The following is a 103,032-nucleotide window of genomic DNA, read 5'->3' on the forward strand; positions in this document are numbered from 1 at the left end:
AATGCGGGCCTAATCACATTGGGGGTGTTTGTGTTGCCGACCCCCCGGGGTCGTGGGTGGCGGCGGAACCCCAGCCGGGGCACGCCACACCGGACACAGGGACACCGCCCCGCACCGCACCAACCACCACCCCGCCCGCCCGAGCCCTTGGAAACAGCATCCGCCCATCCGACCCGGAAGGTTCTTCGTGGAGTTCTGGCAGTGTTCCCCGTCCGACGTCACGGTCCCTCAGCTGGACCTCGACCCCTACCGGTTTCCCGGCGCCGACACCCTCAGGCCCCCGGCCGGTGAGGCCTCGCCGCTGGACCGCCCGGGTGATACGGACCGGCAACTGCCCCTCAGCGGCGAAGAGGGTGGACGGGCAGCCGACCGGGAGGCATCCGATCCCCGGCTCGTCTGGCCCCTGCGGCCCGCGGACCGGCGGCGGTTGGACCTGCACGCGGCACTGACCTCCGCAGGCATCGCGCCCCAGCCCGGTGACCTGGAAGCCATCCACACGCTCGCCTCGCTCGACGACACGACCAACGCGGCCCTCGTGCGGTGGATCACCCTCACCTCTGTTCTCTGAGGGTGGCCCGCGCCGGGGTTCACGCCTCGTCGCCGGTGAGCTTCTCCGCCTTCCGCGCCGCCGCATCCGCCCGCGCCCGTGCCTTCGCAGCGGCTCGCCCGGCTTCCCGGTGACGGGCGAGCGCTTCGGTACTGGCCGCGCGTGCCGCCCGTAGGCGCTCCTTCGCGGCGCGTACGTCCTCCTCGGCCTCGGTGACGGCAGCGGCCGCGCGGTCCACCAGCTCCTGGCCGGCGGCCTGCGCGGCTTCGAGCCGTTCCGCCTCGGCCAGGGCCTCGGCCAGCTCCGCCCGGGCCGCCTCCACGCGCTTCCGGTGTGCCTGCGCCGCCCGCTCGTCCGCTCGCGGTTCCGGCGCGGGGGGCGGTACGCGCGCCGCAGTCGACCCCGGAGGGCCCGTAGGCTCCGCAGCCTCCGTAGGCCTCGTGCGCCGGACGGCCTGCGGTGGGCGAGGGGGCGCGGCTCCGGGCTGCGGTTCCAGCCCGGCGAACCCGAGCACCGGGTCGGGGGTCTTCCCCAGCCGGCCCTCCCTCCACTGCGCGGCGACCTCCGCATCGGCGAGGACCGTGTGCAGGATCTGCTCGACTTCGCGCAGCACCGCTTCGCTCACCGGCCGGCCCGCTTCGGCGGCGAGGGCCGACGCCGTGCGCGCGAGCCGGCCGATCACCACGTGCTGATCGTGTGACAGCTTCCGCAGCGGTTCGGGGTCCAGCGTCCGGTGCGCGGTACGCAGCGCCTCGCCGAGCTCGACGAGGCGCTGGGCCTCGTCCGGCCTGGCCCGCGCGAGCAACCCGGCGGTCCACGCCGCGACGGTCGGCTTGCGCAGCCGGGTGATCGCGGTGGCCAGCTGCCGGTCACCTGCCGTGCGCGCCCGGGCGGCGTACGTGTCCCGGGCCGCGGTGAACTCCGACGGGTGCAGCCCGTACAGCTCCACCGTCACCGACTCGACGTCCATGCCCGGAAGTCTCCCGCCCCGGTCGCCGCGCGGCCGGTACCCCGTACCCGACCGCGCGTCGGGCCCCGGCCGCGCGTCGGCCGGCCAAGGCCGGGTGATCAGCCCTGGCAGAGGCCGCGGGAGTAGTCGTACGTCGCGGTGGCCTGGGAGTACCGCCACTGCGGGTCGAGCAGGCCGCTCTTCAGCTGTGCGGCCGCGGCCGGGCTCTCGACGACGTACCCGAAGTCCTGAAGCCACGACGGGTACAGGTTCTTGGAGCCGATGTAGAAGGCCGATCCGTCGACCGAGACCAGCTTGTGGTGCTGGGCGTACGGCTTGCCGTCCGCCCAGGTCGGCTGGTCGGACGCGCGGAAGGTCGCCAGCTGGAGGTTCTGGCACAGGGCCGTCCGTGCCCGGCCGCCGTCACCGGTCAGCGCCGTCAGCCGGCCGCGCAGGGCGTCGCTGACCTCGGAGAGCGACTTGATCTGCGAGTAGCCGCCGCTGCCGATGGCGCCGCGGTTCGCCGGGTCGCTCACGACGATGCGGACCTTCACGCCGGAGACGAGCTTGGCGGCGAGGGCGTCGTAGAGGCGGACGTCGTAGCGGGGCAGCGGCGGGCAGGTGGCGTGCACGTCCTGCTGGGAGATCTCGATGTGCGAGGTCGCGCTGGAGACGAGAGCGCGCAGGGCGCTCTCCTCCGGATTGACGGTGTCGTAGTCGCGGTCGGCGTTGGTGTAGTCGTGCACTCCTATCCCGCACTTGGTGTCGCCGGCCGTGGGCAGGGTGGGGCGGAAGGACGAGGTGGGGTCGTTCTGGCGGATGCCCACGCCGAGGCCGCCGACGGCGAGCGCGGGCACGTTCCCGCCGCCCTCCGGGGAGGCGGGGCGGGGCAGGGACGGCATGCAGTCCGCGCCGGGCGAGGCGGCGAACCAGACCGAGGTCCAGCTGCTCTTGTTGCGACAGGTCCAGTCCCATAGGGAGTCCAGGTAGCGGCCCCCGGAGGCGGCTGCGGGCCCGGACAGGGCGAGGTCGACGTCGCTCACCGGGTGGGAGGTGTCGAGGTAGTCGTCCTTCCAGCTGTTGATGCCGCCGGTGATCACCGAACTGCCGTCGACCACGACCAGCTTGGAGTGGTTCCAGGAGAACGCGGTCTTCGAGGTGGTCATCGAGGCGACGTTGAGGGTGATGTGGGCCGCGGCGGCCGGGCCCAGCTTCGCGAGCAGCTCGTCGCGGTAGGACGACGGGATCACCGTGGAGTGGTAGAGGGGCGCGGCGCCCACCAGGATGCGCACCTTGAGCCGGTTGCCCTTCTCGGCGGATTCCCTGAGGCCCGCGACGATCGCCTCCTGGTAGCCGCCGTTGGGGAAGGGCGCCAGGGTGGATATGTCCACCGTCTGGCGGGCTCCGGCGATGTCCTGGCGCATCTTCTCCAGGAGTCGGCGCGATCCGGGCCGGTCGGCGCACGTGGCGTCGCCCCAGCAGCCGGGGGTCTGGAGCAGCCAGTCGGAGCCCCCGGGCGTGGAGGAGCCGAGCCGGTTGTCGGAGGTGCGCTCCCAGAGCGAGCCCTCCAGGCCCGGAGAGACCTGACGCAGGGTCTGCTCGACCGAGTCCAGGTGGGGGGTGGGCGCAGCCGCGGCGTACGCGGGGGCGGTGAGGGTGAGGAGGGAGAGGCCGAGTGCGAGGGCCGAGGTGCGGACGAGGGCCGTCGGACGGACGGTGCGTGCCAATGTGGTTCCTTGAACTGGGGGGTGGCTCGGGCCGGAGCGTGGTCGGCCACGCCTCCGACCTTGATCAACTCCCGCAAGTTACCAGCACGTAGCACCCCGTTCGCCCGGCTCGGGCGAGTTCCGGCCACGCGAAACGGAACCGCCCGCCGGACGGAGCGCGGAGCCGGTACGAGGGGCAGAACCGGGGGTCGACCCGGTCCGGCGCCGCCCTCACGACGGAACGGTGACCGCCACATGAGCGAGGTGTAACGATCCTCGTGGGGGCGTGAATACGCGGCCGGGGCGGGCATCCTGTCGGCACCGATTCCAGCACATCAGCAGCCACGGGGGCTCGTGATGCGTACGCTCCGCCAGACCACCCATGCCCGGACGCTCGGCGCCCTGGGCCTCGCCGCCACCGCACTCCTGACCGCCGCGGCCTGCGGGCCGAGCGACGACAAGGCCGGCCCGACCGCACCGCCGACGGCCTCCGCCTTCCCCTCCGGGACGCCTTCCGTGGCCCCGTCCGCCTCCCCGTCCGCGTCGGCCGTCCCCTCGACATCGGAGCCGGGCCGGCCGGGCGAGGCCGAGGGGGACTCGACGGGCATCGACGGCAACTGCCCCGGCGACTACACCGAGGTGAAGGTGGAGTGGGCCGTGCCCCCCACCAAGGACGACTCGAAACTCCTGCTGACGGTCACCAACACCGGCACCAAGCCGTGCCGGCTGAAGACCCATCCGGTCCTCCGGCTGAAGGACGGTCACGGCCGGCTGGTGGCGGTCTTCGAGAACTCGAAGCCGCAGAAGGAGGTGACCCTGGCCCCGGGCCAGGAGGCGTACGCGGGCCTGCTCCTGCGGCAGGGCGGCAAGGACGCCGGCTCCCTCGTGAAGACCATGGCACTCGCGCCGCACGGTCAGCGACCCGACCACAACACGGGCGAGGGCGTGCTGCTGCAGATGCCGAGGAGCGGCGTGTACGTGGACGACAAGGCCCGTGTGACGTACTGGAACAGCAGCTCGGAGGCCGCCGTGTCGCCGCTGTTCGTCCGCTGACGAGCCGGTCCGAACCGCTACGAGCCGGTGCGAGCCCGTCACGGACCCTCGTGCGCAGTGGCTCGACCCGCCTCGGCCGGAGAACTGATGCGCGTACGAGGCGATGGGCGCGCGGGGCCCGCACCGGACCTCGCGCGCGTCACCGCTGGTCCACGTGTTGCCGGAGCCACGCGAGGAGAGCCGCGAACGCGGGTGTCATGGAGGCGTCCGACTGCTTGAGGACCGTCCGGCGGCCGCCTTCCTCCTCCACCGTGATGGTGTAGCTCATCGCGTCCCTGGCCCGGCCGGGCTCATCCACCGTGGGCGCCGAGGCGGCCGCCGCCACCAGCCGCACCAGTTCCTCGGCGGCGGTCTCCGACAGGGAATCCGTGTCCAGTGCCTCGGGCGGACGGGCGAGGTCGACCGCCGCCGCCAGTCCGCCGTGTGTCGCCAGGCTCACCTTCATCGCGCGCGACCTCGCTACGCCCGGCCGAGGCGGATCGGCTGACACCGAGGTCGGGTGGTCACCTGGCCCCCTTCAGCGCGGCCACGTCCTTGGCCAGCCCCGCCACCTTGGCGCCCAACTCCGAGACCTGCCTGGACAGGGCGGCCAGACCGTCCTGCCGGCCCACGCCACCGTTGCCCTCGGCCGCAAGGCTCCGTGCCCGGGCGACCCCGCTCGGCACGGCCCTGACGGGTACCTCCACCTCCTGCCACGCCGCCTGCACGGCGGACTGCTCGGCACTGCCGACGCCGAACAGCTCGCCGGCCTTGTGGAAGGTGGTGTCCGCGAAGTCCTGGAACAGGGCTTCCGCGCTGGACGCCTTGAGCGCTTCGTACCAGATGAGCCCGGCAGCCTCCCAGGCGAATCCGCCGATGGCCACGGCTGTGAGGAAGAACGCCTTGTTCGGAATGCCGGAGTTGAAGTGCACTCCTCCGAAATCCCCTTCCTCGGTGTCGGGCAGGTGGATGAACCTGCTCATACGGTCGGGCTGGGCGTCCTTCCCGAACTGCGGGTTGTTGAACGCATGCCCCGGGGCCTTCATCGACCGCAGGGCGTCGGCGCCGATGCCCGGTGTCCACACGTCAGCCCCGATCAGCCAGTCCGCTTCCTCGGCCGACTGCTTCAGCGACCACTGCTTGACCAGGGACCCGAAGACGTCCGACATCGACTCGTTCAGGGCACCGGACTGACGGTGGTATTCGAATCCGGAGGTGTGATCGGTGACTCCGTGCGTCAGCTCGTGGGCGATCACTTCGAGGGATCCGGTGAGGTTGCCGAACTTCCTTCCGTCCCCGTCGCCGAAGACCATCTGCTGTCCGTCCCAGAACGCGTTGTTGAACTTCACGCCGAAGTGAACGTACCCGTCCATACGCATCCCGTGGCCGTCGATCGAGTCGCGCTGGAAGACCTCCTTGTAGAAGTCGCGCGTCAGGCCGAGTCCTTCGAATGCCCGGTTGACGGAATCATCCGCGGACTCCGGTCCGTCTTCCGGCCTGGTCAGCACAGCGAAGGGGAGGAACGTCCCCTGTTCGCAGTCGAAGACGGTGCGTCGGCCGTTTCCCGGTGCGGCGACACCGGCGAAGGACGCGCGGACCGCTCGCTCACCGCGCAGGCGAGCGGTGGTCAGCATGGTGTCCAAGGCGGCCTGGCGCACCTCGCTGTCTTCGCTCTCCAGAAGTCTCTTGAGAAGGTACGGGGGGATGATGCAGTTGAGTCGGTTGGTCCTGCTCATGGGACACCTCAGGCAGAGATGGTTCGTACGGTGCGAGGCGCCGGGGCGCAGCGGTGTACGGGCCCGGACCCTCGGAGAAGACTTCGCCGACTCGCACACGGACGGCGCATGCCCAACGGATGGGCGCGGCAGCGGGAGAAGTGTCGGCGCCGACCAGCACCGTTCACACCGGCGGGGGCACACTGACAGCACCAGTCTCCGGCCACCCGTAGCCGTCGGCAAGCGCAGCACACCGCCGGCGAGGCACCGCGAACTGCCCCGGGGACGCGAGCTCAAGGCGGCCGGGGCCGGCCTCGTCCTCGTCGTGCGGGAACACCGTGGCGGACAGACGATGAAGGGGGGAACCCCGGTTCAGCGTGCACGGGTGCGGGTCACGCCCAGGGACGACGCTACGGAATTCCCACTCCCCCGGCATCGCCCCTGTGGGCCGTTCAACTGTGCGCCGTTCAACCATCGGAGGCGCCGAGATGACCACGCTCTTCTTCGACATCGGGGCGACGCTGGCGGATCCCCTCTTCGAGGCCGACGGATCGTTGCGCCTGCGGCCTCGCCCGCGTGCCGTCCGGGTTCTCGACGCCTTCACCGGGGAACGCACGGGCATCATCTCCGACCCGGGCACCGCACAGGATGCGGTCGCGCGGGCCACGGCAGCGCTCCACGAGGCGTTTCCGGGCCGGTTCACGGACGACCACCTCATCCACTTCGGGCCCAAGACGAGCCGCGCGATCTTCGACAAGGCGGTGACGAGCAGCGGCGGTCCGGCCGACGCCTGCGTCTTCGTAGGGGAGAACCACGACGAGCGCGCGTTCGCCCGCAAGGCGGGCATGCGCGTCGCCGCCCACCCCGTCTTCACCCGGGCCGCCATCGAGAACCGCCCCGTCTTCTGGACGAGGATCGAGCTTCCGGAGGGCCAGGGCCTGGCCGCGCTGGCGGCCGTGGCGGACGGCGCCGAGGTCGTTCCCGTGCACGTCGCCTCCCCTGGGCTCGTACTCGCCATGGCGAGCGCACTCGGCGTGGAGGCTCTCCAGCAGGGCGGGTTCACGACCGACGTACGGGGGCCGGTCGAGGACACGGCCGCCTTCCTGGTCCGGGACGACCGCGCGGTCCCGTTCCCCGACGCCTTCGCGGGCGCCTCGGAGGAATCCAGGACGGTGACCGAAGGGGCGATGCGCGCCGCGGCCGCGTTCTGCTTCGCCGCCGGCGAGCTGACCGGCTACCCGCGGCCGATCGCGTCGCTCGGGCCGGCGCCCGGCGGTGTGTACGTCGCGGCGCCCGCCGGCGTCCCGATCGAGGACGTGCACCCGCAGGGCGCCAAGCCGGGGCACACGGAGATCCTGCTCCCGGACCCGGCCCTCCTGTCGCGCCCCGGGGAGGCGGGCCCCCAGTCATTCGCCGGGGCCGCGGCCGACGGCCTGGCGGGAATGGGCGACGGTCTCCCTTCCGCCGAGACGATCGCGGCCGTACGGGCGGCCGTGACGCCCGAGGCGCTGCGCGCGCACGTCGCGCGCATCTCCGGCGTCGAGCCGCTGTTCCCCGGCGGTCCGCTGAAGGTACGCAGCCGTGACGCGGCGAGCGCCGACAACGGGCTCGTGGTGGACGCGCTGGTCCAGCACTTCCAGGGCCTCGGGCTCGTGGTCCGACGGCACGCGTTCACGTGGCGGGGCCACCAGTTGTTCAACGTGGAAGCGGAACACCACGTCGAGGGGGCCGACTCCGCCGTCCTCATCACCGGGCATCTGGACTCGACGGCCAAGGGCGGCCGGTTCGTCGATGCGAACGGCGACCCGCGCCCCTACGACCCCGCAGTGGATCCGGCCCCCGGCGCGGACGACGACGGGAGCGGCACCGCGGCGGTCATGGCCGCGGCGCAATGCCTGCACGCGCTCGTCGAGGACGGCAGGGAGCCGACGCGGCACGTGCGCTTCGTCCTGTTCAACGCCGAGGAGCAGGCACTGTTCGGCAGCAAGCGCTACACCCTCGCCGCCGCGGCGGCGGACGACCGCATCGCGGGCGTCTTCCAGATGGACATGATCGCCGGTCTGCAGGACGGCAGCGCCCCCACGGTGGAGATCCATGCCGGCTCCTCGGTCCCCGGCCCGGTCGTGGCCGCCTCCGACGCCCTGGGCGGCCTGGTCGCGCGTACCCTCCCGGCCCTCGCCCCCGGCTTCGCGATTCAACAGCTCACGGGGCCCGGCGACCCGGCCATCGGCCGCAGCGACCACGCGAGCTTCCACGAGCGGGGATGGCCGGCCATAGCCGTCTCCGAAGACCTCTTCGGCCCGCACGAGGGACCTGGGACCGGCACCCGCCAGTACCACACCCCCGGCGACACCCTCCTCGACGAGGACCACGACCCGCAGTACGCCGCCGCGATCGCCCGCTCGGTCACCGCGACCGCCCTGACCTTCGCGGGTCTCTAGGTGTGTCGTGTGGATGACGCCGGGCGCGCGGCGCCGGGCCCCGCGCGCGGCCGGATTGGGCCTCAGGAGGGTGGGCAGGCGCTCAGCGACAGCCCTCGCTGCGAAGGCTGGACCTGCAGGAAGGCGACGTAGGAGCAGGAAGGCAGGTGAAGGGGATGGAACACGCTGTCCACAACGGGCACCACAACGGCCACCCGAAGGGCCGGGACGAATCGGTGGCCGTGCTCGTGTCGAAGGCGTCCCAGCAGGTGTCGCAGCTGGTACGGGACGAGTTGCGTCTCGCACAGGCGGAAATGACCGACAAGGGCAAACGCTTCGGCCTCGGCGGGGGCATGCTCGGCGGCGCGGCCGTGGTGACGCTCCTGGCCCTGCAGGCCCTGGTGGCCGCGGCGATCGCGGCCCTCGCTCTGGTCGTGCCCCTCTGGGGCGCCGCGCTGATCGCGGCCGGGGGCCTGCTGGTGATCGCCGCCGCACTGGGCGGCCTCGGCAAGAAGAAGGTCGGCCAGGCCGGTCCGCCGATACCCGGGCAGGCCATCGAGAGCGTGCGGGCCGACATCGCCGAGATCAAGGAAAGGGTGCACCGATGAGCAGGACGCACTCGTCGGCAGGACCGCAAGGGGACACCGCGCATCTGCGGGCGACCGTCGAGGATTCCCGGGCCGAACTGGGCCGGACCCTCCAGGCGCTCGCCGCCAAGACGGACCTCAAGGGCCAGATGCGCGAGAAGGCCGTCGCGGCCACGTACCAGGCACGCGAGCAGGCAGCCGTCGCGACACACCGCGTGGGCCGGACGGCCTCCCGGACCTTCCGGCGCGAGGGGTGGCTCGTCGCCGTGGCCGCGGGGTGCATCGTCTGGCTGGTGGCGCGGCAGGCCCGAGGGCCCGGAGGACGGAGGTCCCGGTGAAGGCATCGAAGATCGCGTACAAGCCCGTCGGCCTGGCGCTCGGCGCCACCGGCGGCGTCCTGGCCGGTGCCGTGTTCAAGCAGATCTGGCAGCGGCTCGGTCACGAGCAGGACGCGCCGAACGCCACCGACGAGGACCGGTCCTGGCGGGAGATCCTCATCGCCGCCGCCTTGCAGGGGGCCGTGTTCGCCGCCATCAAGGCCCTGATCGACCGCAGCGGCGCCGTGGCCGTCAAGCGGCTCACGGGCACCTGGCCCGCCTGAAAGGCGGAGCACGCTCGGCCGGCCGGGTCCCGGTGGGGCTCGGCCGGCCGCCTGTCATGCGGAGCGGATCAGCAGGTCGACCTCCTTCTCCTGGTCTCCCGCCACCGTCCCGCGTTCGTCGACCGCGAAGGCGTCCTTGAGCGCGGCCACGACCCGGTCGACGGCGCGCGGGCCGCCTTGCAGGCCGACGAGGACGGTTCCGTCCAGGGAGACGCCGTCCTGGGGGGCCGTCCGCGCCGACCCGGACGCCGTTTCCGCCGCCTTCTCCGCCGCGTTCTCCGCCGCGTTCACCGTCGTGCACCACACGGTGGCCTTCCCGTGCGGGCCCGGTTCGACCGCCACGCCCTCGGCAGCGGACACCGGAAAGGCCCGCTCCAACACGTCCAGCAGGACCCGGGCGGCCTCTTCCGAGCAGTGGGCGGCCGTCACCACCACGTCCGCCGCAGACGACTGCTCCGGTGCGCCGGCGTCACCCGCCTCGCCAGCCGTCTCTTCCGTTCCGCTGGGGCTTCCGGGCATGACGGGGCTCCTTCTCGGGATACGTGTACGTCCACTGGTGCGTACGCGGGCTCACCGTCATGCTGCGAGGCCGTACGGGTTCCCGCACCCCGGATCCGCCACATGGCACCGTCGGCCCCGGCACACCACCCGTCAGGCGGCCAGCGGCGCGGTGGCCATCCCCGCACCCTCGCGCAGGCCCGTCAGGAACTCCTCCACCGCTTCGACCGCCGAGTGCCGGGGCTGCCACGCGAGCTCGGCACGGGCGCGCGCGGCATCCATCAGGGGAAGGCGCAGCACGGCGTCGAACAGGTCGGGAGAGGCGGGGACCAGGTGGAGCCGCCACGCGGCGGCCAGCGCCGCCCGTACGGGGGCGGTGGGGAAGGTGAACCGGCGGGCGTGCAGGATGCCCGCCAGGGCTTCCGCGTCGAGGGGCGGGTCCGCGGCCAGGTTGAAGGGCCCCTGCACGTTCCGCGTGGCGGCCGCCAGGTAGGCGGATGCGGCATCGTCCGTGTGGAGGGCCTGGAAGCACAGGCCGGTCAGGTCGGGGACCGCCGGGATCATGCCGGGGCGCAGCAGCCAGCTGGGCAGGAACCGGCCCGCGAAGATCCTCCGCTGTTCCGACGCGGAGGTGCGCTTGAACAGGAAGGCCGGCCGCATGCGGACCACCCGCACCTCGGGGTGGGACCGCTCGTAGGCGTCGAGGACGCGTTCCAGGTAGGCCTTCTCCCGGGTGTACGCGGCCTGGGGCCAGCCGTGGGTGGGCCAGGACTCGTCGACCGCGCGGTCCTTGGGGCCGGGCGAGTACGCACCGACGGAGGAGGCGTGGATCAGAGCCGGTACCCCCGCGGTGGCCACCGCCTCGAAGACGCGCACACTGCCGAGGACGTTGGTCTGCCACGTCTGGGCCGGATGGTGGGTCGGCTGGAACATCCACGCCAGGTGGATGACCGCGTCGGCTCCGGCGAGCAGGGGCACCAGGTCCGGGGCGTCCCGCCCGATGTCGACGGCCGCCCAGGACGTCTTCGCCGGGTGCCACTGCGGGATCCGGCGGGCCAGGCCGAGGACGGAGCCCACGGCCGGACTGTCGGCGCACGCCTGCACCACGCTGGTTCCGACGTTGCCGGTGGCGCCGACGACCACGATCCGCAGACCGTCGCGGCCGCCGTCACCGCCGGGGGCACCGTGACCGTCGTGGCCGGGCTGCGCGGATCCGGAGCGGTTCATGGCTGGTCCTTTCGCTTCGGGTGCGTACATGGCGACGGCCGTGCCCCGGTCCCGTCCCGGACGGGACCGGGGTCGTCCGAGCCGCCGCTCACGCCTCGTCCTGTGCGTCCCGGCTCGCCGCGTCCTCCTCGGGAACGCCGGGTTCGTCTTCGGAGAGCGGGAGCTCTTCCATCGTGTGGACGGCGGCCTCCTCCGCCGACGCCGCGCCTCCGTCGATCCCGACGTCGCGGGCCAGTACGGAAATGTGGCGCTGCGGAGCCGGATCCGCGACGGGGGCCAGGCGGCCGGCCCGCTCCTCCCCCGCCAGCAGGGGGTCGCCGGCCTCGTCGGACGCCTCGTCGTCCCGCGCGGACACGTCGGGTACCTCCCGCGCGAGCCGCTCGTCCAACGTCTCGCCCGTGCGCTGTTCGTCGGCCGTCGTGCCCCTCTCGTCGACCGCCAGGGGACGGTCGGGCGGTACGTACGCGGTGTCGAGCTGGTCGTCGAGTCCCGGCTCGTCCAGGGTGTTCTCCAGGTCGGGCTGGGCCTCGGCGGGCTCGTCCGCTTCCTGCGGCTGGTAGACGTCGTCGCCGTAGGACTCGTCGGCGCTGCTCATCAGGTGCTCCGATCGTTCGGGGTCAGCGGGCCGCTCGCTCGCGGGCGCGGAGTCCCGTACGGACCCTGGTACGGGAATCTCGTACGGGCCCGTCCGCGGGCGGCCGCGGCGTACCTCCTCGTACGGGAAGGCGCCTGCCCCTCGCCGGACCTCTCAATCCCGCCGGGGGCCTGTGCCCGGGTTCGGGCCGGGCGCATACTGGGCCCATGACACGGGGGACGACGGCCGTCCAGCGGATCAGGCGGCAAGCGGGCGAGGCGATCTTCCTGCGCGTGGCGGGGCCCGAGGGGCCGCGCAACCGCGAGCGGATCCACTGTGCTCCGGGAACGCGCTGGTTCGCACCGGGAGCGCCGGTGCGGCAGGTCCACGGGGACGCGTCGATGTTCGTCGGCGGCCTGTCCGCGCTGCTCCTGCAGTCTCTGCACCCCGTCGCGATGGCGGCCGTGGCGGCGCACTCCGGATACCGCGGCGACCCGTGGGGGCGCCTACAGCGCACCAGCACCTTCCTGGCGGTCACCACCTTCGGCACGAGCAGCGACGCCGAGAAGGCCGTGGCGCGCGTCCGGGAGGTGCACGCCCGTGTGCGGGGCCGGACGGCCGAGGGCGTACCGTACCGGGCCGACGACCCCGAGCTGCTGACGTGGGTGCACGTCGCCGAGGCGTACTGCTTCCTGTGGGCCCACCAGCGGTACGGCAGGCAGCCGTTGGACGCGGCGGGCCGCGACGCGTACCTCGCCGACACGGCGCGGGTGGCCCGGGCCCTGGGGGCGGACCGGCCGCCGGAGAACGAGCACGAACTGGGGCTGCGGATCGCCGAGTACCGGCCCTCCCTGCGGCCGACGGCGGCTTCCCGTGACACCGCCCGCTTCCTGCTGAGCGACCCGCCGCTGCCGGGGGCCGCCCGGCTGCCGTACACGCTGCTGGCGGTGGCGGCCGTGGACCTGCTGCCGCCATGGGCGCGGTCGGCCGTGGCCACCGGCTCGGCCGGCGCGGCGGCGGCGGCGCGCATACCGCCGCCGGCCGCCCACGCCGGTGGTCATGCCGTGACCAGGGCGATCCGCTGGGCCCTGCCCCCGGCTCCCCGGCCGGCGCAGCCCGCCGAGTGACGCAGCGGCGTTCGGCTGAGCCGCCCTTGGCTGCCCTCGTCGCTTCGACTCGGCTGCCTTGGCTGCCCTTGACCTCGGCTGCCTCAGCTGCCCTTGTCGAAGGTGCCGAGGCCGTTGGCGTCCAGGTACTCCACCCGCATCCTGCCGTCGGTGAAGGTCACCCCGGTGCGGCCGATGGCGTTCTCGCCGACGGTCTCGAAGCTGAAGGTGTCCCCGTCGTAGTGGGTGAGGGGGAAGGCCATCGGCTTCGGTCCCAGGCGCAGCACCAGGCCGCCGCCCTGGCCGGCCTCGACACTGGCCCGGCCGTAGTACGGGTTGGTGTACGTACCGGTGTACGCGCTGTCCTCGCGGGCGGGCTTCGGGTCCGCGGGCGGCTTGGCGAAGTCCGTCTTCGAGCGGCCCTCTCCGAGCTGCTGCTTGTAGGCCTCGCCTACGACCGGCAGCCAGTCCCGGCTGGGCTTGCCGTACTCGGCGGTGTCGAAGAAGTTGAGGGCGACGGTGTCGGGGAGACCCGTGGGGGCGCCGTTGGTGAGCACCACGATGGCGAGCTTCTCGGCGGGGACCACCATGACGCTGGTGTTGGTGCCGAGGGCGAAGGCGCCGGCGTGGCTCAGCCGCAGGCGGCCGTGGTCGTCGTAGCGCACGTTCCAGCCCAGGCCGTAGTAGCCGGGCTGGGTGTTCGGTGCGGTGGGCGGCTGGCTGATGATGTGCGGGAGGTGGGTCTCGGCCAGGCCGGCGCTGTTGACGACCTGCTTGCCGTCGATCTTTCCGCCGCCCAGCTGGAGACGCAGCCAGCGGGCCATGTCCCGGGCGTTGGAGCTGACGCCGCCGGCCGCGGTCTGCGCGTCGGCGTCGCGGACGTAGCGCGGCTTCCAGGTGCCGTCGTCGGTCTTGACGTGGGTCAGCGCGCGGTCGGCCGCCTTCTCGAAGTCGCTGAAGCGGGAGCTGGTGTGCGTCATCCCGGCGGGCTTGTACAGCAGGTCCTCGGAGAGCTTGTCCCAGGGCACGCCCTTGGCCTTGGCGACGGCCTCGGCGGCCGCGGTGAAGCCGAAGTTCGTGTAGGCGTAGCTGGTGCGGAACGCGCCGAGCGGCTCGTCGCGCAGGTGGGACAGGATGTACGACTGGTCGTAGCCCAGGTCCTCAAGGAGGTCGCCCGCGTGGTCCGGCAGGCCCGCGCGGTGGGAGAGCAGGTCGGCCGCGGTGACGTGCGAGCTGACCCAGGGGTCCTTGAGGGTGACGCCCTTGAGCGGGGCGTCGAAGCCGTCGGCGCCGAGGGCCTGGGCCAGCACGGTGGAGGCCACCGGTTTGGAGACCGAGGCGAGCTGGAAGACGGTGTCCGGGCCGACCTTCTCGCCCGGAGCGGCGGTGCTGCGGACACCGAAGCCCTTGAGGTAGACGACCTTGTCGTCGTGGACCACGGCCACGGAGACACCGGGCACCCCGGTGCGCCGCATGCCGTCCCGCACCTGCGCGTCCAGGGTGTCCAGGGCCTTCGCCACGTCCAAGCCCCCGGGGCTCGGCGACGGTGCGGCGGCGACGGTCCCGGCCGCCAAGGCGAGCCCGGCGACCACGGTCAGCCCCCTGCGCTTGCTGTAGCGTCGCATGGGTCCATTGAACGCCGCTCCCGCGTCGGGCGCCTGGGGAGGCCCGGGGCGGCGGGGACGCGCCTCTGGCCGGGCCCTTTGCGCACGTCGCGGGCAGCGCTTACCGCTCGCGCGGGCTGGGTAGGCGTCGAGTGGGATCCATGTCCAGGAGTGGGATCCGCTTCCCGTGGACCCGTTCCGTTCCCAGTGGATCCGTAGTCAGCCGTGGGAGGATCCATGACGCGGCGCGTCCATGAGGTGATGACCGGCAATCCGGTGACGGTCGAGAAGCTGACGGCGCTGTCGGAGGCCGCTCGCTTGATGCGCGACGCCGGCATCGGGGACGTCCTGGTCGTCGACGAGGGGCGGTTGTGCGGCATCCTGACCGACCGGGACCTGGTCGTACGGGCCATGGCCGAGGGCAAGGATCCCGCCGACACGACCGTGTATGCCATCTGCAGCACCGACATCGTCACCGTGAAGCCCAGTGACGACGTCGACCAGGCCATCGATCTGATGCGCCGGAACGCCCTGAGGCGCCTGCCGGTGCAGACCGAGGACGGCGAACTCGTCGGCGTCGTCACCCTCGGCGACCTCACGGTCGAACGGGATCCCGGCTCGGCTTTCGCGGCCATCGCCGCGGCCGAGCCGAACGCCTGACGCTCCCTGTCCGCCGGAGCCGCGACTGCTGGGGGGCCGCCTGGTCCGGGAAGTGGCCTCGTTCGGGGAATCACCGGCGGGTAGCCGGGGCAGGGGCGCGGCGAGCGGGCACGGATGGGGTGCCCCGCGGAAGCCGGAGCGGCCTCGGGCCGCCCGGCTCGCCGCTCACCACCTGGATCAGAGGAGTCAGCAGATGTCGCAGGTCGAGGAATCCATCGAGGTCAGCGTCCCCGTCCGTACGGCGTATGACCAGTGGACTCAGTTCGAGACGTTCCCGCAGTTCATGGACGGTGTCGAGAGGATCGAGCAACGTACGGACACGCTCACGCACTGGGTGACGAAGATCGGTGGCGTGGAGCGGGAATTCGACGCCGAGATCACCGAACAGATCCCCGACCGGAAGGTCGCCTGGGTGACCATCGGAGGCGAGACCGACCAGTCGGGACTGGTGACGTTCCAGCCCATCGATCCCTCCCACACCCAGGTCACGCTCAAGATGGACTTCGACCCCGAGGGGCTGGCGGAGAACATCGGTGACAAGCTCGGCTTCGTGGACCGGCAGGTCAAGGGTGACCTGAAGCGCTTCAAGCACTTCATCGAGGACCGCGGCTCGGCCACAGGAGAATGGCGCGGCGAGGTCTGACCCGCCGGGGGCCGGCTCTGCGGCGGGCCCCCGGCGGCCGCTACGGCGGCCCGCCGCCACGTCGTACGTGGATCACACGTGGATCACACGTGGGTCATACGTGCGTCAGAGGGGCCGGAGCCGGGCGTGCAGGAGGCAGAATTCGTTGCCTTCCGGGTCGGCCAGGACGTGCCAGTCCTCAGCACCGGTCTGGCCGATGTCGACGGGCTTGGCGCCGAGGGCGAGCAGCCGCTCCAACTCGGCGTCCTGGTCGCGGTCGGTGGCGTTGACGTCGATGTGCAGTCGCAGCTTCCCGACCCGCGGGTCGCTGCTGGGGCTGAGGACGAGGGTGGGCAGAGGGCCACCGGATCCCACCCCTGGCGGCCCGATCTCGATGCTTCCGTCGGGCTCCCGGCCGAGCTCCACGTATCCGAGGACCCGGCTCCAGAACGCGGCGAGGCCTTCGGGATCGGCGCAGTCGATGACGAGCTCACTGATGCGGCATGCCATGCCCGTCAGTGTACGTGGGCACCCGAGAGCCGCCCGGGTCGATCGTCGGCCGATGATCCGTCGACCGACACCGTCAACCGGCCGCATCCGGGGCTCGGTTGCCCCTGAGCGCACCGAGCCGGTGAGCGGCCGGGCCGCAGCCGGTACCCCTCCGCGTTTGACGGCGGCACGGTGCGGGGCTGCACTGGATGCATGGACGCTGCGGTGACTCCGTCCTAGGGAGAGCAGCGATGACAACCGTGGACAGCTTCAACCTTCTACAGCCGTACAAGATCGCCGAGGAGACGTTCGTCATCCCGTGGGCCCTAGAGGCGCCGCCGGTCGGCCACTTCCCGATGAACTCGATGGTGATCCGGGGAGCCGAACCGGTCCTCGTGGACACGGGGGCGCCCGCCGTGCGCTCCCAGTGGCTGGAGGCCGCCTGGTCCGTCGTGGACCCGCTGGACGTACGGTGGATCTTCCTCACCCACGACGACCGCGACCACGCCGGCAACCTCCTGGCCGTTCTCGCGGCCTGCCCGAACGCGACCCTGCTGACGACCTGGTTCTCCATCGGCCGCATGGCGGAGGAGTGGGAGACTCCCGTCAACCGGTGCCGGTTCATGATCGACGGCGACACGATCGACGCGGGTGACCGCACCCTGGTCGCCAAGCGACCACCCCTGTACGACAACCCCACGACCCGCGCTCTCTTCGACGCGAAGACCAACGTCCTGTGGTCCGTCGACACCTTCGCCACGAACGTGCCGACCCCCATGCCGGAAATGGCCGCGCTGTCACCGGAGGAGTTCCGGGACGGCCAGTTCTTCGGGGGACGCCTGGTCTCTCCCTGGGCCGCTCTGCTGGACTCCGAGAAGTTCGGGACGGTCGTCAGGGACTTCCAGCACCTGAACGCCGAGGTCATCGCCGGCTGCCACTGCCCGGTCCTTCGCGGCCCGCAGATCCCCGAGGCGTACGACCTCCTCCGCCAGCTCCCCGGCATCCCGCCGTGGACGGAGTTCACGCAGGCCGACCTGGACCAGTGGATGGCGATGGCCGAGAGCTCGGTCCCGCCGGAGCAGCCGCGGCCGTCGGCGACGTGACGTGAAGGCCTGCCCGTCCCGGGCGCGGGATCGAGCCCGGGACTGAGCCTGCTCGGCCGGACAGCGGCTCGCGGTGGCCGGGCTGGGCAGTGGCCGGGCTGGGCAGTGGCTAGTAGTAGATGTAGCCCAGGCTCATGAGCAGGGCGACGACGCCGGCGTTGGCCAGGGCCGTTGCGAGGAAGTACCCGATGTGAGCCTGGGTCCTGACACCGGAGGGCGAAGCCAGGGCGCCCGTCGCCCTGGTCTGCCACCACACGAAGGCCGCGAGCAGGACCCCGGCCGCCGGAAGCACGACGACGTTGCCCGTGTGCGGAAGGGCCCCACTGACCACGGCGATCCCGGCCGCGCCGAGCAGCACCCCGGGGCCGTTGAACGGAACGCCGATGCGCCCCTGGCGGTCGTGGACCAGGCGCGCCACCGCGACCAGGGCGACCGCGGCGAAGGGGATCGCGGCGTGCAGGCACGCACGCCAGCCCAGGTTGAGGTTGAGGTGGATCCACCAGATCGTGAGCAGGCCGAGTGCCGGGCTGCAGCCGGCGATCGCGGCGTAGATCCCGAATGCCTTGCGGCGTTCCTGCGCGTCGGTGAAGGAGAGGGAGACGAGGACGGGTGCGGAGGTGGAGACCATCGCCGCGAAAGCGCCTTGTAGAGCGCGGCCCGTGATCCACAGGCCGGAGGTCGGCGCCAGGCCGGTGAGGGCGGCGCTCGCCGCGAATCCCAGCAAGCCGACCATCAGCATCCTCTTGCGGCCCATGAGGTCGGCGATGCGGGCGCCGAACAGCATCAACCCGAGGAAGGCCAGGACGTAGGGGATGGACATGAGGTCCAGGTAGACGGTGGACGTCACCCGCACGCCGTGGAACGGCATGTCCAGAGCGCTGTAGGCACCTCCCCAGACCATCGCCATGCTGGAGAACGCCGCGTCGAACAGCACCACCACCTGGGCCAGAGCGAGCGCCACCAGGCCCCACCAGCGCCGGGGCAGGGGCGCCTCCGGGCCCGGCAGGTGCGCCGGGGACGTACCCGCGCCCCAGGGCTCGGGCCGCGCGGTCGGCAAGGGCGGCGCGCCGAAGCCGGGAGCGGCGCCGAAGCCGGGGGCCGCGCCGGAGTGCGCGGCCGCGGTCGGGGCGTAGGCGGGCGGCGGGGGCGTGGGCCGGGCGAGCGGGGTGCGGGGGTCCGGCCGCACACTGGCGGCGCCCGCGGGGCCTGCGCCTGCGGGGCCTGCGGGGGCGTAGTCCAGCAAGTGCGCGGCGCGGCGGCCGAGTTGTGCCAGCACCGCTCCCGGCAGCCACTCTCCGGCTTCGCCGGTCGCCGTGCGCGAGGCCACCTCGTGCGGAGTGGGCCGCTTGCTCGGGTCCTTGTCCAGGCACGCGCCCACGAGGTCGACGAGCGAGTCCGGAACGCCGGTCAGGTCCGCCTCCTCCTCCGCGACCCGGAAGAGGTGGGCGTTCAGACCGGTGTCCGTGGCGCCGAAGAGGAGGCGGCCGGTGGAGGCGTACACCAGGAGCGCGCCCAGGCAGAACACGTCGGACGCCGGGGTGAGTTCGATGCCGCGCACCTGCTCCGGCGACATGAACCCGGGCGAGCCGATCAGCATGCCGGTGCGGGTGTGCAGGCTGTCTCCGGCCAGGGTGTCCATCGCCCGTGCGATGCCGAAGTCGATGACACGGGGGCCGTCGACGGTGATGAGGACGTTGGACGGCTTGAGGTCGCGGTGGATCAGGCCCGCCCCGTGCACGGCTTGCAGGGCGAGGGCGAGGCGGTTGGCGAGGGTGCGGACCGACGGTTCGGGCAACGGCCCGAAGTCCTGGGCCACGACGGTGGTCAGGTCGGGCCCCGGTATGTACTGGGTCGCCACCCACGGCACGGCGGCCTCGGTGTCGGCGTCCAGGACGTCGGCGGTCCAGGCTCCGCCCACCTGCCGGGCCGCGGCGACCTCGCGGGCGAACCGCCTGCGGAACTCGGGGTGTTGGGCGTGTTCGGCCTGGACGACCTTGACGGCGACCGTACGTCCCAGGTCGGAACGGCCCAGGTAGACCAGGCCCATCCCGCCCGCGCCGAGGCGGGCGATCAGGCGGTACGGGCCGATGTACGCGGGGTCCGCCCCCGTCAGTTGTTCCACGGTGGAGGTCAGCCCTTCGGGTTCCGGTCGTCCGCACCGCGCTGCGGGGTGCGGGCCGCGGAGGTGCTCGGGGGTTCCAGGCACGGGCTCGGAGGTTCCAAGAACAGTTCGTCGTCGGCCATGCGGTGCGTTCCCCCCAGGATGAATGCGGAGGTCTCACGGTAGAACACGGAGGGAAGGCGCCGATGTGGATTCCCGGGACCAGCACACGAGCCAGAATGTCCGATTATCGATCCTGAGGGGGGAACACAGCGTCTGTCCCCGTCAGTTCACCGAGGGAAACCCGGGGGCAGGCCCGCACGACTCGTCCTCGGTCGGCAGAACGACGGCAAGGAGACCCCGTGCGCATCCTCTTCACCGGACCCCCCGCGGCCGGCCACCTCTTCCCGATGATCCCGACCGCACAGGCCTTACGCGCCGCCGGCCACGAGGTGCTGTTCGCGTGTTCGCAGCCGCTGAACCGGCTCCGCGAGGCCGGTTTCCCGATCGTCGAGATAGGCGACGGCCGCAGCATCCGCGACGTGTTCGAGGAGTCGACCGGCGAGGAGGTGCGTTACGTCTCCCCCGACACGAGCACGGACGAGATCCTCGACCGGGCGGCCCGCGTCTTCGCGCTCGTCTCCCGCTCCACCGTGGACGGTCTGATGGAGGCCGCCGACAGCTGGCGCGCCGACCTCCTGGTCTACGACTCCTTCCAGGCCTCCGCCGCGCTCGTCGCGGCGAAGCTCAAGATCCCCTCGGTGATCCAGAACTTCGGCGTCACCTCCGGTCTCCAGATGGTGGGCCGGCTCGCCGCGAACTTCACCGAGGCGTACGAGACGTACGGGGTCGCGGGCCCCGCCGAGCCCACCGCGCTGGACATCGTCCCCGCTTCGCTCGGCGGCGACCCGGGCGGCCTGCGGATGCGCTACGTCCCGTACAACGGCGGTGGCATCGTCCCGGCCGGGCTGCTGCGGCGTGGCACCCGCCCGCGCGTCGCCGTGACCCTGGGCACCGTGCTCACGGAGATCGACGGCGTCCGCGCCATCGCCCGCCTGATCGAGGCCGCCGCCTCGGTGGACGCCGAATTCCTGCTCGCCGTCGGTGACGCCGACCTCGCCCCGCTGGGCACCCTGCCGGACAACGTCCGCCCGCTGCCCTGGGTTCCGCTCGCCGAGCTGCTGACCGCCTCGGACGCGCTGATCCACCACGGCGGCTCCGGCACCATGCTCACCGCGCTGCAGGCCGGTCTCCCCCAGCTGCTCCTCCCCCAGGGCGCCGACCACTTCACCAACGCCTCCGCCCTCACCGCGACCGGCGCGGCGGTGAGCTCCGCCTCCGACGACGTCGACGACGCCCTCCTCACCCGTCTCACCACCGACCCGGCTCTGCGCGAGGCGGCCGCCCGCCTGCGGGCGGAGAACGCCGCGCTGCCCAGCCCGGCCGAGACGGTCCCCGCCCTGGAGGCCCTGGCCGCCTCCTAGAGCGGCCCTGCCCGCCGGATCCCCCACGGTGCTCGTCCCGTTCCGGGGTGGGGGGTCCGGCGGGCCGACGCGTCGCCAGTTCTCCTTCATACGCCTTCAGTGAGACGGCACTTCTGCTGATGACGCCGGGTGCCCAGGATGGGGGGCATGCAAAGGGTCTGTGTCATCGGCGGAAGCCGTTACTTCGGAAAACTCCTCGTGAAGCGCCTGCTGGCAGCCGGGCACCACGTCACCGTGATCAACCGCGGCTCCCTCCGGCCGCCGAGCGGCGCCGAGCACCTCGTCGTCGACCGCAACGACGAGGCCGCCCTGCGGGCCGCGCTCGGCGCCCGTACCTTCGACGTCGTCGTCGACCAGGTCTGCTACACCCCCGTGCAGGCCGCGATCGCCGCCCGCGCCTTCGCCGGCCGCACCCCGCGCTACGTCATGACGTCCACGATCGAGGTCTACGACCCCGCGACCGCCGCGCTGCCGGCCGTCGCGCCGGGCACGCCGGTACCGGAGGAGTGCGTGGATCCGGCCACCTGGCCGGTGACCACGGAGCTTCCCTGGCACGACGGCGCGTACCTCGACGCGCACTACGCCGAGGGCAAACGCCAGGCGGAGGCCGTCCTCACCCGCGCCGGCGGCTTCGCGTTCACCTCCGTACGCAGCGCGCACGTACTCGGCGGCGGCGCGCAGGAGTTCACCGGCCGGCTCGCGCACTACGTAGAGCGCATCACCCGGGGGGCGGAGCTCGCTGTGCACGCGGGGGCGCTGGCGACGGTGTTCATCCACTACGAGGAGCTGGCGGACCTGCTGCTGTGGGCGGCCGCGGCGGACTTCACCGGTCCGGTGAACGCCTGCTCCGACGGTCCGCTCGACGTGTACGGCCTCGCCTCGGTCATCGCCGCGCAGGCCGGGCGGGAGCCGGTCTACCGGGTCGTGGGGGCGGGCGAGGAGGCTTCACCGTTCTCCTTCGACCGTCACTACGCGATGAGCAACGCCCGGGCGAAGGGGCTGGGCTTCCTCTTCTCCCGCTCCACGGACTGGCTGCCCGGCGCCGTGGCCGAAGCCACCGCAGCCCTCACCACCACGCCGTCCCCCACCACCTGAGGAACCGACCCACGATGCAGTACCGCACCCTCGCGGACACCACCGTCAGCGCCATCGGCCTGGGCGCCATGCCGCTGTCGATCGAGCACCGCCCGGACGAGGCGCGGGCCATCGCCACCGTCCACGCCGCGCTCGACGCCGGTGTCACGCTCATCGACACCGCCGACAGCTACCACTGGCACGCCGGCGAAGTGGGCCACAACGAGTCGCTGATCGCCCGCGCCCTGGCCCGGTACGGCGGCGACACCTCCGGCGTCCTGGTGGCGACCAAGGGTGGCCGCGGCCGCCCCGGCGACGGCCGCTGGACCGTCAACGCCGCCCCCGCCCACCTCAAGCGAGCCGCCGAGGCCTCGGCACGGCGTCTGGGTGTCGACGCGATCGGCCTGTACCAGCTGCACAAGCCGGATCCCGCCGTGCCCTGGTCGGACTCCGTGGGCGCGCTGCGCGAGCTGCTCGACGCCGGCACCATCCGCGCCGCGGGCATCTCCAACGTCACCACGTCGCAGATCCTCGAAGCCCACGCGATCCTCGGCGACGGGCTCGTCTCCGTGCAGAACCAGTACTCCCCCGCCGTACGCGACAGCGAGCCCGAGCTACGGCTGAGTGCGCGGCTGGGCCTGGCCTTCCTGCCCTGGAGCCCCCTGGGAGGCATCTCGCGCAGCTCGCTCGACGGCCCCTCGGGCCCCACCTCGGCGGGCACACCCTTCCACCACATCGCGGCCGAACGCGGCGTCAGCCCGCAGCAGGTCGCCCTCGCGTGGCTGCTCGCCCGCTCCCCCGCGGTGATCCCCGTACCGGGAGCGAGCCGCCCCGCCTCCATCACCGCCTCGGCCCGGGCCGCGGAGCTCACGCTGAGCCCCGAGGAACTGACGCGGCTGGATCGATGAGGGTCGCGGTGGAGGCCAGGGCGCGGGCGGTGTCGGCGAAGTACTGCTCGTCGGCGCCGGGGGCGAGGCCGAGGACGACGCCCTGCGTGAGACCGACGAACAGGGCCCTGAGCGCGGTGACCAGCCGCTGCGCCTGATGCGAGGTCACGACGTCCCCGTCGTGTGGCCTGCCGGTGAACAAGGCGACCAGGTGGTTCTCCTGTGCCCGGACGGACGCGGCGAGCTGGGAACCGAGCTCGGGGTCGTGCAGGGCCATGTCCAGCAGGGTGATCTGCAGCGACAGGGTCGAGGTGGCGGTCGGGGCGTCACAGCTGCGCCGGTAGTACCGGGCGAAGGCTTCAACTGCGTCGAGCAGTTCCATTTCTGCGGGAATCGCCTGCTCGATCTCTGCGTAGTGCGGCCGCAGGTAGTCGGTGACCAGGGCGGCCACCAGGCCGCCCTTGCTGCCGAACAGGGAGTAGACGGCGCCGGTCGTCAGTCCGGCCTGCTCGGCGATCTCGTCCAGCCTGGCGCGGTGTCCATCCCGGGAGACGACGTGGAAGGCGGCGTCCAGCAGGGCGCGGCGGTTGCGTTCCTTGGTCTCGGCTCTCGTCATTCTCATAATTCCATTATTCTAGTAACGAAGTTACGGGAGCGGCAGGCACTCAGGAGGAACGTTCATGACGCATGCGCAGGCTCAGGTTGTGACACCGTCAGCGGCGCCCCGCCGGGCGGGGATCGTCGCCGACGGCGTCTTCAAGGCGTTGCTCGGCGCCGCCTATCTGATCGGCGCTTCCCGGCTGGGCGACTTGCTGGGCGTGTCCGCCTGGTGGATGGTCGCCTCGGGCGTCGCCCTGCTGATCGGTGGCGGGATCGAGCTCACGTGCGTGCGCAGTCGCCCGTTCCGCACCCACGTGCGGCTCATGGTCGCCTACGACACCGGCTGGGTACTGACGGCGCTGGTCGGCCTCCTGATGGCATGGCGGGACGGCAGCGCCGGGGGTGAGGTGTGGATCGGCTACCAGACGGCCGCGCCCCTGGTGTGCGCCGCCCTGTTGCTGATCGCCACGCCCGTACCGTCGGCCTCGGACACCCGCGCGGGGATCAGGCGCTGGCGCAGGCGCGCCTGATCGCGTCGAGTGCGCGCGTCACGTCCTCGTCGGTCGTCGACCAGTTGCTCACCGAGATGCGCATGACACGCCGGCCGTGCCAGGTAGAGCCGCTGATCCACGCCGTGCCGTCGTCGAGCACCCGGGCGAGGACCCGTCCGGTGCGCTCGTCGTCGCCGAACGCGGCGCAGACCTGGGTGAACACCACGTCGTTGAGGACGCTCGCGCCCTCGATCCCGGCGATGCCGGTGGCGAAGGCGCGGGCGTGCCGGCACAGCCGCTCGACGAGGTCGGCCACACCGGATCGGCCGAGGGAACGCAGCGCCGCCCATACGGGGAAGGCTCTGCCGCGCCGCGAGAGCTCGGGGACCTTGTCGACGGGGTCGCCCCGTTCGTCCTGGATCAGGTAGTCGCCGCGCAGGCTCATCGCGGCGCGGAGCGCGAACGGATCGCGTACGACGGCGAGTCCGCAGTCGTAGGGGACGTTCAGGGTCTTGTGGGCGTCCGTCGCCCAGGAGTCGGCTTCCGCGCAGCCCGCCGTCAGGTGTGCGTAGGCCGGGGAGGCGGCCGCCCACAGTCCGAAGGCGCCGTCGACGTGCACCCACGCGTTCGCCTCGCGCGCCGCACGGATCGTCTCGGCGAAGGGATCGAAGGCACCGGAGTGGATGTCGCCGGCCTGGAGGACCACGATCGTGGGTCGGGGCCCGCCGGCCGCGAGGGCACGGCGCAGGGCCACGGGGTCGATGCGTCCTTGATCGTCCGCGGGCACCAGTTCGGGCTCGCCGAGCCCCAGGTAGCGCAACGCCAGGTCGATGGCCATGTGCCGGTCCCGGCCGGCGAGGACGCGTACGCCCGGCCCGCCCGCCAGTCCGTCGCGGGCGACGTTCTGCCCGGCGCGCCGCAGCACCGCGTCGCGCCCCGCGGCGAGGCACGTGAAGTTCGCCATCGTGGCGCCTGTGGTGAAACCGACGGCGCTGTCGCCCGGCAGGCCGAGCAGATCGAGCAGCCAGGCGCCGGCGATCTCCTCGGCCGCCGCGTACGCGGGCGAGACCGCACGCATGACGCAGTTCTGGTCCCAGGCACTGACCAGCCAGTCGGCGGCCAGCGCGGCCGGTTCGGTTCCACCGACGACGAACCCGTAGAAGCGGCCACTGGGAAACGCGGTGAGCCCCGGCTCACAGGCCGTGGCGAGCAGGTCGACGACGTCGGCGGGGGTGCTGGGACCGGCGGGCAGTTCGGCGCCGAGCGCACGCACGATCTCCTCGACCGAAGCGCGGGCGGGCACGCGGCGGCCGGACAGGCTCGCCAGCCAGTCGAGCGCATGTCCGTAGGCCTGTCGCAGCGCCGCCTCGCGCGCGTCCGTACCCCCGTCCCTGCCCGCGTCCATACCTCGGACTATGGGACGGTCACCGCCACCCCGCAAGCCGCCACCACGCAGACCGCCGGGCCACGAGGTGCACGCCCACCCCCATCCGCCTAGGGTGGATTCGGGGGACGTTTCCGCTGTATGCCCGGGGGCCAGGGCGGCTCGATCCGCCGGACACCCCCCTTGTTGTGGCCGCAGAAGCCGCCGCACTTCAGGGAGACACCATGGCCAAGCCACGCGTGGCCCGCCGTCCGGTCTCGGTGTACGCACTGGCCGGCATCCGGCTCTTCAACGGCGTCGCCGGACTCCTGACGCCCACGCTGCTCATCCGGCGCCTCGACCCCGACCGTGACCTCAGTCCGGCGGCCGTCTACGCCTTCCGGCTCTTCGGGATCCGCACGATCCTGCTCGGCCTCGATCTGCTCGTCAACCGCGGACCCCGCCTTCAGGAGGACCTCCGCGAGGGCGTCCTGATCCACGGGAGCGACACCGCGACCGCCGCCCTGCTCGGCATCCGCGGCCAACTGCCGCCCCGTACCGCGGCCCTGACGACGCTGATCTCGGCCGTCAACACGACCCTCGCCGCCAGCGCGGCCGACTTCGGGAAGAGGAAGGGCACGTGAGCGCGGGGCCCGGTGCCCCGTCGGCCGAGGCGGGTTTCGACTACATCGTCGTCGGCGCGGGCGCCGGCGGTGGCCCGCTGGCGGCCAACCTCGCCGCCGCGGGGATGCGCGTCCTGCTGCTCGACGCGGGTGGCGCCGAGGAGAACGACAACTACCTGGTGCCCGCCTTCCACGCCGACGCGTCCGAGGACCCCGTGCAGCGCTGGGACTACTTCGTACGGCACTACGCGGACGAGCAGAGGCACCAGCGCGACAGCAAGCTCGTGCCGGGGAAGGGCATCCTGTATCCGCGGGCCGGGACGGTCGGCGGCTGCACCGCGCATCACGCGCTGATCACCGTCTATCCCTACAACAACGACTGGGACGACATCGCGCGGGAGACCGGCGACGCGTCGTGGGGCAGCGCCGCCATGCGCGGGTACTTCGAACGGCTGGAGCGCTGTACGTACCGCCGCCGGCCCAAGAAGCCGCCCGGCAACCGGCTGTTGGCCGCCCTGCTGGAGCTGCTTCCCTTCGCCGCGGCCCGCTACCGCAACGACTCCCGGCACGGGTTCGACGGCTGGCTGGCGACCGCTCTCGCCGACCCCGAACTCATCATCCAGGACAAACAGTTGCTGAAGGTCATCCTGTCCGCCGCGCAGGACACCCTCGTCGACTTCATCGGCCGGCCCCTCTCCCCCTTGGAGGGCCTCGGATCCTTCGTCGACTCCAACGACTGGCACGTGCAGAGCGAGGGCCTGCAAGGACTGTGGCAGGTCCCGATCTCCACGGCCGGCGGGCGGCGCAGCGCCGCCCGCGAGCGGGTGCTGGACGTACAGGGCAGCCACCCGGACCACTTGGTCGTCCGTACGAACGCCCTGGTGACGCGGGTCGTGCTGGACGAGGACGGGGCGGCGACCGGCGTCGACTACCTGGACCAGCCGCACGCCTACCGGGCCGACCCGGGCAGCCACCACCCTCCGGCGTCGCCGCTGCCGCGCAGGGCGCTCGCCTCCCGTGAGGTGATCCTCGCCGCAGGGGCCTTCAACACGCCGCAGCTGCTGATGCTTTCGGGCATCGGCCCGCGCGAGGAGCTGGAGCGGCACGACATCCCCGTACGCGTCCCGCTCCCGGGCGTCGGCGCGAACCTGCAGGACCGGTACGAGGTCGGCGTGGTGAGCCAGATGGACCGCGAGTTCCCGGTCATCAAGGACTGCGGCTTCCACGCGCCGGAGCCCGGATCGAAGCCGGACCGCTGCTACCGGGCCTGGCAGCGCGGCGAGGGCCTGTACACGACCAACGGCGCCGTCGTCGGCATCACCCGCAAGTCCCGTCCCTCGCTGGACGCCCCCGACCTGTTCGTCTTCGGCGGCCCCTTCGACTTCCGCGGCTACTACCCGGGCTACTCGCGCGATCTGACACGCCACCGGGACCGCTTCACGTGGGCCATCCTCAAGAGCCGTACCCACAACACCAATGGCCGGGTGCGCCTGCGCTCCGCCGACCCCCGGGACACCCCGCTGGTGAACTTCCACTACTTCACCGAGGGCACGGACGAGGAGGCGCGGGACCTCGACGCGATGGCGTCCGCCGTGGCGTTCGTACGCAGCATGAACCGGAGCGCCGGCTCCGTGATCCTCAAGGAGCTGTGGCCCGGCGAGCAGGTCGCCGACGCCGAGAGCGTTCGCCGCTTCGTGCAGGACGAGGCGTGGGGTCATCACGCGTCCTGCAGCTGCAAGATGGGCCGGACCGACGATCCCTCGGCCGTCGTGGACAGCCGCTTCAAGGTGCGCGGTGTGGAGCGGCTGCGGATCGTCGACGCCTCGGTCTTCCCCCGCATTCCCGGATTCTTCATCGCCGTTCCGGTCTACATGATCAGCGAGAAGGCGAGCGACGTGATCCTCGGCGACGCCGCCCGCACGCGAACCGCCGTGGCCGCGTCACGGCACCCGACCTGACCGGGAACCGATCCTAGGAGCCCACGATGAGCACGCAACGACGCGCCACACCCCGGCGGTCCGGTTCCGGCTACCGCTCATCCCTACCCTGGCGGATCATCACCCGCATCGCCGAGTTCGTCGACCGACACAACGGCTGGAACAACCTGGCGGTCACCCCCGGCCTGCTGGTCTTGCTCGGGCTGCGCGTCAAACTCCGTCAGAAGAACCTCCACGACACCTCGCGCCTGCCCTCCGTCAACCTTCCCGACCCCGCGCCGCCCTCCCCGAGGCACCGGGTCAGCCGGACGGCCGACGGCAGCCACAACGACCTCGCCGAGCCGCGGATGGGCATGGCGGGGACCCGCTTCGGCCGCAACATCCCGCTGGACGAGATCCCCCCGGCCACGCCCGAGAGCGTGCTGTCGCGGCCGAACCCGCGCGAGGTCAGCCGCGCCCTGCTCACCCGGCACGAGCTGATCCCGGCCGAGTCGGTCAACTCCCTGGTCACCGCCTGGCTGCAGTTCATGGTCCGTGACTGGTTCAGTCACGGGAAGAGCCCCACGGACCGGCCCTGGGAAGTCCCCCTCATGGACGACGACCCGTGGCCGGAACACCCCATGCGGATCATGCGGACCCAGGACGACCCGACCCGCGACCCCCGGTCGCCGGCCGGTACCCCCGACACCCGCGTCAACGTCTCCTCCCACTGGTGGGACGCGTCCCAGATCTACGGGACGAACGAGGCGGAGCAGCGCCAGGTGCGCACGGGCCGGCTGGGCAAGCTGCACCTCTTCGACGACGACGCGACGCCGGGCCCCTCCGACCCCTCGCGCGATCCCTCGCGGGTACCGGGCTTCTGGCTGGGCCTGGTCATGATGCAGAACCTGTTCACCCAGGAGCACAACGCGATCTGCGACCACCTGCACGCCGCCTACCCGTCCTGGGACGACGAGGAGCTGTTCCAGCGGGCACGGCTCGTCAACGCCGCGCTCCTCGCCAAGATCCACACGGTGGAGTGGACGCCGGCGGTCATCAGCCACCCCACCACCGTCACAGCGCTGCGGGCCAACTGGTGGGGCATCGCGGGTGAGCGCGTCCACCGCGCCTTCGGGCGGATCTCGCAGAGCGAGACCGTCAGCGGCATCCCGGGCAGCAGGACGGACCACTACGGCGTCCCGTACGCCCTGACCGAGGAGTTCGCAGCGGTCTACCGCATGCACCCGCTCGTCCGCGACGAGTGGCACCTGCGCTCCCTCAGCGACGACTCCACCCTCAGCGAGTGCACGTTCCGCGACATCGCCGGACCGGAGGCGCTCAACGTGCTGAAGACCAAGGGCATGGCCAATCTGCTCTACAGCTTCGGCACCCTCCACCCGGGACTGGTGACCCTGCACAACTTCCCCAGGTTCCTCCAGGACTTCGAGCGCCCCGACGGGCAGCGCCAAGACCTCGCCGCCACGGACATCCTGCGCAACCGGGAGCTGGGCGTCCCGCGCTACAACGACTTCCGGCGCCTGCTGCGACTGAAGCCGGCGGCACGCTTCGAGGACCTCACCGACAACCCGGTCTGGGCCGAGGAGATCGAGCGGCTCTACGACGGCGACATCGAGAAGGTCGACCTGATGGTCGGGATGTACGCGGAGAAGCTGCCGGCCGGATTCGCGTTCAGCGACACGGCCTTCCGCATCTTCATCCTGATGGCCTCGCGCCGCCTGAACAGCGACCGCTTCTTCACCGACTACTACACCCCCGAGGTGTACTCCAAGGCGGGCATGGCCTGGATCGACGACAACGGCATGATCTCGGTGCTGCTGCGCCACTATCCGGAGCTGCGCACGGTCCTGGCGGGGCTGAAGAACGCGTTCGTCCCGTGGCACACCGCCGACGGCGGCGCGCGTTCCTGACGCCACCTGTTTCCCGGCCGCCCCTCGTGGTTCAGGGGCGGCCGGAGCGGGCCGCCCAGCGGCCGCCGTGGTGGCTGACGTCGATGGGGCGGCCGAAGCACGCGGTGAGCGACGCGCCGGTCAGGACGGATGGGGCAGGGCCCGCCGCATGGACGCGGCCCTCGCGCAGCAGCAGCGCGTGGCTGGTGCTCGGGGGCAGTTCCTCCAGGTGGTGGGTGACCGTCACGGTCGCCAGGTCCGGGCGAGCGGAGGCGAGCCGGTGCAGGGCGTCGATCAGGTCCTCGCGCGAGGGCAGGTCGAGCGCGTTGAACGGCTCGTCGAGGAGCAGCAGGGGCGGGTCGGCGATGAGCGCGCGGGCGATGAGGATCCGGGCCCGCTGGCCGCCGGAGCACACACCGTACGGCCGGTCGGCCAGGTCCTTGCAGTCCAGCTCGGCGAGCAGGTCGTGGGCGCGCTCGCGGGTCTCGGTGTCGTACATGCGCCACAGCGGCTGGACGGTGCCGGTCGCGCCGGTCAGGACGACCGTGTGCGCGGTCTCGTTGCCGGGAGTGCGCTGCGCGCTGGAGACCAGGCCGATGCGCGTCCGCAGAGCGCGCAGGTCCACGCGTCCGAGCCGGTGGCCCAGGACCTCTACGGTGCCGTCGGTGGGGTGCATCAGCGCACCGAGGAGGCGCAGCAGGGTCGTCTTGCCCGCGCCGTTCGCGCCGAGCAGCGCCCAGTGCTCCCCGGAGCGCACGGTCCAGTCGATGCGGTCGAGGATCACGAGGCCGGTGGTGAACCGGCGCACGCTCGCGGCGTCGAGCGCGGCGACGGTCCGAGGCTGCGCGGGCGTGTCCAGGGGCGTGTCCATGGGCGCTCCTTCCTTTCAGTCGATGCGACAGTGGTGAGGCATACCCGCGCTCCCGGCAGTACGCCGCCTGCCGTCGCCAACGATCGGAGTTCCCGTGCCGTTCCGCAGGCCCGGCCGCCGGGCCGCCCCTCGCCTCTGCCCACCCGGCGCTGAGGGCGGCGGGCGCCGGTTGGGCGCCGAGTGGGAGAGCCACGCCCGTACGTTCATGTCCTGGCCCGCGCTGCCCTCCGTATGGGGGGCGGACCTGCCGTCCGTGCGCGAGGACGTCGCACGGATCGCGCGGGCCGTCGCTGCGTACGAGCCGGTCGTCGTGATGGCCCGGCCCGACCAGACCGCCGCGGCGCAGCGGGCGTGCGGCGCGCAGGTCGAGGTGGTCCCGCTGGCCGTGGACGATCTGTGGGCCCGCGACACCGTGCCCGTCTTCGCCGAGCAGGACGGCGAGGTCGTCGGAGTCGACTTCAACTTCAACGGCTGGGGCGGGAAACAGGTGCACGAGAACGACGGGGCCGTGGGGCGCACCCTGCTCGAAAAGTACGGGATCCCGCGGGCCCGGGCGCCGCTCGTCGCGGAGGGCGGCTCCTTCGAGACCGACGGCGAGGGGACGTTGCTGATCACCGAAAGCTCGATCGTCCACCGCGACCGCAACCGCGGCAAGAGCCGGGACACCATCGAGACCGAACTCAAGGAGGCGTTGGGCGTCGAGAAGGTCGTGTGGCTGGCCGGCGTGCGCGGCGAGGACATCACCGACGCCCACGTGGACGGCCTGGTGCGCTTCACCGCGCCCGGTGTGGTCCTGTTCGACCGCGCCCACCCGAGCACTCCCCCGGACTCCTGGTCGCGCTCCGCCGACCAGGCACGGTCCGTCCTGTCGCAGGCGACGGACGCCCGCGGCAGGCGCTTCGAGGTCATCGACCTGCCGCAGCCCGACCCGCGACGGATCAGGGGAGAGGGGGACGAGTTCGTGTCGGCCTACGTCAACTTCTACGTCGCCAACGGCGCCGTCTTCCTGCCCCGGTTCGGGGACGCCGAGGCCGACGACCGTGTCCGCGGCCTCCTCCAGGAGCACTTCGCCCAGCGGGACGTCGTACAGGTCGCGATCGACACGATCGCTGCGGGCGGCGGGGGCATCCACTGTGCGACCCGCGAACAACCCGGCCGGCCCGCCGTCTGAGGGCCCCCGCACTGGTCCTGGGCCGTGGGCGTCCAGGGGCGCAACCGCCATAGCGAGCACGGCGGTTGTGGCAAACGCCACTCTGCCTACGGGGTGTGACCGGAAGCTATCGTCGCAGCCGTCCGAACCGGTGAGCCGTCTCACACCAGTGGAGGGTTTGTGCGTCCATTCCTCGGAAGGCTCGGCGGGGCCGCCGCAGCGCTGTTGCTCGGCGTCGGCGTACTCGCCGCCGCCCCCGCCACCGCGGCCACCCCGGCCACACCGGCCACCCCGGCCGCCATCGCTCCCGTGACCGGCGAGCTCAAGGCGTACCACGTCGACGGCGTCTACAGCGCCGGTGTCTCGTCCGGCGGGTACATGGCGACCCAGTTGCATGTGGCCTATTCCGGTACGTTCGACGGCTCGGCCGCCTTCGCCTCCGGACCGCAGTACTGCGCGCAGAACGACCTGGGCAGGGCCCTGAACGCCTGCATGGACGTGTTCCAGGACCTCCAGCTCGCCACCCTGCAACAGACCACGGCCACCTGGTCGGCGCAGGGGAGCATCGACGACGTGGCCGGACTGAGCGGTGATCCGGTCTATGTCTTCAGCGGTTCCAACGACGCGACCGTCGAACGCCCCGTGTCCACCGCGCTGAGCGACTACTACCGGCACTTCGGCGCCGACGTCCTCTACAACAACGCCACTGCCGCCGGCCACGCCTGGATCAGCCCGCTCGGCCCGAACGCGTGCACCGTCACCGGCAACCCGTGGATCAACAACTGCGGCTTCGACGCCGAGCGAGAGTTCCTGGGGCACCTCCTCGGCCCGGTCAACGCACCGGCGGCGGGTCCCGGCGGCAGCCTGATCCGCTTCGACCAGAACAAGTACGCACCCGGCGGCGCCGCCAAGCCGATCTCGATGGACGAGAAGGGCTTCGTCTACGTCCCCACCGGCTGCGCGAACGGCGCGGCCTGCAAGGTGGTCGTCGCTCTCCACGGCTGCAAGCAGGGCTACTCGTACCAGGGCTTCGGCTCCCAGTTCATCGACAGGGCCTACCTGAACGAGTACGCCGACACCAACAACCTGATCGTCCTGTACCCCCAGGCCCTTGCGACGACGACGCTCGACAACCCCAACGGCTGCTGGAACTGGTGGGGTTACCTCGGCGACGCCGACTACGCACGGCACGGCGGCCGGCAGATCGAGACCATCATGAGCATGGTCAAGGCCCTGGGCGGAGGCGGCTCGACCCCGCCGCCCACCGGAACCGTCACGCTGCCCAGCGTGGACGCAGAGGACGGTTACATCAAGGCCGCGGGTGACGGCTCGGGCCCGGCCGTCGGCACGTTGGAGGAGACCTACGGTCTGGCACTGGGACGGGGCGCCGACGGCAAGTTCAACCGGACCGTCCTGTCCTTCGACACCAGTGCCGTCCCGTCCGGAAGGGAGATCACCCGGGCCTGGGTGACCCTGACGAGGAGCGGCGGATCCGGCAGTCCGTGGGCCAGCCCCGCCGGCAATCGGCTCCTGGTCGACGTCCAGAGCGGCTGCCTCGGCGGCTGCGCGGTGGAGGGCTCCGACTGGGCCGCTGCCACGACGGCTCCGGCCGCCGCAGAGATCGGCCCCTTCACCTCCGGCAGCAAGGCTTCCACCAACCTGTCCGCCGCTGGTCTGTCCGCGGTGAACCGCTCGGGGCGGACCCAGATGCGTCTGCGGTTCGAGCTCGACCAGACGGCCACGGCCTACCTGTTCGTCAACAAGGACACCCAGGCAGCGCTGACCGTGGAGTACCGGTAGCGGCCACACCCGCACGCGGTGCTCCGCGTAGGCCTAGCAGAGGGCGAACTCCCCTGTGTTTCACGGGAGTTCGTCCCGTAGTCACGCATGCGCCAGTGCAGCACGTGCCCATGAACCGGCCTCCGTCCTCAGGGTTTCCGAACCCGTTCTGAAATTAACACCAGAACCGGCTCGATGTCGAGCGCAGGGGCCTGAGGTGCCGCGTTCGGCTAGTGCATGATGGGGCGATGTCTCCCAACGCAGCACCGCACGGCCGTGTCGGCCGACCCCCCGTGACGTCCCGTACGCAGATCCTGATCGCGGCCCGCCGGCTCATCGACCGGGACGGCTGGGACAAGCTGACGATCCGCCGGCTGGCCGGAGAAATCGGCATCGGGGCCACGACCCTGTACCACCACGTCCGGGACAAAGAGGACTTGCTGCTCCTGCTGATCCACGAGCACGCGGACCAGATCCCGCACCCCGATCTGCCGGCCGAGCCGCGCGAGCGCATCATCGCGGCCGCCACCGCCATCCACGACTCCCTCGCCGCATGGCCGTGGGCCGCCGAAGTCCTGACCACCGACGGCTTCATCATGCGACTGGGCGACTCCGCCCTGTGGTTAGTCGAGGTCATCCTGGCCGGGGCCATCGACCACGGATGCACACCCGCCCAGTCCGTCTACGTCTTCCGCAGCATCTGGTACTACACCGTCGGCGAGATCCTCGTCCGCGCCCACTCCGAACGCGCCTGGGCGAACGACGAGGTCCCCGTCTCCCGCGACTTCAGCGGCCTGCTCGCCACCCAGCTGCCGCACTTGGCCGCCTTGAACGACCAGTGGGCCAAGCTGGCCCCGCAGAACACCTACCCCCGCGGTCTCCAGGCCTTCGTCGACGGACTGCTCGCCCAGGCCGCGGCGTCCGTCCCCCAGCGCCGGGCCCGCTGAGCGCGCCGTGGCGCGTACCGGCACCGGGTAGGTGCCGCGGCCTTGAGACCCGGCCCGGAGTGCCGACGATCCGGCACGCCGCGATCCCCCCTGTCGTCTTTTCCTCTCGGCGTCGGCAATGCATTGGTGTCGACCCGTGAAATCGCATGCACGATTCCGCTACAAGGACGGATTACAGGGAACAGATCAAGCCATCTTGCCCTCGGGGATGTCGTGAGAAACGCATCCATGACAGTGTGCTTCGAACCTTGCAGGGGGCTGATCGGCTCCGGTACCGTGGCGGAGAAATTTTTCAGGGCCGAATGCCATTCGAATGTTTCGACGAGAAAGTCCGGCTGAATGCGCAAAAAGAACATCGCCCTGTTCGACGCTTCCGGGTGCCTGCTCGCCCACCGTCGGATCGAATACATGCCGCCGCTCAACAGCGAAGGGAATTTATCATGATTGTCCTGGGTTGCAATGGCTTCACCCTGGGTGCAGAGGTATTCGCGACGCAATTCGGTGCGGTCGGGACCGAGAAGCACTACATTCTCGGCCACGACTCCGGTGCGGCGCTGCTGGTGGACGGCAAGCTGGTCGCCGCCGTCGAGGAAGAGCGGCTCAACCGCGAGAAGAAGACCTCCGACTTCCCGATCAACGCGGTCCAGTGGTGTCTGGAACACGCGGGCATCGAGTTCTCGGACATCGATGTCATCGCCATTCCGTGGAACTTCTCGAACGACGTCTTCGATGCCACGATGCACGACCTCGCGTCGGCCCCGCTGAGTCCCGCGGAGAAGGTGGACCGGCTGCGTCGCATCGGTGAACTCTTCATTAAGGCCGTCGGGCGCGAGGCGATGCTCGCCGACTTCGCCGCGCGCACCGGGTTCACCCCCGACCCGGACAAGGTGGTGTTCGTCCAGCACCACCTCGCCCACGCCATGACCGGTTACTACATGGCGGGCCAGAAGGACACCGCATTCCTCATCAGTGACGGTCGCGCGGAACTTCTGTCCTCGCTGACCGGTGAAATCCGCGATGGCCGGATCAAGGTGTTCGAAGACTCGCTCATCAGCGCGAACGACTCGCTGGGCAACCTGTTCGCCGCCATCACGCGATTCCTCGGTTTCGTGCCCAACAATGACGAATACAAGGTCATGGGCCTCTCCGGTTTCGCCGAGGCCCCCTCGCCGAACCCGTTCCTGGAGAACATCGTGCGGCTGCACGAGGGCGGCCGGTACAGCCTCGTCATGCCGCACGACCCGGCGAACCCGCGCTGCTTCGACGACCTGTTCGTCAAGGGCTTCGGCCCGTACCAGGACACGGTCGAGTACAAGGCCAAGGTGGCCGCGGCGGCGCAGGACCTGCTCACGGCCGTCACGAGCCACCAGGTCCGCGCACTGGAGTCCAAGACGGACCTGAACCACCTGCTCTTCGAGGGCGGTCTGGCGCTGAACTGCGTCAACAACACCAAGCTGCTGGAGGGTTCGCGCTTCGAGGACATGGAGGTGAGCTTCGGCGCCAGCGACACCGGCGTGGTCATCGGCGCCGCCGTCTTCGCCTGGGCGAACCACCCGGACAACACCGCCGAGGTGAAGTACGCCGACACGGTCACCCCGTACCTCGGGCCCGAGTACGACACCGCGACCATCGAGAGCGCCCTCAACGAGTTCAGCGACCAGGTGCGCTGGACGCGCCTGACCGAGGACGAGGTCGTCGACCAGGTGGCGAAGCTGCTCACCGACAAGGTCGTCATCGGCTGGTTCCAGGGCCGGATGGAGCACGGGCCGCGGGCGCTGGGGCACCGCAGCATCCTGGCGAACCCGAAGTTCCCGGACATCAAGGACGTCATCAACACCCGGGTCAAGCACCGCGAGCCGTTCCGGCCGTTCGCACCGATCGTGCTGGAGTCCGATGCGCCGAAGATCTTCGAGATGGGCCGCAAGTCCCGTTCCCCGTACATGACGTTCGTGTTCCCGGTGCGTCCGGAGTACCACGACATCATTCCGGGTGCGACCCACGTCGACGGCACCTCCAGGGTGCAGACGATCACCGACGAGGCCGAGCCGTTCCTGTCGCGGCTCCTGCGGGAGTTCACGGCACTGACCGACGTGCCGTGCCTGATCAACACGTCGTTCAACGTGGCCGGCGAGCCGATCGTGTGTGCCCCCGTCGATGCGGTGAAGTGCTTCCTGAGCACCGAGATCGACTACCTCGTCCTCGGCAACTACCTCGTCACCAAGACCGACCAGGCTGCATGACCTCTGTGGTTCCCCACCGGGACGCCGTCGCACGGCGTCCCGGTTCCGGGCTAGGAAAAGGGAGTCGTTCTATGCGTGCCGTACATGAGACGGCCGTGGACCTCACGACAGTCGTTCCGTATCTGGAGATGCTGGCCTCGGAGTTGCGCAACTCCCGGGTGCCGCGCACCACGGCGGAGCTCAGCGCCGCCTCCGACGCGCTCACCTGCGCGGCCCTGCTGCTGCGCACCCAGCAAGCGGCGCCGGAGGGCAACACCACCGAACTCCTGCTCGAAGCCATGGCCGTGGCACGCAGTACGGTGGAATCGACGAAGTACGCGTGCCGCGCACGCGTGGGATCGCGCGCCGGGGTCGACGGCGCCCGGGCCTGAGAAGACCGGGCAGCACCGATACGGCGCTGCGAGCGAAGCGGCCGGGGTCCCGTAGGCGCGCTCCCTGGCGGGCGGCCGGCCCGTGTGCCGCGGGCCGCCCCCGCGCTCACCGGCGAGGAAGGACCTCTCCCCGACGTACACTCGGCCCATGGATCACACACGTGCCGCTGGGGAGGGTCTGCCACAGGCCACCCGTGTGCCGTGTCCGGTTCCCACGGGCCCGGCGGGCGTTCGCCCGGTGACCGCGGCGGCCGGCGAGGCCCCCTCGGTCGGCCGCGGCGCGCTGCACGGCCACGGTTAGCGATCGCCTCCGGCGCCCCGCCGCTGTGTCATCCCCGGTTCGTCCCGGCTCATCCCCGGTTCGCCCCGGCTCGTCCCCGGGTCCTCCCCGCGGCTTCGCCGGCGGGGGCTGAGCCGCCCTGCTGCCCGCGCCGCACGGACTCCTGCGACGGATTCCTGCGACCGGCTCCCGTGACGGAGTCCTGAGACGGACGCGGCCGCGGTTCGGCCCGTTCGCCCCCGTTCGCCCTGCCCCACTGCTTCACCGCAGACACCGGCGCACCGCCGGCGCTGCCGCCTGGCTTCGGCCGCACGACGGGCCCGAGCCAACTTCGAAGGGACCACCGTGAAGCTGAGCGGGTTGCTGACAGGCCACGACCATGACGTTCTCCAGGGCGACCCGGAGACGACCCGCATCACGTCGGGCATCACCTTCGACCTCGACCGGGTGTCCCAGGGGTGTCTCTTCATCGCGGTGCCCGGCCACTACGGCGGCGGTCTCGAAGCCGTGGGCCCGGCCCTGGCGCGCGGCGCGGTGGCCGTACTCGTCGGCGCCGAGGCGCGGGACCTTCCGGCTCCGGCCGGGGCGGCGGCGCCGGGTGCGTGCGTCGTGACGGTGTCCGACACCCGCAAGGCGGCCGCCGTGGTCTCCTCCCGCTACTTCGGTGAGCCCGGACGCGCGATGGACGTCGTGGCGATCACCGGCACCAACGGGAAGACCTCCATCTCGTACATGGTCGAGTCGGTGCTACGGATCTCCGAGGGCGCGAGCGTGGGGGTCATCGGGACGGCCGGCAGCCGGATCGGTGACGCACTGATCCCGATGCCGAGGTCGGCACTGACCACGCCGGAGTCACCGGACCTCCAGTACCTCTTGGGTCGTATGCGTGACGCGGGAGCCGGCAGCGCCGTGCTGGAAGCCACCTCCATGGCCCTGCTGACGCATCGGGTGGACCGGACGTTCATCGACGTCGGGGTCTTCACCAACCTGACGCAGGACCACCTGGACGATCACGGCACGATGGCGAACTACCGGGACGCCAAGCTGCGGCTGTTCGAGGGCCTGTGCCGGCACGCGGTGGTCAACGTGGACGACGCCGTCGGTGCGGGCATCCAGGCGATGATGCCGGGCGCGGTGACCACGTACGCCCTCGACTCCGCGGCGGACTACCGGGCCACCGACCTCAGGGCGGACGCCTCCGGCACCCGTTTCACCCTGCACCACGGCGGCCGCACCCATCAGGCGGCGATCACCGTTCCGGGCCGCTTCTCGGTGGCCAACGCGCTGGCGACGGTCGCGGCCTGCCACGTCCTGGGGCACGACCTGGAGGGGCTGGTCGCCGCGCTCGCCCAGATGCCGCCCGTCCCGGGCCGGTTCGAACGGTTCCAGACCCCGGGCGGGACCTCGGTGATCGTGGACTACGCCCACTCGCCGGACTCCCTGGACAAGGTCCTGAGCGCCATCCGCGGTTTCGCCCGCGGCCGCGTCATCACCGTCTTCGGCTGCGGCGGGGACCGGGACACCACCAAGCGCGCCGACATGGGGAGGATCGCCGGGAGCTACTCGGACCTGTGCGTCCTGACGTCGGACAACCCCCGCCACGAGGACCCGGAGGCGATCTTGGACCAGATCGTCCCCGGCCTCACGGCGACGGGAACCCCGTTCGAACGCTTCACCGACCGCCGTCAGGCCGTCGCCTTCGCCCTGTCGGCCGCGGGCCCGGACGACACGGTCCTGATCGCGGGCAAGGGCAGCGAGCCGCACCAGATCGTGGGCGGGGACCTCCTTCCCTTCAGCGACATGGCGACGGTGCGTGAGCTGGCCGGTCCGTAACGGCGCCCCGAGGGGCCGGGCCGGGAAACACTTCGTCCCGGACGCCCGCATATCTGTGACGGCGAAGTGAAATACCATGGCGACGCGCGGTGAGGGAATCTCACACAACAGTCCGAGTGAAATCATTCACCGCGCACCGCCGATCTCACTGTGCTACTGTCGATCTCAGTTGCAGTTGTGGTTCCCAAAAACTCCAAGTGCCTCCACCGGCTTTCGGGCCGACGGAAGCACTTTTGTATTTCCGGTCATTTCCGGACGGGTGATCATCACGGCGACACGGAGCTCGCAGAGTGCGGACTCCGGCGCACCCCGAAGGAGATTGACATGGCATCTGGCACCGTGAAGTGGTTCAACGCGGAAAAGGGCTTCGGCTTCATCGAGCAGGACGGTGGCGGCGCTGACGTCTTCGCCCACTACTCGAACATCGCCGCCCAGGGCTTCCGCGAGCTGCAGGAGGGCCAGAAGGTGAACTTCGACATCGCCCAGGGCCAGAAAGGCCCGACGGCCGAGAACATCGTTCCCGCCTAAAGCACCCCCGCAGCATGAGCTGGGGCCCCGCACCCTTCGGTGCGGGGCCCCAGCTGCTTTATGTGGACCCGCCCGCCTCCGGATGAATATTCCGTACGCGCTTTCCTCCGGAATGGACCGGCCGGGCTTCTCGCGTTTCGCTTTCCCCTGGCTGTTTCCCGCCATTCCCCAGACCGTTTCTCCTCCCGCGGAAATTCCTCGCATACCTGTCGCATCGCGGGTGAGAGGGCCCTGGCCGCGGCCCGCCCGCTTGCTGGTCTGCCCGCCCCAACAGCCGGTACTCCTCCCGTCGTTCGCGTCAGCCCAGTAGCCTGATGGAACCGGAGTCCGTGCGACATGGGGGTGGGGAGTGCAGGCGCCTACGACGGTCGTGCAGCTCGTCCTGCTCGTCCTTCTGGTGCTGCCCGGGGTCACCTACCAGTTCGTCCGGGAGCGCCGCCGTGGGCCGGTGCCCGGTGAGCGTGATCTGGGTGAGCGGGTGCTGCGGGCGATCGTCGCGTCGATCGCGCTGGACGCCCTGTACGCCGTGGTGGCGGGGCCGGCGCTGGTTCGCCTGGTTCGAGGCACCGGCGGCGGCTGGGACGGCTTCGTGGAGCGGCCCCGCGTGGTCGGCTTCGTCGCCTTGGTGCTGTTCCTCGTCGTGCCGGCCGTGGCGGCGGTCACCGTTTCCCTGGTGGATCGGCAGCGGCGCAAGGCTCGGTTCCTGCGCACGCCCAGCGCCTGGGACCACGCGTTCCGCGACCGCGAACCGTGCTTCGTGCGCGTGCGGCTCAAGGACGGCAACTGGGCGGGCGGCTGGTACGGCGACCGGTCGTACGCCTCCTCGTACCCCCACCCGGCCGAGCTGTACCTCGAGTCGGCGCGCGTGATGGGCGCCGACGGGTCGTTCGGCGTGCGCGTGCAGGGGACGGCGGGCCTGCGGCTGCGGGCGGAAGACTTCGACGTACTGGAGTTCGTCGAAGCCGGATCACCGGCGGCCGTGCCGGAGGAGGAGTGATGATGGCGCACGAACCCGAGCTCTCGCCCGAAGAGGTGGCGCTGCTCCAGGAGGCCGCGGAACGCGGCTACACCCCCAAAGCCACCGTCGCCGAGCCGGACGAGGCACCCGGCGGCCGGGCCGGCACCTCGAACGGCAACGGGGACTGACGCGTGAGCGGCAGGCCCGCGAGCGGACCGGCCGAGCGGTTCTCCGAGGCGTTTCGCGTAGCCCGGCACAGCGCGGACCCCGTGTCGGTCGAGAAGGCGATCGACCTCGGCCGTGCCGTGCTGGCCGCCGAGGACGTGGGCGAGCGCGGCGAGGTCCTCTCCCATCTCGGGGGCCTGCTGCAGATCCGCTACCACCAGACCGGCGACTTCGCGCTCCTGCAGGAAGCCGTCAAGCACGTCACGGAGGCTTACGTCCGGGCGTACGACAGCCCAGAGGAATCGGCCCGCCGCGCCAACAACCTCGGCATGCTGCTGCACACCGCGTACCTGCAGAACCGGGACCACGAAACCCTGGCCGACGCGCTGTACTGGAGCCGGACGGCCGTCGAGGAGGAACCGTCCACGGACAAGGCGTTCTACCTGGGCAACCTCGTGGTCGCGCTGCGGACGGCTTTCGCCGTGGACCGGGAGCTCGGTCCCCTGGCGGAAGCCATCGAGCACGCGCGGGCCGCCGTCGCGTGCTCCCCCGACGACGAAATCGCCGCGACGAGCCTGCACTTCCTCGCCGTCGTCCTGCGCGACTGGATCCATGACACCGGTGAGACGGATGTCATGGAAGAAGCCGTCGATGCCGCACGGCGAGCGGTGGAACTCACGCCGGCCGGGTCGTCGGACGTGCTCGACCGGTTGAAGAACCTCGCGTACCTGCTCGACGACCACTACCAGGCCCGCGGAGCGCGGGACGATCTGGCCGAACTGCTCCGGGTCCGGCAGACGCTGGTGGCCCACACCCCGGTCACCGATCCGCGGCACACGCAGAACAGCATCGAGCTGACGACCACGGAACGAGACTGGGCCGCGCTCACCGGCGAGCTCCCGCGATGGACCCCCGGCTTGGAACGCGCCGACGCCGAAGCCGAAATGTGCGGCCGGTACGCCGCCAAGTTCCTGCGGACCCGGGACGCGGCCCTGCTCCAGCGGGCGATCGAGCACGGGCGCTCCGTGGCGGCGGCGACCCCAGCCGGGCACCCCAACCGTGGCGTGCGGCTGGACCACTTCGCCACGGCGCTGGCCACCCACGGTGAGGAGTTCGGGGACCACGCCGCGCTCGCGGAGGCCGTCGCCATCGAGCGGGAGGCGATCGCGTGCACGTCGGCGGGCCATCCCCGACGGGTCCAGTTCCTGGGCAACCTCGCCGTCAACCTGTACGCGTTGTTCCGCGCGACCGGAGAGCTGGCCCACGTCATGGACGCGATCGACGTCGCTCGCCGTACGGCCCACGCCACCGTCGGGCAGGGTGAGCACCCCCGTTCGCTCGGGATCCTCGCCGTCATGCTGCACAGCCGGTTCCTGGTGACCGGTGAGGTGCAGGTGCTGTCGGAGGCGGTCGACCACGCGCGGGAGTCGGTCCGCCTCGGCGCGAACCTGGTCGTCGGGCAGGCCCAGCGGCTCTCCAACCTCGGCACCATGCTGTCCGACTGGTTCACCGTGACCGGCAAGGCGAGCGTGCTCGACGAGGCGATCGCCGCGCAGCGCGCGGCCGCGGACGTGACGGCGGACGACGACCCGAACCGAGCGGGGCGGCTGGCCAATCTCGGCGGTGTGCTGGGGATGGCGTATGAAAAGTTCGGCGACCGGAAGGCGTTGTGGGACGCGATCGCCGCGCGTCGCGCGTCCGTGGCAGCGACTCCGGAGGACAGCCCGCACTGGCCCCAGTACGCCGTGAGCCTGGCCGGCGCGCTCGGCGACTGGTGCACGAACCCCGTCGCACCCGCCGGCGCGCGACGCGAGCCGCCGGATCCGCAGGTCATCGCCGAGGCGGTCGCCCTGGCCCGGAGTGCGGCGCGCAGGCCCGAGCAGGAGGCCTATTCCAGGGCGGGTTTCCTGACCGGCGTCGCCGACGTCCTCGCGCTCGCCTTCCGGCACCTCGGCGACGGCGACGCGCTGACGGAGGCGCTCGACCACTACCGGGAGGCGGCGGCGTCCGCCGGATCGCCGGCGGAGAGCCGGGCGGAAGGGGCGGACCGGTGGGGTCGTCTGGCCGCCGAGGCCGGGCGGTTCGACGTGGCCGCCGAGGCCTACGCCGTCGCGGTCCGGCTGCTGCCCCGGCTCGCCGGGCGCCGCCTGGGCCGCGAGGACGCCCAGTACTGGCTCGGGCGGTACGCCGGGGTCGCCGCCGACGCGGCCGCGTGCGCGCTGGCCGTCGGTGACGAGGTGAGCGCGGTGACGCTGCTCGAATCCGGACGCTGCGTACTCGCCGCCCAGGCACTCGACAGCCGCGGCGACCTGTCCGACCTGCGCGCGCGGGCACCTGAGCTTGCCGACTGCTTCGAGGCTCTCACCAGGGAGTTCGAAACCGACACCCCCAGAGACCGCGTGGCCCTCGCCGACGAGCTCGACGCGGTGATCGACCGGATCCGCGCGCTGCCCGGGATGGAGCGGTTCCTGCGGCCCCCGCTGCTCACCGACCTCACCGCGCAGGCGCACGAGGGCCCGATCGTGTACGTCAACGTCAGCCGGCACCGGTGTGACGCGCTGATCGTCACGCCGGACGGGGTCCGGTCACGGGCGCTCGACGGGCTGAGCGAAGAGGCCGTGAGTCACCGCGTACACGCGCTGCACACCGCGTTCACCGAGGGGCGGCTGGTCGCCGAGCGGACGATCCACGACACGCTCGCATGGCTGTGGGACACCGTCGCGGGCCCCGTGCTCGGCGAACTGGGGCTGACGGCGGAACCGGCCGCGGACGGTCCGTGGCCCAGGATCTGGTGGGCCCCGGTCGGGCCGCTCAGCCTGCTCCCCCTGCACGCGGCGGGCCACCACCGCGACGGCGGACCTGCGCTCCTCGACCGCGTCGTCTCCTCGACGACCCCGACGATCCGCGCTCTGGCCCACGCCCGCGCGAGCCGCCGCGACGACCGGAGCGAGCCGCGGCTTCTGGTGGTCGCGATGCCGCACACTCCGGACGCCCCGGACCTGCCCGGCGCACAGGCGGAAGCCGACCACCTGGCCGCTCTCATACCCGGCGCCACGGTCCTGGTCGGCGCGGAGGCGACTCGTGACGCCGTTCTCGACGCCTTGCCGGCCAGTGGCTGGGCGCACTTCGCCTGCCACGGGTACAGCGACCCGGACAACCCTTCGGACAGCCACCTCGCGCTGCACGACCACGACCGCGCGCCGTTTCGGGTGCTGGACCTTTCTCGGCTGCGCCTGCGGAACGCGGAGTTCGCGTTCTTGTCGGCCTGCGACACGGCCCGCACCACCGCGCGCCTGTCCGACGAGGCGATCCACCCGTTGGCGGCGTTTCAGATAGCCGGGTTCTCCCAGGTGATCGGCACGCTCTGGCGCATCGACGATGTCGTGGCACCAGCCTTCAGTCAGCAGATCTACGACGAGTTGACGGCGGACCGATCCGGCGCGTTGTGCGCGTCGGCGGCGGTCCATCGCACGGTCAGGAAGCTCAGGACGAAGTACCCGAACCTGCCGTCGGTATGGGCCGCCCACGTCCACGCGGGCGCCTGATGCCGCGCACGCCGTCGTACCGAAGCTTGATCCGCAGCCGCCTCGACCAGCTGCGTCGGGGAGTCGTCGTGCGGTTACTACAGGCACCGGCGGGGCACGAAAGGCGATCATGGAAACCCTGACGCTGCCATGTTCAGGCGGCTGATGGACGGGCCCGTGCTCCCGCGCGGGACGGAAGCGACGGGGCCCCATCTGGTGTTCCGGGGAGCAGTCCCCAAGGCTATTCGTCGTCCTCGTCCTCGGGTTCGGATTCCCTTACGAACCAGAGGTCGAGGGTGTACTGCTCAGCCGTGGAGCACTGTTTCCATGCTGCTCCGATCCGGTCCGCGCCCCATTGCTCATCGACAGCGCGCTGAAGGCACGCGTCGTAGTAGGCGGCCGTGGCGTCCCGGCCACTCCATGCCGCGTGCCCGTCGTAGACACCGGGCCGAGGCAGATCCATCATGCCCGCCGGCCCGAAGGTGAGCTGGTTGACGACGAGTTGGCCCGTCTCTGATTCCAGAGAGACAGGGACCGTGCCCTCAGCGTCTTCCGGGGGCTTCTGAGGGGTGTCCCAGACCCTGATGGTGACTTGTACTTCGATGTCGGGCTGAAGGCTGTGCAGGTAGAGGTGATACCCGTTTCCGGCGACTACCTGAGTCCTTGACTGTTGCAGCGCCTCCTCGTCGCCGAGGTAGGCGTCAGAGTCGTAGACCTCCACGACCCTGCGGTCCGGTCGGGCGGTGGTGCTGTACTCGGTGATTGGAAGCGAAGGGGTACTCGTCACACCGGAGTCTCGTCCCCTTGTGATCACCCCACACATCGTTGCATGTAGCGATGGCCTTTTCCCGATTCTTCTCCTGCTTGTCCTTGTCGATGAGGCGGTGGAGGGGCTCGGTGGCTCCGGGCTCGGGACGTTAAGGCCTCTCATGGCAGGCAGTGCGGGTCCGGTCGATGGGACGTTCAGCGGAGGATTCGGCCGAGATGGGGCCGAGTTCGCGCCAACTGTGGGCGGTAGGTGCCGGGACGGCTCGGTCGGCGCGGGGTGGGATGGGGCTCGCCCTTCCTGAGCTCGGGCTGCGGCGCCAAGGCCGGACGGCTGCGCAGCCTGGTCGCTGACGGAGCGTCAACTGCGTTGCGTAGTCGTGCATTGACGCACAGGCAATGTGACATGGCAGTGAGCCCATGGCATGCTTCCGCCTTGTTACCCGCGAGTACTACACCGGGTAACACCGGCTGACCCCCCTCTCACCATCGCCGGAGGACCACTGTGCGTGCCTTCACCAGGACTTTCCTGGCCCCTGTCACTCTGACCGCGTTAGCCCTCGCTGCCAGCGGATGCTCTTCGCCTTCCAGCGCGGCCGGTTCTGCCGCCGCTTCCCCTTCCGCCGCCCGCGCGTCCGCCTCTGACGGCTCCCAGCAGCTCGACGTCGCCGCGGCGCCCGCCGGTGCGGCCACCCCTGCGGCCGTGACGCGGCCGGGCGCGGGCGGCTCAACGGCGAGCAAGACCTCACTCAAGGTCGCCTCGTTCGACAAGGGCACCGGACGGGCCGTCATATCCCAGGCGCAGAAGAGCTCCCCTAGCGTTAGCGCCGCTCCCGGTGCCAAGCCTTCCGCCTCCGCTTCAGCCCCTGGCACTGGCTCTGCCCCCGCCCCCGTCAAGGCGGGCGACATCATCGCCAGCGCCCCGGTGCCCGGCGCCCCCGACGGCGTGCTCGCCGAGGTCACCAAGGTCGGCGCCCAGACCGCTCAGGGCACCGAGGTCGAGACGAAGCCGTCCGACCTCGGCGCGCTCCTCGCCGACGACAAGGCCGAGGGACAGGTCCCCGTCGACCCGTCGACCGTAGGCGTCGAACCCCTCCTCCAGGGCGTGAAGGTCTCCTGGGCCAAGACCGGCGGCGCCAGCTTCGGGCCCAACGGCGCCAAGCTGCCCCTCGGCAGCCTGCGCCTCGACGTCGGCACGGCAATCGCCACCGCCGAGGACGCCCCCGCCTCAGCGGCCGCCTCGGTCTCCGGATTCGTCCAGCTCGCGCCCGAGGTGGAGTTCGCGTACGACGGCAGCGCACACCGGCACCACCTCGGCATGTCCGGCGCCTGGCAGGCCCAGTGGCAGCTCAAGGGCCGGGCGGCCGGCGGAGTCAAGCACCGCATCCCGTTCGCCAAGCTGCACGCCGACCCCGTGATCCAGGTCGGCTACGTGCCCGTCGTCGTCAACCTGGACCTGACCTGCTACCTCCAGGTGGAGGCGGACGGCCGCATCACCCTGGACGTCGAGCAGAACGTCAGCGGTGACTTCCGGGTCGGCGCCGACTACGCGAAGGGCAAGGGCTGGACCCCGGCCAGCAGCTCGAACGTCAAGAGCTCACCGGTCAAGGCGTCGGTCACGGCCGCGGGCACCGCGAAGACCACCCTGGGCGCGGAGGCGTCCGTCGGCCTGTACGGGGTGGTCGGGCTCGCCGCCGACTTCGCCCCGTACCTGCGCGGCGAGGCCACCGCCACCGCGGCGGCGGCCACGAACGGCGCCGCCTCGGCCGTCGCGACCTGGGGCCTCTACGGCGGCTTCGACCTGAACGGCCACCTCCAGTTGCAGCTGTCCATCTTCGGAACTCCGCTGCTGGAGCACCGCATTCCGCTGGGCAGCCTCTCGCGCGAGTGGCCGCTCACCAGCGGCGGCGCAGGCGCCTCGGCCTCGCCCAGCCGGCCCGCCGCCTGATCGCTCCGCCGGACCGGCACACAGGTGCCGTTACGCCGACCAGCCCCCGGTGGCCTTCGCCGCCCGGGGCTGGTCGGCGTATCGGGTTCTCCATCAGGGGCGCCCCTGCGGGTCGGGGCCGAGCAGGACGGCGAGCAGGCGTGCGGTCGTGTCGCGCGCATCCGCGCTCTCGCCGGGCGCGCGCGTCATCAGCAGGTGGTGGACGGTGCCGACGAGGGCGAGGGCGATCGTGGCGACGTCGGCCCCCGGGTCCACCCGCCCGCAGTCCTGCTCCGCCCGGAGGTAGGCGGTCAGGGAGTGCTGGATCGCGTCGAACGCCGGCGCGCCGGACCGGAAGCCCTCCCGCGTGTGCTGGGCGGCCGCCGGGCGGGTCATGGCCAGTCCGACCACCGCGGGGTGCAGGGATTCCAGCAGGGCGAGCGCGATCTCTTGGAGGTTGCCCTCGACGCTGCCCTGGCCCACTCGGGCAACCAGCCCTTCCGCGTGGTGGGCGCTGCGGGCGAAGCGGTCCAGGACGAGTTCGGCGATGAACTCGTCCAGGCCGGTGAAGTGCGCGTGCAGGACCCCCTTGCCGCAGTCGGCTTCCGTCGTGACGGCACGGCTGGTCAGGGCCGCGGCGCCGTCCCGCGCGACCACCCGCTCCGCGGCTGCGAACAGCCGCTCCCGCAGGTCCGGAATCGCCACTCCCCGAGGTGACACAACAACCCCTTCCACCAAGCCTGTTGCACGTATGGGCAAGTGCCCATACTGTTTGGGCACTTGCCCATACTAGGGGGCGGGGCGCTTGGCGTCCCCGCCGGGACGGATGCGCCGCATGGACCAGTTCGCCACCACTGCCACCACCTCCACCACCGCCGCCACCGCCAACACCGCGCAGGCGCAAGCCTGGAACGGCTACGAGGGTGCGCAGTGGGCCCGCAGCCAGGACCGCTGGGACGCCATCAACGACGGCTTCAACCAGAGCCTGCTCGACGCCGCCGACATCAGCGCCGGCGACCACGTGCTGGACATCGGCTGCGGAGCCGGCCGCACCACCCGCCTGGCCGCCCGGCGGGCGAGCGAAGGCCGGGCCGTGGGTCTGGACCTGTCCGGTCCCATGCTGGAGCGGGCCCGGGCGAGCGCCACACACGAGGGGGTGCGCAATGTGTCCTTCACCCAGGGCGACGCCCAGGTCCACCCGTTCGAGCCCGGCTCCTTCGACGCGGCCATCAGCCGCTACGGCATGACCTTCTTCGGCGACCCGGTCGCCGCCTTCACCAACATCCGCGGCGCCCTGCGTCCCGGCGGCAGGCTGGCCTTCATCTGCGCGGCGGAAGCCGAGTCCAACGAGTGGCTGCGGGCACTGGCCTCGCTGGGCGACATCCTGCCGCTGGGAGGCTTCGGCGCGCCCGGCGCTCCGGGGATGTTCTCGCTCACCGACCCCGACCACACCCTCGCCCTCCTGGCCGCGGCCGGCTTCGAAGGGGCCCGCGCGCAGCGCGTGGAAGCCGCCGGGAACTGGGGCAGGGACGCCGAGGACGCGGCGGGTTTCCTGCTCGACTCGGGCCCCGGGCGCCACCTGCTCAGCCAGGTCACGCCCGAGGTGCAGGAGCGCGCCCGCGGGGCGCTGATCGAGGCCCTGCGCCCGTACGAGGACGCCGGCGCGCTTTGGCTGCGCAGCAGTTCCTGGCTGGTCACGGCCGTACGGGAGCGGCCCGCCCACGACTGAGGCCCCGGGTGCGGGCCTCAGTGGTCGGGGTCGGGCATGTGGACCGGCATCACCCCGAGGACGAGGTTCTCCATGGCCTCGGGCATACGGCCGAACCGGGCCAGCCAGTTGTCCACGACATACAGTTCGCCCTGCTCGTCCAGTCCGAGGAACGCGTGACCGTGGTCGAGTTCGCCCACGGGGAAGAGGCAGCGGCTGATCTCCTCGCCCCACTCGCCGAAGCGGTCGTCCTCGCCCAGCGCATGCAGGGGATGGAGGGAGAACGCCTCCCGTGCTCTGGTGATCCCGGGACCACCGCCGGCCACCGTCAGGCCGCCGAACTCGCGCAGAAAGCCCTCGGCGGCAGCGTGCACACGAAAGCCGTCCGCTTCCAGCTGCTCTCGCCACACGGTCGTGTCGACGCTTCGCCCGGGATACCAGCCCGCACCACGCAGCACTGTTTCCGCCTCAGCCGACCAGACGTGCGCCTCCTTACCCTGAGCTGCCTGCCGGTCATGGATCAGATCGGCTGCGAAGGCGACCGCCTCGACGGGATCGGCCGTCTCGAAGCCGACACGGTCTCCCCCACTCGTACGGCCTACGACCTCATACGCATCCGGGCGGGCAAACATCGCTGGAAGCGGCCCATGGCCCTGCTCCTCCCAGCTGTCGGAAGCCGACAGGCTGAGCTGTCGCATCGAGATCCACGGATACATCGCACTCAGCAACGGCTCGCGCCTGGCTGCCTGGAGCAGGCACCACAGGGACGGCGCGGACTGCTCCTCCTCAGCCGATCGAGGACGATTCGTCTCCAGGAGCTCCGCCCAGGCCTCCTCGGGGCTGCGCTGCGCGCCTTCAGATCCCATGTCCCCCACCATGTGGCACGGTCACCGAGCCCGTCAACGACGAAAGTCTCCGGGCCCATTTCTCCTGATCAGCGGCGCCGGTTGGGCTTTCCGCTGAGGGAGCGCAGCGTCCTTGGTCGGGACCGCGCATTGCGCAGAAGGGCGTTGGCCGATTGGACTGCCCAGGTCAAGTCGCCGGGGTCGGCCCCGAAGGCCCCGGCCTCGTACTGAAGGAAGCGGATGCCATCCATGCTCGACGGCTGTACGCCCTGGCCGGAGGAGTTCGTCGACCGCTACTGGGCAGCCGGGCACTGGCGTGGCAACACGTTGGACAACCTGCTGCGCGGCTGGGCCCTGCAGTACGGGCCGCGGACCGCGCTGGTGCACGGTGCCACCCGCCTCACGTACGCGCAGCTGAACCGGCGCGTGGACCGCATGGCGGCCGGATTCCGGCTGCGCGGCCTGCGGGCCGGGCAACGGGTCGTCGTTCAGCTCCCGAACGTGCCCGAGTTCGTCATCACCGTCTTCGCGCTGATGCGCGCCGGCGCGGTGCCGGTGCTCTGCCCGCTTTCGTCCCGCGGGTCCGAGGTGCCGCGCCTCGTACAGGTCACCCAGGCCGTCGGCTACGTGGGGCCCTCGACGTACCAGGGCTTCGACCACACGGCGATGGCCGCGGACATCGCGGCCCGAGGGCCGTTCCTGCGGCGGGTGTTCACCTGGGAGGCCCCGGGCGAGGAGACCCCGTATGGCGGTCTGACGACCGACCCGTCGGGCTGCCAGTACAGCCCGCTGGGCTCCATCGACGCCCCGCCCGAGCCGGCGCTCGCGCAGAGCGCCGACGAGGTCGCGTTCTTCCTCCGCTCGGAAGCTACGAACGCTACGGACGCTAGGGCTGCTGCGGCCGGGACGCCTCTGCTTGTTCCGCGCACCCACAACGACTACACCTACCAGGCGCGGGCTGCCGCCGAGTTGGTGTCGCTCACCGAGGACGACGTGTACCTCGCCGCGCTGCCCGCCGACGGCGCGTTCGCCTTCGGCGGCCCCGGCATCGTCGGCACCCTCTCCGTCGGCGGCTGCGTGGTCCTGGTCGAAGGCCCCGACCCCGCCGTATGCCTTCCGGTCATCGAGAGGGAGCGGGTCACCGTCACCACCGTGGGACCCGCCGTCGCCCGGCGCTGGCTCGACGCACGGCCCGCCGTCCGGGCCGACCTGAGCAGTCTGCGCCTCGTACAGGTCAGCGGCGAGGCGCCCCTGCCGCGGGCGACCGCCGAACGGATCGGCCCCGCATGGGGCTGTCGCCTCCAGCAGGTGTTCGGCATGGCCGAGGGCTTTCTCACCCTCACCCGGCCCGGCGATCCGGCCGAGGCCGTCCTCACGACGCAGGGCCGCCCGCTCTCGCCCGACGACGAGGTCCGCGTGGTCGGCGCCGACGGCCGGGACGTGCCGGACGGGGAGCCGGGCGAACTCCTCGTCCGCGGTCCGTACACCCTGCGCGGCTACTACCGGGCGCCCGACCACAACGCACGCTCCTTCACCGGCGACGGCTACTTCCACACCGGGGTCCTCGCGCGGCGCGCGGCGGACGGCGGCCTGGTGGTGACCGGCCACCTCGCCGACGACAGGGTCCGGTGAGTCACAGCCCCTCGGTGACCCCGATGCGGGGTCCGCTGGAGCGGGGACCCGCTCAGCGGGCCCGGTCGTAGACGAGGGCCAACGTGCCGTGCTCGCCCGCGCGCTGACTGACGAGTTCCCACTGGTCCGCCGGGAGGCCGTCGTCGAAGAGGCGCGGCCCGCCGCCGAGGAAGACCGGGAAGACGGTGAGCGCCAGCCGGTCCACCTTGCCCGCGGCCAGGAGCGCCTTGATGACGCTCGCGCTGGAGAGCACGAGGATGTCGCCGCCTTCGGCGGCCTTGAGGTCCGCGACCACCTCGGCGGTCGGCTTGTCGACGATCGTCGTCCGCTCCCACGGCGCGTCAGCGAGGGTCGAGGAGAGCACCACCTTTTCCGTGTCGACGAGCCACTTCGCGAAGCCCTCGTCACGCGGGTCGGCCCCCTCCATGCCGATGACGGTGGGCCAGAAGCCCAGGAACCCCTCGGCGTTGACCCGGCCGAGCAGAGCGGTCGTCGCCGGTGCCCAGAGGGCGGCCAGGTGGTCGCGGGCGACGTCGGTGTGGGCGTACGGCATCACCCAGCGCATGTCCTGGGGGTTGTCCGGGGCGGCGTAGCGGCCGTCGAGGGAGAGGCTCATGTTGACGACGACCCTGCGGCCGGCGGTCTGCTCTGTCACTTCGTGCTCCTCGTGTCGATGCCGTGCGGGTCCGCCGCGATGACCGCCGCGAGCGTGTCGAGGCTCTGGCCGAAGCCGATCTCGATGCCTGCGATGAAGTCCGCGGAGTCGACGGTGCTGTCGGTGATCCGGAAGTGGACGTCGAGGTCCGTGCCGGCGTCGCCCTCGGTGGGCCGCAGGTCGTACTCGACGTGGGCGGTGAAGGCGGGGCCGCCGCCGGGAAGCAGCGGGGAAAGCCGGTAGGCCAGGCGCTCACCGGGGCGTACGTCCTCGACCACGCCCTCCGCGCGCCCTGCGACCAGGTCGGAGCCGTCGGCGTCCTCGGCGTCGCGGTACTCCTGCACGATCCGCCCGCCCACGCGCGCCTCGAAGACGAGCTCGCTGACGCGGAGGTCGTCGGGCGTCCACCACCGGGCGAGCAGCGCGGCCTCGCTCAAGTGGCGCCAGACCAGCTCGGGGCTCCCCACCAAAGACCGCCGGAACCTGAACGAACGGCCGTCGGCCCACCCCGGCTGCTGCGCGGCGAGCCGCTCCGCGTCGAGGCTGAGCGCGTGGCGTGCGTAGGTCGCGAGCGGGCCACCGCCCTCGGGGCCCTGCTCCGCTGTGTCCGCGAGCCGGGTGAGCGCGGCCGCGAGGTCGCGCAGGGGCCCGGGGCGGAGCGCGTAGACGCGGCGCTGTCCGGTGCGCTCGGAGGTGACGACGCCGGCGCGCTCAAGGGTCTGCAGGTGCTTGGTCGTCTGCGGCTGGCGCGCCTCGGCGAGCTGGGCGAGGACGCCGACCGAGCGGGGGCGCTCGGCCAGCAGGCTCACGAGCCGCCAGCGGGCCGGGTCGGCCAGTGCGGTGAGGAGTGCGTCCATGACGGCAAGTATTCACGACAACGAATATTCGCGTCAAGGAATAGTCGCGCGCCGCGGACGGAAGAGCAGCTGAAGGCCGGGGCCCCTATCCGTGCGTCGAACGGTAGGTAGCCGTTCCGCCGGTATCCGCGACGATCGTGGGGCAGACCGCGCAGGCGGCCGCGCCGCGTTGCGCGAACCACCGGCACGTACGCCGGATGCCGCAGGTGGGCAGCGGCGCGTCTGCCCGCAGCGCGCCTGCGCTCGGGCTCGGGGGCTCGTCGTCAAGGACGTGGTCGATCACCCCGCAGTCCGTCCCGGTCCATTGCGGGCAGGCACCTTCGGAGCAGGGGCCGGTGAAGCGGTACCGGCCCTCAGGACGGCCGGTCGCCTCCAGCCGGTCGGCGAAGGCGGCGTCGACGAGCACGGGCATGGGCAGGTACGCGAGCCGGCCCGATCCGGTCATGGCACCCAGCAGGGACGCGCCCTCGTGACAGGCGACGCTCGGGCACGCGCGCGGCTGCCCGAGCGGCCCCTCTTCCTGGCCGGCGGTCACCGTACTCACCGCTGCAGCCCGACCTCCGCGGCGGCGAACTCCTGCAGTTGCTGGACCACGCCCTCCTTCGGGATGCCGTGCCACCAGACCTTCGGGTCCAGCCGCACCCCGACCGCCTCGCGCGGCGCGAGGTCGCCCAGGGCGAGCGCGCCGGCCTGGGCGATGGCGAGACTGACGCGGGCCTGCTGTTCTTCCGTCAGCTCCACACCGGTGACGACGAACTTGAACTCGTTCTTGCTGTTCTGCATGGCATGCCCTCCGGAAGGGTCGGCGCCCTCAGCGCCGGCGAGGTCGGGATGCCCGGTCCTGGCGGGCGATCCCCCACGCGACGCTAGAAGGGGCAGCGCGCGGCCGCGATTCCCCCGACCCGAACGGGTGGCAGCGACTCCCCCTGCGGGCCACTCCCCCGGCGGGTCACTCCCCCTGCGCGCCCTTCGCGGCCTTGAGCTTGCGCCACACCGCGCCCAGGGCCTCCAGGTCCTGCGCGTCGAGCAGGTCCGTGAAGACCGGCGCCAGGGCCTCGCGCCGGGTGGCGTCCGCCGCGGCGAACACCGTGCGCCCGGCCTCCGTGAGCGAGACCTCCACGGAGCGCGCGTCACGCGCCGACGGCGTACGGGTCACCAGGCCCCGGCCCTGGAGGGCGTCCACGACCCGGGAGACCTGGCTGCGACTGAGCAGGGTGCTGTTGCCGAGTACGGAGGCGGGTACGGGCTCGGGGCTGGAGGCCAGCCACAGCATGACCTCGAACCACGACACGGGCAGGTCGTGGGCCTTCACGAGGGCCTTGTCGACGCGGTCCGTCATGGTCGTACCGGCCCAGACGAGCCCGTAGAACGCGTAGTCGGCGGCCGGCATCTCGGCCTCGGTGAGCTTCTTCGGCATGTCAGGCAGTCTACGGGTTGCGTGTGCGCACACATAAATTTATAGTGTGTGTGCACGCACATAAATCCGACCGATTGTGAGAGGTCCCCCATGACCACGTCCTCCTCCCCCGCCACCACCCCCGGCATCACCCCCGACGCCCCGCTGCGTACCGTCCTGATCACCGGCACCTCCTCCGGCATCGGGTTGGCCGCCGCCATCGCCGCCGCACGGGCGGGATGGCGCACGGTGGCCACCCTGCGGGACACCGGCCGGGCCGACGCCCTGCGCAAGGCGGCCGCCGAGGCGGGCGTCGAGATCGACATCCGCCGCCTCGACGTGGTCGACGAGGCGTCCGTCGCCGCCGCCGTGGACGGCGTGATCGCCGACTACGGCCGCCTGGACGCCGTCGTGAACAACGCCGGCGCCGGACACCTCGGCACACTCGAACTCGAATCCGTCGCCGACGTCCGCCAGGTCATGGAGGTCAACTTCTTCGGCGTGCTGAACGTCTCCAAGGCCGCGCTCCCCCACCTGCGCGCCACCGGAGGCCGCCTGATCACCGTCACCAGTGTCGGCGGGGTCATCGGCCAGCCCTTCAACGAGGCATACTGCGCCGCCAAGTTCGCGGTGGAGGGGTACATGGAGAGCCTGGCGCCCGTCGCGCGCGCCGTCGGTGTGAGCGTGTCCGTCGTCGAACCGGGCGCGGTGGCGACCGAGTTCGTCAACAACATCGGGCTCGACCTCGACGCCCGGATCGCGGCGGCCGGACCGTACGCCGACAGCCTGCGGCACTACATCGACCGTACGGTGGCCCAGTTCGCCGGTGACGCCGCCCAGACCCCGGCCGGCGCGGCCGAGACCGTCATGGAGGCCCTGACCGCCGAGCGCCCCGCCTTCCGCCTCCAGACCTCGCAGTGGGCCCGCGACTTCACCGCGACCAAGCTGGCCGACGGGGACGGCGCGGCGGTGCTCGGCATGACGGGAACCTGGGTCGCCTGACACCGCCCCCAGGCTCCCGCGCCACCGGCGTCACCCCGACTCCCCGCCACGCCCACCTGCGGGTGAAGCGCCGTCAACAGCGCGACGGCGGCCCCGGGAGCCCCGGGACACTAAGGCGCGGTACGGGCAGCCGTACCCCTGGGCGTGGGGAGCGGACACATGGCGAACGGCACGGTCCTACTGGCACTGCGCGAGAACCCGATGGGCGGTGGCGTCAGCGCCGAGCAACTGGGGCGCATCGGCAAGGACTTGGAGAACCAGGGCTTGGAGCTGCGCTGGGCGCCCAGTGCGCGCGACGCGCAGGCCGCCCTCCGGACCGAGGCCGGGCTCGCGGCGGCCGTGGTCGCCTGGGACCTGCCGCGTACGACGGGGGGCGCGGTCGAGGAGGGCGGCGGCGGGGAGGTCCTGCGGGACATTGAGCGCCGGTTCAAGGACCTCCCGGTCTTCCTCGTGATGGCGGACGACACCGACCAGGACCTGGAGCGGCTGCCGCTGTGGGTCTCGGAGACGGTGGTCGGCTACATCTGGCCGCTGGAGGACACCCCGTCCTTCATCGCGGGCCGGGTCGCGGCCGCGGCCCGCGGCTACCACCGGGACCTCCTGCCGCCGTTCTTCAAGGCGCTGCGCCGGTTCGACGACGCCCACGAGTACTCCTGGCACACCCCCGCCCACTCCGGAGGGGTCGCCTTCCTCAAATCCCCGGCCGGGCGGGCGTTCTTCGACTACTACGGGGAGCGGCTGTTCCGCACCGACCTGTCCATCTCGGTCGGGGAGCTCGGTTCCCTCTTCGAACACAACGGTCCGATCGGCGAGGCCGAGCGCAACGCCGCCCGGGTCTTCGGCGCCGACCGCACGTATTTCGTCCTGCACGGCGATTCGACCGCGGACCGGATGGTCGGCCACTACAGCGTGACGACCGACGAGATCGCGCTCGTGGACCGCAACTGCCACAAGTCGGTGCTGCACGGGCTGGTGATCTCCGGGGCGCGCCCGGTCTACCTGGTGCCGACCCGCAACGGCTACGGGCTCGCCGGCCCCCTGCCGCCCGCCGAGACCGACCCGGCGGCGGTGGCCGCGCGGATCGCCGCGAACCCGCTCACGGCGGGCGCCCTCTCCCCCGCGGCCCAGTACGCGGTGGTGACCAACTCCACCTACGACGGCCTGTGTTACGACACCGTAGCGGCGGCCCGGGCCTTCGCGCCGAGCACGCCGCGCCTGCACTTCGACGAAGCCTGGTTCGCGTACGCCCGCTTCCACCCGCTCTACGCGGGCCGCTACGGCATGGCCGTCGGACCGGACACCTTCCCGGACGCCCTTCCGGACACGGACACCGACACGGGCGCGGGCGCGGGCCCGGGACCGGGGCGGCCCACGATCTTCGCGACGCAGTCCACGCACAAGCTGCTGGCCGCGCTCTCGCAGTGTGCGATGGTCCACATCAGGTCCGCACCGCGCGCCCCGGTCGAACACGAGCGGTTCAACGAGGCGTTCATGATGCACGGCACCACCTCGCCGCTGTATCCGGCGATCGCCTCCCTGGACGTGGCGACCGCCATGATGGACGGCCCGCAGGGCCAGTGGCTGATCGACGAGGCGGTCACCGAGGCGATCCGGTTCCGTCAGGCCGTGGTGCGCACCGGACGCCGCGTCGCCGCCGCCGGGGACCGGCCGGGCTGGTTCTTCGGGGTGTGGCAGCCCGAGTCGGTCACCGATCCGGCGACCGGGGCGCGCGTCGCGTTCGCGGACGCGCCGCCGTCCCTGCTGAGCCGCGAGCCGTCGTGCTGGCATCTGGAGCCGGGCGCCGACTGGCACGGCTTCGCCGGGCTGAGCGAGGGCTACTGCCTGCTCGACCCGGTCAAGGTCACGCTCACCTGCCCCGGGGTGACGGCCACCGGGGAGACCGGCGACTGGGGCATCCCCGCACGGATCCTCACCGCCTACCTGGCGGCGCGCGGGATCGTCGTGGAGAAGACCGACAGCTACACCACGCTCATCCTGTTCTCGATGGGCATCACGAAGGGCAAGTGGGGGACCCTGATGGACGCCCTCATGGACTTCAAGGCCCTCCACGACGCGGACGCCCCACTGGACCGGGTCCTGCCGCAGCTGGTCGAGCAGTTCCCGCGCCATTACGCAGGCACCACCCTCGGCGCCCTGTGCCGCGCGATGCACGAGCACCTGACCCGCGCCGAGCTGATCGACGCCCTCGACGCGGCGTTCCAGGAGCTCCCGGAGCCGGTGGCCCCGCCGCGCCAGTGCTACCAGCTGCTGATCCGGGGCGGTACGGAGCGCGTACGGCTGGCCGAGGCGGCCGGGCGGGTGGCCGCGGCGATGGTGACCGTGACCCCGCCGGGGATCCCCGTACTGATGCCCGGGGAGTCCACCGGCGCTCCGGACGGGCCGCTGCTGCGGTACCTGCGCGCCCTGGAGGCCTTCGACCGGGCCTTCCCGGGCTTCCACAGCGAGGCCCACGGTGTGACCGTGGATCCCGAGAACGGCGACTATCTGATCGAGTGCGTCCGCCCGGCCGGCGAGGGGGGACCCGGGCTCAGCCGTTCAGTGACGTCATGAGCTCGGGCGCGTAGCGGTCCCCCGAGACCACGCCGTGCGGCGCGACGGCGTCGATGGAGGCCAGGTCGGCGTCGGTGAGGGTGACCGCGGTCGCGGCGACGTTCTCCTCCAGGTAGCGGCGTCGCTTGGTCCCGGGGATCGGTACGGCGCCCCTGCGCAGGGTCCAGGCCAGCGCGAGCTGCGAGGGGGTGACCCCCTTCTGGGCGGCGAGGGCGCGGACCCGGTCGACGACGGCCAGGTTGCGGTCGAAGTTCTCGCCCTGGAAGCGGGGGTCCGTGCGGCGGAAGTCGTCCGCCGCGAAATCGTCCGGGCTGGTCACGGCTCCGGAGAGGAAACCGCGGCCGAGCGGGGAGTAGGCGACGAGACCGATCCCGAGCTCGCGCAGGGTGTCCAGGACGCCGTCGTGCTCGATCCCGCGCTCGAAGAGGCTGTATTCGGTCTGTACGGCGGCCAGCGGGTGGACGGCGTGGGCGCGGGCGATGGTGGCCGCGGCGGCCTCGCAGATCCCGATGTGGCCGACCTTGCCCGCGGCGACCAGCTCGGCCATGGCGCCGATGCTCTCCTCGATCGGCACGTTCGGGTCGACGCGGTGCAGGTAGTACAGGTCGATGTGGTCGGTGCCGAGGTGGCGCAGGGAGCGGTCCGCGGAGCGGCGGATGTATTCGGGGCTGGCGTTGTGACCCAGGAGCGCGCCCTCATCGGTGAACTCGACGCCGGTCTTCGTGGCGATCACGGCGGCGTCGCGACGGCCGGCCAGGGCCTTGCCGAGGAGCTGCTCGTTGAGGAAGGGGCCGTAGCCCTCGGCGGTGTCGAGCAGGGTCACGCCCAGTTCGAGGGCGCGGTCGATGGTGGCGAGGGACTCGGTGTCGTCGGTGGCTCCGTAGTGGGCGCTCATGCCCATGAGGCCGAGGCCCTCGGCGCCGACCTTCAGTCCCTGGCCGCCCAGTGCGCGGATCTCCATGGGGTCCTCCGTGGGGTGGTGAGTCAGTAAGTAACTAACTGGATAGTTCGAGTCTGCGCCACGAGCGCGGAGGATGTCAATAACTAGATAGTTACTTGCTAGGCTGCCGCCATGGCACGGGATTCCAGCGCAACGAAGGCACGGCTGCTCGACGCCGCCTTCTCCGAGTTCGCCGCGTACGGCATCGCCGGGGCGCGGGTCGACCGCATCGCGGAGGCCGCCCAGGCGAACAAGCGGCTCATCTACGTCTACTACGGCAACAAGGAGCAGCTCTTCGACGCCGTGCTCCAGCGGGCACTGGAGACCGGCTCCGAGTCGGTGCCCTTCGACGCCGAGGACCTGCCCGGGTACGTGGGGCTGGTCTTCGACCATCTCGTGGCGCGTCCGGACCTGATGCGGCTGGTGCAGTGGAAGCAGCTGGAGCGGCCGGGCACCACCGACGCCGAGGCGGAGTCCTACCAGGGCAAGATCGCGGCGGTGGAGCGGGCCCAGGGGGCGGGGCTCATCGATCCCGCACTCGATCCGGCGGACCTCCTCGCGCTGGTGATGGCCCTGGCGCAGGCGTGGACGGGCACGGCGGACGGGGCAGCGGGCAACCCGTGGCCCCTGGAGCGACTGACCCGCCACCGCGAGGCGGTGGTCGAATCCGTCCGCCGCCTCATCGCTCCCCCGCAGCCGGCGAGACGGGACACTCCTTAGCGCTGCGACCGTGAGGGTTCACAGCACCAGGAGCCGCGCCGACGCCGCTTCAGGCGGAGGTGACGGCCTGCTCCAGCAGGCCGTGCAGGACCCGCTGCTCCTGCTGGGTGAGGCCGGAGAGCGGGGAGTCCACCGCGAGGAGTTCGAGGAGCCGCGTCCGCAGTGCGGCGCCCTCGGGCGTGAGGACCAGGTGCTTGGCGCGGCGGTCGGTGGGGTGCGGGTGTCGCTCGATCAGGCTCTGCCTCTCCAGCTTGTCGACGACGAAGGTGGTGTTGGAGGGCTCGCAGCTCATGCGGTCGGCGAGCTCCCGCATGGTCATCGGGCCGCTCATCTCCCGCAGCGCGGTCGCCTGGGACGCGGTGAGGCCGAGGGTCGCGGCGCGCTCCCGTACGTGCTCGGCGATCCGCTGGGCGAGTCCGTTCACCAGACCGCACAGCTGTCGCTCGGCGATGGCCTGCGAGTCGGGGGACGTCGTCATGCCACCACCCTAGCAAGTCCGTCAAGACAACATATTTACAGCTTGAATGATTCGAACTTGATGCTTATGGTGATCGTCGTCGCCGCAGGGAGCCCTGCGGCGGCCTGATGACGACTCACAGGAGAAGACTCATGGCTGACGTGACGGTGGCCCAGCGGGACGTACGACTGCGCCGGCCGGCGGGAATCCGCTCGATACGGCTGGGCGACACGAAGGTGTCGTACGTGCCGGACGGCGACGTACGGCTGCGCCCGCTGCGCCTGCTCCCGGACACCACCGAGGAGGTGTGGGCCGCCCACCCCGAGTACCTGGACGCCACCGGCCACCTCGTGGGGAGCGTCGGCGGCCTGCTGGTCGAGCACGGCGACCGCGCGCTGCTGATCGACGCGGGCTTCGGTCCGCAGGAGCACCGGGGCCCGGACGGTCCCGTCAGCGTCATCCGCGGAGGCGCCCTCGTGCAGAACCTCGCCGAGCTGGGCCGCAGCCCGCAGGACATCGAGGCGGTGGCCTTCACCCACCTCCACTCCGACCACCTGGGGTGGGCCTGCCACCCCGCCCCCGGCGGGGACCGGCCGGTGTTCGCCCACGCCGACTACCTGATCTCGGAGCAGGAGTGGGAGCGGCGCGACCTCCTGGAGGCCCAGGGCATGGGCGAGCAGGTCGCGGCCCTCGCCCCGCGGGTCCGTACGGTCACGGACGGACAGGAGGTCTTCCCCGGCGTGCACGTGCGGATCACCCCCGGCCACACCGTCGGGCACGCCGAGTACGTCATCACGGGCGGCGGACGGCGCCTGATCGCCTTCGGTGACGCCGTGCACTCGCCGATCCAGATCGACCACCCCGAGTGGTCCTCGGGCTTCGACCACGACCCCGCCCTGACCGCCGGTCACCGCCCTCGCCTCGTCGCCGAGCTGGCAGAGCCCGGCACGCTCGGATTCGGCGTCCACTTCGCCGACGTGGTCTTCGGACACGTCCGGCAGGACGGGGACGGCCCCGCCTGGCGTCCCCTGGACGCCTGACGCGGCCCGACCGACGCACCGGCCGCCGGCCCGCGCCTTTGCCTAGGGTGGGGGCATGAACGAGATAGCGATCACGGCCGAACCGGCCCAGTGGCGGGGCGGGTTCGAGGAGCGGGTCCTGGCCGGGTACCGGGCGGCGGGATGTTCGGAGCGCCTGGCCCGGGCCCTGCTGGAGCGGGCGGTGAAGGGCATCGACGACTGGACGGTGGCCACGGACGGCGAGGGGTGGATCGCGGTCGGGGTGACGGAGGACAACGGGGCGACCGTGGGCCGGATCCACGACCTGACGGTCCCGAGCGGGCGCGCCTGGGCCGAGCGGTGGTGCGCGGAGCACGGCGCGCAGCGGGTGGAGGTCCGGCTCACGGGCGGGGTGGGAGCGGAGGTGTTCGCCGACTACCCCGTACTGGGACAGAACCGGATGCGTGCCGCGGCCGAGGAGCCGGAGCTGCCTCCGGGTCTGACGGTCCGCCCGCTCACCGAGGAGGAGTACCCGCTCTGGTACGCCGGTCAGGAGGCCGCGTACATCGCGGACATCGTCCGGGCCGGAGCTCTGACCCCGCAGCAGGCCAAGGAGAAGTCCGACCAGGACTTCGGCCGGAACCTCCCCCAGGGGTTCCACTCCCCGGGGCACGCCTTCTACGCGATGGAGGCGGACGGCGAGGTGGTCGGCACCGGCTGGCTGAACCACGGCTTCCTGCCGGGCGTGACCTTCGGATTCTCCCTGGACGTGCGCGAACAGCACCGCGGCAAGGGCTACGGCCGGGCCGCGATGGCCGTCGGCGAGTGGGCCACCCGGCAGGGCGGCGACGAGGCGATGATGTTCAACGTCTTCGGCGGCAACGAGATCGCGATGAGCCTGTACGACAGCACGGGCTTCGCAGTGCTGGACGAGTACCGCTCGCTCGACCTCCAGCCTCCCGGTGGCCGCCGGGATCGCTGACCGGCCGCGGCCCGGGTCGGCTCCGCGGGGGCCTCGCTTGACTGGTGAGCGGCGCGACCGGTACAGAGAGGCTGTTCATCGTGCAAGGCGTGATACGGGGGGACCCATGAAGCCGCTCGAAACGGGTGACCCCACTTCCGTCGGTGAGGGCCGCTACCGCCTGGTCGGCCGGCTCGGCCAGGGGGGCATGGGCGTGGTCTACCTCGGCCGCTCCCGGTCCGGCCGGGCGGTCGCGGTCAAGGTGGTGCGTCCCGAGCTGAGCACCGAGCCCGGGTTCAAGCGCAGGTTCGCCGACGAGGTGGCGGCCGCACGGCGGGTCGGCGGCTTCCACACCGCCCCGGTCGTCGACGCGGATCCGGACGGGGAACCGGCCTGGCTGGTGACGGCCTTCGTCCCCGGCCCCACCCTGCAAGCGGTGCTCGCGCAGGTGGGATCGCTGCCTCTGGACACCCTCACCGTCCTGGCGGCCGGCTTGGCCGAGGCGCTGCAGGCGATCCACCGGGCGGGGGTCATCCACCGCGACCTCAAGCCCGCGAACATCATCGTCGCGGAGGACGGGCCGCGCGTCATCGACTTCGGCATCGCGCGCGCTCTGGACGGGACGGCCCTGACGCAGACCGGAATGCAGGTCGGGACGCCCGGATTCCTCGCCCCCGAGCAACTCACCGGCGGTGGCGCCGTCACCCCCGCCGTCGACATGTTCGCCCTCGGAGTGGTGCTCACCCAGGCCGCGGGCGGCTCGCCCTTCGGCGACGGGCCGTCCGCGGCCAGGCACTACAAGGTCGTCCACGAGGAACCGGACCTGGCGGCCGTCCCCGGCGAACTGCGCGAAGCCATCGGCGCCTGCCTGTCCAAGGACCCGCAGGCCCGCCCCACCCCGACCGCCTTCCTGGACGGCCTGACGGTCCGCCACCCGGCGGGTGACTGCTGGCTGCCGGACGCGGCGACGCAGCTACTCCCCCGCGTGGACCCGGCCGCCGATCCCGTTCCGGCGCCGGACCGGCCGCACGAGGTTCCGGCGCCGGACCGCCCGCACGAGGTCCCGGTGCCGGAAACCCTCCGGTTCGGCGAAGCAGAGCCCGAAGCGGGAGGCGAGGCCGGACCCGAAGCCGGACCCGCGGCCGGAGCTGAGGCCGTACCCGAAGCCGGACCCGCGGCCGGTCGCAAGGCCGGAGCTGGGCCCGTACCGGTGCCCGTACCCGTTCCCGTACCGCTGCCCGTCCCCGGTCCCGGTCCCCACCAGGGTCCGCATCCCGGCCCGCATCCCGGGCCCGAAGGGGCGCCCCAGCCAGGGAACGCCCGGCCCCCGCGTAGCCGTGCCGTGGTGGTGGCGACGGCGCTCGTGGCCTCCCTCGCGGCCGTCGGCCTGCTGCTGTGGCAGCCCTGGAACGGCTCCGCCAAGGGCGATGCCAAGTCCCCCGCCGCCTCTCCGAGCAGCTCGGCGTCCGCCCCCGGCCCCGCGCCCTTCCCGACCGACCCCCTGCTGATCCGGCAGGACACCGCACCCGGCTGGCCCGCGACCTGCCACGGAGTCATCGCCCGCCGTGACGCGGGGGCCGCGGCGCCGGTACGGCTCGTCGCGGGTGGCGCGTGCGACATGCTGCCCCAGTGGTCCCCCGACCGCAGCTCCTTCGCGTTCACCCGGACCACGCCCGAGGGCACGGCCGTCTGGACCGCCCGCGCCGACGGCTCGAACGCGCGGCGGATCGCCTCCATCGCAGGCGGCAGGGTGTCCTGGTCGCCGGACGGCAGCCAACTCGCCGTCCTGCGCAAGAAGGACGGCGTACAGCAACTGTTCGTGGTAGACGTCGCCGACGGCACGGCCCGCCAGCTCACCTCGGGCGCGGGCCAGGTCGAGGATCCCGCGTGGTCCCCGGACGGCAAGCGCATCGCGGTCTGCCTGCAGACCGGACCCGAGAACTGGCAGATCCACGTGGTCGACCCCGCCGCCCCGGACCGCGCTCCCCAGCAGGTGACCCGGCTGCCCCATCCGGCGCTCGATCCGGTGTGGTCCCCGGACGGCACAACGTTCGCCTACACCGCGGGGACCTACGGCACGGGGACTCAGGGCGACATCCGCCTCGTGGACGCCGACGGCACGGACGATCGGGAACTGGTGGCCACCGGCGCCCACGAGATGGACCCCGCCTGGTCGGTCGACGGCGCGTGGGTCGCCTTCGTCCGCGGCCCGTACGAGAAGCCCGCGATCTGGGCCGTGCGCACGGACAAGACCGGCGAGCGCGCGCTCACCGACGGCGCGTCCGCCGAGGGCCACCCCTCCTGGCGCTGAGCCCGGGGCTCGGGGCTCGCGGCTCGGGCCTCGGGGCTCGGGCCCCGGCGGCGGCGCCTGCGCGCACGGACGGCACCCGCTGCCGGGTGCCGCCCGTCCGTTCACTCCTCGCCGCTCGTCGTCCGCAGGACGTCCGGCGTTACGGGGCCATCTCGTACGCCCCGGCCAGCGCCTCCACGCGGGCCCACACGCGCGCCGAGCGCTCGGCGTCGACGACGGGGCGCCGGACCGCGCCCAGCGCCCACTCCTGCTGGTCCGCGGTGGCGGAGTCCTTGCCGTGCAACTCGACGGCGTGCGCGGAGAAGTCGCGCACCAGGACCCCGAACAGCTCGTCGAGGACGTCCTCGTCCAGGCCGGTCAGACGGGCCTGCTCCAGGATCAGCTGCCCGTGCACCACCAGCGCGAAGAGCTGGCCCACGGCCAGGAGGAGGTCGAGGTCGCGGCTCTGCTGCTCGTCGGGGGCGGCGGTCTTGACGAACTCACAGAGGGCGTCGGCCTGTTCGCGGAAGCGGCTGACGTTCGGCACGGTGGCGTAGGCCTCGTAGGCGGGGCGCCAGTCGTGGAAGCGTACGGAACCCAGACCGCGGGCCGGCCCCTGGCGGAAGAGGAAGGCGTCGTCGGCCGCGTCGAGCCGGGTCGGCACGTCCGCGTACGCGGCCGGCTCCAGCAGGTGGTTGCGCATGAACTTGAGGATCAGCGCGAGGTTGACGTGGACCGTGCCCTCCAGCTTCGGCAGACCGCGGATCTCGACGGCCGCCTGGGCGAAGTAGGTGTCCTTCTCGAAGCCCTTGGCTGCGATGACGTCCCACATCAGGTCGATGACCTTCTCGCCCTCGGTGGTCACCTTCATCTTGGTCATCGGGTTGAACAGCAGGTAGCGGCGGTCGTCGGGGCCGGCGGAGCGGAAGTAGTCGACGGCCCGGTCGCTGAAGAGCTTCATCCCGACGAGGCGGACGTACGCGTCGCTCAGCTCGCGGCGCACGTGCGGGAAGGCGGTGACGGGGCGTCCGTAGAGGATGCGGCCCTGCGCGTGCGTGACGGCCTCGTACATCGCGTGCTCGCAGATGCCGATGGAGGCGGTGCAGAGGTTGAACTTGCCGACGTTGACGGTGTTGAGGGCGGCGTCGAAGGCGGCGCGACCGGTGTGCAGGACGTCTTCCGGTGCCACCGGATAGTCCTCCAGGCGGAACTCGCTGACGTACTTGGAGGAGTCGACGACGTTCTTGACGAGCCGGTACGAGGGGTGGCGGCTGTCGGCGGCGAAGAAGACGTAGCCGTCGGGACCCTCGACGTCGGTGCGGCGGCCGAAGACGGAGACGAGGCCGGCGGCGTTGCCGTTGCCGATGTAGTACTTGGAGCCGGTGGCGCGGAAGCCGCCGTCACCGTCGGGCTCCAGCAGCATGTCGGTGGAGTAGATGTCGGCGCCGTGGGTCTTCTCGGACAGGCCGAAGGCGAACACCTCGCCCTCGCTGAGCAGTTGCGCCGCGCGGGCGCGGGCTTCGGCGTTCTCGCTCTGCCAGACCGGGCCGAGACCGAGGATGGTGACCTGCCACGCGTACCAGTAGTCCAGGCCGTAGAAGCCGAAGATCTCGTTGAGGGCGGCGATCCGCGCGGTGTCCCAGCGCTTGTCCGGCTCCCCCTCGCCGGCGGCGGGGGCGGGGGTCAGGAAGGTGGCGAAGAGCCCCGACTCCGCGGAGAACGCGAGGAAGTCCGCCAGCCAGGCGCGGGAGCGGTAGTCCTCGATGAGCCGGCGCTTGCCGCGGTTCTCGAACCAGTCGACGGTGGCGCGCAGCAGCCGGCGGGTCTCGGCGTCGAAGTGCGCCGGGTCGTAGGTGCGCGGGTTGAACAGCAGCGGGTCGGACATGGCGGCCGGCCTTTCGGTCGAGGGATGAGGGGTTACTGGTGAAGTGCGACGTGGGGGTGACGTATCGCAGTGGCGGGGGAGCCCGTCACGGGGCGGCGAGGCGGTGGAGCGTGGCGAGTACGTCCTCCAGCCAGGCGAGCTGCATCCGCTCGTAGGCGATGCCGCCGCGGAGGACGACGTGTTGGAGCTCCCGTCCGGGGTCGCGGGACCCCGCGGGGGCCTCTGGCCCCGTGAAGTCGCGCAGCTCGCCCGCGAGGTAGTGCGTGAGGCGGTCGCTGTGCGCCCGGTGGTGCCGCTCGACCTCCTGGATCAGGGCGGCCGGGTCGTCGAAGGCCGCGCCGCGGATCTTCACGGCGAGCTCGTGGCGGACGCTGTCGGGCTGGATCGGCTCGGCCAGCCAGGCGGCGAGGGCGGCCCGGCCGGCCTCGGCGACCGAGTAGTCCTTCTTGTCCGGCCTGGCCTGCTGGGGCACCTCGCGGACGTCGAGCCAGCCGTCGCCCTCCATGCGCTTGAGCACCCGGTAGATCTGCTGGTGGGTAGCGGTCCAGAAGTAGCCGATGGACCGGTCGAACCGGCGGGCCAGCTCGTATCCGGAGCCCGGCTTCTCCAGCAGAGAGACGAGGATCGCGTGCTCAAGTGCCATGCCCCGATTTTTCTATGCAACTCGTTGCATAGACAAGCGCCGCCGCCCGGGTGAGACGCGGCTCACCCGGGGCGCCGACGCGAGTCCTCAGTCCCTCGGGCCGCGGTCGGCCGGTTCTCCCCCCTCGGGGCCGCCCTGGGCGGAAGGCGCCTCGACCGCCGCCGGGTCCAGGATCCGGTTGAGGAAGTTCCGGGTCCTCTCGTGCTGCGGACGGGTCACCACCTGCGTGGCCGGCCCCTGCTCGACGACGACCCCGCCGTCCATGAACACGACGCGGTCGGCGACCTCGCGGGCGAAGCTCATCTCGTGGGTGACGACCATCATCGTCATCCCCTCGCCCGCCAGGACCCGCATCACCGACAGCACCTCGCCGACGAGTTCCGGGTCGAGCGCCGACGTCGGCTCGTCGAAGAGCATCACCTCCGGCCCCATCGACAGGGCCCGGGCGATCGCCACCCGCTGCTGCTGGCCGCCCGACAGCTGCGCCGGAAAGGCGTCCGCCTTCTCGGCGAGGCCGACGCGCTCCAGGTTCTCCCGGGCGACGGCGGCGGCCTGCGCCTTGTCCCGGCCGAGCACCCGCCGCTGCGGCAGCGTGAGGTTCTCGGTGACGCTCACGTGCGGGAAGAGGTTGAACTGCTGGAAGACCATGCCGATGCGGCGGCGCACCGCGTCGATGTCGACGTCCAGGTCGGTGACCTCGGTACCGCCGACGAAGACCTGGCCCGCGGTCGGCTCCTCCAGCAGGTTCACGCAGCGCAGGAGCGTCGACTTGCCGGAACCGGACGGCCCGATGACGCAGACCACCTCGCCGCGGGCGATCTCCAGGTCGATGCCGCGCAGGACGTGGTTGTCACCGAAGGACTTGTGCAGCCCGCGGATCTCGATCTCCGGACGGTCCGTGGTCATCGTGCGCGCCGTTCCCGTCGTCTCTGTCATCGCGTCCTCACGTGGCCTTGTCCGCGCGGGCCTCGAGGCGGCGCACCACGAGGCTCAGCGGCACGGTCACGAGGAGGTAGCACAGGCCCGCGACCAGGATGGGGGTGGAGTTGGCGGTCTCGCTGGCGAGGTCCCGGCCGAATTTCGTCAGTTCCCGCTCTTCCAGTGTCACGCCCAGGAACAGCACCAGCGAGGAGTCCTTGAACAGCAGGACCAGCTCGTTGGTGAGCGGGGGGATGACGATGCGGAAGGCCTGCGGGATGATCACCGACACCATGGCGCGGGCGTGGGAGAAGCCCAGCGAGCGGGCGGCCTCCATCTGGCCCTTGGGGACCGCCTGGATGCCGGCCCGGATCGTCTCGGCCATGTACGCGGCCGCGACCAGGCCGAGGCCGAGCGCGACCTTCCCGTACGTGCCGCCGGGGATCTCGGTGCCCGGGAACGCCAGGGGCACCGCCACGCCCACGAAGATGAAGATCAGCAGGGCGGGCAGGCCCCGGAAGAGTTCGATGTAGACGCTAGCGACCCACCGGTAGGGGGTCACCGAGGACAGGCGCATCATCGCGATGACGAGACCGAGGACCAGGCCGAAGAGGAACCCGGAGAGCGTGTACACCACCGTGTTGCGCAGGGCGATGGTGATGATCTTCGGGAAGAGGCGCAGGGCCAGGTCCGTCTGCGCGAACTGGTTCTGCAGCCGGTCCCAGTCGGCCAGGACGCCTATGACGACCAGCGCGGCGATGAAGATCGCGTACTGGACGCCCTGCCAGACCCGGCGCCGCTGGCGCCGGGTCAGCCGAGAGGTCACGACGTGGCCTGGGGCAGCGGGCCGATCCACTGCTCGTAGAGCTTCTTGTAGGTCCCGTCCGCCTTGGCCGCCGTGATCGCCTTGTCGATCTCGGCGAGGAGGGCGGTGTTGCCCTTCTTCACCGAGAACCCGTACTGCTCACCGGTCTCGATGTTCTGTCCCAGGACGAACTCGGACGCGTTCGCCTTGTCCTTGAGCCAGCCCTGCACGACGGGGTAGTCGATGACGACCGCGTCGACCTGGCCCGTGCGCAGCCCGTTGAGCACCGCGTCGGAGCTCTCGAAGGCGACCGGGTTGAAGCCCTGGCTCTTGGCGTAGCTCTCGCCGGTGGTCTCGGCCTGCGCGCCCAGCTTCTTCCCCTTCGCCTTGACGTCGGCGAGCGAGGTGACACCGCTCTTCTTCGTCGCGAGCAGGGCCTGGGTGGCGTCGAAGTAGGGGACGGAGAAGTCGACGTTCTTCTTGCGCTCGTCGGTGATCGTCATGCCGGCCGCGGCCAGGTCGCACTGGCCCGAGTTGAGGAAGGCACCGGTCTTGAAGTTCTCGAACGGCGTGTCGAGGATCTTCTGTTCCACCTTGAGGTTCTGCGCGACCAGGTCGATGAGGGCCACGTCGAAGCCGACGACCTTGCCGTTCTGCTCGAACTGGAAGGGCGGGTACGGCAGATGGGTGCAGGTGGTCAGCTTGCCCTGCTGTACGACGCGTACGCCGCCGGCCGCTTCCCCCGGACCGCTGTCGCCGGAGGAACAGCCCACCGCGAGGAACATTCCCGCGGCGGCGGCAGCGCCGGCCGCCGAACGGATGCGGTGGCTGCGGCGGTGAGTGCGGTGTCCTTGCGCCGTCCGGAACACGGTAGACCTCCACGGGTGCGGGTGGGGCGGCGGTCGCGGGACGAGACCGTCCGTCGTGATCGTAAGCCCCCGTGGCGCGCGGCGGTGGATCATTCGCGAAGCGTCGTCGCCGGTACGGCCGGGGCCGGGTGGGCCCCTGCCGGGCCCACCGCCGGGGAGCGGCGCCGGGTGAGGCGGGGCGGCGGGGCCACGGCCGAGGAGCGGTGCCGGGCCGACAGGGCGACGATGGGGGTGTGGACGAAGCCCAGCCGCCGCCCGCAGCGGGTGAGCGGCCGCGGGAGCTGACCGTGGCGCCCCTCGTACGCATGGGTGGCGCCGGCGCGCACCACTGCCCGGGCCGGCCGCACCGCACGGCCAGGGCCGCCCGGGCTGTCCAGGCCGTCCGGACCGCCAGCGCCGTCCGGGCCGCCCGGGAGGAGCGGGTGCACGATGGATGAGGTGACGCCGTTCGACGACCTGATCAGCAGCGCCGCCCAGGACGCCGGAGGCTGGCTGGGCGCGCTACCGGTGGCGCTGGTCGCCACCAGCAGCGACGGGATGATCGTGCGCTGGAACCACGGCGCGCAGGACCTCCTCGGCTACGCCCCGCCCCAGGTCATCGGGCGGCACATCGCCGATCTGCTGCATCCGGGGGCCGACCGCAGCCTGGGCCGGTCCCTGTGGGAGACGGCCGCCACCGGCCGCGGGGTGATGGGCACGGTCACCGCCTGGCACCGCAACGGTCACCCCCTGGAGCTCGAAATCTGGGCCTGCCCCGTACCGGACCGCCGCCACGGTGCCTCGGCCGTGCTGGTCTTCGCCGCGGACGCCCACGCCACCCGCCGCATCCGGGGGTCCTCGGCGGTGTGGGACGGACTGTTCGCCCGCTCGCCCGTCGGTATCGCCATCCTGGACACGCAGCTGCGGTTCCTCCAGGTCAATCCGGCGCTCGAAGCGATGAACGGGCTCGCGGAGTCGGCCCACGTGGGCCGCCGCCTGGCCGAGGTGCTCCCCCAGGTCAACGCCGGCGAGATGGAAGAGGCCATGCGGGAGGTCCTGGACACGGGCGAGCCGGTGCTCGACCGGCGTCGCACCGGCCGGACGCCCGCCGACCCGGAACACGACCACGTGTGGGCCTGCTCCTACGTCCGGGTGGAAGACCCCGGCGGCCGCCCCATCGGCGTCATCGCCTCCCTCCTCGACATCACCGCCCAGGAGCGCGACCACACCGAGGCCGAAGCCGGCCGCCGCCGGCTCGCCCTGCTGAGCGAGGCCAGCTCGCGCGTCGGCGCCAGCCTGGACCTGGAGCGCACCGCGCAGGAGCTCGCCGACCTGTCCGTACCGCACCTCGCCGACGCCGTCACCGTGGACGTACTGGACTCGCTGGCCCGGGGCGGCGAACCGGGCCCGGGACTCGCCGCGGGCGTGGCGCTGCGGCGCCTGGGCAAGGCGCCGCTGAGCGGCTCCGCCGTCACACGGATCCTCGCCCCGCTGGGCCGCACCCTCACCTTCCCCGCGGCGGCCCCGTACACCCAGGCCCTCGCGGCACGCCAGCCGTTCCTGATCGCCCACCTCGACGACCGGGCCGTGGCCCCCGCCGCCCGCCACTCCCCCAAGCCCGCCCAACTGCTCGAAACCGGCGTGCACTCGTTCATGATGGTCCCGCTCATCGCCCGGGACCTGGTCCTCGGGGTCGCCACCTTCTACCGCATCCGGCGCGTGAGCCCCTTCGGCTCCGACGACGTCACCCTCGCCGGCGAACTCGCGGCCAGGGCGGCCATCAGCATCGACAACGCACGCCTCTACCTCCATGAGCACGAGACCGCGGTCGTCCTCCAGCGCAGCATGCTCCCCCAGCACGTCACCCCGCCCCCCGGCATCGAGATCGCCCACCGCTACCTACCGGCCAGCGACGTCAACGAGGTCGGCGGCGACTGGTACGACGTCCTTCCGCTCGCCGGCGGCAGGGCCGCCCTCCTGATCGGGGACGTCATGGGCCACGGCATCGCGGCCGCGGCGGTCATGGGACGCCTCTCGGCTACGGTCCGCGCCCTCGCACGCCTCGACATGCCCCCCGCGGCCCTCCTCCAGCAGCTGGAGGCGACCCTCGCCGACCTCACCGAGCCGATGCTCGCCACCTTCCTCTACGTGGTCTGCGACCCGGCCACCGGGCACTGCACCGTCACCCGCGCCGGACACCCGCCACCCGCCGTGGCCCAGCCCGACGGCACCGTCTTTATCGTCAACACCCCGCCCGGCGCGCCCCTCGGGGTCGGCGGCATCACGTTCACCACCACCGACATCACCTTGCCGCCCGGCAGCCTCCTGGTCCTGTACACCGACGGCCTCATCGAGGCCCGCAACCGCGACATCGACGAACGCCTGGCCGAGCTCACCAGCCTGCTCACCGATTCCCGGCAGCCGCTGGACCACCTGTGCGACTCGCTGATCGCCCACCTCGTACCGGCATCCGCCGACGACGACATCGCCCTGCTCGCCGCCCGCATCGGCACGCACGGCCGGGCCGCTCACCGCGAGGAGCAGCGGTGAGGGGCACGAGGCGGGGCGCCGCGGGGCGGGGCAGGGGCCCGTGGGCGGAGTCAGTAGCGGCGGCTGTGGCGTGCGCCTGCGCCTTTGCCTGTGCCTTTGCCTGTCCCTTGTCGTGGTCCGCCGGCCCGGCCGCTGCGATGCCGGCGGCCGATGGGTGGTCGCCGTCCGCAGCGCCCTGTACGAACGAGCAGCTCACGGCGGACAGTGCGCGGCGCGTCGACGGCAACCGGGTGCGGATCACGGTGATCAACGACGGCCCCGCCCCGTGCGTCCTGAAGGGCTTTCCGACGGTGGCCCTCGCCGGTCAGGGCTCACCCGACCGCAACCAGCCCCTGCACGTGGTGACCCAAGGTCCGGCGCCCGCCGTCACGTTGGCGGTCGGGGGCCGTGCCGCGACGGAGCTCGTCTTCACGCCGGTCCTGGGTGAGGCCGGCGGGTACTGCGCCTCCGGTGCGGAGCCGACCGTCGTCCCCTCGCTGGTGGTGGGTGTGGGCGGTGCGGGTGGGGGTGGGTGGCAGCTGGCGCCCGACGACGGCGGGCAGTTCGCGCTCTGCGGCGCCACCGTGCACGCCACCGCCTTCCGCGGCAGTGGTCCCTGACCGGCCGAGGACCTACGCCGCCCGGTCCGCGCTCAGCTGGCGGCTGGGCCGCTGTCATCAGCTGGTGTGAGGAGGCGCCTCAGCCAGCGGGTGCGGGCGTTGCGGGCGTCCTGGCTGACGGCCGCCGTCGGCGCGAGGCTGTCGAAGCCGTGGAAGGCTCCCGGCCACACGTGCAGTTCGGCTCGGCCGCCGGCCTGCCAGATGGCGTTGGCGTAGGCCACGTCCTCGTCCCTGAAGGTCTCGGCCGACCCGACGTCGATGTAGGCGGCGGGCAGCCCGGACAGGTCCGTGGCGCGGGCGGGGGCCGCGTAGGGCGGCAGGTCGGCGGCGCCGCAGCGGTCGCCGAGCAGCGCCCGCCACCCGGTGGCGTTGGAGGTGCGGTCCCAGGTATCGACGCCGGCCATCTGATGGCTGGAGAAGGTGTCGTTGCGGTCGTCGAGCATCGGGCACAGGAGCAGCTGCCCGAGGGGGACGGGCCCGCCGCGGTCACGGGCGAGCAGGGCGAGCGCCGCGGCGAGTCCGCCGCCGGCGCTCTTGCCTCCGATGACGATGCGGTCCGCGTCGACGCCCAGTCGGGCCGCGTGCTCGGCCACCCAGACGAGGCCGGCGTAACAGTCTTCCACCGGTCCGGGGTAGGGGACCTGCGGTGCCAGCCGGTACTCGACGGAGATGACGGCCAGCTCCAGCGGCAGCGCCCATTCGCTCAGCACCTGCGGAAGGACGGACCAGGCATTGCCCATGATCATTCCGCCGCCGTGCAGGTAGTACAGGAGCGGCAGCGGCCCGGTGAGCCCGGCGGGCCGGGCGCTCACGAGCGTGACCTCCGGGCCGCCCGGGGGTCCCGGCACGTGCAGCTCCTCCACCTCGAAGCGCCCGTCGGCCCGGAGGTCATGGAGCGTCGGCCTGGGGCGGGCCGCGGCGTCCTGCTCCTGGCACGCCGCGAGGTTCTCCGGGGTGACCTGCTCCCCCGCCCCGGCCCCCAAAGCCGCCAGCGCCGCCTGCAGTTGGGGGTCGAGAGGGGGCGGGGGCAGCGCTCGCGCGAGATCCATGCGCCGTAGTCAATCACCTGCTCGGCGGCGCCCGTGCGATGTCGGCAGGAGTCAGAAGCCTCCCCGAGCCCGGTGCCCGGCGGGAAGGGGGGCCGAACGGCCCAAGGGCGCAGGGGCGTGACCGGCACGCCCTGCCCCGTCGGGCCTATCCTGGAATGTCGTGGGACCAACCTCATGACCGGCACGCAGTGCGGACGGGTGGATCGTGAACGGATCCGGGATCGACTACCACGCGGTGGACTACCACGCGGTCTTCGACGCACTGCCGGGCGCGGCCGCGCTCCTGGCCCCCGATCTGGTGTACCTGGACGCCAATGAGGCCTTCCTGTCCATGTCGGGCCGTACCCGTGAGCAGGTCATCGGCCGCTACCTCTTCGACGTCTTCCCCGACAACCCCACCGATCCGGCCGCCACCGGCATGCGCAACCTGCGCGCCTCCCTGGAACGGGTCGCCGCCACCGGGGAGCGCGACACCATGGCCCTGCAACGCTACGACGTGGAGTACCCGGATCGGCCCGGGGTGTGGCAGGAGCGGTACTGGAGCCCCGTGAACGTGCCCGTCCTCGCCGCCGACGGCACCGTGGCACTGCTGCTGCACCGCGTGGAGGAGGTCACCGAGCTCATCCGGGCCCGCGAGGCCGGCGACTGCAACAGCAGCGACAGGAGCGACAGCGGCAGGCGCGGCAGGGACCACGCCCGGGTCCTGGAGTCCGAGCTGTACACCCGGGCCCGGGAGCTCCAGGAGGTCAACGAGCGACTGCGCCGGGCCCACGCCCACGAGCGCGAGGTGGCGCTCCACCTCCAGGAGGCGATGCTGCCCGCGCCGCTCCCGCTCGGCCACCACCAAGCCGCCGTCCGCTACCGGCCCGCCGCCGGCGCGCTGAACGTGTGCGGCGACTGGTACGACCTCGTCGACCTTCCCGGCCGGACGGCCGTCGCCGTCGGTGACGTCGTGGGCCACGGACTGCGCGCGGCCGGTGTCATGGGCCAGCTCCGCAGCGCCCTGTCCGCCGCCTCCCGCGTCGCCGAGGACCCCGCCCGGGCCCTCGAAGGCCTCGACCTGTACGCGCGATCCATCGGCGGCGCCGACTCCACGACCGCGGTGCTGGTCTTCATCGACTGGGACGGCGGCACCCTCACCTACAGCAGCGCGGGCCATCCGCCGCCCGCGCTCTGCCAGGCGGACGGCACCGTCACCTTCCTCGACGGGGCCACCGACCCGCCGCTGGGTGCCCGGCCCGAACCGGCCGGCCGCCCCCAGGCCCGTACGGCCTTCACCGAGGGCTCCACGCTCGTCCTCTACAGCGACGGCCTGATCGAACGCCGTGGCGAGGACATCGACACCGGCCTGCGAAGGCTCGCGCGGGCCGTGGCACGGCACCGCGCCGCCGACCCGGGCGCGCTCGCCGACGCCCTGCTGACCGATCTGGCCCCGCCGGCCGGCATCACCGACGACACGGCGCTGGTCGTCCTGCGCCTGTGAGCGCCGTACGCCCTCGCCCGCGGCGGTCGCGGCGGTCGCGGCGGCTCAGGGCTTCCTGATGGCGGCGAGCACGGCCGCCGCGCCCTGGGCCAGGAGGTCATCGGCGAGGCAGGCGCCGAGCTTCTCCGGGCTGTCCGCCGGCCCGGCGCCCGAGGCCCTGACCTGCGTGGTCCCGTCCAGCGAGGTGACGGCAGCCGACAGGTGGAGCAGACCGTCCGCCTCGATGCGGCCCCACGCACCGACCGGTACGGAGCATCCGCCGTGGAGTTCCGCGAGCAGCGCGCGCTCCGCCCGTACGCAGGCGTCCACGGATTCGTCTCCGGTACCGGCGAGGATGCGGGCGGCCGTCGAGCCGGTACGGACCTGAATGCCGAGGGCTCCCTGTCCGGGCGACGGGAGGAACAGGGCCGGGTCGAAGACATGGCTGCGGTCGGCCGGGGGCATCATCGAGAGCCGGTTCAGGCCCGCTGCGGCCAGCACCACCGCGTGCATGCCGGCGCGGCCGGCGTGCTTGATCCTCGTGGGCACGTTGCCCCGGATGGGGGTCACCTTCAGGTCGGGCCGCAGGTGGAGCAGCTGAGCGATCCGTCGCGGGGCGCCGGTGCCGACCGAGGCGCCGTGGGGCAGGTCGTCCAGGGTGGATCCGCACAACACGTCGCGGACGTCTTCGCGCGGCCCGGGTGTCCTCAGCAGCACCGTGCCCTCGGCCACGGCGGTCGGCAGGTCCTTGAGGGAGTGCACGACCACGTCGACCTCCCCCTCCACCAGGGCCCGTTCCTGGTCGGTGGAGAACGCGGAACCCCCCGAGGTCCTGGCGACCTCCGCCAGCGTGGGGGTCACGCGGTCCCGGTCTCCGCCCTCGGTGAGCAGACGCCGCTTGAACACGACGCCGGGGGTCACGGACGCGATCTGCTCCAGCCACTCGCGCGCCTGCTTCTTCGCCAGCGCGCTGGCCCGCGAGCCCACCACGATCACGTCTGTCATTCCGGTCAACTCCCCGCTCGGGCAACCATGTTGACCTTCAAGCCTAGCCCCTCGAAAGCATGCGCTTTCCGACAGAATGTCACCAAGGAGCCAGGCCGTTCCCTTCGGATCATCGGATCGTTGGTCCGGGTGTGTCGTTGCCTGACGCTCAGTGGGCATGCATTGAGTCGCTGCTGCCGGACCGGACCCCTCGGCGGGGTGGGTGATCGACGCGATCGCCTTCAAGTACCGCACTGGCACGCCATGGATGGACCGGCCCGAGCACTTCGGCTCGTGGAAGGGCGCCCACAACCGGTTGCGGAAGTGGGCCGCCGACGGCACCTGGGAGAAGGTCTTCACGGCCCTGCTCGCACAGGCCGACACCGAAGGCGATCTGGACTGGGTCGTCGCGGTCGACTCCACGGTCGTGCGTGCGCATCAGCACGCCGCCGGGGCCCGTGTCGGCGAGCCGGCAGACCCTGCCCTCGGTCGCTCCCGTGGGCCAGGGGCGGTCTGCAGCGTTACGCCAACGGGCGACTCAGGGCCTACGTCTGGCTTCAACGACGAGCGCTCAACGGACCAGCGCTGCCAGCAGCGGAAACCGGGGGCGCTCTGAGCGGGCACGATGGGCCTGGCGACGCGCAGCGTGCACACTGCGCCGGGCCAGGCAAAGCTCACCTGCGGGAACGTGGCAGGTCGGACATGCTTCGGCGAAGGCGCCATGCCGGAACCGGCGGTGTGTCTCGTACGCGGCGTCCAAAGCGGCATCGAATACGGAACCCGGTATCAGCGCTGGGGCGGCACTCACGGAGATCTCCTCACACAGGGGGCGCGGCGGCGTCGGCCCTCACACTCCACACGTCGGACAAGCGGTTCACCTTCCAATGCCCCGCAATAGGCGGTTCCACGCGGTGGAGCTTCTCTGTACTTCACCCGGTAGAGGCGGCTATGTGGCTCGCCAAAGGGGCCTCCGAGATGGACGGGATGGGGTCAGGGGTTGGTGATGGTGCTGGCGGCCGCCGGGCAGAACGATGACTTCTGGGGCTTCGCTCACGAGGCCGAGGGGCTGTTCACGTCCCTGACGGATGAGGAAGGAGCGCGCCGAGTACATCTCGCGGGTTGCCTCCCGCAGGGCAACCTACTGAGGTGCGTTGACCACGTCGGCAGTCGTCGTGCCGTGGCGGGGAACGCCTGGTTCGAGCTCCTCGACGCCCTGCCCGGAGCGGAACGACCGTGGGAGCTGGTCCGCACCAGTCACCTGAACCACACCGGTATGTGGCACGAACTGGCACCCGAGGACCGACACGCGTGGCTGTCGGTGGCCCTGTGGTCCCGGGACTACCAACGCCAGGGGAAGCCCGATGCGCCTGCAGGCCAGGTATTCACCTTGGACGGTCGACACATCGTTGACCGGGACACCTTCTACTGCGCGATCGGTGAAGCCATCAACGGGCCGGGGGGCTACTTCGGCTGGAACCTGGACGCTCTGGACGACTGCCTGAGAGGCGGCTGGGTGCGACCACTCCGTTCACCTTGCACTGGGACTTCGCGGCCGAGGCTCGGACGCGGTTGGTAGAGCGGGTGCCCGCCGGTGAGCGCGAGCCTGTGCTCTTCGACCTGCTCCTAGAGATCTTCGAGGCACGAGGTGTGAGCGTCATCCTTCGATGACAGCTTCCCTCCAGACATCGGTCTGGGGAACGTCATTGGGGCTCCCTCGGTCGGCGGCCGGCGGGGATGCCGAGGTGGACGGTTGGTCGTTGGGCGCGGCGTTGGGATTCCTCGCGTGTGGTGCGACGACGTACGGCGGGCTTACGGGTGCCCAGGCCGGTCGGGAGGCCGAGGACGAAGCCGGACGCGGTCCTCGCCGACAAGGCGTACTCTTCTCGACCCCGCAGGCAGCCACGGAGGCAGGCCCCCGGCCTTCGACCGCGAGGCCTACAAGCAGCGAAATACCGTCGAACGCTGCATCAACAAGCTCAAACAGGGGCGCGGTCTGGCCACCCGCTACGACAAGCCCGCCACCGTCTACCTCGCCGGACACCACCTCGCCGCCATCTTCATCTGGTCAGCGAGGTGATCCGAAGGAAACGGCCTAAGGGGCAGGTCTACAGGCTGACCGTCTACAGGCTGAGCGCGTCCTCCGCGTTGTCCACCCACGGGGTCACGGAGTTCTTCGCGGCCGACACGTACAGGCCGGGGGTCGAGGCCTTGAGCGGGGTCTGCACCAGATCGGACTCGGTGTTCATCGTCATCGCGATCGTGTCGACGGTCTTGCCCGTGCCGTCGTGGGCGCCGCCCATGAGCCCGGCGTACGCCGAGGCGCCGGGGGCGAGCCGGATCGCGTCCTCGATACCAGGGGCCTTGCCACGCTCGGTCGCCTGTCCGTCCAGGTCGCCGAAGGTCACGACCGGGTGGCCCAGCGCCCTGCACGCCTTGGTCCCCTTGTTGGTGATCTTCAGCAGATAGCTGCCGGTGGTGGGCTCCGCGAGGGACGCGGTGAACGTCAGGTCGTTCGTGCCGCACGGGAAGACATCGAAGTCGGAATCGGGCGACGGGGTCGCGCCCTTGCCCGGAGACCCGGACGGCTTCACGGGCGCCGCGGACGTGGCGGGCTTCGCGGACTTCTCGACCTTCGCGGGGCCGGTGGCCGGACCACCGGACCCGGCCGACGCGCCGTCCTCGGCGGGCCCACAGGCACTCAGGACGACCAGGGCGGATACGGCGGCGAGGACGGCAGCGGCTCTGCGTACGGTGCTCATCGTGTTGCTCCCTCGATGGGACGCGCGGAATGCGCCAGGCGGAACACCAGCGTCCCGCGCAACCTTCACAGCTTGGTGACGGTCTCTCGCCGAAGCGACACCAGAGCGCCGACGCGATCCCCGGCCCCGCGGCCCGGCCCGGCGCACGACGCCACGTGAACTTCCGCATCGGCAGGTGAACCTACCAAGACCGGTCCTGCAGCCGAGGAGGCCGGTCGGGCACGAACCGCACCATCTTCGTAGCCGGATCCTCCAGCGGCTCGGAGAATCGTGCCGGCCAGAGCTCCACCGGCCCGAGGTACTTACCCAACTTCCGTACCGCCCGCGCCCGGTCCAGCGCCACTGTTTCGGCATGCCCCCGGCACGTCACCGAGTACACCTCCCCCGTGGCCGGCTCACAGGTGTCCACGACCACTGCCATGCGCGGATCTTCGGTGATGATCCGCTCCAGCCGGGAGTACGCGCCAGTGAGCCACCAGAACGCCCCCTCCTCCCAGATGAACCACACCGGGCGCACGGAGGGGCCTACGGTTGCCACACGGGCGACCAGGGGGCGGGCCAAAAACTCGTTCACGTCCATCACGGCAATGTAGTGACATGACGGCAGGACCACGGCGGCCCCGGCCAGCCCTTGGAGGACCGTGGCGAAGTAGTCGGCCAAGGCCCGAGCGCCCGGCCTCGGCGGGTAGCTCCCCGGCCAGCTGCGCCTCCCGCAGCCGGACCTCGAAGCCGTCCACGTTTCTTCTTCGTGAATCTCCACGGTGGAGCGGGAGCACCCGTCGGTGACTCCCGCCCGTACTGTGGACGGTCGCCGAGTGGCCCATGAGGGCGCGGGCAGGGTGTCATCGACCCCGCCGACGCCGGGCGGCGCTGTCCTGGGGCTCAGCTCACCGCTTGCTTCACCAGCGCGGCGATCCGTTCCTCCACCTCGGCCGTCACCTCGGTCAGGGCGAAACCGGCCGCCCACATCGGGCCCTCGTCCAGCTTCGCCTGGTCGCTGAAGCCGAGGGTCGCGTAGCGGGCCTTGAACTTCTCCGCGCTCTGGAAGAAGCAGACGACCTTGCCGTCCAGCGCGTACGCCGGCATGCCGTACCAGAGCTTCGGCGCGAGGACCGGGGCGCTGGCCGTGATGACGGCATGGACGCGCTCGGCCATGATCCGGTCCGAGTCCTGCATCTCGGCGATCTTCGCGAGCACCTCGCGCTCCGCCTCCGCCGCCTTGTCCGCGCGCGAGCTCCGGCGCGCGGCCGACTTCAGCTCTTGGGCGTGGTCCTTCATCGCGGCCCGCTCCTCGGCCGTGAATCCCTCGTGCGCGCTCTTCCCGGTGCTGCTCATGGCAGACCTCCCCGTTGAGGATCGTGATGATCAGGACGTCGAGAGGGACTTTATCCCCGCGCACTGACAGCGGCCCGTCCCCCGCACGGGGCCGTAGTCAGCGGCGGCGGGTCAGGGCCTCGGGAGCGCCCGCCGACTGCGCTCCTTCCGACTCGAGCGTCAGCCGGTCCGGTTCCGCCATCGTCAGTACGTAGAGGTTGCCCCGGGGACAGTCGAAGGAGGCCGTTCGGTCCGTCGGATGGCTGGTCACCGCGGCGAAGACCACGCTGTCGCGGCTGATCTGCCTCAGCTCCAGCGCCTCCGTGCATCCCAGGTTCCGCCCGGTCGAGAGCTCCTTCAGGTCGCTGACCTGCCGGCCCACGATGTCGCCCACGGACCCGGCGTTCAGGGTGACCGTGACGGCGAACTCCCCCGTACGCGCCTGGGTGATGCCGTCCGCGCCCGGCGTCCCGGACCCGACGCCGGACCATGTTCCGACCCACGCCGCCGGCAGCGCCGACGTGGAGGACGGCGGCGCCGGTGAGGAGGGCGTGGCCGAGGCGGAGGGAGCCGCCGCGTCGTCGCCGCCACCGCCGCCGCCGAGGAGCCGGACCACGAGCGTGACGGCCACCGCGAGGGCCACGGCGCCTGCGACCGCGGCCAGCACGCGGGGAGCGGGAGCCACGAAGGCACGCGCCGGTACCGGTGGCGGCGCCGGGGGAACGGGCGGCGCCGGCGGCTGGGCGTCGGCGAGCAGGCGCCGCAGCTCGGCCTCCCGGCGCCCGGTCTCCTCCAGCAGGGCCGGCGGCACCGCGCCGAGCCAGTCCTCCTCCTCGGCGGCGCCCAGCCGCGCCTGCACCTCCTCGGCGGTCGGACGCAGGGCGGGGTCCTTGGCCAGGCACGCGCGCACCAGCGGAAGCAGCGAGTCCGGTACGCCGTCCAGCTGGGGCTCGTCGTGAACGATCCGGTACAGGAGGGCGGGCAGGGAAAGTTCCTCGCCGCCCGCCAGGAAGGGACTGCGCCCGGTCGCGGCGTACACGAGTACGGCGGCGAGCGAGAACACGTCGGCCGGGGCCGAGGCCACGGCGCCCGTGGCCTGCTCCGGCGCCAGGTAGCCCGGCGTACCGACCACGGTGCCGGTCCGCGTGTGCCGCGGGTCGCGCACGGCTCGGGCGATGCCGAAGTCGATGAGGAAGGGCCGCTGCGGGCCGAGCAGCACGTTCGCCGGCTTGATGTCACGGTGGACGACGCCCGCAGCCCGGACGGTGACGAGCGCGGCCGACAGCTCCCGGGCCAGGCACCACAGGGCCGGTTCCGCCAGCGGCCCGTACCGGCTCACCCAGTCGCCCAGCGACGGAGCGGGGATGTACTCGGTCGCCAGCCACTGCGGCGACGAACCCGGCGGGCTGAAATCCACCACCGAGACCGTCCACGCGCAGCGCACGCGGTCGTTGGCGCGGATCTCCCGGTCGAACCGTTCGGCGAAGTCCGGCTCAAGGCTCAGTTCCCGGTGTACGGTCTTCAGGGCCAGCGGTCGGCCGGACGCCGTCCGGGCCAGGAACACCTCGCCCATTCCCCCCGCGCCGAGACGCGCCAGCAGGCGGTACCCGCCGATCTCCGGCGGGTCACCAGGCCGCAGAAACTCCACCGACTCCCCCTGGTCCCATGCCCGTTGTCAGGGCCGCAGTGTACGGACCGCGGCGTGTCCCGCGTGACAGGGAGCTCCTGAACTCGCGAGCTCAGGAGCTCAGGAGATTGCGTACCACTGGCTGGCCCAGCCGGTGTTGATGGTGCTCGTGGACTGTTCGGCCAGGTTCAGGGTGGCGGGCAGCGAGGTCTGACCGGTCAGGACGGTGCTGTACCGCAGGAGCGGCGGCGCCAGACCGGCGTTGACCGAGATGCCGGCGCCCGTGGACTTCAGGGTGAGGGCATTGGTGGCCCAATTGCCGTTCAGGAGAAGCGCGATGAAGTAGGTGCCGGGGACGGCGGTGAAGGGCTTCTCGAGGGCCAGGGGCTTGGCGATCGGATCGGTCATCAGCTGGGGCGAGATGTCCGGGGTGGCCGCGACACGAGCGCCGGTGGCGTCGTACACGCCGAGGTAGCAGTTGGCGAGCTGCGCGTTCGGGTCGATCCCGGCGAGGCCGAGCCAGATGTTGGACCAGGTGATCTGCTCGCGCAGCACGATCCGTACCAGGGTGATCCGCCCGCCGACCCCGGCGGCCGACTGGGCCGTTACGTGCCCCGCGTCGTTGGGGTCGCCGGTCCACGCCAACAGGTTCTGGTCCTGCGGCCGGGGCCCCTCGAACCCGGACCCGCTGCCCTGCGGGGCCGGGCCCGGGGACGTGGACGCCGTGGAAGGCACCGTCTTGGGCCCGCCCCCGCCCGACGTCGTACATCCGGCCAGGGCGAGCAGGGCCGACAGCGCGGCGACGAGGCCGGTCGCGGCGGTGGTGGTACGGGTGCGCATGGTCCCCCCATGAGGTGCGGATGTGCCGACGCACATGATCACACGGGCCGGCGGAGCGCGGACGAGGCGGCGGCCTACGGGTGGTAGAGCCCCTCGGCGCGTGCGACGTCCACGGGCCGGTCCGGGGGAAGGTGGAGGAAGTGGTCCAGCTGCCACGCCTGCGCCGTACGGGCCTGGCGGTTGGTGGTGGTCACCCACGGCGGGTAGACGCGGAAGGCCCGCTTCCCGCCGGAGCCGTTCTCCGACACGACCCCGCGGCGGCGGAGCACGTCGAGAGGGAACACGAACTGGCCGAAGTGGTGGCCGTCGCGACTGCTGATGACGAAGAGGTCGACGGGGTCCGTGACGTCGAAGGGCTGGATGGGCCCGCCCGGCGACCTCTTCCACACGGTGACGAACTGGCCGACTTTGGTCGGGGTCGTCCTGGCCGCGCGGAACCGGACGGCGAGGCCGTCCAGGGTGAAGGTGTGGGCGGCGTACTCGGCGCTCTCGGCCTCGGGGACCGGCTGCGAGCAGGTGAATCCACAGGGGTCGTAGACGAGCGCCTTCGCCGCGAGGAGGTCACCGTGGACCGGTGCGGTGTCCGGCCACGGTGCGGGGGCGGTGGGGTGGAGGGCGGTGGGGTCGAGAGGGGAAGGCGGCGTGCGGTCCGGCGTCATGCGTTCACCTTGTCACGGGTACGCGGACGGTCCTGCGGGCTCGGTTCGCCGGCGGAGGGCTTGCACATCCGCTGCGTCCTTCCGGTCGGCTTTATGCTGCGGGAATGATCAAGCCGATTGAACTCGTGATATTCGACTGCGACGGGGTTCTCGTCGACAGCGAACCCCTCGCGACGCGCGTCCAGGTCGCGTTGGGAGCGGAGCTGGGCTGGCCGCTCACCGAGGACGAGGTCATCGACCGGTTCATCGGACGCTCCAACGCCTCCGTGGCCGAGCAGGTCGCCGCCCGGCTCGGCGAGGCGACGGCCGCCTTTTGGCAGGAACGGTTCGAACAGCTCCACCGCGAGGCCGTGGACGCCGGGCTGTCCGCCGTCGAGGGCCTGCCCGAGGCACTCGACGCGATCACCTTGCCGACCTGTGTCGCGTCCAGCGGCTCGCACGAGAAGATGCGCCACACCCTCGGCCGCACCGGCCTCTACGAGCGCTTCGCCGGCCGCATCTACAGTGCCACCGAGGTCACCCGCGGCAAGCCCGCCCCGGACCTGTTCCTGCACGCCGCACGGCAGATGGGTGTCGACCCGGAGCGGTGTGTGGTGGTCGAGGACAGCCGGCCCGGCGTCCAGGCCGCCCGCGCCGCCGGTATGCGGGCCTTCGGCTACGCGGGCGGCCTGACTCCGGCCGGGCGGCTCGAAGGGGCCGGAACCGTCGTGTTCCACGACATGCGCGAACTGCCCGCTCTCCTCGCCGGGGTGTGACATGAGCCGCGCACCCATCGACGACACGCATTTCGGCGGCATCACCGTCCGCCAGGACCGCCAGGAACGCCTTGAGGTCAGCGGTGAGGCGATCCCGCACGTACTCCTGGAGCGCGGCCCGGGAGCGCCGGTGGACCCGCACATCGCCATCGGCACGCGCGACCCCGCCCACCTCACCCTGCGGATCGACGGCGCGCAGGCCGAGGTGCGGCCGGCGAAGGGCAGGCTGAGCCGGCGTTCGTACCGGGTGGACGTGGAGTACGGCGGCGTGAGGTACCGCCTCGTCCCGGACTCCGTCCCCAGCAGCCGCCTGACCCGCGACGGGGCGCACATCGGTGACTTCACCAGCGACGGGGACGAGACGGTCGTCGCCGAATGGAAGGCAGGGTCCCGCATCCAGCCCGCGGACGCCGCGATCGGCTACACCCTGGCTTCGGCGTTCGGCACGGGCGGCCAGCCCCTGTGGATGATGCTCGCCGACGCCGTGAGCAGCGCGCTCCCGTAGGTGTTGCGTCGCCGCGGCTACGGGTGCAGGGCGCGCGGGCTGTGAGCGGTGCGCAGCGCCTCCAGTCTCTGCTCGGTCAGGTGCAGGTGACGCGGGTCCAGGGACGGCAGGACGCGCAGGAAGCGGATCAGCTCCGGCCCGGCATCGATCGCCGTCGCCTGGTCCTTGAGCTGGGTCCAGCAGTGGAGGGCCCCGGCCGCGGCGGCGTGTACCTCGGGGTCGCCCGGGCCCTGGCGGGACAGGCGGGCCTGGCCGACGCCGATCCAGAGCCGGGTGGCGAGGTGGAAATCGCCCGCCATCCGTGCGAGGTCGGCGCGGATCTCCGCCCACTGCGTCGCTTCCGAGGAGGCGTACCCGTACGTCTGCAGGACGTGCTGTTCCCATGCCTGGGCGAGGGCTGCCGCCTCGTGATGGCGTCCGCCGGTGGCCAGGGCGTGGAGGTGTGGCCGGGGATCCTGGGCGGCGGGGTCTGAGGCCGGGCTCGGAGCGGGCGCCGGGCTCGCAGCGGGGGCCGGGGGGACCGCCGGTTCGGGCGGATGCGGCCGCGGGTGCTCCGGTTGCTGCCCTCGCGAGGGGCCCTGTTGCTGGTATTGCTCTTGCTGTTGTTGCTGCTGTGCGGCGGGCCGCGTGCCCAGTTCATGGGCGCTCGGCAGCACGAGGGTGCCCGGTGGCAGCGCCGCCGCTCCCACCGCCAGCGCGTGCAGGTTCACGTTGGCGGGCCGGCCGGGGCTGTGGCGCAGCTGGTCGATCCAGTGCCGGGTGTAACTGCTCACCGCGGAGCCCGTGGTGGCGAAGGCGGGCGGGCACACCACCCCGTACACCTCGGCCCAGGGCGAGGCGGGCAGGTGGCCGTACTCCTGCAGCAGCGGCCATGCCTCCTTGTCGGCGGCGAGGTCGAGCAGCACGGTCGTCAGTCCGGCGGGCCGGCCGCGCAGTTCGGTGGCCAGCCATTGCCAGGGCAGTGAGGTGTAGCGGACCGTGCCCGGCGTGGTGCCCGCCAGGGCGAGGTGGAGCTGGCGGCTCCGGCGGTCGACGGTGAGCCGGCCCGAGAGGTAGAGCAGCAGGGGGCCCGGTGTGGCGGCGGCCGCGCGCAGGCGCGTCAGGACGGTGTTGGGGTCGCGGGCCCCGTCGAGGCACACGGTGTCGCTGGGGATCTGGCTGTCCAGCAGCACGGCGGCCGGCACCATCGCGAGGGCAGCGAGATTGGCGCTGGGCGCGAGCTGGACCGTACGTCGGCGCACGGCGACGTCTCCTGCTATCAGGAGGACATGCCCCCGTTGCTGCTCCGCTGCATTGATGTGCATGAGCAGACCGTACTCAACTCGTGGCCCCCCGATGCACGGTGTCGCGGAGAGCGGATATCGGGCGCGGCTGGCGGACGGAGACGGGCACGAGGCGGTGGTCGGTCCACCGGCCCTCTGGTCTACTCTCGGTCGGGTGATCGAGTACGTGGAGCAACTCGGCGGCGCCGTGCCGCGGATCGGCCCGCCCCCCGAGGGCGCGGCCGTGGCCGTCTGGTCGATGGACACCCTGCGGGACGTGGTCGGCGGGTACCGGGTCGCCGAGGCCGCGGCGGTGCTGGACGCCGACGAACGCGAGCGGGCCGCGCGGCTCCTGCGGCCCGGTGTCCGGCAGCGCTACCTCGCCTCGCACGTCGGACTTCGGGTGCTTCTGGGCGGCTACCTGGGGATGCCCGCGCGGGAGGTGCGCCTGGTCCGGGAGGACTGCCCGTGCTGCGGCGGTCCGCACGGCCGTCCCGCGGTGGCGGGGGGCGCGGTCCACTTCTCCCTCTCGCACAGCGGCGACATGGCCTACTTCGCGTTCGCGGGGGTGCCGGTCGGTGTGGACGTGGAGGAGACCCCGAGCGCGGAGGCGGTCGTCGACGTGCTGCCCACCCTGCACCCGGCGGAGAGCGCCGAGCTGACCGCCCTGGAGCCGGGCGAGCGCCGGGCCGCGCTCGCCCGTGGCTGGTCCCGCAAGGAGGCCTGCCTCAAGGCCATCGGCCGGGGTCTGGCCCTCGGCCTGGTGGAGCCGTACGTCGGCTGCGGCCCCACCCCCGCGACGGTCGCGGACTGGACCCTGGCGGACCTGCCGGCCCCCGCGGGCTACACGGCCGCGCTCGCGGTCGCCGCCCCCTCCTCGCGGTGAACGGGAGCTCCGGCGTCATGGACTTCGAGCAGGTCTTCACCTACGCCTGGAAGGCGCCGGAGGAGGAGCGGCCGTACGTCCTGTCCGCCGCCTACGAGCCCACCGGGGCCGGGGCGGGCGGTCCCCGGCGCTGGCTTCTGCTGGCCGCCCTGCCCGACTTCAGCGAGTTCCTCGCCTTCGACGACGCCGCGCACGCACGGGAGTTCGCCCGTGCGGTCCTCGGCCTGCCCCTCACACCGGAGCCCTACGAGCGGGAGCTGCACCTCAGCGAGAGCCGTACCCGCACGCTCCTCTCGGGCCCGGCCACGGAGGTGCGCTCCGCCGGCCTGTCGGTCGGCCGGGACCCCACGGACGGGCTGCGCGCCTACTTCGCCTACCAGTCGTACTACGCCTTCCCCGGCGAGCCGCAGTACGCCGCGCTCGGGCTCGAAGTCGTCTGCGAAGACGTCGACGTTCCCCGGGCGCACGCCGAGGCGCGGGCGCTCCTGGAGGCACTCGACGCGTCCGGCGCGGACGCGGCGGGCCCCGGAGGACCGGACCCCGCCCCCTGATCAAGCCCGTCGGCCGCCGGTGGCCTCGGAGGCGTGCCAGGAGGCCCATCGGGCGGGGGTGAAGGTGTCGGCCTCACGGCGGATCTCCAGCGCGCCGGATCCCGCGAAGTGGGCGGGGAAGACCAGCTCCCGGCCGTCCGCGGCCTGTTCGAGGATCCGGCGGCGGGTGGTCGCCGCCTGGTCCGCGTCCAGGCAGAAGCAGCTGTTGCACGAAGGGGCGAGGATCTGCACCGGGCTGTGCAGGAGATCGCCGACGAAGACCGCCCGCTCGCCGCCGGAGGACACGCGCAGGACGGCCGAGCCAGGGGTGTGGCCCGGCGCCGACTCCAAGGTGAGGTGTTCGTCGATGCGGTGGACGCCGTCCCACAACACCGCCTGCCCGGACCGGTGGACGGGCGCGACGCTGTCCTCGTACATCAGGCGGTCGTCCGGCCTCAGGCCGCCGCCGTGGGAGTTGCGGGGGCCGAAGTGGAAGTCGTCGGCCGCCGGGATCAGATAGCGGGCGTGGGGGAAGGTCGGGAGCCACTCGCCTGCGGCGTCGTGGGTGTTCCAGCCGACGTGATCGGCGTGGAGATGGGTGTTGACGACGATGTCGACGTCCTCGGGGCGGACCCCCGCAGCTGCCAGGCGGCCGAGGAAGTCCCCCTGCCAGTGGTGGAACTGCGGCGCGTGGGGCCGTTCGCGGCCGTTGCCGACCCCGGTGTCGACCAGGACGGTCCGTCCGGCGCTGCGCAGGACCCACGTCTGCAGGGCCATGACCGCCGCGTCCTCGTCGGGGTGCCAGTGGTCGGGCGCCAGCCACGCTTCGTTGTCCTGCCACGTCCGGGCCGTGGAGTCGGCCAGGAGACCGCGGGCCGGGGCGAAGGCGCCCTGCCACTCGACGACCCGGATGATCTCGACGTCCCCCAGCATGAGGGACTGCTTGCTCTCGCTCGTCATGCCGTCGACCCTAGGAAGAGGGGGGTGAGCTGCTCAATGCCTGTACAGCTCACGCCGATACGCGGGCGTCTCGCCCTTGACGCCCCGGATACCGTGGCCGGATGGACGTGGTGAGTGACGCGATCTCGGCCGTACGCATCGGGCGGCCCTCCTCGCAGCGGGTACGGGTGAGCGGGAGGTGGTGCACGCGGCTCGACCCGTACGACGGCGCGGGCTTCCACGTCGTGCTGGAGGGCAGCTGCTGGCTGCTGCCCGACGGGGGCGACCCGCTCTCGCTGGGTCCGGGTGACGCGGTGCTGCTGCCGTACGGCACGGGTCATGTGATAGCCGATCGCCCGGCGGACGCGGGGGCGGTGGAGCGGGCGGTGCCGTTCGGGCAGTGGGAGGCGATGCGCGAGCCGCTCGCGGCGGACGGCGTACGGGACGGCTCGGGGGTGGTAGAGATGCTGTGCGGCAAGTACCGGCTCGACCGCGACCGGGTGCACCCGCTGATGGCGGAACTGCCGAAAGTCGTCCACCTGCCGAACCGGGTGGGAGGCCGCCCCGAACTGCGGGCCGCCATCGACCTGTTGGGCCGGGAACTGGCCGAGATGCGGCCCGGCTCCGGCATCGCCGTCCCCGGCCTGCTCGACCTCCTCCTCGTCTACATGATCCGTTCCTGGGTGGCCGAGAGCACGACGGGCGTGTGGTCGGCCGCGCTGGGCGACCCGGTGGCGGCCGCGGCCCTGCGGGCCCTGCACGCGGACCCGGCCGCGCCGTGGACCACCGCGCGCCTCGCCGAGCAGGCGGGGGTCTCGCGGCCCACCCTCGCCCGGCGCTTCACCTCCCTGGTCGGCCGTCCCCCGATGGCCTACCTGACCTGGTGGCGGCTGAGCCTGGCCGCGGCGCTGCTGCGCGACGGCGACCAGCCGCTGGCCGCCATCGCCCGCCGGGTCGGCTACGGCAGCCCCTACGCCCTGTCGCACGCCTTCAGCCGCGCATTCGGCACCACCCCGGGCCGCTACCGGGCACAGGCCACGGCCTCACCGTCCGCGGACGTCGCCGGCGCTGACGCATGAGCCCCGATATTCACTTGGCCCACCACCGTCACCCGGGACAACCTCGCAGGACCGCACACCGCACGGAGGCAGGGAAGATGACCACGCAGACCCACCACGCCGACCACACCGATCACGACCTGGTCGAGGCCGCCGCCGCCCTCGCGCGCACCCGCTGCCGGGGCGACAACCACACGATGGCGGCCGCGGCGCGCGCCCGGGACGGCCGGATCATCACCGCCCTCAACGCCTACCACTTCACCGGTGGCCCCTGCGCCGAGCTGGTCCTCATCGGCTCGGCAGCGGCGCAGGGTGCCTACGAGCTGGACACCATCGTCGCCGTCGGTGACCGCGATCGCGGGGTCGTTCCACCGTGCGGCCGCTGCCGCCAGGTGCTCCTCGACTACTTCCCGGACGTGAAGGTCGTCGTCGGCTCGGGCGACGGCATCCGTACCGTTCCCCTCACCGACCTGCTTCCGGGACGCTACGTCTGGGCCGACCACCAACTCGACGCCGAGCCCCCCACGTCACCGGAGAACACGGCGTCACCCGGCGCGAACTGACCCCCACCGCCCCCGGAGGCGCGGTCAGTCGGCGGCGTGCACGCTCGCGCCGTCGCTCGACCGCGCCGTCGCGGGAGCGCGGCGGACGGGGCGGCGGCTGCGCGAGACGGCGACACCGGCCAGGCAGATCGCACCGCCCAGCAGGGTCAGCCAGCCGGGGATCTCGTCGAGCGCGATCCAGGCGATGAGCACCACGGCGGCGGGCACCGCATAGGTGGTCGCGCCCAGCTTGCCGGCGGTGGTCCTGGCGAGGGCGTACGTCCAGGTGGTGAAGGCCAGGGCCGTCGGGAAGAGCCCCAGGTAGACCATGTTGAGCGTGGCAGCGGTCGGCGCCTGGGGCAGTTGGGACAGCAACTGCCCGGCGAACGGGAGGGTCAGCGCCGTGCCGACGAAGCAGCCGTACGTGGTCACCTGGAGCGGGCTCGCGTACTTCAGCGCGGGCTTCTGCGAGACGACCCCTGCCGCGTAGGCGAGGGCGGCCAGCAGGCAGAGCAGGACGCCGGTCAGGGAGGCGGAGCCGCCCTTGGAGGTGGACAGGCCCACGACGGCCGCGCCGGCGAAGGAGACGGCCATGCCCACCAGCAGCTTCGGCGGGAACCCCTCCCCCAGCAGCCACCCGCCGAGCAGGGCGATCACGATCGGGCCGATGTTCACGATCATGGCCGCGGTGCCGGCGTCCACGCCCTGCTCGCCCCAGTTCAACGCCACCATGTAGAAGCCGAACCACAGCGCTCCGGAGGCCAGGATCCCCGGCCAGGCCTGCCGCGGCGGAAAGGGGACCCGCTTGACGACGAGCACGACCGCCAGGGCGAGCGAGGCCGTCAGGAGCCGCCCGAGAGCCAGCGCCCCCGGCTCGTAGTGGGCGGCCGCCGAGCGGATGGAGACGAAGGCGGAGGCCCAGAGGGCGACGGTGACGGCCGCCGCTGCCAGGGCTCGCTGATCGGTTCTGTGGCCATCGGGCGTGTGATCCATACAGGTCAACGTACCTACGCCGCCGTGCGCCTGCCCAGCGGGTTTCCCTAGGCCTCGGCCGCACTGAACTAGGGCCGCTCCTGGTACTCCTCGTTCAGCAGCAGCCGCTTCTGCGGCTTGCCCATGGCGTTGCGCGGTACCGCGGCCACGAAGCGGACCTCGCGCGGGCGCTTGTGCGCCGACAGGTGCGCGGCCACGAACTCGGTGAGCTCGGCGCCGGTAACCCCCTCCGCGACGACGAAGGCGACGATCCGCTGGCCCAGATCCGTGTCCGGGACCCCGACCACGGCCGCCTCGCTCACCTTGGGGTGGTCCAGCAGCGCGTTCTCGACCTCGCCCGCGCCGATCCGGTACCCGCCGGACTTGATCATGTCGATGGAGGCGCGGCCCACGATCCGGTGCACACCGTCCGTCTCGTCGATGGCCGCGATGTCGCCGGTGCGGAACCAGCCGTCCTCGGTGTATGCGGCGGCGGTCGCCTCGGGCCGGCCGAGGTAGCCGGAGAACAGGGTGGGCCCGGTGAGCTGGAGTTCCCCGATGTCGGCGCCCGGCTCGGCGGCGATGCGCGTACGGATGCCCGTGAGCGGCGTGCCGACCGTGCCCGGGCGGACCTCGCCGCCGGCGCGGCCGCTGAGGGTGATCAGGCTCTCGGTCATGCCGTACCGCTCGACGATCCGGTGGCCGGTGAGGCGTTCGAGGTCGCGGAAGACGGGCGAGGGCAGGGCCGCGCTGCCCGACACCAGCAGCCGGGCCCCGGACAGCGCCGCAGCGGCCTGCGGCGTCCCGGCGATGCGGGACCAGACCGTGGGGACGCCGAAGTAGAGGCTGCCGCCGGCCTCCGCGTAGGCCTGGGGCGTCGGCCGTCCGGTGTGCACGAGGCGGCTGCCGGTGCGCAGCGCGCCCAGGACCCCGAGGACGAGGCCGTGGACGTGGAACAGCGGCAGGCCGTGCACCAGGGTGTCCTCGGCGCTCCACTGCCAGGCCTCGGCGAGCGCGTCCAGGTCGGCGGCGATCGCGGCGGAGCTGAGGACCACGCCCTTGGGCGGGCCCGTGGTCCCGGAGGTGTAGAGGATCAGCGCCGGGTCGCCGGGCGCCGCCGTCGTACGGGTCGGCGGCGCGGCCGGGCGCCGTGCGTAGTCCACCTCGATGAGGCGGGCCCCGGAGTCGCGCAGGATGTGCTCGCGCTCGGCGGGCCCGGCGTCGGGCGGCAGGGGTACGCAGGGCACTCCGGCCAGCAGGCCGCCGACCACGGCGGCCACGGTCTCCAGGGAGGCCGTGGCCGTCACGGCGAAGGCGGGGAACGGGGCTCCGGCGAGGTCGGCGGCCACTGCGCCCGCCGCGCCCAGGAGTTCCTCGTAGGAGGTGGTGCGGCCGGCGACGGTGAGCGCGTCCGCGCGGTCCCCGTGGATCCCGGTGAGGGCGGTCAGCAGCATGGCGGCGGCTCCGTTCGGCGACGGTACGGGTGGAAACGAATGGCAACGAGTGGACACGGATGGTGCGGACGGACACGGTCAGACTACGGGGGCGGCACGGCCCGGTCCGCACTTATGATCGGCAGGACTTGACCGTTCGATGACCCATTTCTCGTCCCGGGGGGCTCCGCGTGGAAACGGCACGGTTCGCGTCATTGATCGCCGCGACGATCACCATGGGTTCGGTGAGCGGCCTCTTCTACGGGTTCTCGGTCTCGGTCATGCCGGGCCTTCGGCGCAGCGGCGACCGGACCCTGATCGAGACGATGCAGCGCGTCAACGTGGCCATCCTCAACGGCTGGTTCATGCTCGGCTACCTCGGCGCGCTGCTGTTCACCTCGGTGGCGGTGGTGCTCCACGCCACCGGACCCGGCGAGCGCGGGGCGCTGGCGCCGCTGATCGGTGCGCTCCTCGCCTACCTGGCGGCGATGGGCGTCACGGCCCGGGTGAACATCCCGCTGAACAACGCCCTCCAGGCGGCGGGTCCGGTCGAGACGATCAGCGATCCCGCAGCCGTGCGGCGGGCCTTCGAGGCGCCCTGGGCGCGCGCGAACCTGTGGCGGGCGGTGTTGTGCACGGCCGCCCTCGCCCTGCTCGCCTGGGCGCTGGTGCTGCACGGCCAGGGAAGCTGACCGCCGCACTGAAATCCGTTGACGAGCGGGCCCGTTGGCTGCCTAGCATGATCGGTTGTGATCACTAACGAGGAAATCATCGGACAGGCCCTGGACCGGATCAGTGCAGGCTATGTCTTCCCCGAAAAGGCCGTTGTCATCGATGCCGCGATCCGGGGTCGGCTGGCGGCGGGCGCGTACGAGGGCCTGGACGGGCCGGCCCTGTGTGAGGCGGTGACGGCCGACCTTCAGGAGGCGTGCCCCGACAAGCATCTGCGCCTGCTGTGGACCGACGAGCCGCAGTCGCTGGTGCCGCAGGACGAGGACGGCGGCGCGGCCGCTTTCCTCGCCCGCATGAGGGCCGAGAACCAGGGGGTCCAGCGCGTCGAGCGCCTGGAGGGGAACATCGGGCTCATCGAGCTCAACCGCATCGCGACCGCCGCGGAGGGCGCGAGCGTGATCGGCGCCGCCATGCAGTTGGTCGCGCTCAGCTCCGCGCTCGTGCTGGACCTGCGCGGCTGTCTCGGCGGGTCGCCGGAGGGCGCCGCGATGTGGTGCAGCTACTTCTTCCCCGACGACCAGGTCCACCTGACCGACATCTACGACCGGACCACCGACACGACCCGCCAGTTCTGGACGACCGCGCACCTGCCCGCGCCGCGCTACGCGGACCGCCCCGTCTACGTCCTCACGAGCGAGATCACCTTCTCCGGGGGCGAGGACGTGGCCTACACCCTGCAGGCGCACGGCCGCGCCGTCGTCGTCGGTGCGACCACCCGTGGCGGCGCCCACCCGACCGCCCGTCACGCGGTCGCCGAGCACGTCCTGGTGACCGTGCCGCAGGCCCGCGCCGTGAACACCGTCACCGGCACCAACTGGGAGGGCGTGGGCGTCGTTCCCGACGTACCGGTCCCGGCGGTCCAGGCGCTCGACACCGCGCTCAAGGCCGCCCTGCGGCGCCTGGAGGAGCAGCCGGGGACCGGCGCCGCCACGGGCTGAGGCCGCCACGGGCTGAGGCCGCCACGGGCTGACGCCGCCGTTCACCACCGGGTGCAGCCGGCGGACTGCGGCAGGGCCGTCGGGCCGCCCGGCGTCACCAGACCGGTCTCGTACGCGAAGACGACGACCTGGGCGCGGCTGGAGAGGCCCAGTTTGGCCATGGCGCGGTTGAGGTGGGTCTTCACGGTGGCCTCGCTGATGAAGAGCCGCTGGGCGACCTCCGTGTTGGTCACCCCGGTGGCCACCAGACGCAGGACGTCGCGTTCGCGGTTGGTCACGGTGTGCCATTCCGGGGCGATCACCGCGGGTGGTGTCGGCCCGGGGTGGTACGCCTCGATCAGGCGCCGGGTGACCGTCGGCGCGAAGAGCATGTCGCCCGAGGCGACGGTGTGGATGGCGGCGATCAGGCGCTCGGGAGGCGTTTCCTTCAATAAGAACCCACAGGCGCCCGCGCGCAGCGCGTTGTAGACGTGTTCGTCCTGGTCGAAGGTGGTCAGCACCAGGACCCTGGGTAACGTGTCGCCGGCCCCGCCGAGGATGCGTCGCGTCGCGGTGATGCCGTCGGTGCCCGGCATGCGCAGGTCCATGAGGATGACGTCGGGTGTGGTGGCCTCCGCCTGCCGGACGGCCTGTTCGCCGTCGCAGGCCTCGCCGACCACGGACAGCCCCGGCGCGGCGTTCAGCAGGGACACGAGCCCGACGCGGATGAGCACTTGGTCGTCGACCACCAGCACCGTGGGCATCGCGGAAATCCTCACCGGGAGCGGCCGTCCCCGGAGGCCCGGGACCGGCGGACCGTCCGGCCGGTCACTGGGGGTCGGGTGCCGGAAGGACCAGTCGGACCTCGAATCCGCCGAGGGTACGGGGGCCAGCGGTGACTGCCCCGCCGTAGATTTTCGCGCGTTCCCTCATCCCGATCAATCCATGACCGGGTGATATCGCCTTGTTTGGCTGGAAGCTGCCGTCTCCCTCGTCGGTCACGCACACCACGAGGGCGGAGCTTTCGTACCGTATGGCGACGTGCGCCCGGGTGGGCCCCGCGTGCTTCAGCACGTTTGTCAGCGCCTCCTGGATCACCCGGTAGGCACACAGGTCCATGCCCTGCGGCAGCGGGGTGGGAGGTCCGGTGACTTTCAGCGTGACGTGGACTCCCGCTCCCCTCACCCGGTCGAGCAGGCTCTCCAGCAGATCGAGCCCGGGGGCCGGGGCGTAGCCACCGCCGTCCTCCAGCCCGCCGCCTCCCAGCGCGCCGCCTCCGGGCCCGTCACCGTCGTCGGGGTCCGTCGGCGCTTCCTGGCCGACCCGCAGGAGCACCAGCATGCGGCGCATCTCCTCCAGCGCCTCCCTGCTGGTGGCGGCGATGACGTCCAAGGCCCGCCGGCTGGCCGACGGGTCGGTGGGGAACACGTACGAGGCCATGCCCGCCTGGAGCGAGATTACGGACATGTGGTGCGCGACCACGTCGTGCAGTTCCCGCGCGATGCGCACCCGTTCCTCGGTGAGGAGCTGGCGGGCGTTCTCCTCCTGCTGTCGGCGCAGTTGGAAGGTCAGCGCGGCGAACTGCCGGTTCCGCTCGGCGAGTGCTCCGGAGCCGCGCCCGACGACGAAGACGACCGCCGGGAACAGGACCGCCTGGGCGAAGACGGTCGGCATGGAACTGTTGGCGGCGTTGCTCAGACCCGCGTACACCCAGATCGCGGACACGACTGCCGTGCACACGACGGACGTACGGACCTGCCGGGTCGCCGCGACGGTGTACAGGCCCAGGAGCGGGGGCATCGAGTTGACCACCGGCCAGTACCCGCAGGCGATGAACAGGACCCACAGCGCGCTGCTGGAACCGAACACGACGACGGGCGCGATCCGGCGGGCCACCATGACGAGACCCACCAGGACGGTCAGCACGCCCCCGAAGGCGTCCACGCCCCGCCATCCGAGCGGCGGCTGTTCCTGCCCCAGCAGCAGCCCCGCGCCGGCGTACCCCAGCGCCAGCAGCGCGTCGACGACCAGGGACCGGTACCTGCCCGCGGGACCGTCGAGAAACCCGAATGCAGCGTGCATCGGCGCAGCTTACGGGCCTCGGCACGCCGGAGCCATGGGTCAGCCGCAGGACCGGCGCCTACCGCGCGGGCACGCCCCGACTACCGCTGGAGTTGCAGGCCGGGCGCGCGCCACCCGCGCAGGGTGGAGATCCGAATCATCCCGGTGCGTGCCGATGCGGGGCGCACCGCTCGCCTAGTTTTCTGTCGACCGCTCCACTCCCCGAGAAAGGCAGACACCGCCATGACCCTCGTTGTGAAGCGCACCCTCCTGGGAGCCTCCGCCGTGGCCTCCGCCCTCGTGATCGGGCTGGCCGGCACCGCCAGCGCGGCCACCATCGGCTTCAACAAGACCTCCGGCAGCGGAAAGGCCGAGATCAGCGGCACGTACGAGTACCACGTGTCGGGGGAGATCCCCGACACCAAGGAGAAGCTCTACGCCGGATCGTTCAAGGGCGCCACGGCCAAGGACAAGGTGGCGGGCGACGGGTACGAGGCCGTTCTCGCCCTGTCCTACCAGGACTTCAGGAACGGCGCCTGGTACCCCGTGAAGAACTACGTGGCCGTGGTGAACGGCTCGAAGAGCTGGACCTTCAAGAACAAGAAGGACGTCAAGGCCTGGGCCTGCGACCGCAAGGTCGGCACGACCCAGCTGCTGAACTGCCGAGCCGCCTTCTAGCCTTCCGGGGCCCGGTTCTCGCCGGGGGTCTGCACCGGCCTCAAGGCGGCGCAGACCCCTCGACCCCTTCGCCGGGCCGGCCGCCTTTAAGCTGGGATCATGCCCAAGGACATGATCACCTCGTCGCCGCGCCCGTTGCGCCTGGAACCCGTGACCGAGGAGAACTTCGACGCGGTCTGCGCACTCCAGGTACGCCCCGATCAGGCGCACTTGGTCTCCCCCGTCGTGAAGTCGCTGGCAGAGGCGTACGTCCACGGGGAGAGGGCCTGGCCGCGGGCGATCGTCGACGGGGAGGACGTGGTCGGCTTCGTCATGGCCTTCCTCGACTTCCCCTGGGATCCGGCCGCCGACCCCGCCGACCGGCGCTCGGGCATCTGGCGCCTGAACGTCCACGCCGACCACCAGGGCAAGGGCTACGGCCGCTTCGCGGTCCACGCGGTCTGCGAGGAGATCGTCCGCCGCGGCACCAGCCTGGCGTACGTCAGCTGGCACCCCGGCGAGAACACGCCAGAGCCCTTCTACCTGGGCCTGGGCTTCCGTCCCACGGGCGAGCTCGCCGGGGACCAGAAGGTCGGCGTGCTCACGCTACCCTCGGGCCCCGCTACGTGAGGATCACGGTGCCCCCCGGTCCCGGCGCGAGCGCGCCCGTCACGGGTCCGCTCGCGCCCGCGCGGAACTCCCTGGGGCTCACACCGCGGACCCGCTTGAAGGCCGTGGACAGGGCGAAGGCGCTGCCGTAGCCGACCCGGCGGGCCACCGTCGCGACCGTGGCGTCCGGCTCGCGCAGCAGGTCGGCCGCCAAAGCCAGCCGCCAGCCGGTCAGATAGCCCGCCGGCGGCTCGCCGACGACCTCCGTGAAGCGGCGGGCCAGCGAGGCCCGGGAGACGCCGACCCGCAGGGCCAGCTCCTCCACCGTCCAGCCGTGCGCCGGGTTCTCGTGCAGCAGCCGCAGCGCCGGGCCGACCACCGGATCGCCCCCGGCCCGGTACCAGGCCGGGGCGCCCGATCCCGCGGCCGTCGGCCACGCCCGCAGCACCCCGATCAGCAGCAGGTCCAACAACCGGTCCAGAACCACTTCCTGACCCGGTTCCTCACGCGAGATCTCCGACGCGAGCAGCGCGATCAAGGTGGCGGCCGCGGCCCCCGCAGGGCGGACCAGGATCGTGGGCAGGGCGTCCAGCAGCCGGCGGCCGATCTCACTCGGGGCCTGATAGGTCCCGCTCAGCATCACCGCCGCCCCGGCGCCCGGAGAGGCGGCGCCCCAGGTGCGCACGCCCAGCGCCATGGAGTCGGAGACGTCCTCGCCCGCCTGCGTGCTGCACCGCTGGTCCGGGCCCACCGTGATCTGCACCGGTGTCTCAGGGGAGTCGGCGACCCTGTAGGGCTCGGGCCCCCGGACCACCGCCACGTCACCGGGGCCGATCCGTACGGGTTCGGCGTCCTGTCCCTCGGGCAACAGCCACGCGGTGCCGTGCACCATCGTCACGACGGACAGCGGGGCGCGGTCCTCGATCCGCACGGACCAGGGGGGATCGAGGACGGACTTCAGGAGGAAGGCACCCCGCGCCTTGGGGCCTTCGAGGAGACCGGTCAGCGTATCCATGCGCACATCCTCCCCGAACCGCCACAGGCCGGGCCGGGCCGGGTCCGGCGGGCGGTTCCGGTTGAAGGTCGGGCTCAGGTTCAGGACGTCACGTCCCACACGCCGGTCGCGGCGGCCTCGCGGGCGTAGTCGGCGAAGTCCCGCGGCGCGCGCCCCAGCACCTCCTCGACCCCGTGGACCAGGTGCGCGTTGCGCCCGTCCAGGATCAGGGTGAACAACTCGGCGAAGTCCTCCGGCAGATCGTTCGCACGCAGCACCGCACGGTAGTCCTCGCCCGAAACCGGTACGTAGGCGATCTCACGGCCGGTGACCTTCGACAGCTCCGCGGCGACGTCGGCGAAGCTCAGCAGGCGCGGTCCGGACAGTTCGTAGGTCCTGCCGATGTGCCGGTCGTCGCACAGAGCGGCCACCACGACGTCGGCGACGTCCTCGGTGTCGACGAACGCCTCGACGCCGTCCCCCGTCGGCAGGGCGATCTCACCGGCCAGTACCGGCTCGAGGAAGAAGCTCTCGTCGAAGTTCTGGTTGAACCAGCTGGAGCGGACGACGGTCCAGTCCGCCCCGGAAACCTTCAGCTTCTCCTCGGCCAGCTGCGCGGCCTCCTCGCCGCGCCCCGACAGCAGCACCAGACGGCGCGCTCCCGCCGCCACCGCCGCCTCGGCGAAGGCGCCCACCTGGTCGGCGGCGCCCGGCAGGGCGAGGTCGGGGTAGTAGGTGACGTACACCCGGTCGACGCCCTCCAGCGCCGCGGTCCAGGTGGCGGGATCGTTCCAGTCGAAGGCGGGCTCACCGCCACGGGAGCCGACCCTCACCGGCCGGCCCTGGGCGGCGAGCTTCCCGGCGACCTTGCGGCCCGTCTTGCCGGTGCCCCCGATCACGAGGACCAAGGGCTGCTCGGTGGTGCGTACGGTCGTCCGGGTGCTCTGCGTGTCGTTCTTCGCGGTCTGCGTCATGACCCCAGTCAAGTGGCACGGGGCGAGCGGGGACATAGCCGAAAAGCTCAGCCGCATACGCGTACGTCCAACCCGCCCGCCGTGCCCTGTTGAGCCGCTACCGCTGGACCGGCTCCAGCCGCAGCCGCTGCGGAGGGGACTTCAGGTGGGCCGAGAGGTCCGGCAGGGCCGGCGCGTGGGGCGCCGTGAACCAGAGCAGGACGTCCTCGCCGGTCCGTACCGGCAGCGCGGGGAAGTCGTTCTCCGCGTGCTCCGAGCGGTGTACCGCCCGAGCGGGGGTCCCCGCGGCGACCAGGGCGGGGCGCAGGTGCTGCTCGAAGTGGTCGGCGAAGGTGCCGTCCAGGGGATGGCAGAGGGTCGCGACGACCGGCCCCGGCGCGTCGGATGCGGCGAAGCCCGGTCCGCGCAGCAGGAGCACGTCGTCCGAGTCCCGCATGGTCGCGTTGGCCCGCTCGCGGTGCGCCTGCCAGACGGGGCCGCCGTAGAAGGCGTGCAGCGCCCGGGTCCGCGCCGCCATGTCCGGGAAGGCGCGGAGCCAGACGAAGCGGTCCGGGTGGTCCAGGTCCCGGAACCGGCCGCCCACGGTGATGCCGGCCGCCTCCTGCCCGGTGACGAATTCCCTCTCGAAGAGGTCGATGAGGGTGTCGCGGGCGCCCGGGTGGCAGGTGTACTGCCTGAGTTCGACGATGAGGTCCATGCGGGGAGGCTAGGGCGGGTCCCCTGACATCTCCTGACAGTGGAGCGGTGCGGGTGTGGTGCGGGACGCATTGTTCTGGCGGACCGTCAGAGGGCGTACGCAGGGGAAGGGAGGGGACCTCAAGGATGGTTGAGGTCCAGAGTGTGATCATATGGCGACATGACCACGAGGACTCTCTATCTGCTCTGCTCCGCCGCCCCGCCCGTTTTCGACGTGGCCCACGTCATCGAGAACGCCCAGGCCCGCGGCTGGGACGTATGCCTGGGACTCACCCCCACCGCGGCGCACTGGCTGTCCGAGAGCCTGGACGGACTGGCCGCCCTGACCGGCCACCCCGTCCGCTGGCAGTACAAGATGCCCGGGGAAGCCGACGTATGGCCGGCCGCCGACGCCCTCCTCTTCGCCCCGGCCACCTTCAACACCGTGAACTCCTGGGCCCTCGGCCTCACCGACCGCTTCACCGTCGGTGTCGCCGCCGAGGCCACCGGCAAGGGGACCCCCGTCGTCACCATGCCCTGCACGAACGCCGCCCTCGCCGCGCACCCCCGGTTCGACCAGTCCCTGGCCACCCTGCGCGCCGCCGGAGCCGAGGTCCTCTACGGCGAGAACGGCTTCACCCCCGGCCCCGCCGGCCCGGACAACCCTCCCCATTTCCCCTGGCAGGCAGCCCTCGACGCCGTCGACCGCGTCGCCGCCCCCCGCACCTGACCGGCCCGCCAGGCCTCCGATCAGGCCCCCGGTACGGCCGCCCGCTCCGTCGCCGGTCACCGCAGCCCGCGGAAGAAGGCCCGTACGTCCTCCACCAGCAGGTCGGGCACCTCCATCGCGGGGAAGTGGCCGCCCCGGTCGTACGAGGTCCAGCGCACGATCGAGTCGGTGCGCGCGGCGACGTGCCGCAGCGGGTTGAAGTTGTCCCGGGGGAAGTCGGCCAGCGCGGTCGGGATGGCCGACCGCTGGGGCGGCCGGCCCGCGTAGTCGGCGTGGGCCCGCTCGTAGTAGATCCGGGCCGCGCTGCCCGCCGTGCCGGCGAGCCAGTACAGCATCACGTCCGTCAGCATGTGGTCCCGGTCGCCCGGGCAGGAGGGATCGCTCCACTCGTCGAACTTCTCGGCGATCCAGGCGAGCAGCCCGACCGGCGAGTCGTTCAGTGCGTACGCCAGGGCTGCGGCCGGATCGCCTGGATGTCGGCGTATCCCTGCCGCTCGCGCACCCACGTCCGGTACCGCTCCCAGGAAGCCAGGTCCGCTCGCGCTCCGCCGGGTCGAGCGCGGCCAGCTCGTCCTCCTCCGGCTCCGCCGCGGCGCCGGCGCCGGGCAGCAGGTTCAGGTGCACCCCGATCACGGTCCCGGGCTTGATCCGGCCGAGCCCCCGCGAGACGGCCGCCGCCCAGTCGCCGCCCTGGACCCCGTACTCGGGTACCGGACTTCCGCGAACGCAGGACCGCCACCGCGCCGGGCCGGGCGGTCCTGCGCGTGGCGAACGGGCGGCGTCTCTACGACCAGAACGCGTCGTACGCCTTCTGGTCGGACCACAGCCCCCAGGCTTCGGTGATCCGGCCCTCCCGGATGTGGAAGATGATCGTCTCGTTCATGTCCAGCTCTTTGCCCTCGCGTGACGCCGTGACGTGGAGCAGGGCGACCGTGTGCTCGTCGTTGGCGAGCACATCGTGGAGCCGGGGGCGGTAGGTGCCGCCCGTCAGCTGGAATTCCCGTTGGAACAGGGCGAAGGCGGCGTCGCGCCCCCGGTAGTCACCGGCCAGCGGACCGTGGCCGCCGAGATGCCACACCACATCCGGGTGGAACACCTCCGCCAGCGCCTCCATATCGCCAGCCGAAAACGCCTCCAGAGCCCGGTGAAACACCCCGATATTCGGGTGATCGGCCATGGCAGCCTCCTTTGATCTCCCTATGAACCTAGGTCGGATCCGGCCGGCGGGACTCAGGCACACCGGCTTCGCCAGCCCCGCCACCTGATCGGACGCCCGCCCCCAGAAGCTGCGGCGGTTCCTGCCGGTCAGTAACAGGCGCTGTGGCCGGTGGCGAGACCACCGGCAGGTGATCGACTTTCGGTCGACTCCACCATCGTCCGCGCTCACCAGCATGCGGCCGGCGCTCGGACCGACCCGCCCCCGGCACCCGCGTCGTCCGGGACAGCGGGCGGACTGCACCCAGTTCAAGCCGGTCCTGAGAAGATCCGCGTGTCCAGGACAGGACCGGGCAGGCCGCGTAGAAAGCCTGACGGCCTGGCGGTCGACAAGGCATACAGCAACGGGCCCTGCCGCCAGTACCTGTGACAGCGGGGTATCCGGCACACCACCCTGGTCCTCTGGCTGCGAAAGGTCCTTCAGCGCGAATCACGGGTCCACTGGTGTGCGTCAGGCCGAGGCATCTGTGGGTTCGGGCCAAACACGCGGATGCTGAGCGATCCGGAGGGCTCGGTGACGTCGGCCTGGACGTCCTCGGGTCGTGACGGCCGCCCAAAAGATCCTGCGCTGCCAGTTGAACCTTCCCCCGTTGAAAGCGAAACCTTCCCCCGCCGAGCCCAGGAATGCCGTCGCAGGGGCCGGAGAGTAGCGTCGTAGATGAGGCAGCCGTGCTGATTTGTCCCCCCGCGGGCAGTAGCGGGCGTCTCCTTCTCCCGTGACGGCAGCCGAGTCGCCGGAATTCCGGGGCGCGGGAGAGCAACACCTTCGGGACAAGCCGAGGAGTCACTATGTCCGGAGAACTGCTTTTCTACAGAAGTGACGACGGCGTTATCGCCACCGGCCGACTGGAGAGCGACGGCATCTTCACCCACCTTGCCGACGGACAGCTCAGCGAGGACTGGACCCGTATCGTCGCGGTAGGACGAGAACTGCTCTTCTATCGCAGCGACAACGGCGTCATCGCCACCGGCCGACTGAGCAGCGACGGCATCTTCACACAGCTCGCGGACGGGAAGCTCAGCGACGGCTGGACCCACATCGTCGCCCTCGGCCGTGAGCTCTTGTTCTACCGCTCCGACAACGGTGTCATCGCCACGGGCCGGCTGGACAGCAATGGCATCTTCACCGGCCTCGCCGACGGACAACTCAACGCAGGCTGGATCCACATCGACACCCTCGGCCGCGAGCTCCAGTTCTACCGCTCCGACAACGGCAAGATCGCCACCGGCCGCATCGACACCAACGGCATCTTCACCGGCCTCGCCGACGGACAACTCAACGCGGGCTGGACCCACATCGACACCCTCGGCCGCGAGCTCCAGTTCTACCGCTCCGACAACGGCAAGATCGCCACCGGCCGCATCGACACCAACGGCATCTTCACCGG

At 72.0% G+C, this 103,032-nt stretch carries 99 protein-coding genes and 3 pseudogenes; 54 read left to right on the forward strand and 48 right to left on the reverse strand.

All coding sequences use genetic code 11. The annotated features are described in order from the left end of the window. The first annotated feature begins 187 nt into the window (after window positions 1-187). Window positions 188-568: a hypothetical protein gene (locus ACF059_RS04230; protein ID WP_392051083.1), complete on the forward strand. Its 381-nt coding sequence runs from the start codon at window positions 188-190 to the stop codon at window positions 566-568. A 19-nt stretch (window positions 569-587) separates the two neighbouring features. Here the strand turns inward: ACF059_RS04230 and ACF059_RS04235 are convergent, their stop codons facing one another. Together ACF059_RS04235 and ACF059_RS04240 are read right to left on the reverse strand one after the other, a co-directional pair. Beyond that, window positions 588-1,517, reverse strand: a complete 930-nt coding sequence (locus tag ACF059_RS04235) for a hypothetical protein (protein ID WP_392051086.1) — start codon at window positions 1,515-1,517, stop codon at window positions 588-590. Window positions 1,518-1,615: 98 nt separating this feature from the next. Continuing rightward, a complete protein-coding gene (locus ACF059_RS04240) occupies window positions 1,616-3,223 on the reverse strand; it encodes a phospholipase (protein ID WP_392051089.1) in 1,608 nt (535 codons plus the stop codon). Window positions 3,224-3,559: 336 nt separating this feature from the next. Between ACF059_RS04240 and ACF059_RS04245 the strand changes: the two genes are divergently transcribed. Further along, on the forward strand, window positions 3,560-4,255 hold the full coding sequence (locus ACF059_RS04245) for a DUF4232 domain-containing protein (RefSeq protein ID WP_392051092.1): 696 nt from the start codon (window positions 3,560-3,562) through the stop codon (window positions 4,253-4,255). 139 nt (window positions 4,256-4,394) lie between these two features. Here ACF059_RS04245 and ACF059_RS04250 read toward each other — a convergent pair whose 3' ends face one another. Then, a complete protein-coding gene (locus tag ACF059_RS04250; protein WP_392051094.1) occupies window positions 4,395-4,700 on the reverse strand; it encodes a protealysin inhibitor emfourin in 306 nt (101 codons plus the stop codon). Window positions 4,701-4,758: 58 nt separating this feature from the next. Further along, complete coding sequence (locus ACF059_RS04255) at window positions 4,759-5,970, reverse strand: M4 family metallopeptidase (protein WP_392051097.1); 1,212 nt, start codon at window positions 5,968-5,970, stop codon at window positions 4,759-4,761. A 467-nt stretch (window positions 5,971-6,437) separates the two neighbouring features. On the opposite strand from ACF059_RS04255, the gene ACF059_RS04260 reads away from it, so the two are divergent. The 4 genes from ACF059_RS04260 to ACF059_RS04275 all read left to right on the forward strand — a co-directional run bounded on the left by ACF059_RS04260 (window position 6,438) and on the right by ACF059_RS04275 (window position 9,557). Further along, entirely contained in the window at window positions 6,438-8,390 is a 1,953-nt protein-coding gene (locus ACF059_RS04260) for a M20/M25/M40 family metallo-hydrolase (RefSeq protein WP_392051100.1), read from the forward strand. A gap of 155 nt (window positions 8,391-8,545) precedes the next feature. Further along, window positions 8,546-8,977, forward strand: coding sequence for a phage holin family protein (locus ACF059_RS04265; RefSeq protein WP_366865254.1), 432 nt, complete (start codon window positions 8,546-8,548; stop codon window positions 8,975-8,977). After that, window positions 8,974-9,294 carry a hypothetical protein gene (locus ACF059_RS04270; RefSeq protein ID WP_392051103.1) on the forward strand — a complete coding sequence of 107 codons (321 nt, stop codon included), beginning with the start codon at window positions 8,974-8,976 and terminating at the stop codon, window positions 9,292-9,294. Before ACF059_RS04265 ends, ACF059_RS04270 begins: the two co-directional genes overlap by 4 nt. After that, window positions 9,291-9,557 (forward strand): DUF4235 domain-containing protein, encoded by a 267-nt coding sequence (locus tag ACF059_RS04275; protein WP_392051106.1) that lies wholly within the window; start codon window positions 9,291-9,293, stop codon window positions 9,555-9,557. The genes ACF059_RS04270 and ACF059_RS04275 overlap by 4 nt, the downstream gene beginning before the upstream one ends. A 54-nt stretch (window positions 9,558-9,611) precedes the next feature. Here the strand turns inward: ACF059_RS04275 and ACF059_RS04280 are convergent, their stop codons facing one another. The 3 genes from ACF059_RS04280 to ACF059_RS04290 all read right to left on the reverse strand — a co-directional run bounded on the left by ACF059_RS04280 (window position 9,612) and on the right by ACF059_RS04290 (window position 11,877). Beyond that, window positions 9,612-10,076, reverse strand: a complete 465-nt coding sequence (locus ACF059_RS04280) for a hypothetical protein (protein ID WP_392051109.1) — start codon at window positions 10,074-10,076, stop codon at window positions 9,612-9,614. 132 nt (window positions 10,077-10,208) lie between these two features. Next, window positions 10,209-11,198: an NAD-dependent epimerase/dehydratase family protein gene (locus tag ACF059_RS04285; protein WP_366865491.1), complete on the reverse strand. Its 990-nt coding sequence runs from the start codon at window positions 11,196-11,198 to the stop codon at window positions 10,209-10,211. A gap of 172 nt (window positions 11,199-11,370) precedes the next feature. Continuing rightward, a complete protein-coding gene (locus ACF059_RS04290) occupies window positions 11,371-11,877 on the reverse strand; it encodes a DUF5709 domain-containing protein (RefSeq protein ID WP_392051111.1) in 507 nt (168 codons plus the stop codon). A gap of 206 nt (window positions 11,878-12,083) precedes the next feature. On the opposite strand from ACF059_RS04290, the gene ACF059_RS04295 reads away from it, so the two are divergent. After that, entirely contained in the window at window positions 12,084-12,983 is a 900-nt protein-coding gene (locus ACF059_RS04295; RefSeq protein WP_392051114.1) for an oxygenase MpaB family protein, read from the forward strand. Between the two features lie 83 nt (window positions 12,984-13,066). On the opposite strand, the gene ACF059_RS04300 is transcribed toward ACF059_RS04295, so the two are convergent. After that, the gene (locus tag ACF059_RS04300) at window positions 13,067-14,587 is read right to left on the reverse strand and encodes a serine hydrolase (RefSeq protein WP_392051116.1); all 1,521 of its coding nucleotides are present in this window, start codon (window positions 14,585-14,587) and stop codon (window positions 13,067-13,069) included. Window positions 14,588-14,803: 216 nt separating this feature from the next. Here ACF059_RS04300 and ACF059_RS04305 point away from each other — a divergent pair, with 216 nt between their 5' ends. Together ACF059_RS04305 and ACF059_RS04310 are read left to right on the forward strand one after the other, a co-directional pair. Next, window positions 14,804-15,226 carry a CBS domain-containing protein gene (locus ACF059_RS04305; RefSeq protein WP_392051119.1) on the forward strand — a complete coding sequence of 141 codons (423 nt, stop codon included), beginning with the start codon at window positions 14,804-14,806 and terminating at the stop codon, window positions 15,224-15,226. 193 nt (window positions 15,227-15,419) lie between these two features. Next, window positions 15,420-15,869, forward strand: a complete 450-nt coding sequence (locus tag ACF059_RS04310; protein ID WP_392051122.1) for an SRPBCC family protein — start codon at window positions 15,420-15,422, stop codon at window positions 15,867-15,869. Window positions 15,870-15,974: 105 nt separating this feature from the next. Here the strand turns inward: ACF059_RS04310 and ACF059_RS04315 are convergent, their stop codons facing one another. Then, window positions 15,975-16,358 carry a VOC family protein gene (locus ACF059_RS04315; RefSeq protein WP_392051125.1) on the reverse strand — a complete coding sequence of 128 codons (384 nt, stop codon included), beginning with the start codon at window positions 16,356-16,358 and terminating at the stop codon, window positions 15,975-15,977. 230 nt (window positions 16,359-16,588) lie between these two features. On the opposite strand from ACF059_RS04315, the gene ACF059_RS04320 reads away from it, so the two are divergent. Continuing rightward, on the forward strand, window positions 16,589-17,440 hold the full coding sequence (locus ACF059_RS04320; RefSeq protein WP_392051127.1) for an MBL fold metallo-hydrolase: 852 nt from the start codon (window positions 16,589-16,591) through the stop codon (window positions 17,438-17,440). A 109-nt stretch (window positions 17,441-17,549) separates the two neighbouring features. Here ACF059_RS04320 and ACF059_RS04325 read toward each other — a convergent pair whose 3' ends face one another. Continuing rightward, window positions 17,550-19,562 (reverse strand): MFS transporter, encoded by a 2,013-nt coding sequence (locus tag ACF059_RS04325; protein WP_392051130.1) that lies wholly within the window; start codon window positions 19,560-19,562, stop codon window positions 17,550-17,552. Between the two features lie 341 nt (window positions 19,563-19,903). Here ACF059_RS04325 and ACF059_RS04330 point away from each other — a divergent pair, with 341 nt between their 5' ends. From ACF059_RS04330 to ACF059_RS04340, 3 genes are all read left to right on the forward strand, one after another. Further along, a complete protein-coding gene (locus ACF059_RS04330) occupies window positions 19,904-21,025 on the forward strand; it encodes a nucleotide disphospho-sugar-binding domain-containing protein (protein WP_392051133.1) in 1,122 nt (373 codons plus the stop codon). A gap of 147 nt (window positions 21,026-21,172) precedes the next feature. Beyond that, window positions 21,173-22,120, forward strand: coding sequence for an NAD-dependent epimerase/dehydratase family protein (locus ACF059_RS04335; RefSeq protein WP_392051138.1), 948 nt, complete (start codon window positions 21,173-21,175; stop codon window positions 22,118-22,120). Between the two features lie 14 nt (window positions 22,121-22,134). After that, complete coding sequence (locus ACF059_RS04340; protein ID WP_392051140.1) at window positions 22,135-23,007, forward strand: aldo/keto reductase; 873 nt, start codon at window positions 22,135-22,137, stop codon at window positions 23,005-23,007. Here the strand turns inward: ACF059_RS04340 and ACF059_RS04345 are convergent. Continuing rightward, on the reverse strand, window positions 22,967-23,602 hold the full coding sequence (locus ACF059_RS04345; RefSeq protein ID WP_392053046.1) for a TetR/AcrR family transcriptional regulator: 636 nt from the start codon (window positions 23,600-23,602) through the stop codon (window positions 22,967-22,969). The two genes, ACF059_RS04340 and ACF059_RS04345, sit on opposite strands and share 41 nt — an antisense overlap. Window positions 23,603-23,690: 88 nt before the next feature. On the opposite strand from ACF059_RS04345, the gene ACF059_RS04350 reads away from it, so the two are divergent. Beyond that, entirely contained in the window at window positions 23,691-24,116 is a 426-nt protein-coding gene (locus ACF059_RS04350) for a hypothetical protein (RefSeq protein ID WP_392051142.1), read from the forward strand. On the opposite strand, the gene ACF059_RS04355 is transcribed toward ACF059_RS04350, so the two are convergent. Beyond that, window positions 24,091-25,482 carry a pyridoxal phosphate-dependent decarboxylase family protein gene (locus tag ACF059_RS04355; protein WP_392051144.1) on the reverse strand — a complete coding sequence of 464 codons (1,392 nt, stop codon included), beginning with the start codon at window positions 25,480-25,482 and terminating at the stop codon, window positions 24,091-24,093. The two genes, ACF059_RS04350 and ACF059_RS04355, sit on opposite strands and share 26 nt — an antisense overlap. 203 nt (window positions 25,483-25,685) lie before the next feature. Here ACF059_RS04355 and ACF059_RS04360 point away from each other — a divergent pair, with 203 nt between their 5' ends. Genes ACF059_RS04360 through ACF059_RS04370 form a run of 3 tightly spaced genes read left to right on the forward strand, consistent with a single transcriptional unit; the run spans window position 25,686 to window position 29,907 of the window. Then, window positions 25,686-26,084 carry a hypothetical protein gene (locus tag ACF059_RS04360; protein ID WP_392051146.1) on the forward strand — a complete coding sequence of 133 codons (399 nt, stop codon included), beginning with the start codon at window positions 25,686-25,688 and terminating at the stop codon, window positions 26,082-26,084. Next, a complete protein-coding gene (locus ACF059_RS04365) occupies window positions 26,081-28,021 on the forward strand; it encodes a GMC family oxidoreductase (protein WP_392051149.1) in 1,941 nt (646 codons plus the stop codon). Before ACF059_RS04360 ends, ACF059_RS04365 begins: the two co-directional genes overlap by 4 nt. Window positions 28,022-28,047: 26 nt before the next feature. After that, window positions 28,048-29,907: a peroxidase family protein gene (locus ACF059_RS04370; RefSeq protein ID WP_392051152.1), complete on the forward strand. Its 1,860-nt coding sequence runs from the start codon at window positions 28,048-28,050 to the stop codon at window positions 29,905-29,907. Window positions 29,908-29,938: 31 nt separating this feature from the next. Here the strand turns inward: ACF059_RS04370 and ACF059_RS04375 are convergent, their stop codons facing one another. Continuing rightward, complete coding sequence (locus ACF059_RS04375; protein WP_392051155.1) at window positions 29,939-30,757, reverse strand: ABC transporter ATP-binding protein; 819 nt, start codon at window positions 30,755-30,757, stop codon at window positions 29,939-29,941. A 94-nt stretch (window positions 30,758-30,851) separates the two neighbouring features. Between ACF059_RS04375 and ACF059_RS04380 the strand changes: the two genes are divergently transcribed. The 10 genes from ACF059_RS04380 to ACF059_RS04425 all read left to right on the forward strand — a co-directional run bounded on the left by ACF059_RS04380 (window position 30,852) and on the right by ACF059_RS04425 (window position 44,553). Continuing rightward, a complete protein-coding gene (locus tag ACF059_RS04380) occupies window positions 30,852-31,928 on the forward strand; it encodes an agmatine/peptidylarginine deiminase (RefSeq protein ID WP_392051158.1) in 1,077 nt (358 codons plus the stop codon). Window positions 31,929-32,087: 159 nt separating this feature from the next. After that, window positions 32,088-33,707, forward strand: a complete 1,620-nt coding sequence (locus ACF059_RS04385) for a PHB depolymerase family esterase (RefSeq protein ID WP_392051161.1) — start codon at window positions 32,088-32,090, stop codon at window positions 33,705-33,707. Between the two features lie 227 nt (window positions 33,708-33,934). Next, entirely contained in the window at window positions 33,935-34,633 is a 699-nt protein-coding gene (locus ACF059_RS04390; RefSeq protein WP_392051164.1) for a TetR/AcrR family transcriptional regulator, read from the forward strand. A gap of 440 nt (window positions 34,634-35,073) precedes the next feature. Continuing rightward, on the forward strand, window positions 35,074-36,873 hold the full coding sequence (locus ACF059_RS04395; protein ID WP_392051167.1) for a carbamoyltransferase: 1,800 nt from the start codon (window positions 35,074-35,076) through the stop codon (window positions 36,871-36,873). 71 nt (window positions 36,874-36,944) lie between these two features. After that, complete coding sequence (locus ACF059_RS04400; RefSeq protein ID WP_392051170.1) at window positions 36,945-37,244, forward strand: hypothetical protein; 300 nt, start codon at window positions 36,945-36,947, stop codon at window positions 37,242-37,244. Window positions 37,245-37,869: 625 nt separating this feature from the next. Next, window positions 37,870-39,357, forward strand: a complete 1,488-nt coding sequence (locus tag ACF059_RS04405) for a UDP-N-acetylmuramoyl-L-alanyl-D-glutamate--2,6-diaminopimelate ligase (protein WP_392051173.1) — start codon at window positions 37,870-37,872, stop codon at window positions 39,355-39,357. Window positions 39,358-39,681: 324 nt separating this feature from the next. Beyond that, window positions 39,682-39,885: a cold-shock protein gene (locus tag ACF059_RS04410; RefSeq protein ID WP_014047008.1), complete on the forward strand. Its 204-nt coding sequence runs from the start codon at window positions 39,682-39,684 to the stop codon at window positions 39,883-39,885. A 349-nt stretch (window positions 39,886-40,234) separates the two neighbouring features. Continuing rightward, window positions 40,235-40,882, forward strand: a complete 648-nt coding sequence (locus ACF059_RS04415) for a DUF6338 family protein (protein WP_392051176.1) — start codon at window positions 40,235-40,237, stop codon at window positions 40,880-40,882. Next, the gene (locus tag ACF059_RS04420) at window positions 40,882-41,031 is read left to right on the forward strand and encodes a hypothetical protein (protein WP_361947341.1); all 150 of its coding nucleotides are present in this window, start codon (window positions 40,882-40,884) and stop codon (window positions 41,029-41,031) included. The genes ACF059_RS04415 and ACF059_RS04420 overlap by 1 nt, the downstream gene beginning before the upstream one ends. Window positions 41,032-41,034: 3 nt before the next feature. Next, complete coding sequence (locus tag ACF059_RS04425) at window positions 41,035-44,553, forward strand: CHAT domain-containing protein (RefSeq protein WP_392051180.1); 3,519 nt, start codon at window positions 41,035-41,037, stop codon at window positions 44,551-44,553. Between the two features lie 220 nt (window positions 44,554-44,773). On the opposite strand, the gene ACF059_RS04430 is transcribed toward ACF059_RS04425, so the two are convergent. Then, window positions 44,774-45,253, reverse strand: coding sequence for a hypothetical protein (locus ACF059_RS04430; RefSeq protein WP_392051183.1), 480 nt, complete (start codon window positions 45,251-45,253; stop codon window positions 44,774-44,776). A 969-nt stretch (window positions 45,254-46,222) separates the two neighbouring features. On the opposite strand from ACF059_RS04430, the gene ACF059_RS04435 reads away from it, so the two are divergent. Continuing rightward, a complete protein-coding gene (locus ACF059_RS04435) occupies window positions 46,223-47,245 on the forward strand; it encodes a hypothetical protein (protein ID WP_392051186.1) in 1,023 nt (340 codons plus the stop codon). A 93-nt stretch (window positions 47,246-47,338) separates the two neighbouring features. On the opposite strand, the gene ACF059_RS04440 is transcribed toward ACF059_RS04435, so the two are convergent. After that, window positions 47,339-47,944 (reverse strand): TetR/AcrR family transcriptional regulator, encoded by a 606-nt coding sequence (locus ACF059_RS04440; RefSeq protein WP_392051189.1) that lies wholly within the window; start codon window positions 47,942-47,944, stop codon window positions 47,339-47,341. Between the two features lie 115 nt (window positions 47,945-48,059). On the opposite strand from ACF059_RS04440, the gene ACF059_RS04445 reads away from it, so the two are divergent. After that, window positions 48,060-48,953 carry a class I SAM-dependent methyltransferase gene (locus tag ACF059_RS04445; RefSeq protein WP_392051192.1) on the forward strand — a complete coding sequence of 298 codons (894 nt, stop codon included), beginning with the start codon at window positions 48,060-48,062 and terminating at the stop codon, window positions 48,951-48,953. A 17-nt stretch (window positions 48,954-48,970) separates the two neighbouring features. On the opposite strand, the gene ACF059_RS04450 is transcribed toward ACF059_RS04445, so the two are convergent. Continuing rightward, entirely contained in the window at window positions 48,971-49,798 is an 828-nt protein-coding gene (locus tag ACF059_RS04450) for an SUKH-3 domain-containing protein (RefSeq protein ID WP_392051195.1), read from the reverse strand. 219 nt (window positions 49,799-50,017) lie between these two features. Here ACF059_RS04450 and ACF059_RS04455 point away from each other — a divergent pair, with 219 nt between their 5' ends. Continuing rightward, window positions 50,018-51,409 (forward strand): (2,3-dihydroxybenzoyl)adenylate synthase, encoded by a 1,392-nt coding sequence (locus tag ACF059_RS04455; protein WP_392051198.1) that lies wholly within the window; start codon window positions 50,018-50,020, stop codon window positions 51,407-51,409. 52 nt (window positions 51,410-51,461) lie between these two features. On the opposite strand, the gene ACF059_RS04460 is transcribed toward ACF059_RS04455, so the two are convergent. The 5 genes from ACF059_RS04460 to ACF059_RS04480 form a co-directional block, all read right to left on the reverse strand. Further along, window positions 51,462-52,064 (reverse strand): dihydrofolate reductase family protein, encoded by a 603-nt coding sequence (locus ACF059_RS04460; protein ID WP_392051201.1) that lies wholly within the window; start codon window positions 52,062-52,064, stop codon window positions 51,462-51,464. Continuing rightward, complete coding sequence (locus ACF059_RS04465) at window positions 52,061-52,921, reverse strand: metalloregulator ArsR/SmtB family transcription factor (protein WP_392051205.1); 861 nt, start codon at window positions 52,919-52,921, stop codon at window positions 52,061-52,063. Before ACF059_RS04465 ends, ACF059_RS04460 begins: the two co-directional genes overlap by 4 nt. A gap of 85 nt (window positions 52,922-53,006) precedes the next feature. Further along, the gene (locus tag ACF059_RS04470) at window positions 53,007-53,465 is read right to left on the reverse strand and encodes a hypothetical protein (protein WP_392051208.1); all 459 of its coding nucleotides are present in this window, start codon (window positions 53,463-53,465) and stop codon (window positions 53,007-53,009) included. Then, window positions 53,462-53,704: a hypothetical protein gene (locus ACF059_RS04475; protein ID WP_392051210.1), complete on the reverse strand. Its 243-nt coding sequence runs from the start codon at window positions 53,702-53,704 to the stop codon at window positions 53,462-53,464. Before ACF059_RS04475 ends, ACF059_RS04470 begins: the two co-directional genes overlap by 4 nt. Before the next feature lie 166 nt (window positions 53,705-53,870). Beyond that, the gene (locus ACF059_RS04480) at window positions 53,871-54,338 is read right to left on the reverse strand and encodes a MarR family winged helix-turn-helix transcriptional regulator (RefSeq protein ID WP_366865214.1); all 468 of its coding nucleotides are present in this window, start codon (window positions 54,336-54,338) and stop codon (window positions 53,871-53,873) included. A gap of 60 nt (window positions 54,339-54,398) precedes the next feature. Between ACF059_RS04480 and ACF059_RS04485 the strand changes: the two genes are divergently transcribed. Then, entirely contained in the window at window positions 54,399-55,319 is a 921-nt protein-coding gene (locus ACF059_RS04485) for an SDR family oxidoreductase (protein ID WP_392053048.1), read from the forward strand. Window positions 55,320-55,478: 159 nt separating this feature from the next. Next, window positions 55,479-57,890: an Orn/Lys/Arg decarboxylase N-terminal domain-containing protein gene (locus ACF059_RS04490; protein WP_392051213.1), complete on the forward strand. Its 2,412-nt coding sequence runs from the start codon at window positions 55,479-55,481 to the stop codon at window positions 57,888-57,890. Here the strand turns inward: ACF059_RS04490 and ACF059_RS04495 are convergent. After that, window positions 57,868-58,851, reverse strand: a complete 984-nt coding sequence (locus ACF059_RS04495) for an aldo/keto reductase (protein WP_392051216.1) — start codon at window positions 58,849-58,851, stop codon at window positions 57,868-57,870. The two genes, ACF059_RS04490 and ACF059_RS04495, sit on opposite strands and share 23 nt — an antisense overlap. Before the next feature lie 111 nt (window positions 58,852-58,962). On the opposite strand from ACF059_RS04495, the gene ACF059_RS04500 reads away from it, so the two are divergent. Then, window positions 58,963-59,550, forward strand: a complete 588-nt coding sequence (locus tag ACF059_RS04500; protein WP_392051219.1) for a TetR family transcriptional regulator — start codon at window positions 58,963-58,965, stop codon at window positions 59,548-59,550. A gap of 49 nt (window positions 59,551-59,599) precedes the next feature. Here the strand turns inward: ACF059_RS04500 and ACF059_RS04505 are convergent, their stop codons facing one another. Next, a complete protein-coding gene (locus tag ACF059_RS04505) occupies window positions 59,600-60,028 on the reverse strand; it encodes a MarR family winged helix-turn-helix transcriptional regulator (RefSeq protein WP_392051222.1) in 429 nt (142 codons plus the stop codon). 131 nt (window positions 60,029-60,159) lie between these two features. Between ACF059_RS04505 and ACF059_RS04510 the strand changes: the two genes are divergently transcribed. The 3 genes from ACF059_RS04510 (at window position 60,160) to ACF059_RS04520 (ending at window position 64,277) form a co-directional block, all read left to right on the forward strand. Further along, window positions 60,160-61,047, forward strand: coding sequence for an MBL fold metallo-hydrolase (locus tag ACF059_RS04510; RefSeq protein WP_392051224.1), 888 nt, complete (start codon window positions 60,160-60,162; stop codon window positions 61,045-61,047). Window positions 61,048-61,102: 55 nt separating this feature from the next. After that, window positions 61,103-61,987 carry a GNAT family N-acetyltransferase gene (locus tag ACF059_RS04515; protein ID WP_392051227.1) on the forward strand — a complete coding sequence of 295 codons (885 nt, stop codon included), beginning with the start codon at window positions 61,103-61,105 and terminating at the stop codon, window positions 61,985-61,987. 106 nt (window positions 61,988-62,093) lie between these two features. Further along, window positions 62,094-64,277, forward strand: coding sequence for a protein kinase (locus ACF059_RS04520; protein WP_392051231.1), 2,184 nt, complete (start codon window positions 62,094-62,096; stop codon window positions 64,275-64,277). Between the two features lie 139 nt (window positions 64,278-64,416). On the opposite strand, the gene ACF059_RS04525 is transcribed toward ACF059_RS04520, so the two are convergent. From ACF059_RS04525 to ACF059_RS04550, 6 genes are all read right to left on the reverse strand, one after another. Next, a complete protein-coding gene (locus tag ACF059_RS04525) occupies window positions 64,417-66,141 on the reverse strand; it encodes an acyl-CoA dehydrogenase family protein (protein ID WP_392051234.1) in 1,725 nt (574 codons plus the stop codon). A gap of 85 nt (window positions 66,142-66,226) precedes the next feature. Then, the gene (locus tag ACF059_RS04530; protein WP_392051237.1) at window positions 66,227-66,784 is read right to left on the reverse strand and encodes a PadR family transcriptional regulator; all 558 of its coding nucleotides are present in this window, start codon (window positions 66,782-66,784) and stop codon (window positions 66,227-66,229) included. Between the two features lie 87 nt (window positions 66,785-66,871). Beyond that, a complete protein-coding gene (locus tag ACF059_RS04535; protein WP_392053050.1) occupies window positions 66,872-67,690 on the reverse strand; it encodes an amino acid ABC transporter ATP-binding protein in 819 nt (272 codons plus the stop codon). Between the two features lie 37 nt (window positions 67,691-67,727). Continuing rightward, window positions 67,728-68,528 carry an amino acid ABC transporter permease gene (locus ACF059_RS04540; RefSeq protein ID WP_392051240.1) on the reverse strand — a complete coding sequence of 267 codons (801 nt, stop codon included), beginning with the start codon at window positions 68,526-68,528 and terminating at the stop codon, window positions 67,728-67,730. Continuing rightward, the gene (locus tag ACF059_RS04545) at window positions 68,525-69,292 is read right to left on the reverse strand and encodes an ABC transporter substrate-binding protein (protein ID WP_360892211.1); all 768 of its coding nucleotides are present in this window, start codon (window positions 69,290-69,292) and stop codon (window positions 68,525-68,527) included. Before ACF059_RS04545 ends, ACF059_RS04540 begins: the two co-directional genes overlap by 4 nt. A 173-nt stretch (window positions 69,293-69,465) precedes the next feature. Beyond that, on the reverse strand, window positions 69,466-69,804 hold the full coding sequence (locus tag ACF059_RS04550; protein WP_392051243.1) for a hypothetical protein: 339 nt from the start codon (window positions 69,802-69,804) through the stop codon (window positions 69,466-69,468). 1 nt (window position 69,805) lies between these two features. Between ACF059_RS04550 and ACF059_RS04555 the strand changes: the two genes are divergently transcribed. Together ACF059_RS04555 and ACF059_RS04560 are read left to right on the forward strand one after the other, a co-directional pair. Then, window positions 69,806-71,905, forward strand: coding sequence for a SpoIIE family protein phosphatase (locus ACF059_RS04555; RefSeq protein ID WP_392051246.1), 2,100 nt, complete (start codon window positions 69,806-69,808; stop codon window positions 71,903-71,905). A 137-nt stretch (window positions 71,906-72,042) separates the two neighbouring features. Beyond that, window positions 72,043-72,504 (forward strand): DUF4232 domain-containing protein, encoded by a 462-nt coding sequence (locus ACF059_RS04560; RefSeq protein WP_392051250.1) that lies wholly within the window; start codon window positions 72,043-72,045, stop codon window positions 72,502-72,504. Window positions 72,505-72,536: 32 nt separating this feature from the next. Here ACF059_RS04560 and ACF059_RS04565 read toward each other — a convergent pair whose 3' ends face one another. Beyond that, the gene (locus tag ACF059_RS04565; protein ID WP_392051253.1) at window positions 72,537-73,553 is read right to left on the reverse strand and encodes an alpha/beta hydrolase; all 1,017 of its coding nucleotides are present in this window, start codon (window positions 73,551-73,553) and stop codon (window positions 72,537-72,539) included. Window positions 73,554-73,758: 205 nt separating this feature from the next. On the opposite strand from ACF059_RS04565, the gene ACF059_RS04570 reads away from it, so the two are divergent. Beyond that, window positions 73,759-75,036 carry a PP2C family protein-serine/threonine phosphatase gene (locus ACF059_RS04570; protein ID WP_392051256.1) on the forward strand — a complete coding sequence of 426 codons (1,278 nt, stop codon included), beginning with the start codon at window positions 73,759-73,761 and terminating at the stop codon, window positions 75,034-75,036. A 45-nt stretch (window positions 75,037-75,081) separates the two neighbouring features. On the opposite strand, the gene hemC is transcribed toward ACF059_RS04570, so the two are convergent. Then, window positions 75,082-76,020, reverse strand: a complete 939-nt coding sequence (gene hemC / locus ACF059_RS04575) for a hydroxymethylbilane synthase (protein WP_392051259.1) — start codon at window positions 76,018-76,020, stop codon at window positions 75,082-75,084. A gap of 131 nt (window positions 76,021-76,151) precedes the next feature. Between hemC and ACF059_RS04580 the strand changes: the two are divergent. From ACF059_RS04580 to ACF059_RS04590, 3 genes and pseudogenes are all read left to right on the forward strand, one after another. Beyond that, window positions 76,152-76,501, forward strand: a pseudogene (locus ACF059_RS04580) (transposase); the annotation flags it as partial. Between the two features lie 771 nt (window positions 76,502-77,272). Continuing rightward, entirely contained in the window at window positions 77,273-77,575 is a 303-nt protein-coding gene (locus ACF059_RS04585) for a barstar family protein (RefSeq protein WP_392053052.1), read from the forward strand. Window positions 77,576-77,802: 227 nt separating this feature from the next. Next, window positions 77,803-78,076 (forward strand): annotated as a pseudogene (locus ACF059_RS04590) (IS5/IS1182 family transposase); the annotation flags it as partial. 43 nt (window positions 78,077-78,119) lie between these two features. On the opposite strand, the gene ACF059_RS04595 reads toward ACF059_RS04590, so the two are convergent. The 6 genes from ACF059_RS04595 to ACF059_RS04620 form a co-directional block, all read right to left on the reverse strand. Beyond that, complete coding sequence (locus tag ACF059_RS04595) at window positions 78,120-78,758, reverse strand: DUF4232 domain-containing protein (protein WP_392051262.1); 639 nt, start codon at window positions 78,756-78,758, stop codon at window positions 78,120-78,122. Window positions 78,759-78,939: 181 nt separating this feature from the next. Further along, window positions 78,940-79,338 carry a pyridoxamine 5'-phosphate oxidase family protein gene (locus ACF059_RS04600; protein WP_392051265.1) on the reverse strand — a complete coding sequence of 133 codons (399 nt, stop codon included), beginning with the start codon at window positions 79,336-79,338 and terminating at the stop codon, window positions 78,940-78,942. 302 nt (window positions 79,339-79,640) lie between these two features. Then, complete coding sequence (locus ACF059_RS04605; RefSeq protein ID WP_392051268.1) at window positions 79,641-80,093, reverse strand: iron chaperone; 453 nt, start codon at window positions 80,091-80,093, stop codon at window positions 79,641-79,643. Window positions 80,094-80,190: 97 nt separating this feature from the next. Continuing rightward, window positions 80,191-81,720 carry a serine/threonine-protein kinase gene (locus tag ACF059_RS04610; RefSeq protein WP_392051271.1) on the reverse strand — a complete coding sequence of 510 codons (1,530 nt, stop codon included), beginning with the start codon at window positions 81,718-81,720 and terminating at the stop codon, window positions 80,191-80,193. Window positions 81,721-81,819: 99 nt separating this feature from the next. Then, window positions 81,820-82,539, reverse strand: a complete 720-nt coding sequence (locus tag ACF059_RS04615; protein ID WP_392051274.1) for a hypothetical protein — start codon at window positions 82,537-82,539, stop codon at window positions 81,820-81,822. Window positions 82,540-82,613: 74 nt separating this feature from the next. Continuing rightward, window positions 82,614-83,198 carry a MepB family protein gene (locus ACF059_RS04620; RefSeq protein WP_392051276.1) on the reverse strand — a complete coding sequence of 195 codons (585 nt, stop codon included), beginning with the start codon at window positions 83,196-83,198 and terminating at the stop codon, window positions 82,614-82,616. 104 nt (window positions 83,199-83,302) lie between these two features. Here ACF059_RS04620 and ACF059_RS04625 point away from each other — a divergent pair, with 104 nt between their 5' ends. Both ACF059_RS04625 and ACF059_RS04630 read left to right on the forward strand, forming a co-directional pair. Further along, entirely contained in the window at window positions 83,303-83,953 is a 651-nt protein-coding gene (locus ACF059_RS04625) for an HAD family hydrolase (protein WP_392051279.1), read from the forward strand. 1 nt (window position 83,954) lies between these two features. Further along, window positions 83,955-84,458, forward strand: a complete 504-nt coding sequence (locus tag ACF059_RS04630) for a hypothetical protein (protein ID WP_392051282.1) — start codon at window positions 83,955-83,957, stop codon at window positions 84,456-84,458. 17 nt (window positions 84,459-84,475) lie between these two features. On the opposite strand, the gene ACF059_RS04635 is transcribed toward ACF059_RS04630, so the two are convergent. Beyond that, window positions 84,476-85,762: a hypothetical protein gene (locus tag ACF059_RS04635; protein ID WP_392051285.1), complete on the reverse strand. Its 1,287-nt coding sequence runs from the start codon at window positions 85,760-85,762 to the stop codon at window positions 84,476-84,478. Between the two features lie 133 nt (window positions 85,763-85,895). On the opposite strand from ACF059_RS04635, the gene ACF059_RS04640 reads away from it, so the two are divergent. After that, entirely contained in the window at window positions 85,896-86,606 is a 711-nt protein-coding gene (locus ACF059_RS04640) for a 4'-phosphopantetheinyl transferase family protein (protein ID WP_392051288.1), read from the forward strand. Between the two features lie 17 nt (window positions 86,607-86,623). After that, window positions 86,624-87,157 carry a hypothetical protein gene (locus tag ACF059_RS04645; RefSeq protein WP_392051291.1) on the forward strand — a complete coding sequence of 178 codons (534 nt, stop codon included), beginning with the start codon at window positions 86,624-86,626 and terminating at the stop codon, window positions 87,155-87,157. On the opposite strand, the gene ACF059_RS04650 is transcribed toward ACF059_RS04645, so the two are convergent. Beyond that, window positions 87,158-88,096, reverse strand: a complete 939-nt coding sequence (locus tag ACF059_RS04650) for an MBL fold metallo-hydrolase (protein WP_392051294.1) — start codon at window positions 88,094-88,096, stop codon at window positions 87,158-87,160. A gap of 101 nt (window positions 88,097-88,197) precedes the next feature. Between ACF059_RS04650 and ACF059_RS04655 the strand changes: the two genes are divergently transcribed. After that, window positions 88,198-89,154 carry an AraC family transcriptional regulator gene (locus ACF059_RS04655; RefSeq protein ID WP_392051296.1) on the forward strand — a complete coding sequence of 319 codons (957 nt, stop codon included), beginning with the start codon at window positions 88,198-88,200 and terminating at the stop codon, window positions 89,152-89,154. Window positions 89,155-89,231: 77 nt separating this feature from the next. Continuing rightward, the gene (locus ACF059_RS04660; RefSeq protein WP_392051299.1) at window positions 89,232-89,696 is read left to right on the forward strand and encodes a cytidine deaminase; all 465 of its coding nucleotides are present in this window, start codon (window positions 89,232-89,234) and stop codon (window positions 89,694-89,696) included. A 24-nt stretch (window positions 89,697-89,720) separates the two neighbouring features. Here the strand turns inward: ACF059_RS04660 and ACF059_RS04665 are convergent, their stop codons facing one another. Together ACF059_RS04665 and ACF059_RS04670 are read right to left on the reverse strand one after the other, a co-directional pair. After that, window positions 89,721-90,668, reverse strand: a complete 948-nt coding sequence (locus ACF059_RS04665) for a DMT family transporter (protein WP_392051302.1) — start codon at window positions 90,666-90,668, stop codon at window positions 89,721-89,723. A gap of 68 nt (window positions 90,669-90,736) precedes the next feature. Then, window positions 90,737-92,101: an AMP-binding protein gene (locus ACF059_RS04670; protein ID WP_392051304.1), complete on the reverse strand. Its 1,365-nt coding sequence runs from the start codon at window positions 92,099-92,101 to the stop codon at window positions 90,737-90,739. 170 nt (window positions 92,102-92,271) lie between these two features. On the opposite strand from ACF059_RS04670, the gene ACF059_RS04675 reads away from it, so the two are divergent. Further along, window positions 92,272-92,772, forward strand: coding sequence for a DUF1772 domain-containing protein (locus ACF059_RS04675; RefSeq protein ID WP_392051307.1), 501 nt, complete (start codon window positions 92,272-92,274; stop codon window positions 92,770-92,772). A 57-nt stretch (window positions 92,773-92,829) separates the two neighbouring features. Further along, a complete protein-coding gene (locus ACF059_RS04680) occupies window positions 92,830-93,750 on the forward strand; it encodes a S41 family peptidase (RefSeq protein WP_392051309.1) in 921 nt (306 codons plus the stop codon). A gap of 41 nt (window positions 93,751-93,791) precedes the next feature. On the opposite strand, the gene ACF059_RS04685 is transcribed toward ACF059_RS04680, so the two are convergent. Together ACF059_RS04685 and ACF059_RS04690 are read right to left on the reverse strand one after the other, a co-directional pair. Beyond that, window positions 93,792-94,493: a response regulator gene (locus ACF059_RS04685; protein WP_392051312.1), complete on the reverse strand. Its 702-nt coding sequence runs from the start codon at window positions 94,491-94,493 to the stop codon at window positions 93,792-93,794. Window positions 94,494-94,557: 64 nt separating this feature from the next. Further along, window positions 94,558-95,811 carry a sensor histidine kinase gene (locus ACF059_RS04690; RefSeq protein ID WP_392051315.1) on the reverse strand — a complete coding sequence of 418 codons (1,254 nt, stop codon included), beginning with the start codon at window positions 95,809-95,811 and terminating at the stop codon, window positions 94,558-94,560. Between the two features lie 222 nt (window positions 95,812-96,033). Between ACF059_RS04690 and ACF059_RS04695 the strand changes: the two genes are divergently transcribed. Beyond that, the gene (locus ACF059_RS04695) at window positions 96,034-96,468 is read left to right on the forward strand and encodes a hypothetical protein (protein WP_366865181.1); all 435 of its coding nucleotides are present in this window, start codon (window positions 96,034-96,036) and stop codon (window positions 96,466-96,468) included. Window positions 96,469-96,567: 99 nt separating this feature from the next. After that, window positions 96,568-97,077 (forward strand): GNAT family N-acetyltransferase, encoded by a 510-nt coding sequence (locus ACF059_RS04700; protein ID WP_392051318.1) that lies wholly within the window; start codon window positions 96,568-96,570, stop codon window positions 97,075-97,077. Here the strand turns inward: ACF059_RS04700 and ACF059_RS04705 are convergent. From ACF059_RS04705 to ACF059_RS04715, 3 genes are all read right to left on the reverse strand, one after another. Then, window positions 97,070-98,071, reverse strand: a complete 1,002-nt coding sequence (locus tag ACF059_RS04705) for an AraC family transcriptional regulator (RefSeq protein WP_392051322.1) — start codon at window positions 98,069-98,071, stop codon at window positions 97,070-97,072. The genes ACF059_RS04700 and ACF059_RS04705 overlap by 8 nt on opposite strands. A gap of 80 nt (window positions 98,072-98,151) precedes the next feature. Next, complete coding sequence (locus ACF059_RS04710; protein WP_392051325.1) at window positions 98,152-99,024, reverse strand: NAD(P)H-binding protein; 873 nt, start codon at window positions 99,022-99,024, stop codon at window positions 98,152-98,154. Window positions 99,025-99,121: 97 nt separating this feature from the next. After that, window positions 99,122-99,721, reverse strand: coding sequence for an NIPSNAP family protein (locus ACF059_RS04715; RefSeq protein ID WP_392051328.1), 600 nt, complete (start codon window positions 99,719-99,721; stop codon window positions 99,122-99,124). 159 nt (window positions 99,722-99,880) lie between these two features. On the opposite strand from ACF059_RS04715, the gene ACF059_RS04720 reads away from it, so the two are divergent. Beyond that, window positions 99,881-100,429, forward strand: coding sequence for a flavoprotein (locus ACF059_RS04720; protein ID WP_360891945.1), 549 nt, complete (start codon window positions 99,881-99,883; stop codon window positions 100,427-100,429). Window positions 100,430-100,485: 56 nt separating this feature from the next. Here the strand turns inward: ACF059_RS04720 and ACF059_RS04725 are convergent. Then, window positions 100,486-101,131 (reverse strand): annotated as a pseudogene (locus tag ACF059_RS04725) (alpha/beta fold hydrolase); the annotation flags it as partial. Window positions 101,132-101,213: 82 nt separating this feature from the next. Continuing rightward, entirely contained in the window at window positions 101,214-101,606 is a 393-nt protein-coding gene (locus tag ACF059_RS04730; RefSeq protein ID WP_392051332.1) for a nuclear transport factor 2 family protein, read from the reverse strand. 827 nt (window positions 101,607-102,433) lie between these two features. Between ACF059_RS04730 and ACF059_RS04735 the strand changes: the two genes are divergently transcribed. Then, window positions 102,434-103,032 (forward strand): hypothetical protein (locus ACF059_RS04735; protein ID WP_392051335.1); only part of this gene is annotated, 599 nt, incomplete at its 3' end.

The sequence above is a fragment of the Streptomyces sp. NPDC016562 genome (assembly GCF_043076955.1).
Lineage (GTDB): Bacteria > Actinomycetota > Actinomycetes > Streptomycetales > Streptomycetaceae > Streptomyces.

Excerpts from the sequence above, each read along its gene's own strand:
- ACF059_RS04235 (WP_392051086.1), bottom strand. The coding sequence starts at position 1,517 with ATGGACGTCGAGTCGGTGACGGTGGAGCTGTACGGGCTGCACCCGTCG.
- ACF059_RS04245 (WP_392051092.1), top strand. The coding sequence starts at position 3,560 with ATGCGTACGCTCCGCCAGACCACCCATGCCCGGACGCTCGGCGCCCTG.
- ACF059_RS04250 (WP_392051094.1), bottom strand. The coding sequence starts at position 4,700 with ATGAAGGTGAGCCTGGCGACACACGGCGGACTGGCGGCGGCGGTCGAC.
- ACF059_RS04255 (WP_392051097.1), bottom strand. The coding sequence starts at position 5,970 with ATGAGCAGGACCAACCGACTCAACTGCATCATCCCCCCGTACCTTCTC.
- ACF059_RS04260 (WP_392051100.1), top strand. The coding sequence starts at position 6,438 with ATGACCACGCTCTTCTTCGACATCGGGGCGACGCTGGCGGATCCCCTC.
- ACF059_RS04265 (WP_366865254.1), top strand. The coding sequence starts at position 8,546 with ATGGAACACGCTGTCCACAACGGGCACCACAACGGCCACCCGAAGGGC.
- ACF059_RS04270 (WP_392051103.1), top strand. The coding sequence starts at position 8,974 with ATGAGCAGGACGCACTCGTCGGCAGGACCGCAAGGGGACACCGCGCAT.
- ACF059_RS04280 (WP_392051109.1), bottom strand. The coding sequence starts at position 10,076 with ATGCCCGGAAGCCCCAGCGGAACGGAAGAGACGGCTGGCGAGGCGGGT.
- ACF059_RS04290 (WP_392051111.1), bottom strand. The coding sequence starts at position 11,877 with ATGAGCAGCGCCGACGAGTCCTACGGCGACGACGTCTACCAGCCGCAG.
- ACF059_RS04295 (WP_392051114.1), top strand. The coding sequence starts at position 12,084 with ATGACACGGGGGACGACGGCCGTCCAGCGGATCAGGCGGCAAGCGGGC.
- ACF059_RS04300 (WP_392051116.1), bottom strand. The coding sequence starts at position 14,587 with ATGCGACGCTACAGCAAGCGCAGGGGGCTGACCGTGGTCGCCGGGCTC.
- ACF059_RS04305 (WP_392051119.1), top strand. The coding sequence starts at position 14,804 with ATGACGCGGCGCGTCCATGAGGTGATGACCGGCAATCCGGTGACGGTC.
- ACF059_RS04310 (WP_392051122.1), top strand. The coding sequence starts at position 15,420 with ATGTCGCAGGTCGAGGAATCCATCGAGGTCAGCGTCCCCGTCCGTACG.
- ACF059_RS04315 (WP_392051125.1), bottom strand. The coding sequence starts at position 16,358 with ATGGCATGCCGCATCAGTGAGCTCGTCATCGACTGCGCCGATCCCGAA.
- ACF059_RS04320 (WP_392051127.1), top strand. The coding sequence starts at position 16,589 with ATGACAACCGTGGACAGCTTCAACCTTCTACAGCCGTACAAGATCGCC.
- ACF059_RS04335 (WP_392051138.1), top strand. The coding sequence starts at position 21,173 with ATGCAAAGGGTCTGTGTCATCGGCGGAAGCCGTTACTTCGGAAAACTC.
- ACF059_RS04340 (WP_392051140.1), top strand. The coding sequence starts at position 22,135 with ATGCAGTACCGCACCCTCGCGGACACCACCGTCAGCGCCATCGGCCTG.
- ACF059_RS04345 (WP_392053046.1), bottom strand. The coding sequence starts at position 23,602 with ATGACGAGAGCCGAGACCAAGGAACGCAACCGCCGCGCCCTGCTGGAC.
- ACF059_RS04355 (WP_392051144.1), bottom strand. The coding sequence starts at position 25,482 with ATGGACGCGGGCAGGGACGGGGGTACGGACGCGCGCGAGGCGGCGCTG.
- ACF059_RS04360 (WP_392051146.1), top strand. The coding sequence starts at position 25,686 with ATGGCCAAGCCACGCGTGGCCCGCCGTCCGGTCTCGGTGTACGCACTG.
- ACF059_RS04370 (WP_392051152.1), top strand. The coding sequence starts at position 28,048 with ATGAGCACGCAACGACGCGCCACACCCCGGCGGTCCGGTTCCGGCTAC.
- ACF059_RS04375 (WP_392051155.1), bottom strand. The coding sequence starts at position 30,757 with ATGGACACGCCCCTGGACACGCCCGCGCAGCCTCGGACCGTCGCCGCG.
- ACF059_RS04390 (WP_392051164.1), top strand. The coding sequence starts at position 33,935 with ATGTCTCCCAACGCAGCACCGCACGGCCGTGTCGGCCGACCCCCCGTG.
- ACF059_RS04395 (WP_392051167.1), top strand. The coding sequence starts at position 35,074 with ATGATTGTCCTGGGTTGCAATGGCTTCACCCTGGGTGCAGAGGTATTC.
- ACF059_RS04400 (WP_392051170.1), top strand. The coding sequence starts at position 36,945 with ATGCGTGCCGTACATGAGACGGCCGTGGACCTCACGACAGTCGTTCCG.
- ACF059_RS04410 (WP_014047008.1), top strand. The coding sequence starts at position 39,682 with ATGGCATCTGGCACCGTGAAGTGGTTCAACGCGGAAAAGGGCTTCGGC.
- ACF059_RS04420 (WP_361947341.1), top strand. The coding sequence starts at position 40,882 with ATGATGGCGCACGAACCCGAGCTCTCGCCCGAAGAGGTGGCGCTGCTC.
- ACF059_RS04445 (WP_392051192.1), top strand. The coding sequence starts at position 48,060 with ATGGACCAGTTCGCCACCACTGCCACCACCTCCACCACCGCCGCCACC.
- ACF059_RS04450 (WP_392051195.1), bottom strand. The coding sequence starts at position 49,798 with ATGGGATCTGAAGGCGCGCAGCGCAGCCCCGAGGAGGCCTGGGCGGAG.
- ACF059_RS04455 (WP_392051198.1), top strand. The coding sequence starts at position 50,018 with ATGCCATCCATGCTCGACGGCTGTACGCCCTGGCCGGAGGAGTTCGTC.
- ACF059_RS04465 (WP_392051205.1), bottom strand. The coding sequence starts at position 52,921 with ATGGACGCACTCCTCACCGCACTGGCCGACCCGGCCCGCTGGCGGCTC.
- ACF059_RS04475 (WP_392051210.1), bottom strand. The coding sequence starts at position 53,704 with ATGCAGAACAGCAAGAACGAGTTCAAGTTCGTCGTCACCGGTGTGGAG.
- ACF059_RS04480 (WP_366865214.1), bottom strand. The coding sequence starts at position 54,338 with ATGCCGAAGAAGCTCACCGAGGCCGAGATGCCGGCCGCCGACTACGCG.
- ACF059_RS04490 (WP_392051213.1), top strand. The coding sequence starts at position 55,479 with ATGGCGAACGGCACGGTCCTACTGGCACTGCGCGAGAACCCGATGGGC.
- ACF059_RS04495 (WP_392051216.1), bottom strand. The coding sequence starts at position 58,851 with ATGGAGATCCGCGCACTGGGCGGCCAGGGACTGAAGGTCGGCGCCGAG.
- ACF059_RS04500 (WP_392051219.1), top strand. The coding sequence starts at position 58,963 with ATGGCACGGGATTCCAGCGCAACGAAGGCACGGCTGCTCGACGCCGCC.
- ACF059_RS04505 (WP_392051222.1), bottom strand. The coding sequence starts at position 60,028 with ATGACGACGTCCCCCGACTCGCAGGCCATCGCCGAGCGACAGCTGTGC.
- ACF059_RS04510 (WP_392051224.1), top strand. The coding sequence starts at position 60,160 with ATGGCTGACGTGACGGTGGCCCAGCGGGACGTACGACTGCGCCGGCCG.
- ACF059_RS04515 (WP_392051227.1), top strand. The coding sequence starts at position 61,103 with ATGAACGAGATAGCGATCACGGCCGAACCGGCCCAGTGGCGGGGCGGG.
- ACF059_RS04520 (WP_392051231.1), top strand. The coding sequence starts at position 62,094 with ATGAAGCCGCTCGAAACGGGTGACCCCACTTCCGTCGGTGAGGGCCGC.
- ACF059_RS04525 (WP_392051234.1), bottom strand. The coding sequence starts at position 66,141 with ATGTCCGACCCGCTGCTGTTCAACCCGCGCACCTACGACCCGGCGCAC.
- ACF059_RS04530 (WP_392051237.1), bottom strand. The coding sequence starts at position 66,784 with ATGGCACTTGAGCACGCGATCCTCGTCTCTCTGCTGGAGAAGCCGGGC.
- ACF059_RS04535 (WP_392053050.1), bottom strand. The coding sequence starts at position 67,690 with ATGACCACGGACCGTCCGGAGATCGAGATCCGCGGGCTGCACAAGTCC.
- ACF059_RS04545 (WP_360892211.1), bottom strand. The coding sequence starts at position 69,292 with ATGTTCCTCGCGGTGGGCTGTTCCTCCGGCGACAGCGGTCCGGGGGAA.
- ACF059_RS04555 (WP_392051246.1), top strand. The coding sequence starts at position 69,806 with ATGGATGAGGTGACGCCGTTCGACGACCTGATCAGCAGCGCCGCCCAG.
- ACF059_RS04560 (WP_392051250.1), top strand. The coding sequence starts at position 72,043 with ATGCCGGCGGCCGATGGGTGGTCGCCGTCCGCAGCGCCCTGTACGAAC.
- ACF059_RS04565 (WP_392051253.1), bottom strand. The coding sequence starts at position 73,553 with ATGGATCTCGCGCGAGCGCTGCCCCCGCCCCCTCTCGACCCCCAACTG.
- hemC (WP_392051259.1), bottom strand. The coding sequence starts at position 76,020 with ATGACAGACGTGATCGTGGTGGGCTCGCGGGCCAGCGCGCTGGCGAAG.
- ACF059_RS04585 (WP_392053052.1), top strand. The coding sequence starts at position 77,273 with ATGTGGCACGAACTGGCACCCGAGGACCGACACGCGTGGCTGTCGGTG.
- ACF059_RS04595 (WP_392051262.1), bottom strand. The coding sequence starts at position 78,758 with ATGAGCACCGTACGCAGAGCCGCTGCCGTCCTCGCCGCCGTATCCGCC.
- ACF059_RS04600 (WP_392051265.1), bottom strand. The coding sequence starts at position 79,338 with ATGGACGTGAACGAGTTTTTGGCCCGCCCCCTGGTCGCCCGTGTGGCA.
- ACF059_RS04605 (WP_392051268.1), bottom strand. The coding sequence starts at position 80,093 with ATGAGCAGCACCGGGAAGAGCGCGCACGAGGGATTCACGGCCGAGGAG.
- ACF059_RS04615 (WP_392051274.1), bottom strand. The coding sequence starts at position 82,539 with ATGCGCACCCGTACCACCACCGCCGCGACCGGCCTCGTCGCCGCGCTG.
- ACF059_RS04620 (WP_392051276.1), bottom strand. The coding sequence starts at position 83,198 with ATGACGCCGGACCGCACGCCGCCTTCCCCTCTCGACCCCACCGCCCTC.
- ACF059_RS04625 (WP_392051279.1), top strand. The coding sequence starts at position 83,303 with ATGATCAAGCCGATTGAACTCGTGATATTCGACTGCGACGGGGTTCTC.
- ACF059_RS04630 (WP_392051282.1), top strand. The coding sequence starts at position 83,955 with ATGAGCCGCGCACCCATCGACGACACGCATTTCGGCGGCATCACCGTC.
- ACF059_RS04635 (WP_392051285.1), bottom strand. The coding sequence starts at position 85,762 with ATGCACATCAATGCAGCGGAGCAGCAACGGGGGCATGTCCTCCTGATA.
- ACF059_RS04645 (WP_392051291.1), top strand. The coding sequence starts at position 86,624 with ATGGACTTCGAGCAGGTCTTCACCTACGCCTGGAAGGCGCCGGAGGAG.
- ACF059_RS04650 (WP_392051294.1), bottom strand. The coding sequence starts at position 88,096 with ATGACGAGCGAGAGCAAGCAGTCCCTCATGCTGGGGGACGTCGAGATC.
- ACF059_RS04655 (WP_392051296.1), top strand. The coding sequence starts at position 88,198 with ATGGACGTGGTGAGTGACGCGATCTCGGCCGTACGCATCGGGCGGCCC.
- ACF059_RS04660 (WP_392051299.1), top strand. The coding sequence starts at position 89,232 with ATGACCACGCAGACCCACCACGCCGACCACACCGATCACGACCTGGTC.
- ACF059_RS04665 (WP_392051302.1), bottom strand. The coding sequence starts at position 90,668 with ATGGATCACACGCCCGATGGCCACAGAACCGATCAGCGAGCCCTGGCA.
- ACF059_RS04670 (WP_392051304.1), bottom strand. The coding sequence starts at position 92,101 with ATGCTGCTGACCGCCCTCACCGGGATCCACGGGGACCGCGCGGACGCG.
- ACF059_RS04685 (WP_392051312.1), bottom strand. The coding sequence starts at position 94,493 with ATGCCCACGGTGCTGGTGGTCGACGACCAAGTGCTCATCCGCGTCGGG.
- ACF059_RS04690 (WP_392051315.1), bottom strand. The coding sequence starts at position 95,811 with ATGCACGCTGCATTCGGGTTTCTCGACGGTCCCGCGGGCAGGTACCGG.
- ACF059_RS04695 (WP_366865181.1), top strand. The coding sequence starts at position 96,034 with ATGACCCTCGTTGTGAAGCGCACCCTCCTGGGAGCCTCCGCCGTGGCC.
- ACF059_RS04700 (WP_392051318.1), top strand. The coding sequence starts at position 96,568 with ATGCCCAAGGACATGATCACCTCGTCGCCGCGCCCGTTGCGCCTGGAA.
- ACF059_RS04705 (WP_392051322.1), bottom strand. The coding sequence starts at position 98,071 with ATGGATACGCTGACCGGTCTCCTCGAAGGCCCCAAGGCGCGGGGTGCC.
- ACF059_RS04710 (WP_392051325.1), bottom strand. The coding sequence starts at position 99,024 with ATGACGCAGACCGCGAAGAACGACACGCAGAGCACCCGGACGACCGTA.
- ACF059_RS04715 (WP_392051328.1), bottom strand. The coding sequence starts at position 99,721 with ATGGACCTCATCGTCGAACTCAGGCAGTACACCTGCCACCCGGGCGCC.
- ACF059_RS04720 (WP_360891945.1), top strand. The coding sequence starts at position 99,881 with ATGACCACGAGGACTCTCTATCTGCTCTGCTCCGCCGCCCCGCCCGTT.
- ACF059_RS04730 (WP_392051332.1), bottom strand. The coding sequence starts at position 101,606 with ATGGCCGATCACCCGAATATCGGGGTGTTTCACCGGGCTCTGGAGGCG.